Genomic DNA, 115,343 nt, shown 5'->3' with positions numbered 1-115,343 from the left:
TGGACCAGCACGAGCGGCGTCTTCGATGCGTTGCCGGGCAGCGAGACCACGTTCGACGCGCGGCCGGCGCTGCCGTCGGCGGCCGGCGGCGTGCTGGCGCTGGGGGTGCCGGTGCCGTCCGTGCGCGCCGGGTCCGCCTGTGCATTACCCGCCTGCCCCGACAGCAGCGGCGCGATGTCGCGCAGCAACTGCTCCGCCATCGCCGCGACGCTCGGGTGATTGAGCGTGAACGTGTTCGGCAGCCGCTTGCCGCCGGTCGCCGCGCCAAGCTTGAGCCGCAGTTCGACCGTCATCAGCGAATCGAGGCCGAGATCGACGATCGCGCGATCGTCCGGCACGTCCTCGGCCGACGCGCCCGACACGGCCGCGACCGCGTCGCGGACGAAATCCCGCAGCGCCGCCAGCCGTTCGCCGGCGTCCGTCCTCGCCAGCCGCTGCACGAGATCCGTCGCGGCCGGCGCGCTTTTCGCGGCGGGCGCGTCGTGCGTCGTCGTCGGCACCACGACCTGCGGCGCGTCCGTCTCCGCGTCGATGAGCCCGTCGAGCACTTGCAGGCCGATCTGCGGATCGATCGTCAGGCGCTCCTTCGCGAGCTTCGCGCGCACCGCGAGGCCGATCTGCGCCCACGGGCCCCAGTCGATCGCGAGCGCGGGCAAGCCGAGCGCGCGCCGGTGGTGCGCGAAGCCGTCGAGGAACGCGTTCGCGGCCGCGTAGTTCGCCTGCCCGCCGAGGCCGACGAGCGCCGAGTTGGACGAGAACAGCACGAAGAAATCCAGCGCGTCGGCCTGCGTTTCACGATGCAGATGCCACGCGCCCGCAACCTTCGGCCCGAACACTTCCTCGAAGCCGTGCCACGTCTGCTGCGCCAGCGCGCGGTCGGCGACGAGGCCCGCGCAATGCAGCACGCCCGCCAGCGGCGGCATCGTGCGGCGCGTTTCGGCGAATACGCGCGCGACGTCGTCCGCGTTCGAGATGTCCGCCTGCTGCACGAGCACCCGCGCGCCCTGCGCGTCCATCCATTGCAGCACCGGTTCCGCTTCCGCGGTCACGCCGCGCCGGCCGACCAGCACGAGCGCGCGCGCGCCGCGTTCCACGAGCCGCCGCGCGGCCGCGAGGCCGAGCCCGCCGAGGCCGCCGGTCACCACATAGGTCGCGTCGGCCCGCACGCGGTTCTCGGGCGCGGCCGGGCCGGCCTGGAAGCGCACGAGCCGCGGCGTATGGCGCGCGCCGTCGCGCACGGCGATTTCGGGCATCGCGCCATCGGCGTCTGCCGCCGGCGCGTCGCGAAGCTCGTCCGCGAGCCAGTCGGCCTGCGCGTCGGCCGGCTTGCGCGGGTCGAGGTCGATCAGGCGGGTTTCGCATTCGGGATGCTCGCGCCGCACGACGCGCGCGAAGCCCCACAGCGGCGCCTGGTCGAGCGCCACGTCAGATGCCTGGGCCGGCTGCGCGCCGCGCGTGACGAACGACAGGCGCACCGTCGCGCCGCTCGCGTCCGCGTGCCGCAGCACGCCTTGAACCGCATCCAGCGCGGTGCGGCTGTTCGACGCGAGTGCGCGGCGCCAGTCGGCGTCGTGCGCATCCGTCTCGTCATCGGCCGGCCACGCGAAAACGACATCGGTCACGGGCGCGCGCTCGGCCGCCTGTCGCGCGATCCGCTCGAATTCGTCCGCGCCGCCTTCGTTCACGACGATGCGGGGAACGTCGCCGACTGTGTCGTGCCCGGCGTCGGTGACGAGCGTGCAAAGGTCGCCCGCGCTTGCAAGGCGCGACGCCAGCCCGCTCGCGAGCCGGCCGCGCGCGACGACCAGCCAGTGGCGGCCGCCGGGCGCTGCGGCGCGCGCGGCGAGCCGCACCGCGGCGGCCGGGCGCCATTCCTGCCGCCAGACCCAGCGCGCCCAATCGGCCGATGCGCCGATCAGCGTTTCCGGACGCACCGTGCGCTTGACGTAGCCGTCGATCTCGATCAGCACGCGCCCGTCGGCGTCGAAGAAGCGGATGTCCGACGTAATGTGCGGCCCCTGCTGCTCGCGAATCCGCGCATGACACAGCACGCGCTTGCCCGGCGACGCGAAGAACGTGATGCGCTCGAAACCGACCGGCACCGACAGCGTGGACATCTCGCGCTGCGCGACGCCGCTCAACTGGAAGCCGCAGTCGAGCATCGCCGGATGAATCAGGTACGCGCCCTGCTCGCGGCTTCTCGCGTCGTCGAGTTCGATCTCCGCGAACGCTTCGTCGTCGCCGCGCCGGATCTCGCGCATGCCCTGGAACGCCGCGCCGATCTGCAGGCCGAGCGCGTGCACCTTCGCGTACTGGTCGGCGGGTTCGACGCGCGTGTCGCAGCGTTCGCGCAGCGACGTCACGTCGATACTGCCCGGCGACGCGTCGACACGTCGCACGTCGAGCCGCACGTGCTCCGTGGGTGCGGCGGCATCGTCGGTCCCACGCGGCGTGCCGCTGAAGATGCGCACCTGCAGCGCGTCGTCGCCGTCCGGCAGCGCGTGAACGTGCAGCCGGCGGGCGTCGCCGTCGCCGATCACGAGCGCCGCCGCGAGGCCCACGTCGGTCAGCCGGAACGCGCCGTCGCCCCATTGCTCGCGTGCGGCCGCCAGCGCCGTTTCGACGAAGCCCGCGCCCGGGAACACGACCCGGCCGAACACGAGATGCTCGCCGATGAACGCCGGCAGCCGCGACAGCGTCTGTTCGAATGCGCCGACGATGCCGAGCGGCCGGCCGAGCAGCGGATGCCGGCCCGGCGCCGCCGGCGTAGCGTCCGCGCGCGGTTCGTCGTCGACCCAGTAGCGCTTGCGCTGGAACGGATAGGCGGGCAGCGGCACGCGCCGCCGCGGTTCGCCGCGATGGAACGCGTGCCAGTCGACGCGCGCGCCATGCGCGTGCGCCGCGCCGACGCTGTCGGTCAACTGCTCCATGCTGCCGCGCCCCTTGTGAACGGACGGCAGCCACACGCCCGGCGCGTCGCCGACGATGTCGCGCGCGATCCCGAGCAGCGTCGGGCGCGGCCCGACCTCGATCACGATCTCGCTGCGCGTGTCGAGCAGCGTCTCGATCCCCTGCGCGAAACGCACGGTATCGCGGATATGGCGCCGCCAGTAGCGCGGCGAGCACAGGTCGTCCGCGGAGGCGACCGCGCCCGTCACGTTCGAGATGACCGCGATCCGCGGCGGCTGGAACCGCACGCGCGACGCGACTGCCTCGAACGGGTCGAGGATCGGGTCCATCAGCGCTGAATGCGCGGCGCCGGACACCTGCAGGCGCGTGCATTTCACGCCCACGGCGTCGAGCGCGGCCTGCGCGCCGCCGATCCCTTCGCGGGTGCCCGAGATCACGATGCTTTCGGGGCCGTTGATCGCGGCGATCGCCAGGTCGTCCGGCCAGTCGCGCACCACGGCCTCGGCGCGCGCGAGATCCGCAACGATCGCGAGCATTTCGCCCTTGCGCGGCACCGACTGCATCAGCAGGCCGCGCGTGGCGACGAGCCGCAGCCCGTCCTCGAGATCGAACACGCCGGCCACGCACGCGGCCACCAGTTCGCCGAGGCTGTGGCCGATCACGACGTCGGGCTCGATGCCCCACGAGCGCCACAGTTCGGTCATCGCATACTCGAACGCGAACAGCGACGGCTGCAGATAGGCAAGCTCGTCGATCAGCGCGGCGTCGACGCCGTCGCCGAACATCACGGCCTTCAGCGGCACGTCGAGGACGTCCGCGAGGATGCGTTCGCACCGGTCGATCGCGTCGCGGAAAACCGGCTCGGCGTCGTACAGGTCGCGCCCCATCCCCGCGTATTGCGCGCCGCTGCCCGTATACAAAAACGCGATCTTCGGCGTGGCGCCCGCGCGCAGCCGCGCGACGTGCAGCCCGGCGGGCGCGCCGCCGTCGACGAACGCGCGCAGCGTCGCGGCAAGCTCGGCCGGCGTCGCGCCGACGGCCGACAGCCGGTGCGGCAGGTGCGGGCGCGCCGTCGCGGCGGTGAAGCACGCGTCCGCGAGCTGTGCGGGGTCGAGTGGCGCGAGATGCGCGGCATGGCGCTGCGCGAGATCGCGCAGCGCGCCGTCGCTCGCGCCGGACAGCACGAGCAGGTGCCGCGCGCGGGCGCTTGCTTGCGCCGCGCCGGGCGCTTCGCCCGCCCGCTCGTCCGGCGCCGTGGCGGGCGCCTCTTCGAGCACGACGTGCGCGTTGGTCCCGCTGTAGCCGAACGAGCTGACGCCCGCGACCCGCGCGGCCGCCGCTTGCCACGGCTCGGCCTGCCGCTGCACGACGATCGGCAGTTCGGCGAAGCGGATGTTCGGGTTCGGTTCCTGCAGGTGCAGCGTCGGCACGAGCGTGCGCCGATGCAGGCACAGCGCCGCCTTGATCAGCCCGGCGATGCCGGCCGCCGCCTCGAGATGCCCGATGTTCGACTTGACCGAGCCGATCGCGAGCGGCGCGTCGCGCGGGCCGTCCGACGCGAACACCGCGCCGAGCGCCTCGACCTCGATCGGATCGCCGAGCGCGGTGCCGGTGCCGTGCGCTTCCACATAGCCGACGTCGTGCGGCCGCAGCCCCGCGCTGCGCAGCGCGGCGCGCACCACGTCGCGCTGCGCGAGCCCGTTCGGCGCCGTCAGCCCGTTGGTCCGGCCGTCCTGGTTCACCGCGCTGCCGCGGATCACCGCGTAGATGCGATCGCCGTCGCGCACCGCGCGCTCGAGCGGCTTGAGCAGCACCACGCCGACGCCTTCCGCCCGCACGTAGCCGTTCGCGCGCGCGTCGAACGGCTTGCATTTGCCGTCCGGCGAGAAGAACGTGCCGTGGCTCAGCGAGATCGTCCGCTCGGGCGTGAGGATCAGGTTCACGCCGGCCGCGAGCGCGACGTCGCATTCGCCGTCGGCGAGCGCGCGGCACGCGTGATGCACGGCGACGAGCGACGACGAGCACGCCGTATCGACCGACACGCTCGGGCCGTGCAGGTCGAACGTGTACGACAGCCGCCCCGACGCGACGGCCGGGCTCGCACCCGTCGACACGAACGGGCTCGAATCGTGGGTGCGCGCGAGCGTGATTCGCCCGTAGTCGGACTGCGAGATCCCGACGAACACGCCGGCCGCGCTGCCGGCCAGCGCATCGGGCGCGATGCCGGCGTCCTCGATCGCCGCCCACGCGGCCTCCAGCAGCAGCCGGTGCTGCGGATCGGTGTCGCTCGCGGCCCGCTCCGACAGGCCGAACAGTTCTCGGTCGAACTGGTCGACACCGTCCACGAAGCCGCCCCAGCGGCTGTTGGTCTTGCCGGGCGCACCGGGCTCCGGGTCGTAGATGGCATCGGCGTCCCAGCGCGCGGCCGGCACCTCGGTGACGGCATCGATGCCGTCGGCGAGCAGCCGCCAGTACGCGTCGAGCCCTTCGCCGCCGGGGAAGCGGATGCTCATCCCGACGATCGCGACCGGCCCCGCGGCGCCGGCCCTGGCGCCTTCGGCCAGCGGCGCCGCGTCGTGCGCGTCGCCGCCCGTCAGATGGCGCACGAGCGCATCGACGCTCGGATGGTCGTACAGCACGGTCGGCGACAGCGTCCGGCCGAGGTGCTCGCCGAGCTCGGCCGCGATACGCACGACGCCGAGCGAATCCAGCCCGTATTCGGCGAACGGCCGATCGCCGATCTCGTCTTCGGGCAGGTTCGTGCATTCGGCGAGCGCGCGCCGCAGATACGCACGCAGATCGGCGCCCGCGCGCGCGGCCGATGCCGTGTTGCTTGCGGCGGCGCGGCGGCCGGCGCGCGCGACCACGTCGAGTTCGCCGCCCGCATAGCGCGCCGCGCACAGCGTGCGCTGCAGCTTGCCGGTGCCGGTGCGCGGCAGCGATCCGGGCGCGACGAACACGACGTCGTGAATCCGCAGCCCGTGCCGGCGGCTGACCAGGTCGCGCATCGCCGCCGCCGCGTCGTCCGGGTCGCGAAACGTCGACGGCTCGACTTCCGCCGCAACGACCAGCATCTCCTCGCCGGCGACCGAATGCGCGAATGCCGCCGCGCGCCCGACGCCCGCGTGCGCGCCGCCCTGCTCGGCATCCTGTTCGATGTCCTGCGGGAAATGGTTCGCGCCGCGGATGATGATCAGTTCCTTCAGCCGGCCGACGAGAAACAGTTCGCCGCGATGCGCGACGCCGAGATCGCTGGTTCTCAGGTACACGGCCGGATCGCCGTCGAGCGTCGCGTGGAACGTCGCCGCGCTCTCGTCGGGCCGGTTCAGGTAGCCGCGCGCCACGTCGGCGCCCGCCAGCCACACTTCGCCGACCTGCCCGTCGCGACACGGGCCCAGCGTCGCCGGATCGACGATCCGGATCGTCCGGCCCGCGTGTTCCAGCGGCCCGTAGCCGAGCAGTTCGACGCCCGCGCGCGCATCGTCGCGCCCGTCGGCCAGCTCGACCGCGCGGCCCTGCCCCAGCTCGCGCGCGTCGAACCGGCACACGAGCGGAAACCGGCCGGCCGGCGCTTCCGTGACCCGCATCGTCACTTCCGAGATGCCGTAGCACGGCTGCAGCGCATCGGCGCTGAAGCCGGCCGGCGCGGCCGCTTCAGCGAAACGCCGCAGCGTGTCGGCGCGCACCGTTTCGCCCGAGCTGTACGCATTGCGCCAGCAGTCGAGGCGCAGCGCGCGCCACTGCTCCGGCTTCACGCGCTGCACGCACAGGTCGTAGGCGAAGTTCGGGCCGCCCGAATGCGTCGCGCGGAAATGCGAGATCGCGCGCAGCCAGCGCACCGGCTGCTCGACGAACAGATGGGTCGCGAGATGCACGGCCGGAAAGCCGATGCATACGGGCAGGCACGCGCCATACATGAGCCCGGCCGCATGCGACGTCGGCGACCACGTGACGAGCACGCTGTCGCTCGTCAGCTGCGAGCCTTCGGATGCGCGCAGGCTGTTCGCGATGAAGTTCGCGTGCGTCAGCTCGACGCCTTTCGCGGTGCCGGTCGAACCGGACGTGTACTGCAGGCACGCGACTGTGTCGCCGGTCAGCGCGGGCGCCTGCCAGCGATCGGCAACACTGCGCTCGACGCGATCCACGGCGACGCGCGGCAGGTCGCGCAGCACGGGCACGGGCGCGAACAGCGCCGCAAGCTGCGCATCGGCGGCGTCCGTCGTCAGCAGGCAATGCGGCTGCGCGTCCGCCGCGACGCCCTCGATGCGGCGCAGCGCGGCGTCGCTGCGCGCGCGCTCGGGCAGCGCGAGCGGCACGGCGATCGCGCCCGCATAGACGCAGCCCCAGAACGCCGCGATGAAGTCGAGGCCGGACGGAAACACGAGCAGCACCGGCCGGCCCGCCGCGCCCTGCTCGACGAGCCGCGCGGCGATCGCGCGCGCGCGGCCGTCGAGCTCGCCGTAGGAAAGCGGCTCGGCGGCATTCAGGTCGTCGCCGTCGACGAACGCGAACGCGCGGCGCTCGCGCTGGTGTTCGGCGCGCCAGCGCAGCGCGGCGACGAGATCGGAAAACTCGCTGGTCTTGAGGGGTGCGGCGATCTGCATGAGAAGGACTCCCGTTGCGGTTCAGGCGTCAGGCGCCGCGCTGCGCAGGCTGCCGATACTCGCGCGCCTCGGCGTCCTGCGGGCGATACGCGCTCAGCCCGAAGTAATTGCGGAACAGCCGGTCGAGCGAGCGATACGTGCCGTCACGCGTCGAAAACACCGCCTGGATTTCCTGCGGGGCGTCCAGCTCCGCGAGTTCGCGCCGCAGCGCGTCCCACACGTGCGCGAACGCGTCGACGAAAATGCGCTGGAACCACGGCACCCCCGCCTCGGTGCCGACCAGGAACCAGCTGATCGACTGCGTCAGCTCGCGCACGCTCTGCCGCACCGCGAAATCGAGCTCGCCCGGCGCGCGCATCGTCGACACGTGGCGAATGCTGTTCACGTCGACGATCCCGCCGTCCAGCACGAGGTTTTGCGCCATCAGGCAGTTGCCGCGGCCGAAGTGCGCGGGATCGGTCGGAATCCAGCCGAGCGCGAGAAACTCGGCGGTCAGGCGAATCCAGCGCTCGATCGCCGTATCGGGATCGGTCAGCTCGCGCAGCGCCGCATGACGCTTGTCGTACGGCACTTCCACGCCCACGTCGCCGCCGCGCACGTGCATCGCGCGCATCGGATACGCCGGGTAGTGGTACACGTACGCGCCGAGCTCGTCGCGGATCATCGCCTCGACGAGGATCGCCGTGCGCGGCGACAGCAGCGGGCGCAGCACGTCGAGCGCCTGCTCGCGCACGGCCTCCGGCCAGCGATACACGAACAGCGGCGTCGGAATCCGCGCGAGCCGGCCGAAGCGGCGGTAATAGGCGGTCTGCAATTGCAGCGCGCAGCGCGCCTCGTCGTCGGCATCCCACAGCGGGTGGACGCCCGGCGGCTTGCCTTCGCTGATCGGAAAGCGTTCGAGCTGGTTCATCAGCGACAGATCCTCGAGCACGGGGCGCGCCTGGCCGCCGATCGTCCAGCTGAACACGTTCCACATCTCGCCCATGCGCTTGGCGATGCTCGCGAAGTTTTCCGACACGGGCTCGGTGCCCTTGATCGCGATGAAGCCGCGGCCGTCCGACACGCTCGTCAGCTTGCCGAGATCGAGATAGAACGCGCGGACGTGACGGTCCGGACGCGACACCGGGCCGTAATCGCCGAACGCCCATTGCTTCTGCACCGGCAGCTCGCCGTCCAGCAGCCCGTAGACGTCGCCGAGCGCCGGTTCGGTTTTCGCCAATGCATCGTAGATTTCCTGCGACTGCTCGCGAAGCGACCAGACCGGTTCGACGCAAGCCAGCTTCAGCCCGGTCTCGTCTTTCAGAAGTTCGTCCTTGATACGCACCTTGTCTGCCCCTATTGAAGGTGCCGCCCGGCGTCGGGCGGCTACGTACGGTTATCGCCGTGCCCGCGCGCCGCGGCACGGGCACGGCGTCGCTGCGTCATACGAGCGATACGCGGTACTCCGACATCCATAGATCGATCTGATACAGATACGCGAGGAACTGCGCGTCCTTCGCGTACATGCCGAACCAGTGACGATCCCTGGCTTCGTCGTCCGGCGACGCGAGCACGCGTTCCAGTTCGGCCATGTCGAGCAGCGGCCGCAGCGGCGACGACGGCTGCCGCAGGCGCTCGACCAGCAGCGCGCGCACCTGATGCAGGTAACGCGGGTTGTGCGTGGTCGGGAACGGGCTCTTCGGGCGCCAGATCACGTCGTCGGGCAGGATGCCCTGCATCGCATGGCGCAGCAGCCCCTTCTCGCGGTCGCCGGCGTTCTTCATGCTCCACGGCACGTTCCACAGATACTCGACGATCCGGTGATCGCAGAACGGCACGCGCACCTCGAGCCCTTCGGCCATGCTCGCGCGATCCTTGCGGTCGAGCATCATCGGCAGCCAGCGCGTGAAGTTGATGTAGAACATCTGGCGGCGGCGCGCCTCGCCGGGCGACTCGCCGGGCAGCGGCGGACATTCCGCGACGGTCTGCCGGTAATGCCGCGCGACCAGCGCGCCGGGATCGATCCGGTCGCGGATCGCCGGCGCGAGCAGCCGCTGGCGGCCGTCGACCAGCCGGACCCACGGGAACCGCTCCACCTCGTAGTCGCTCGCCTGGTGATACCAGCGATAGCCGCCGAAGATCTCGTCGGCGGTCTCGCCCGACAGCACGACGGTCGAGTGCTTCTTGATCTCGCGGCAAAAGAGCTGCAGCGACGCATCGACTTCCCACATGCCGGGCAGGTCGCGCGAGCGCATCGCGTCGCCGAGATGGGAGATCAGGTCCGACGTGTCGAGCATCACGCGATGGTGGCGCGTGTGCAGATGCGCGGTGACTTTCTCGACCCACGGCGCGTCCTCGTCCGGCACGTAGTCGGTCGGCTTGAAGTGCGCGCTGTTGTCGACGAAGTCGATCGAATAGGTGTCGAGCGCGCCGGCGCCCGCCTCCTTGAACGAGCCCGCGGCGATCGCGGTGATCGAGCTCGAATCGAGCCCGCCCGACACCATCGTGCCGATCGGCACGTCGGACACGAGCTGCTTCGTCACCGCATCGACGACGAGCTCGCGCACGCGCTCGACGGTGCGGTCGAAGCCGTCTTCATGCGGGCGGCTTTCGAGCCGCCAGTACGGCCAGGACTCGATCCCGTTCACGTTGCAGGTCAGGCACCAGCCCGGCTTCAGCTCCTCGATCTGGCGGAACACGCCGGCGCCCGGCGTGCGCGCCGGCCCCAGGAACAGCAGCTCCTGGAACGCGTCGAGCGTGACCTCGCGCGACACCCGCGGGTTCGCGAGGATCGCCTTCATTTCGGAGCCGAACACGAGCCCGCTGTCCAGCCGCGCGAAGAAGAGCGGCTTGACGCCGACCCGGTCGCGCGCGAGGAACAGGCGCCGGTCGGTCTCGTCCCACACCGCGAACGCGAAGATGCCGTTCAGCCGGTCGAGGCATGCCGGGCCCCATTCGATATACGCGTGCAGCAGCACTTCCGTATCGCAGCGCGTCTCGAAGCGGCAGCCGCGCGCTTCAAGCTCGCGACGCAGTTCCGGCGTGTTGTAGAGCTCGCCGTTGTACGTGATCGCGAACGTGCGTTGCCGCGCGTTGCGCACCATCGGCTGCGCGCCGTTCGCCGGATCGATGATCGACAGCCGGCGATGGCCGAGCGCGGCGCGCGCGGTCACCCATTCCCCCGATCCGTCGGGGCCGCGATGCACGAGCGAGGCCGTCATCGCACGCAGCGTCGGCACGTGTTCGCGCAGGTCGTGTTGCCAGTCCACCCAGCCTGTGATGCCGCACATGCTACCTCCCGTTGTCTGCGAGCGCGGATTGCCGCGCGTCGAGCGCGTCGGGCACGAACGTGCCGATATCGCCGACGCACAACCGATATTCGAGCGCTTCCAGCGTCGCGTTCACGGTCGCGTTCGCGACACTCGAATTGACCGCGGCCATCTTCCACGTGCGCACGCCGTCGGTGAACTCCAGGACGACGCGCACGCGTTGCGGCCGGTCGTTGATTGCGCGAATCCTGAAGTCGACCAGCCGCGTGCCCGCCAGCTCCGGGAAGAATTCGCCGCAGCGCGACACGAGCCGCTCGACGAGATGGCTGAGCGACGCGCTCGCGGCCGACAGCGAGAACTGCACGCGTTCGCCGACGAGCGCATCGTCGCCGCGCACCGCGAAGTCGAAATCGCCGTCGAACTCGATCAGGCTCGCGTCGGGCGCGCCGCCCGGCAGCGGCAACACTGCGCGGCCGCCGGCCGGCTCCGCGACGATGCGGGTCGCGACAGGAAACGCCTCGTCGACCGACCGCACCGACAGGCGGTTCACCTGGATGCGCGGGCTCGTCTTTCCGACGTGCCGCAGCAGCATCAGCACGAGCGACTCCTCGGACGAGTTGAACTCGAACCCCGCATGCTCGAGCTCCTTGACCAGGCGCACGAGCCCGTCGACGTCGGCGTCGGCGAACAGGTGCTCGAGCCGGTGCTTGCGCAGGAAGTTGTTCAGGTTGCTCTTGCCCGACACTTCCGACACGACGATGTCGCTGCGATTGCCGACCAGCGCGGGGTCGATGTGTTCGTAGGTGCGGCGGTGCTTCAGGTAGCCGTCGACGTGAACGCCGCCCTTGTGCGTGAACGCGAGCGAGCCGACATACGGGTGGAACGTCGGCCGCTCGGCCTGCAGCAGTTCGGCCACTTCCTGCGACAGGCGCGTGAGCTGCTGCAGCTTGCCGGGCTCGAGGATCGGATAGCCGAGCTTGAGCTGGAGATTCGGAATGACCGTGCAGAGATCGGCCATGCCGCAGCGCTCCGAGTAGCCGTTCACCGTGCCCTCGACGATCTTCACGCCGTTCTGCACGGCGGCGATCGTGTTCGCGACGCCGCAGCCCGTGTCGTTGTGGCAGTGCACCGCGAATTCGATGTCGAACGACCGCGTGACCGTCGACACGATCGACGCGACCTCGTGCGGAAAGCACCCGCCGTTCGTGTCGGCCAGGTCGATCCAGTCGACGCCGGCCTGCACGGCGGTCTCGATCAGCTTCAGCGCGCCGGCCGGATTCTCCTTGTACGCGTCGAAGAAATGCTCGAAGCCGAAGCTCACTTCCTCCATGTGCTGCTTCAGGAACCGGATCGAGTCGAACACCGACTCGAGGTTCTCCTCCGGCGAGATGCCGAGCACTTCGCTCACGTGCAGATCCCAGCCCTTGCCGAAGATGTGCCCGTGCGGAATGCCCGTGCGCACGAGCGCCTTCAGGCTCGCGTCGTCCTCGGCCCTGACCGACGCGCGCTTCGTGCGCCCGAAGGCAACGACCTTGATCTTCCTGAGCGACAAGGCCTTGAGTTCCTGGAAGAAGCGCGTGTCTTTCTCGTTCGAGCCGGGCCACCCGCCCTCGGTGTACGTGAAGCCCATGTCGTCGAGGAGTTCCGTGATCCGCAGCTTGTCCCGAACCGAGAACGAGACGCCCGACGCCTGGGCGCCCTCCCTTAACGTGCAGTCGTAGATCTTGATCATGCTGCCCCCGGGTTGGTCGACCTCAGTCTTTCAGGATGCCGTAGAAGCGGCCGGCGTTCTCGTAGGTGATCTTGCGCACGACGTCGTCCGGCAGCACGCTGAACTGCTCCGCGAACACCTTCTGCGACTCCGGCCACGTGCCGTCCGAGTGCGGATAGTCGGAACCCCACATCAGCGTCTCGACGCCCAGATCCTCGACCAGCTTGAAGCCGATGCGGTCGGTCTGGAAGCACGCCTTGCACTGGCGCCGCCAGTATTCGCTCGGCAGCATCTTCAGTTCGAGATCCTGGAAGCGGCCCTTGAACTCGTGGTCCATCCGCTCGATCACGTACGGCAGCCAGCCGATGCCGCTCTCGCCGAGCACGACGCGCAGGTTCGGATGACGCTCGAGCACGCCCGAGCCGATCAGCGCGGCGAGCGGATGCACGAGGCTCATCTGGAAGCCCGTCACGCTCGTGAAGAACGCGGCGCGCTTCGCCTGGCCCTCGACGTCGATTTCCTCGAGCGTGAGCGGCAGCGAGCGGAAGCAATGGATGTGAAGCGGCAGCCCCGACTCGGCGATCGTGCGCCACAGCGGTTCCCAGCTCGGATGCCAGAGCGGGCGCGTCTCGCGGCTCATCGCGAGGTTCACGCCGACGATGCCCGAGCGGCGGAATTCCGCCACGCGCCGGACTTCCTCCACCGCGGCGTCGACGCTCGAATCGTTCAACGCGGCGAGGCCATACAGGCGGCCGTTCGAGCCTTTGCAGAAATCGACGAGCCAGTCGTTGTAGATGCGGCACATCTCGATCGCGGCTTCCGGATCCTCCATGCGCATCAGCGTTTCGGCGGCGAGGCCGTACACGACGTCCGCGTCCACGCCGTCGAGATCCATGTCCTCCTGACGCAGCACCGGGTCGCTCACGCGGCGCCGGCCGTTCGCCGCGTCGCGATAGAGCCCGGTCGCGGCCATGATGTCGATCTTCGCGTTGCTGCCCGGCACGTACTTCTGGCCGTACGGACCGAAGCCGCACACATAGCCGAGCCATGTGTTCTTCTTGTTCGTCCAGTACGGATCCTCCGCCTCGACCACGAACGGCATCCGCTCCTTCAGGCTCGGCGCGGCGTTCTTCGTGAACAGATCCGACGGCAGCCAATGCAGGTCGATATGCGAATCGGCTGAAATTCTTTGAAAGGCCATGGTAGTTCGTCCTATTCTGTGTTTCAGGTTAAGGGCTCACAACGTCATTGCAATTTCATGTCAGACATTCGACTCGTGAAATCATTTTCAAGAAACGCGATTAATACTCCGCCGAGGTCGATTTGAAATCGACCCTGTAAATACATGCTCGGTTTTCTCGATCCGGAGTCGCGGCGATCGGCCTTGCAATTGCACGGCCGATGCGCCGGACGTCGCCCGGAGAGCCGCCGTGGGCGTGCGACGACGCCGCGACGCTTGTGCGCCGCCGCGCCGTCCGGGCCGGTCGGGGGAATTCGCTTCAGATATTAAGTTGCGATTTGAATTCGCAGAGGTTTCATCATGATTGTCGCCGCATCATTCTTGATAGCAGCAGAGTTAATCGGATGGATGAAGATTAAACGCGATCGCGACGACGAGGAATTTCGTTTTGTCTCAGATTGAATCGAATCCGTCTCATCGAGAAATCGGGCGCGCGATCGATACACGAAACGGATGGCGCGTGGGGCCGTGCGCGCGTAGTGACGGGCCGCGGCCGGCCGGGAAGTATACGAACGCGATCGTCCGGGCGGCGCGACCCGCAACTCGGCTGGAGTCGCGAGAGAAGGCGGCATACACCATGACAAAGTCGCACAGCGAGGAGGATCGTTCGCTATGCTGCCGGTGACGACGCGCCTATTCCATCCGATACCCATGAGCACAACCGCACGGACCATACTCAAAGCCATTCTGAGCATCCCCATCGCCTTTGGGCTCGCCTATCCCCTTATCCATCCCACAGAGGACGGAGGCGTTCTCGGCGAAATGGAGATGCTTGGGCCCATCGGCGGCATCGTCGTCATCGCGGTTTTCCTGGCGCTGGTCTATGCCTACGCGAGCGACCTCAGGACCACCCTGAAATCGGTCGACCGAGGATCGCGTGTGGCCGAACCCAACAGCGTCTGGTTCATGTTCCTCTTGCCATACAACTTCATCGAGGACTTCTTCATCGTGTCCAACGTTGCGAAGTCCCTGGAAGCGGAGTCTCGTGTCAATCCGGCTCTGTCGGGGTTGCGCTCGTTCGGCCGGATCAGCGGCATCGGGTGGTGTCTTGCCCAGGTTCTTTCGTTGATACCCAATACCATCGGCGCCATCGCCAGCGCAGTTGCGGTTTTCTTCTGGATTTGGCACTGGGTGTTCGTGCGCCGGGCGAACAGGATGCTCGCCGGCAGTCAGGCATCCGTGGCTACCGTACCTGGACGGACAGGATCGTAACCGTCCTTCGCTGACGAGCCGCCATCAAAAGCCGCCCGACGAAGCGCATCCCCCCGACACCCTGAAACCAAACCCGCGCGACACGCCGCCACGCGAGCCACTCAATACACATCCCGCACATACCGCCGCTCCTTCGCCAGCCGCGCGACATACTCGCCCGCCTTCTCGTCCGACATCCCGCCGTGCGCCGCTACCACCGACTTCAGCGCCGCATCGACGTCCTTCGCCATCCGCGCCGCGTCGCCGCACACGTAGAAATGCGCGCCCTCCTCGAGCCACGCGAACAGCTCGGCGCCGTGCTCGCGCATGCGGTCCTGCACGTACACCTTGTCCGCCTGGTCGCGCGAGAAAGCGAGATCGAGCCGCGTCAGGAAACCGCTGTCGCGCATCCCGGTCAGCTCGTCGCAATAGTAGAAATCGGTCTGCGCATGCTGCTCGCCGAAGAACAGCCAGTTGCGCCCGCGCGCGCCGCGCGCCCGGCGCTCGTGCAGGAAGCCGCGAAACGGCGCGACGCCGGTGCCCGGGCCGACCATCACGATCGGCACGTCGCCGCTCGCCGGCGGCCGGAAATGCGCGGATTTCTGCACGAACACCGGCACGCGGCCGTCGTCCGCGCGATCCGCGAGGAACGTCGACGCGACGCCTTTGCGCGCGCGCCGCCCGTTGTGATACCGCACGGCGGACACCGTCAGGTGGATCTCGTCGCGATGCGCGTGCGGGCTCGACGCGATCGAATACAGGCGCGGCTGCATTCGCTTGAGCATGCCGACGAGCTCCGCACCCGACAGCTCGACCGGGTACTCGTGCAGCACGTCGGCGAGCTGCTGGCCCCACAGCCAGTGCTTCAGGTCGGCCTTGCGCTCGTCGGCGAGCAGCGTCTTCAGCGCGCCGTTCGAGCTGCGCGCGGCGATGTACGCGAGCGCGTCCGGATGCGGGCGCGTGATGTCGAGATGCCGCGTGAGCGCGTCGCCGAGCCGCACGTCGCCGACGCCGGCCACAGTCACCGGCGTGTCGGCCTTCAGCGCGGTGATCTCGAGCAATTCGTCGACGAGCGCCGGGCAGTTGGTCGGCCACACGCCGAGCGCGTCGCCGGATTCGTATTCGAGGTTCGCGCCTTCGGTCGACAGCGACACGTAGCGCGTATCCTTCGCCGCGCCCGGCCGGTTGAGCCGCAGGTTCGCGACGAGCCGCGACGGCGCCGGGTGCGCCTTGGTCGGCAGCGCGCCCGACGGAATCGTCCCCTCGGCCGGCACCGCGTGCAGCGCCGCATCCTCCTCCTTGATCCGCACGACGACGCGCTCCAGCCAGCGGTCGGCGTCGGCCTGGAACTCGACGTCGCAATCGACGCGCGGCAGCAGCCGCGCCGCGCCGAGCGCCGCGAGCCGCGCGTCGAGCTGGCGGCCGTGCCCGCAGAACTGGTCGTAGTTGCGGTCGCCGAACGCGAGCACCGCGAAGCGCACGCCGTCGAGGCGCGCCGCGCCGTCGGCCCGCAGCGCGTCCCAGAACTCGCGGCCGTTGTCGGGCGGATCGCCGTCGCCGAACGTGCTCGTCATCAGCAGCACGTATTGCGCCTTCGCGAGCGACGCGACCGGATAGTCGGCCATGCAGGTCGTGCGGATCTCGAAGCCCGCGTTCATCAGCTGCGTCGCGTAATCCTCGGTCAGCGATTCGATGTTGCCCGTCTGCGACGCCCACAGCAGCACGACCTTCGGCCGCGTGCGCACGATCCGCACGCCGCCCGGCGCGGCGGCCGCGTCGGCGCGCGGGGCGGCCAGCGGCGCGGCCGGCTCGCCGTGGCCCGGCAGCGTGCGGCTGAACAGGCCCGCGAGCATGCCGTCGAGCCACAGGCGCGCGGGCGCGGCGAGCGGTGCGCCCGCGGGCAGCACGGGCACGCCGCGCGCGCGGCGACCGGCGTCGCTGCGCAGGCCGTTCACGAAGCCCGCGACGTACAGGCGCTCCGCGTCGGAGAGCGGCGGCGGCGCCGTATCGGCGATGCCGAGCGCGGCGGCGAAAGCATCGATGTCAGCCATGTCGAGTTCCTCGAACGCAGGGGCACCGTGCGCGGTCGCCGGCCGGGCAGCCGCGTCGGCCGCGCCGCGCTGCGGGGTGTCGTCGTGCGCGTGCGCGGCGGGAGCCGCAGCCACCCGGCTCAGCGCGACCGCGCAGCATTTCAGTTCAGGTTGCTGCGATACGGGATCGATCGCATCGTGGGTGACCGCGTTGATGCACAGGTCGTCGCCGTACACGTCGTTCCAGTGCATTGGCGCGAAGCAGTTGCCGGGCTGCACGCGATCGGTCACGACGGCCGGCAGCACCGCGCGCCCTCGCCGCGAGCGGATCTCGACGCTGTCTTGCGCCGCGATGCCGAGCGCTTGCGCATCCTCCGGATGAAGTTCGACGAACGGGCGCGGGTTCAGCTTGTTCAGCATCGCGACCTTGCCCGTCTTCGTCATCGTGTGCCACTGGTGCTGCAACCGCCCGGTGTTCAGCACGATCGGGAATTCGCGATCGGGCAGCTCGGCCGGCGCGACGTGCGGCCGCGCGAAGAACCGCGCCTTGCCCGACGGCGTCGGGAACGCGAGGCGCGGCGTGCTGCCGTCCGCCGCCGTGCGCAGCGTCTGGCTTACGCCGTCGTTCAGGTAGCGGACCGGGTTGCGCTGCCCGTGCGCCGCGCCCGGCGCGCACGGCCACTGCAGCGGCGCGTCGGCGAGCGCCGCGTGGCTCGCGCCGCGCAGGTCGTAGCCGGTCGCCGGGTTCGAGAAGCGCACGATCTCGTCGAACACGTCGGCGGCCGACGCGTAGTCGAACGCGTCGCCGAACCCCATCGCGCGCGCGACCCCGGCGATGATCCGCCAGTCGGGCAGCGCTTCGCCGGGCGGCGCGATCGCCTGCCGCATCAGCGTCAGGTTGCGTTCGGAGTTGACCATCACGCCTTCGCCTTCGGCCCACAGCGCGCCCGGCAGCAGGATGTCCGCATAGCGGTTGGTCTCGGTGTCGAGGAACGCGTCCTGCGCGATCACGAGCTCGGCCGCCTGCAGGCCGGCGATCGCGTTCCGCCGGTTCGGCACCGTTGCAACCGGGTTCGTGCAGATGATCCAGCACGCCTTCACCTCGCCGGCCGCCATCCGCTCGAACAGGTCGACGGTGCCGCTGCCCGTCTCGGTGCGCAGCGTGCCGCGCGGCACCTGCCACAGATCCTCGACGCACTGCCGGTCCGCGTCCGACAGCACCGAGCGCTGGCCCGGCAGCCCCGGCCCCATGTAGCCCATCTCGCGCCCGCCCATCGCGTTCGGCTGGCCGGTCAGCGAGAACGGGCCGCTGCCGGGCCGGCACAGCGCGCCGGTCGCGAGGTGCAGATTGCAGATCGCGTTGGTGTTCCACACGCCGTGGGTGCTCTGATTGAGGCCCATCGTCCAGCAGCTCATCCAGTCCGGCGCATCGCCGATCCACTGCGCGGCAAGCCGGATGTCGGCTTCGGCCAGCCCCGTGATCGCCGCGACCTTCTCCGGCGTGTAGTCGGCGAGGAACGCGGGCATCGCGTCCCATCCTTCGGTGAAGTCGGCGATGAACGCGGCATCGGTCCTGCCGTTCGCGTGCAGCAGGTGCAGCAGCCCGTTCATCAGCGCGAGATCGGTGCCCGCGCGGATCTGCAGGAACAGGTCCGCCTTGTCCGCGGTGCCGGTGCGCCGCGGATCGACGACGATCAGCTTCGCGCCGGCCTTCACGCGGTCCATCATCCGCAGAAACAGGATCGGGTGGCAATCGGCCATGTTCGCGCCGATCACGAAGAACAGGTCCGCGCGGTCGAAGTCCTGGTACGCGCCCGGCGGGCCGTCCGCACCGAGCGACAGCTTGTAGCCGCTGCTCGCGCTCGCCATGCACAGGCGCGAGTTCGACTCGATCCGGTTGGTGCCGACGAAGCCCTTCGCCAGCTTGTTGACGAGGTATTGCGCCTCGATCGACATCTGGCCCGACACGTAGAACGACAGCGCGTCCGGGCCATGCGCGTCGAGCACCGCGCGCAGGCGGCGGCCGGTTTCGGCGATCGCGTCGGGCACCGGCAGCGGCACGAGGTCGTCCTCGCGCGCGTCGCGCACGAACGCGCCCTCGAGCCGCCCGGATTTGCGCAGCGCGACGTGCGCCGACGAGCCTTTCGTGCAGAGCCGCCCGAAGTTGGCCGGATGGTCGGGGTCGCCGGACACCTTGACGACCTCGCCCTCCTCGACGTGCAGCACCATCCCGCAGCCGACGCCGCAGTAGGGGCACACGCTCTTCACGTTCGTCGCGGTCATGGCGGCTCCGGGTGCGTCAGGCCGCGACCCACACGACGCCGTCCTCGACGCGCGACGGATACGTGCTGATCGACTGGTCGGGCACCTCGAGGCACTCGCCGGTGCGCAGGTCGAAGTGATGCTTGTACAGCGGCGACGCGACGACGATCCGCTCGCCGAGGCTGCCGACCAGGCCGCGCGACATCACCGCCGCCTGCGACGCCGGGTCGACGTTGCCGATCGCGAACACGCCGCCGTCCGCGTGCGCGACGTTGAATACGGCGACCTGCTCGCCGTTGACGAGCGCGCATACGCCGGTGTTCGGCACGATCTCGTCGATCGCGCACACGCGGGTCCAGGACAGGGGCAGACGATCGTTCATGATGCTCTCCTTGCTGACGATGAACACGGCTCAAACGGTTTCGGTTTCGACCGCCACCGGGATGTCGACGCGCTTGCCGCGCGTGCGCTCGTCCGGCGTCGCCGGGCGAATCTGGCCGCGCGTCTCGACGAAGGCGATGTTCGCGTCGGGCGCGTCGCTGTTCACGAAGTGGCGGAAGCGCTTGCGCGTCTCGGGATCGGTGACGGCCCGCTTCCACTCGCACTCGTACGTGTCGATCACGTGCTTCATGTCCGCTTCGAGTTCGGCCGCGAGCCCCAGCTTGTCGTGCACGACGACGTCGATCAGGTAGTCGAGCCCGCCTTCGAGGTTGTCGCGCCACACGCTGGTGCGCTGCAGCCGGTCGGCGGTGCGCACGTAGAACATCAGGAAGCGGTCGATGTAGCGGATCAGCGTGTCGCGGTCGAGATCGGCGGCGAGCAGCTCCGCATGGCGCGGCTTCATCCCGCCGTTGCCGCACACGTACAGGTTCCAGCCCTTCTCGGTCGCGATGATGCCGACGTCCTTGCCCTGCGCTTCCGCGCATTCGCGCGTGCAGCCCGACACGCCGAACTTCAGCTTGTGCGGCGAACGCAGGCCCTTGTAGCGGTTCTCGAGGTCGATCGCGAGGCCGACCGAATCGTCGACGCCGTAGCGGCACCACGTCGAGCCCACGCACGACTTCACGGTGCGCAGCGACTTGCCGTACGCATGGCCCGATTCGAAGCCGGCCGCGATCAGCGCTTCCCAGATCAGCGGCAACTGCTCGACGCGCGCGCCGAACAGGTCGACGCGCTGGCCGCCGGTGATCTTCGTGTAGAGGCCGTACTTCTTCGCGACCTGGCCCACCGCGATCAGCCCTTCGGGCGTCACCTCGCCGCCCGCCATGCGCGGCACGACCGAATACGTGCCGTCGCGCTGGATGTTCGCGAGGTAGTAGTCGTTCGAATCCTGCAGGCTCGCGTGCTCCTTCTTCAGCACGAACTCGTTGAAGCACGACGCGAGGATGCCCGCGACGGCCGGCTTGCAGACGTCGCAGCCGAGGCCATGGCCGTGCTTCGCGAGCAGCGCGTCGAACGTCGTGATGCGCTCGACGCGGATCAGGTGGAACAGCGCCTGGCGTGAATACGCGAAGTGTTCGCAGATGTGGTTGTTGACGGCCAGGCCCTGCTTCTTCATCTCGGCCTTCATGACCTGCGTGACGAGCGGCACGCAGCCGCCGCACGACGTGCCCGCGCCCGTGCACGACTTCAGCGCGCCGATGCTGGTCGCGCCGTCGCGCACCGCCGCGCACAGCTGCGACTTCGACACGTTGTTGCACGAGCAGATCTGCGCGGCCGCAGGCAGCGCGTCGACGCCGAGCGCGGGCTTCGCCGCGCCGTCCGGCGCGGGCAGGATCAGGAACTCCGGCGATTCGGGCAGCTCCACGCGGTTCAGCATCATCTGCAGCAGCGTGCCGTATTCGGCCGCGTCGCCCACCATCACCGCGCCGTGCAGGAACTTGCCGCAGTCGGACACGACGAGCTTCTTGTAGACCTGCTTGCGCTCGTCCGCGTACTGGTACGTGCGGCTGCCAGCCGTCGCGCCGTGCGCGTCGCCGATGCTCGCGACGTCCACGCCCATCAGCTTCAGCTTCGTGCTCAGGTCCGCGCCGGCGAACGAGGCCGCTTCGCCCGCCAGCTGCTTCGCGACCACCCGCGCCATGTCGTAGCCCGGCGCGACGAGGCCGTACACCATGCCGTTCCACGCCGCGCATTCGCCGATCGCGTAGATGTCCGCGTCGCTCGTGCGGCAGCCGTCGTCGATCGCGACGCCGCCGCGCGGGCCGAGGTCGAGCCCGCATGCGCGCGCCAGCTCGTCGCGCGGGCGGATGCCGGCCGAGAACACGATCATGTCGGTGTCGAGATGCGTGCCGTCGGCGAATGCCATCCGGTGCGTGCCTTCCTCGCCGTCGACGATCTCGAGCGTGTTCTTGCCGGTATGCACCGTCACGCCGAGCGCCTCGATCTTCGCGCGCAGCATGCGGCCGCCGCCGTCGTCGACCTGCACGGCCATCAGGCGCGGCGCGAACTCGACGACGTGCGTGTCGAGCCCCATGTCGCGCAGCGCCTTCGCGCATTCGAGGCCGAGCAGGCCGCCGCCCACCACCACGCCGCGCGTCGCGCGCGCGCCGCACGCCTGCATCGCCTCGAGATCCTCGATCGTGCGGTACACGAAGCAGTCCGCGCGCTCGCGCCCCGGCACCGGCGGCACGAACGGCCGCGAGCCGGTCGCGAGCACCAGCTTGTCGTAGGCGAGCGTTTCGCCGGACGCCAGCGTGACCGTGTGCGCGTCGCGGTCGATCGACGCGGCCTGGGCGTTCAGGCGCAGGTCGATGTGCGGGTGATCCGCGAAGAAGCCCGGCGCGACGAGCGACAGGTCGTCCGCCGACTTGCCCGAGAAGAATTCGGACAGGTGCACGCGATCGTACGCGGGGCGCGGCTCCTCGCCGAGCACGGTCACCTGCAGCGCGCCCGGCGCTTGCGCCGCGACGCATTCGAGCAGCTTGTGACCGACCATGCCGTGACCGATGACGATGAGTTTCATGATGGTGTCCTCGAACGATCAGTTTGCGATGCCGCCCGCGGCCAGCGCGCTTTCGCGCAGCGCCGCCTCGCGGGCCTTGTGTTCTTCGCTGAAGCGCACCGCCATCGCGCACAGCGCCGACACGGTGACGATCAGGCCGAGCAGGCTCAGCGTGTGCTGCACGTCGCCGACGCCCTTCAGCAGGAAGCCCGCCGCGACCGCGCCCACGTTGCCGCCCGCGCCGACGATGCCCGCGACGCCGCCGAGCGCCTTGCGGTCGATGAACGGCACGAGCGCGTAGGTCGCGCCGCACGCCATGTGCGTGAACAGGCCGAAGGTCAGCATCGCGACCAGCGCGATGCCCACGCCGTTCGCATGCGAGAACCAGATCAGGCCGAGCCCTTCGCCGACGATCAGCGCGCACAGCAGCGTCGCGCGCACGTCGAGGCTGCGGCGCGCGGCGACCTTGTCCGACAGCCAGCCGCCGAGCGCGCGCGCGAACAGCGCGAGCACGCCGAACAGGCCCGCGGCGAAGCCCGCGTCCTTCAGCGACAGGTGGAAGTGGTCGACGTAGTACAGCGCGGCGACGTTGTGGATGAACACCTCGACGCCGAAGCACGCGCCGTACGTGACGAACAGCATCCACACGCGGTAGTTCGCGCACGCGGCGGCGAAGCTCGCCCAGCCGCCCTTCTTGCCGCTGTCGATCGTCACGCCCTGCCGGCGCAGCGCGGCGAAGTCGCCTTGCGGGCAATCCTGCGTATAGCGCCAGTACACCCACGCCATCGCAAGCATCGCGATGCCCGGCACGGCGAGCGCGACGCGCCATGCGGACGCATCGCCGACGCCGAGCATCAGCGCGGCCGCGACGAGCAGCGGCAGGAACGCCTGCGCGGCGCCCGCGCCGGCGTTGCCCCAGCCGGCCGACGTCGCGTTCGCGGTGCCGACGACGTTCGGCGCGAACATCACCGACGTGTGGTACTGCGTGATCACGAAGCTCGCGCCCACCGCGCCGATGCCGAGCCGGCACAGCAGGAAGGTCAGGTAGTCATGGCTGAACGACACCGCGAACACCGGGATCGCGCCGATCGCGAGCAGCCCCGCATACACGCGGCGCGGGCCGAAGCGATCGCACAGCGGGCCGACGATCAGCCGCACGACGATCGTCGCGGCCACCGCGGCGATGTTGATGTTCGCGACCTGCGCGGCGCTCAGGTGGAATTCGCGCGCGATCAGCGGCATCAGCGGCGCGCACGCGAACCACGCGAAGAAGCAGACGAAGAACGCCATCCACGTCAGATGGAACGCGCGCATCGGCGCTGTGCGGAAACTGAAGAGATCGATGCGGGTAGCTTTATCGGTCATGGCTCATTCACCAAACAAAAACGGCGTCCTGCGTATCCGGTCACCTGTCGTGACCCGATGCGAAGGACGCCGTTGCCCAAGAAGCCCGTCGCCGGGCACGTCGGTAATCGGTGCTGCAGGCCAATCGCCGTTGATTGGCTCGATCGACACTATGCAAGCGCCGTGCCATGCCGGGAAGAATCCCGTCGCAGGGCGGTTTGCGGCAGGTTCGAACGGCCCGGAGCCGGCGATTTGACCTCGATCAGCGACGCGTCGTGAGGCAGCGAGGCACAGTTGTAGTGCGATGCAGCACTGCCGCCGTGCGGCGTCGCGGTGCACGCGGACGGTGAATCGCGCACGCGCATGCGGCATCGCACCGGTGCGCGCGAGGCCGCCGCGCGCCCGCCGAAGCTGGCCCGGATATTGCTGAAAGGTGGAAAGACATCGGCAATGGCGCCGATGCGTGGTACCCGCAGCACGCGCGCCCACCGTCATGGACGGGGACGCAACCGGACAACGGCGTCCCTCCGTGTCGAACGCACGGGCGGATGCCGTTGTCGCTTCGGCTTCGGCTTCGGCTTCGGCTTCGGCTTCGGCTTCGGCTTCGGCTTCGGCTTCGGCTTCGGCTTCGGCTTCGGCTTCGGCTTGGGCTTCGGCTTGGGCTTCGGCTTGGGCTTCGGCTTGGGCTTGGGCTTGGGCTTGGGCTTGGGCTTGGGCTTGGGCTTGGGCTTGGGCTTGGGCTTGGGCTTGGGCTTGGGCTTCGGCTTCGGCTTGGGCTTCGGTTTCGGTTTCGGTTTCGGCTACGGTTTCGGCTACGGTTTCGGCTACGGTTTCGGCGCGCGCGCGGGCTACCGCACCGGCCTCATCGCGGCCCCCGCTTCACCTTCGACCGCCACGCACGCGTGGCAATGGAAACGCATCATGACGACTGGCAAGGTCACCCTGGTCGGCGCCGGCCCCGGCGATCTCGACCTGCTCACGTTGAAAGCCGTGAAGGCGCTCGCGGCCGCCGACGTGCTGCTGCTCGACGATCTGGTCAATCCGGCGATCGTCGAACTCGCGCCGCAGGCGCGCGTCGTGCGCGTCGGCAAGCGCGGCGGCTGCCGCTCGACGCCGCAGGCGTTCATCGAGCGGCTGATGCGCCGCTACGCGCTGCGCGGCGCGCACGTCGTGCGCGTGAAGGGCGGCGAGGCGCTGCTGTTCGGCCGCGCCGGCGAGGAACTGAGGATGCTGCGCGACGCGGCGATTCCGGTCGAGATCGTCAACGGCATCTCGTCCGGCTTCGCGGCGGCGGCGAGCCTCGGCGCGTCGCTCACGCATCGCGAGCATTGCCAGGGCGTCACGTTCGTCACCGCGCACCTGCAGGACCACGGCGAGCCCGACTGGCCGCGCCTCGCGGCCACCGGCACGACGCTCGCGATCTATATGGGCATGAGCCGCGTCGAGCGGATCGCGGCCGGCCTGCTCGCCGCACTGCCCGCGTCCACGCCGGCCGCGGCGGTGCAGTGGGCCGGCACGCCCGACGAGCGGCGCTGGGCCGGCACGCTCGGCGCGCTCGCGCAAGGCGTCGCCGAAGCGAGGCTCGGCAGCCCGGCGGTGATCCTGGTCGGTGCGGCGATCGGCGAGGCCGCGGCACGCACGCAGGCGGACGACACCACGGGGCCGAACGTCGCGCCCGCGGTTCGGCGTGCGGCGTAGGATGCGGCGCGCAACGCGGCGCCGGCCGCCCGTCTATAGTGAAAGCGCCGGCCGCCCGCGCGGCGACCGGCGCCCGCCTGCGCGCGAGGCACGCGGCGGCGCCGGGCCCGCGGCGGCCCCGCTTGTTCCATTCGCATCATGAGCGCGTCCGCTTCCCCCCTCCGGCTGCGCGTGCTGCTCGTCACCGATACGCAGAAGCCGATCGGCGACCTGCGCGACGCGCTTGCGCGCCTCGGCTACGAGATGCTGAACGAGGTGGCGACGCCGGCGCGGCTGCCGGCGGCCATCGAGGCGCAGCGGCCCGACGTCGTGATCATCGACACCGAATCGCCGTCGCGCGACACGCTCGAGCAGCTCGCCGTGATGAACGCGACCGCGCCGCGCCCGGTGCTGATGTTCAGCCACGACGCGGACCAGACGCTGATCCGCGCGGCGGTCGGCGCGGGGGTCAGCGCGTATCTCGTCGAAGGGCTGTCGGCCGAGCGGCTCGCACCGATCCTCGAGGTCGCGCTCGCCCGCTTCTCGCACGACGACGCGCTGCGCCGGCGGCTCGCCGACGTCGAGCGCGAGCTCGAGGACCGCAAGCTGATCGACCGCGCGAAACGCCTGCTGATGGACCGCCGCAAGCTGTCCGAACACGACGCCTACGCGCTGCTGCGCAAGCGCGCGATGGACCAGGGCATCCGCATCGTCGATGCCGCGCGCCAAGTGCTCGCGAGCGCCCTGCAACCTTGAGTTCTCATGCCATGACGACTTCGCCCCCCGCCGCGCCGGAACGCGCGCACCTCCGCCTCGGTTTCGTCGCGCTGAGCGACGCCGCCCCGCTGATCGTCGCGCAGCGCCTCGGCCTCGGCGAACGCCACGGGCTCACGCTCGAACTGAGCCGCCAGCCGTCGTGGGCCGCGGTGCGCGACAAGCTGCTGTCCGGCGAGCTCGACGCCGCGCATGCGCTGTACGGCCTCGTGTGCGGGATGCAGCTCGGCATCGGCAGCCCGCAGGCCGACATGGCCGTGCTGATGGTGCTGAACCGCAACGGCCAGGCGATCACGTTCTCCGGCCGGCTCGCCGATGCGTACCGCGCGCAGGGCAACCTGCCGGCGGCGCTCGCGACGCTCGGCCGCCGGCCCGTGTTCGCGCAGACCTTCCCGACCGGCACGCATGCGATGTGGCTCTATCACTGGCTCGCGTCGCACGGCGTCGACCCGCTGCGCGACATCCGCAGCGTCGTGATTCCGCCGCCCGAGATGGTCGCCGCGCTCGCCGACGGCGAGCTTGACGGCTTCTGCGCGGGCGAGCCGTGGCATGCGGTGGCCGAGGCCTGCCGCGCGGGCCGCACGGTCGCCGCGACGAGCGAGGTCTGGCCCGATCATCCGGAAAAGGCGCTCGCCTGCCGGCGCGAGTTCGCGGCGCTGTACCCGAATGCCGCGCGCGCGCTGATCCGCACGCTGGTCGACGCGTGCGCGTGGCTCGACGATCCCGCGCACCGCCGCGACGCCGCCGGCTGGCTCGCGTCGCCAGACGCGGTGGGCGTGCCGGCCTCGCTGATCGCGCCGCGCCTGCTCGGCGACTACGGCGCCGGGCCGTTCGCCGCGCCGCCGCTGCCGATCGCGTTTCATGCGCACGGCACCGTGAACCGGCCCTGCGCGGACGACGGCCGCTGGTTCGTGTCGCAATACCGGCGCTGGGGCATGCTCGACGGCGCCCCCGACGCCGACGCAAGCGTCGACGCAATCGCGCACACCGCCATGTATGATGCTGCCGTCGCCGAGAGGGGCGCGACGCACGCCGGCTAGCCCGCGCGTTCAGGAACCGATTGCAGGATCGTGTCTCGAACGCGCCGCCTGACAAGCATCGGGTCGGCGCAGACGCCCCCGGCCCCCGCGCTTCGATGAAGCGACGACGCCCGCAACCCGCCCGATTCCCATGCCGAACCAACCGCACGCGCCGCTCGACGCGCTGCTTGCCGAAATCCGCGCGTGCCGCGCCTGCGAAGCCGTGCTGCCGCTCGGCCCGCGCCCCGTGCTGCGCGCGCACCGCGACGCGCGCATCCTGATCGTCGGCCAGGCGCCCGGCGCGCGCGTGCATGCGAGCGGCATCCCGTGGGACGACGCGAGCGGCAAGCGGCTGCGCGACTGGCTCGCCGTCGACGCGGACACGTTCTACGACGCGACGCGCTTCGCGATCGTGCCGATGGGCTTCTGCTATCCGGGCCGCGGCGCGAGCGGCGACAACCCGCCACGCCCCGAATGCGCGCGGCTGTGGCTCGACCGGCTGCTCGCCGAGCTGCCGGCGATCCGGCTGACGCTGCTGATCGGCCAGTATGCGCAGCGGCATTTCCTGCGCGACACGCGCAAGGCGTCGCTGAGCGACACCGTCGCCGCATGGCGCGACTACGGCCCGGCGGTGCTGCCGCTGCCGCACCCGTCGCCGCGCAACCAGGCGTGGTTCAAGCACCGTCCGTGGTTCGACGCCGACGTCGTGCCCGAGCTGCGCCGCCGGGTCGCCGCCGCGCTCGCGGCGCATTGAACCCTATTCCGATACGCGCCGCCCCAACCAGGAACCTTCAGTGAACGACATCGATTTCGCGTGCACGGCGTGCGGCAAGTGCTGCCACGACCTGCGCCTCCTGCTGACGATCGACGAAGCGATCGCGTGGCTGCAACGCAGCGGCCGCGTCGAGCTGCTGTGCGACGCGATCCCGTGGCCCGTCGAACCCGAGCCGGACAACGCGTTCGCCGCATACAAGCGGGCCCGCTCGACGCCCGCGCTCAGCGGCACGCTGCCGGTGCGCGTGACGACGGTGCTCACCGCGTCCTACACCGGGCCGTGCCCGAACCTGCAGGCCGACATGCGCTGCGGGATCTACGACGAACGGCCGCTCGTGTGCCGGATCTATCCGGCGGAAATCAATCCGTTCGTCGAGCTGGCGCCGGAAGGCAAGAACTGTCCGCCCGACGCATGGCAGACGACGCCGCTGCTGCGCGGCGGCATGATCGTCGACGAGGTCACGCGCCGCGACATCGCCCGCTCGCGCGCGGCGAACGAGGCCGAGGCGCCGCTGCGCGCGCGGGTGTGCGCGGCGCTGGGCGTCGAAACGGCGGCGGTCGCGAACGAAGGCTTCGTGATCCATGCGCCGCCGGCCGACGCGCTGCTCGCCGCGCTGGCCGGCGCGCGCGCGGCGACGGCCGCGAACGATGCGGCCGCGCAATGGACGCTGCTGTCCAATCGCGCGGCGACGGTGGATGCGCTCGCGTCGACCGGCGCGACGGCGACGCTGACGGCCAGCGCGCCCGACGCGCGGCCGCTCGGCTACCTCGGGTTCTATCCGGACGCGGACGCGCCGGCCGCATGACCGGCAGCGGTGGCGCGCCGGCGCGCGCTCACCCGCCCGCCGCCTGCGCAAGCCGGCGGCCCGACGCGGCGGCGGGCTGCGCCCGCGCGGCTTCCTGCGGCGCCGCGATTCGCTGTACCATCGCGGCTCAATCCGCGTCACGAATGGCCGAATCCGCAATGTCCTCCTCCGCCCCGCCGCGCCTGTACGGGATGCCCGAACGCAGCGACCGGCTCGATTTCTACATCCGCGACCAGGCGTCGCGCCAGGCGATCACCGAGCCGCACCGGCACGCGTATTTCCAGATCCAGTTCAACCTCGGCGGCGACACCGAGCAGCGGATCGGCGGCGTCACGCGGCCGTTTCCGCGCGGCGCGCTCGCGTTCGTGCTGCCGCACCGCGAGCACCTGATCCCGCATCCGGAAGGCGCGCACTTCGTCGTGATCAACTTCAGCCAGGCATTCCTGCGCGCCGATCTCGACGTCGATCCGCTCGACCTCGAGGACGTGCCCGCGCACCGTTTTCCCGAGCTGACGCCGTTCCGCTTCCAGGAGCACCTCGATTTCATCCTGACCGGCGACGCGTTCGACGAGGCGCGCCGCCTCGCGCTGTGCATGCTCGACGCCGACCGCGTCCGCACGTTCGGCTCGACCACGCTGCTGCGCGGCTACCTGCTGCAACTGATCGGGCTCGTCTGCACGCAGTATGCGGGCGCGCTCGACAAGCTCGCGCAACGCGGCGCGCAGCGCGCGGGGCGGCGCGACGCGCTCGCGCGCGTGCTGCGCCACGTGCGCGCGAACCTGACCCGCGAGGATCTGACGCTCGCGGGCACCGCCGAGGCCGCGTTCCTGTCGCCGAACTATCTCGCGCACCTGATCCGCAAGGAAACCGGCAGCACCTTCACCGATCTCGTGACCGAGCGCCGCATCGCGCTCGCGCAATCGCTGCTCGCGCACACCAGCCGGCGCATCGCCGAGATCGCGCGCGCGGTCGGCTTCCGCGACGAAGGCTATTTCGCGCGGCGCTTCCGCGCGCGGGTCGGCATGTCGCCGAAGGCGTATCGGGACGCGAACGCCGCGCTGCCGGACGGCGACGCGTAGTTTTGTCCCGGAAAAGCGCAGTTGCGTCGCATTCGGCGCAGTGCGCATCGGGTATCGTTCACGCATGCCGGCCGGGCCACGATGCGCGCGCCGGCCCCCGTCTTCCTTCCGAACGAGGCCACCCGATGTCCGAATATGTCATCGACGCTCCCGAGCGTCCTTCCGTCGAAGTCGACCAGTCGCGCGCGCGCTTTGCGCTGCGCCGCGTGTTCTGCGTCGGCCGCAACTACGCCGAGCATGCGCGCGAAATGGGCGCCGATCCGACCCGCGAGCCGCCGTTCTTCTTCATGAAGCCGGCCGATGCGATCGTGCCGGCGCACGGCACCGTCCCGTATCCGCCGCTCACGAACGACCTGCACCACGAGATCGAGCTCGTCGTCGCGATCGGCCGCGGCGGCCGCGCGATCGAGCCGGCCGATGCGCTGTCGCACGTGTGGGGCTATGGCGTCGGCGTCGACCTGACGCGCCGCGACCTGCAGGCCGACGCGAAGAAGCTGAGCCGGCCGTGGGATTGGGCGAAGGGTTTCGACGCATCGGGGCCGGTGACCGCGCTGCGCCCGGTTGCCGCCACCGGCCATCCGGCCAGGGGCCGCATCTGGCTCGCGGTCAACGGCGAGCCGCGCCAGCAAGGCGATCTCGCCGACATGATCTGGGCAGTGCCGGACGTCATCGCCTATGTGTCGCGCTCGGTCGAGCTGAAGGCCGGCGACCTGATCTTCACCGGCACGCCGGCCGGCGTGGGCGCGCTGCAGCCGGGCGATCGCGTGACGGGGGGCGTCGACGGGGTCGCGCAGTTCGAATTCGTGGTGGGGGCGAAGCCGTAAGGGCGACGGGCACCGCGCCGTGCGTCAGCGGCGCGCCCGGTGCCGCGCGATGCCCGCGCGGCAAATCTGCTCGCACAACTGCGCGAACCCGATGCCGGACGCCCCGGCGGACTGCGGCAGCAGGCTCGTCGCCGTCATGCCCGGCAGCGTGTTGACCTCCAGGCACCAGAGGTTGCCATGCGGGTCGAGCCGGAAATCGGTCCGGCTGTAGCCGTCGAGTTTCAGCAGCGCATGCACGCGCAGCGCGGTCTGCTGCACGGCCGCGACGATGTCCTTCGGCAGGTCGGCGGGAAATTGCTCGCGCACCTGGCCCGCCTGGTATTTCGCCTTGTAGTCGAACACGGCATCCGGCGCGAGGACGATTTCGCCGACGGTCAGGGCACGCTCGCCGAGCACGCCGACCGTCAGCTCGCGGCCGGCAATGAACTGCTCGACCATCACTTCGGCGTCGAAGCGCCCGGCCGTGCGCACCGCGTCGTCGAAGCCTGCCGGATTCCGCACGAGCGACAGGCCGACGGTCGAGCCTTCCCGATTCGGCTTGACGATGAGCGGATAGCCGATCAGCTGCTGCGCCTTGTCGGCTTCGCAGGGCGCCATCAGCCAGTGGGGCGTGCGAATGCCGGCGGCGACGAACAGCCGTTTCGCCATGTCCTTGTCCATCGCGATCGCGCTGCCCAGATGCCCGCTGCCCGTATAGGCCACGCCCGCCTGCTCGAGCATCGCCTGGAAGGTGCCGTCCTCTCCGGTGCCGCCGTGAAGCGCGAGAAACACCACGTCGACGCCGGCCAGATCGTCGAGCGGAAGCAGCGTCGGCATGCCGGCCCGACATTCGGCGAGCGCCTCGGACGACGGCGGCGCTTCGTCCACGCGCGATGCCAGCAGGCGTGCTTCCTGTTCCGCGGAAAGACGGCCGCGCGACGCATCCACCGCGACGACCTCATGCGCCAGGCTTCGCAATGCCGTGATCACCTGGCCGGCGCTCGCCAGCGACACTTCGCGCTCCGCGCTGCTGCCGCCGAACAGCACCGCAACCTTCAGCCTGGAATCTTGCACAGTCTTCCCCGCACAATGAGCAATCGATGGAACGACAAAAGGGTTTTCGCGCCTTTCGAGCCGACAGGCGCTGGACTTTATCGTATACGGATTTGCCTGCATACTTCGCGCGGAGCGCGGGTATCAGGCGGTGGACATCGGCAGGATCATCGACGAAGCCGGTGTATCCCGGATGACGATTTGCGAATACTTCCCGTCGAAGCGCGCGTCCCGATGCCGCTCCCCTGATCGGCCGCCGTCACCCTTCCCTTCCTTGAGGACCGCTTGAATGATCCGGATTGCCACCGTCGATGATGCCGGCCGCCTGGCCGAGCTGAAGCGCGACACGTTCCGCGAAACCTTCGTCGAGGGTTTCGGCATCGGTTACGGCGCCGAAGATCTCGCCGCATACGAAGCCGCGAGCTACTCACCCGAAGTCGTCGCGCGCCAGCTTGCCGATCCCGGGCATCGCACCTGGGTGGTGGAAACGGACGAGCGCGCGCTGGACGGTTACGTGCACGTCGGCCCCTGCAAACTGCCGCATCCCGACGCCAGGCCCGAAGACGGCGAGCTGTGCCAGCTTTACCTGCGACGCAGCGCGCAAGGCACCGGAGCCGGCCAGCGCCTGCTCGATCTTGCGCTCGCGTTCCTGGGCGAACATCGGCCGGGCCCGATCTGGCTCGGCGTCTGGTCCGGCAACGCGCGGGCCATCGCGTTCTACGAGCGGGCCGGGTTCCGGCGGGTCGGCGATTACGAATTCAAGGTCGGGCGCTCGACGGATTTCGAATTCATCTATCGTCGCTGACGCGCGCCGTCGGCCTGCATGCGCCGGCCAGCGCCGGCCGCCGGCTTCTGCACCGTTGCCCGTACAATCCCCGGCAATTGAATTGCACGCTCCCTTCCTTCCGTGACGACGACCCTCGAACAACTGCGCGCAGGCCAGCTTGCCGGCGCCCGCCACCTGAAACTCGCGTGCGGCCTCACCGAGTTTCCGCGCGAGATCTTCGATCTGGCCGACACGCTGGAAACGCTCGACCTGAGCGGAAACGCGCTGTCGACGCTGCCGGACGATCTGCCGCGGCTGCACCGGCTGCGCATCCTGTTCGCGTCCGACAACCGCTTCACCGAACTGCCGGACGTGCTGGGCGCGTGCCCGCAGTTGAGCATGATCGGTTTCAAGGCGAATCGCATCCGCGCGGTTTCCGGCCGATCGCTTCCGCCGCAGTTGCGCTGGCTGATCCTGACCGACAACGCGATCGACACACTGCCGGCGGAACTCGGCAATTGTTCACGGTTGCAGAAACTGATGCTCGCGGGCAACCGGCTGCATGCGTTGCCGGAGACGATGGCGGCATGCTCGCGACTCGAGCTCGTGCGCCTTTCGTCGAACCGGCTGAGCGCATTGCCCGCGTGGTTGCTGCGCCTGCCGCGACTGGCGTGGCTCGCGTATGCCGGCAACCCGTTCAGCGCGGCACGGGAAACAGCCGCGGCGGCCGACTCGGCGATCCCCGAGGTTCAATGGGCATCGCTCGCGCTCGAACAGCCGCTCGGCGAAGGCGCGTCGGGCGTCATTCATCGGGCGCGGCGGCTGGCGGAATCGGACGGCGCCGCGCCGCATGTCGCCGTCAAGCTCTTCAAGGGCGCGATGACGAGCGACGGCCTGCCGGACTGCGAGATGGCCGCCTGCATCCACGCCGGACGCCACCCGAACCTGATCCCGGTGATCGGCAAAGTGAAAGGCCATCCGCTGGACGCGCACGGGCTCGTCATGGCGCTGATCGATCCGGCGTTCGAGAATCTTGCCGGGCCGCCGAGCCTCGCGTCCTGCACGCGCGATGTCTATGCGGACGATGCGCGCTTCGATTTCGCGTCGGCGCTGCGTATCGCGCACGGCATCGCGTCGGCCGCGCGTCACCTGCACGCGCGCGGCATCCTGCACGGCGACCTGTATGCGCACAACATCCTGCATCGCGGCGCGGGGGGCGCGCTGCTCGGCGATTTCGGCGCGGCGTCGTTCTATGACGCCGACGATGCGCGATCCGGATCCGCCTTGCAGCGGCTCGAAGTGCGCGCGTTCGGGTGTCTGCTCGAGGAACTGCTGGCGCGCTGTGATGGCGGCACATCGTCGGCCGTCGGCGCGCTCGAAGCGCTCGCGGCGGCCTGCCTGAGCGAGGACGTCGACAGCCGGCCGCTCTTCGATACGATCGTGTCCACCCTGCATGCGTGGGCGGAGCTGCCGCCAACGGCGCAGTGAGTTACCGCTAACGCGCCCTGACCGACACGAACTTGCGCGCATTGTTGCGCTGGATCAGCACCGCGATCACCTTGCCGCCCTTCGCTTCGAGCATCGCGATGTCGTCCGGCGTTTCGAGCAGCGTGTCGTTCAGCGCGAGCACGACGTCGCCGGGCTGGATGCCGGCCGCCGCTGCCGGCCCGCGCACGTCGTCCACCATCATCCCGACCGCGAGCCCCGTCGAGCGGCGTTCGTCGTCGGTCAGCGGATGCATGGTCAGCCCGAGACGATCGCCGCCGCCAGCCGGCTGCGTAGCAGCCATGTCCGTGCCCGCGGCCGGCGTGCCCGCCCCGGCCGCGCCGCCCGTGACCGTCAGCGTCATCGGCTTGCGGTTGCGAATCAGCCGGAGCGGCACTTTCGCGCCCGGCGCCAGCGCGGCCGTATAGTCGTTCAGTTCGGCCGAGCGGCCGATCGGCTTGTCGCCGAGCTGCACGATCACATCGCCGGGCTTCACGCCGATCGCGGCGGCCGGCGACCCGGGGTCGACCGCGTTGACGAGCGCGCCCGCCGGGCGCGGCAGGCCGAACGCGGCCGCGAGCCCCGCGCCGACATCCTGCACGTCCACGCCGAGCGCATTCCCCGACGCGCTTGCCGACGCGTTGCGCTGCGCCTGCATCTGCGTCTGCAGTTGCGTGCGCACCTTGGCCGCGAGACCGATCGGGATCGCGAAGGTCAGGCTCGCGTAGCGGTCCGCGCCCGTGTAGACCTGCACCGCGATGCCGATCACCTCGCCGGCGCGATTGAACACCGGCCCGCCCGAGTTGTCGGGGTTGACGGCGATGTCGGTCTGGAAGAACGGAAACGCGCCGCCGTCCGGCAGCGTGCGCGCGGTCGCGCTGACGATGCCGGCGGTGACCGTCGTCCCGGTGCCTTCCGGCACGCCGATCGTCAGCACCGGTTCGCCGACCCGCACCTTCGCCGAATCGCCGAGCCGCACCACCGGCAGCTTCGTCGCGTCGATCTTCAGCACCGCGACGTCGCTCTGCGGATCGACCGTCAGCACCGTCGCCTTGAATTCACGGCGATCGGTGAGCCGCACCGTCAGGTCGGTGGCCTGGTCGACCACATGCGCGGACGTCAGGATCATGCCGTCGGCGCTGACGATGAACCCGGAGCCGCCGCCCGACATCGCGCGCGGCGCCGTCTCGGGCGTCGGCGGCTGCGGCGCGCCGCGCCGGAAGAATGCGGCAAGCGGATCGTCGGGATCGAGCGCGGCGAACGACGTGCCCGCCGGCGCGGGCCCCTGCGCCTCCGGGGGCGCGACGCTGATGTTCACGACCGCCGCGCCGTAGCGCTCGACGATCGCCGGAAAATCTACCGGCGCCGCGCGCTTCTCCTTCGCCACGGGCGGCGCCGAGCTCGCCGCGATGGCCGTCGGCTGCAGGCACGGACAGCCGGCACACACTCCCCCGATCAGCGCGGCGCGAAGCACGGCGCGGACAAGCGTCAGGCGAACCACGGTGCACCTCCCCCGGCAGTCGTCGCGCCGCGGGCGCGAGACGCGCGCGCCGCCGACAATCACCCGTACACGAATCCATTTATAGTCCACGCCGCGCGCCAGAGCATACGAATCGCCGCCCCGTCCGCCCGCCTCGCATCGCCCGCAAAGCGGCGGCAGCCTTCGTTCCGGTCAAACCGGCCGCTTCGTCAATCCGCACAAGTCCGACGATGCGCCGCCGCCGGCCCGGTCACGGTCCGCCGAGCCGGTTCGCCAGCGCGGACAGCGTGCGCAGCATCGGCTCGAACGCGTCCGCCGACGTGTTGCCGAAGCCGAGCACGAGCCCGTTGTGCGGCGTCTGCGCATGCAGCGAAAAGCCCGACAGCGCGAACGGCCCGATGCCGTGCGCGCGCGCGGCGTCGACGAGCGCGCGGTCCGCGTAGCGCGGCGGCAGGCGCAAGGTCAGATGCAGCCCGCACGGGCCGCCCTCGACGCGATGCGGCACGCTCAGCGCGCTGTCGAGCGCGGCCAGCAGCGCGAGCCGGCGGTCGCGGTACAACCGCCGCATGCGGCCGAGATGCCGCCCGTACTCCCCCTTCTCGATGAAGTCGGCCAGCGCGAGCTGCACGTGGCGCGCGCCGCCGCGCAGCAGCTCCGGCAGCACGGTGCGCACCGCGGCCAGCAGCGCTTCCGGCAGCACCACGAAACCGATGCGCAGCGCCGGAAACATCGTCTTGCTGAACGAACCGACATAGACGACCGGCGAATCCGGCGCGAGCCCCTGCATCGCGCCGATCGGCTCGCCCGTGTGGCGGAACTCGCTGTCGTAGTCGTCCTCGATGATCCACGCGCGATGGCGGCGCGCGGCGTCGATCAGCGCGAGCCGGCGCGAGATCGACAGCACCGCGCCGGTCGGGAACTGATTGGACGGCGTCGTATAGACGACGCGCGGCGTGCGCTCGCGCCAGTCGTCCGCGTCCGCGCGCAAGCCTTCCGCGTCCACCGGCATCGGCACCACGTCGAGATCGCCGGCCTGCATCGCGGTGCGCGCGCCGCGATAGCCGGGCTCCTCGACCCACACGGTGTCGCCGGGGTTCGTCACCAGTTGCAAACACAGCGCGATCGCGCCTTGCGCGCCCTCGGTCATCACGATCTGCTCCGGGTCGCAGCGCACGCCGCGCGTCACGGCCAGGTGCCGTGCGATCGATTCGCGCAGCGCGGGCTCGCCGAGCGGATCGCCGTAGCCGAGCAGCGCGCGCCCCGTGTGGCGCAGCGCGCGGTCGACCGCATGCCGCCACGCATCGACCGGGAAATGCGCGAGCGCGGGCACGCCCGGCCGGAAGCCCTCGAATTCGGCGGTGCCGACGATGCGGCTCGGGCGGATGCGGCCGAGCCGCTGCGCGACCGCCGGCGGCGCGGCGCGCGGGCGCGGTTCGGTCCGGCGCGTCGGCCCGACCACGCGCGTGCCGCGTCGATCGGATTGCAGGAAGCCTTCGGCGACGAGCTGCTCGTAGACGGCCGTCACCGTGTTGCGCGAGATGCCGAGCGTGTCGGCCAGCGCGCGCGTGCCGGGCAGGCGGCTGCCGGCCGGCATCGCGCCGCCGAGGATCGCGTCGCGCAGGCGGCGCAGCAACTGCCGCTGCAGCGAAGGCGCGCCCGGCGCGCGCGTCAGCGGCGCGTCGAGCTGTGGGGGAAGGTCGGCGGGCGGTAAGGTGGCGTTCATCGGTTGCGTCGATCGTCGGTGCCGCGTGGCACCATAAATTTGCTAAGTGCTGGCACTTTTCATGGTACCTCGCGCCCACTACGATCGTCTTCAAGCCGGTACGTCGCCGGCCGTCACCCTGAAGCGAGATCCACCGTGCCCATCACCCTCAACGCCCACCAACAGCCCGTCGGGCAGCCGCTGCCCGACTGGTCCGCCCGCCCGCGCCCGCAACCCGTCACGCTCGACGGCCGCCATTGCCGCCTCGAGCCGCTCGACGCCGAGCGTCACGCGGCGGACCTGTACGCCGCCTACGCGCAGGCCGCCGACGGCAGCGACTGGACCTACCTCGCGCACGGCCCCTATGCGGACGAGGCGAGCTACCGCGACTACGCGCGCGGCGCCGCCGCGAGCAGCGACCCGCTGCATTTCGCGGTGATCGATCTTGCGAGCGGCCGCGCGGTCGGCACGCTCGCGCTGATGCGCATCGACCCGGCCAACGGCGTGATCGAGGTCGGCTCCGTCACGTTCTCGCCGCGCCTGAAGCGCACGCCGGTGTCGACCGAGGCGCAATACCTGCTGATGAAGCACGTGTTCGACACGCTCGGCTACCGGCGCTACGAATGGAAATGCGACAGCCTCAACGTGCCGTCGCGCAAGGCGGCCGACCGGCTCGGCTTCCAATACGAAGGCACGTTCCGCCAGGCGCTCGTCTACAAGGGGCGCAACCGCGACACCGCGTGGTACGCGATCGTCGACGGCGACTGGCCCGCGCTCGCGGCCGCGTTCGACGCGTGGCTGTCGCCTGCCAACTTCGACGCACAGGGCGCGCAGCGCGCGTCGCTCGGCGCGATCCGCCACGCGCAGGCCAACGAGCGGGCCGCCGCGCGCGACCGCGCGGGCCACGGCGCGGCGCGCGTCGCGGTGCGCCCGCTCGAAGCCGCCGACGAGGCCGCGTGGCGGCCGCTGTGGCGCGCGTACCGGCAGTTCTACAACGCCCCGCTGAGCGACGCGGTGTTCGCGACGACGTGGGCGCGCCTGATGGACCCGGCGGAACCGATGTTCGTGCTCGGCGCGTTCGACGACGCGGGCACGCTGATCGGCATCGTGCACGCGCTGTTCCATCGCTCGTGCTGGACCGAGGGGCCGTATTGCTACCTGCAGGACCTGTACACCGCCGCCGAAGCGCGCGGGCGCGGCGCGGGCGGCGCGCTGATCGACGCCGTGTATGCGCGGGCGCGCGAGGCCGGCGCGAGCCGCGTGTACTGGCTCACGCACGAGACCAATACGACCGCCCGCGCGCTGTACGACCGCGTCGCCACCAACGCCGGGTTCATCCAGTACCGCAAGGATCTCGGGTAACGCCCGCGCGCGGCACCGACGCCGGGCGGATCATCTCGTCGCCGTTCACCGGCGCGGGCCGCAGCACGGGCCGGAACACCGGTTCGCCCGGTGCGATCGGCTGCCCGGAAATCGCGCAGCGGCCCGGCCGGGCGGCTGCGCGCAGCCGCCAGCGCTGCTCGCCGTAATGACAGCGGCCGCTTTCGACCCATCTGATCAGCAAAGCGTCGTCACCGGCCTCCAGGATCGTGACGAAGAGCTGCGGCCGCAGCGGCGAAATCACGCGGTCGGCGCGCTTGTGCGTCGATCTCCGCGCGTCGCCGATCGGGCTTTCGGTGAAATTCAGCATGCTCGACGGATTTCCATGGAGTGAACGGATGGGCCGCGAACGACCGGCGCACATGATACGAATTGAAGTTCACTTCAAGTAAAGGGGCTGTGCGCGCAACGGGGCGTTTCACGGCTCACGCGGATGCCGATGCCGATACCGATACCGATGCCAATGCCAATGCCAATGCCAATGCGAATGCCGATACCGATACCGATGCGGCTGTCAGGCCGGTGACGGGCCGCCCCCGCTCCGTCTCACCCCGGTGAGACGAACGTCCCGCGCGTCTCACCCGCCGCGCGCCTTTGCGAAGCACAACAGGTTCCCCATGGCCACCCGCCCGCCGCATGCACGCGCAACGCCGCACCGATGACGCAGCGCACCGCCACCACCGCGCGCACCACTGGCACCGTTCCTGCATACGCATCGACCGCGCCACCGCGCGCCCGCCGCGACCGCGATTCGCGCCGGCCCCCAACCTGACGGAGACACCCTGTGAGCACACCCGCATCGGCAGTTCATTCCAGCATGAAGGCCGCGGTCTGGCGCGGCCGCCGCGACATCCGCGTCGAGGAGGTGCCCGTTCCGGGCCAACCCGCCGCGGGCTGGGTCACGATCCGCGTGCACTGGTGCGGCATCTGCGGCTCGGACCTGCACGAATACGTCGCGGGCCCGGTCTTCATCCCGGTCGACGCGCCGCACCCGCTGACGGGCCTGAAAGGCCAGTGCATCCTCGGCCACGAATTCAGCGGCGAGATCGCGGCGCTCGGCGCGGGCGTGACGGGCTTCGCGCTCGGCGAGCGCGTGACGGCCGACGCGTGCCAGCATTGCGGCACCTGCTGGTATTGCCGGCACGGCCTGTACAACGTCTGCGAGAACCTCGCGTTCACCGGGCTGATGAACAACGGCGCGTTCGCCGAATTCGTGAACGTGCCCGCCGAGCTGCTGTACAAGCTGCCCGACGGCTTTCCGACCGAGGCCGGCGCGCTGATCGAGCCGCTCGCGGTCGGGCTGCATGCGGTGAAGAAGGCCGGCAGCATCGTCGGCCAGACGGTGGTCGTGGTCGGCGCGGGCACGATCGGCCTGTGCACGATCATGTGCGCGAAGGCGGCCGGCGCCGGGCGCGTAATCGCGCTGGAAATGTCGGCGGCGCGCAAGCAGAAGGCGCTGGAGGTAGGCGCGAGCGCGGTGATCGACCCGAAGGAAACCGATGCGCTCGCGCAGGTCAAGGCGCTGACGGGCGGCTACGGCGCGGACGTGTCGTTCGAGTGCATCGGCCACACCGCGACCGCGAAGCTCGCGATCGACGTGATCCGCAAGGCCGGCAAGGCCGTGATGGTCGGCATCTTCGAGGAACCGGGCGCGTTCAACTTCTTCGACCTCGTGTCGACCGAGAAGGAAGTGATCGGCTCGCTCGCGTACAACGGCGAATTCGCGGACGTGATCCGCTTCATCGCGGACGGCCGCATCGACGTGCAGCCGCTGATCACCGGACGGATCGCGCTCGGCGACATCGTGTCGCGCGGCTTCGAGGAGCTGGTCAACCACAAGGACCGCAACGTGAAGATCATCGTCCGGCCGACGGCCGGCTGACGTGCGCGCCGGGGCCGGCCGCCCATCGCCGGCCCCGGCGCGCCGCCGCAATCGCGCGGCGCGTTACGCGCGCGAGCCGACCAGCCCGCTGCGCTCGGCGAGCGCGCCGAACAGCAGGCCGATCGTCGTCCACATCACGGCCTGCATGCCGATCGCGGCCACGCGGAATTTCCACAGCAACGCGGCCGGGAACCCGTCGGGCACTTCGTTGAAGTCCGGCAGCGCGAACTGCACGAGCGCGATCAGCACGACGAACACGAGCCCGCCGCCGATCGACGCGTTCCATTCGCCGACGCGCGCGGCCAGCTGGCGGCGCACGCCGAGCGAGAACACCATCGCGGCAATCGAGATCGCGATCATCAGGAAGAACAGCCCCGTGCGCACGCCGATCGTTTCCGGATCGCCGACCGCCGGCGGATTGGCCGGGTATTTGAGGTTCGGCACGACGACCAGCGCGACGAACGCGGCCAGCGCGAGCCATGCGGACAACGCCCGCGCGCCGAGCTTCCCGACCCGCCCGTACGCATACGCGAACGTCAGTGCGAACAGCCCGCCGAACGCGGCCCCGTACGTGACGACGGCGGTCAGCAGGCCGACGCCGGCCTGCGTGTCACGGCTGACGAGTTCGGCTTCCGGCTCGTCGCCGTGCGAATGGGCTTCGCCATGCTTCTCTTCGAACGCGATCGCCTGGCTGACGTGCGGCTCCCCGGCCACCCTGGCGAAACCGAACGTGAGCAGACCCGCGGCAATGCCCGCGAGCATGCCGCGTACCAACAGCTTTCCGACCATGAACGCCCCCTGTCAGTGGCAAGGAAAGCCGAGCAGATGGCGGCCGTCGTGAACGAACTCGTGGACGAACATGCCGGGAATCAGCGACGTCGCGCCCTCTTCGGCGCCGACGAAGTACAGCGCCAGCAACAGGAGCAGGCCGCCGAACACGGCCCACGGCAGGAGTTCCCGGACGGGAATGGGCGCCGGTGCGACAACCGGCTTGAGAACTGCGTCGCTCATGATGAAACCTCCAGGGGGGAAAGCGCGCCCCGACGAACGGTTGAAGAATGACAGTGGCGACGAAGGCAGGTCTGGCTTTCGGAAACGTTGGCGACCGATTACAGTGGCGCGACCGCGCCGGATTCACACCGGCTTCCGCACTTCGCAACGGGGGGATTGTACGCGTGAACGTTCCGGATCAGAAAGCGTCGCGCCGCACGCCGTCGCCGCAGCGTACGCAGGTGCTGCTGATCGCCCATGCCGCGACGCAGGCCATGCGCACGGGCACGTTCCCCGACGACGACGCGCTGGACGCGCACGCACTCGCGCAGGTCGCCGATGCACGCGCGCGGTTGCCGCAGTTGCAATATCCGCCCGGCGCGACTGCGCTATGCGGCCCGGCACGCTGCGCACGGCAAACCGCCGCCGCGCTGGCGCTGCCGGCGGCCATCGAGCCGGCGCTGGCCGACTGCGACTACGGCGCGTGGCGCGGCCGGCGTCTCGCCGACATCGCGCACGACGCGCCCGCGCAGCTCCACGCGTGGCTGACCGATCCGGCCGCGTCGCCGCACGGCGGCGAATCGTTCGACGCGGTGCGGCACCGGGTCGCCGCGTGGCTCGACCGGCTGCCGGCCGGCAACGTCGTTGCGATCGCATCGGCCGCGGTGATCCGCGCGGCGCTTGCGCACGCGGCGTGCGCTGCGCCGGAATCGGCGTGGCGCGCGGACGTCGCGCCGCTGTCGACGGTCGAGCTCGCGCGCGATGCGCACGGATGGTCGGTCGTATCCGGGTTCCCGCCCCGTGCAAGCGGCGATTGAATGCCGATATACTCGATCGCATCTGATTCGAGTTTCCGAACCCGTCTCATGGAACCTCCCGTGAAACCGCGCGCCGGCCTGCTCCTCGAACTCGTCGTCAACCTGCTGCTGCCGTGGGTCGCGTACCGGATCGCCCATCCGTACGTCGGCGAAGTCGGCGCGCTGTACGCGTCGGCGATTCCGCCGGTCGTCTGGTCCATCGTCGAATTCATCCGCACGCGCCGCGTCGACGCGGTGAGCGCCGTCGTGCTGTTCGGCATCGCGCTGTCGATCGTCGCGATGGCGCTCGGCGGCAGCCCGCGCGCGCTGCTGATGCGCGAATCGCTCGCGTCCGGCGCGATCGGCATCGTGTTCCTGCTGTCGCTCGTGCGCGAACGTCCGCTGATCTTCTATCTCACGCGCGCCACCGTGGCCCGCGGCATGGCGGGCGGCGCCGCGCGCTTCGAATCCGCGTGGGACGAGCAGCCCGTGCTGCGGCAGACGCTGCGCCTGATGACGTTCGTCTGGGGCGCCGGGATGAGCCTGGAAATGCTGTTCCGCTGCTGGATGGTGGTGAACTGGCCCGTCGAGCGCGTGCTGGTCGTTTCGCCGATCACCGGCTATGCGGTGTTCGGCGGCCTGCTGGTCTGGACGTTCTGGTACCGGCGGCGCATCCGCGAGCGCAGCAGCGTCGACATCCCGAACCGCGACGGTTTCACCGAAACCGCCGGCCGCTGACGGCCGCGCGGCGCGCATGCGCCGGCCCGCCCCATTCTGCGGCCGAACCTGACGGTCCTGTATGATGCGCGGCGTCTTGTCTGATCAATACGCCGCTCATGTCCGTTACGACCCTCCCGTTCATCGCGACCTGGATCGCCCTGTTCGCCGCCGCGGCGCTCGCCTGGTGCCGCCCGCTGCGCATGGCCAGCCTGGTGCTCGCGGCCGTCGGCTATGCCGGCGCGCTCGCGCTCGGCCAGCTCGCGCCGCTCGCGCTGGTGCCGTTTGCGGTGCTCGCGCTGGCCGCGTGGGGCGTGTCCGCGGCGCGCCCGCCCGCGGTGCGCGTCGCCGCGCATGTCGTATTCATCGCCGTCGCGGTCGCGCTGAGCCTGCACCTGCTCCCCGGCTTCCATAACCCGCGCGTGATCGAGCCGACCCGCTTCACGCCCGACGCCGCGCCGTTCACGATGTACCTGAATCTCGACAAGCCGCTCGTCGGCCTGTGGCTGCTGTGGGTGCTGCCGTGGGTTCATCCGCGCATCGCGCTGTCGCGCGCGTGGCGCACGGGCGTCGTCGCCGCGCTCGCGACGTCCGCGGCGTGCCTCGCCGGCGCCACCGCATTCGGCATGGTCGGCTGGGCGCCGAAGTGGCCGGCGGCCGGCTGGCTGTGGCTCGCGAACAACCTGCTGCTCGTGACGCTCGCCGAGGAGGCGCTGTTTCGCGGCTACGTGCAGGGCGGGCTGACGCGGGTGCTGGCGGGGTTCGCGTGGGGGCCGTGGGCGGCGCTCGCGGTGGCCGCGGTGCTGTTCGGCGCCGCGCACGCGGCGGGCGGCTGGCCGTGGATCGTGCTCGGCACGGTGGCCGGCGTCGGCTACGGCCTCGCGTTCCGCCGCGGCGGCCTGTTCGCGGCCGCGCTCGCGCACGCCGGGCTGAACGCAATCCACTTCGGCCTGTTCACCTACCCGATGCTGGCTGCCGCGCGCTGATGCGCGGCCGATGGCGGGCTTACTTGATCTGGTCGGCGATCGGCTGCAGGAATTCGGAGAAGCCGGTCAGCATGATCTGCACGCCGATGCACAGCAGCAGGAACGCGGACACGCGCATCGCAACCTTGGTGCCTTCGGTGCCGAGATAGCGCGCGAGGAACGCGGAGCGGCTGTAGGTCTGCCAGATCACCACCGCGACGAGCGCGGACACGGCCAGCGACACGATGCTCGACAGCATGAATTCCGACAGCTTGTGCGTGCGGTTCGCGTTCAGCGCGATCGCGGTCGCGATCGAGCCGGGGCCGGTCGTCAGCGGCATGGTCAGCGGGAAGAATGCGCGCGTCATGATCGCGTTCGCGTCGATCGGCTTGACGGGCGTGTCGCCGCCGCCCGGCACGTCCGGCTCGTTCAGCATCCGCCAGCCCGACACGGCCACCGCGAAGCCGCCGCCGATGCGCAGCGCTTCCATCGAGATCCCGAAGAAATGCAGCACCGGCGTGCCGGCGAAGAACGCGACCATCAACACGATGAACGAGTTGAACGCGACCTTCTTCGCGAGCATGTCGCGCTCGTGCTCGGTCAGCGATTCGGTGCGTTCGAGGAACAGGAACGCGATGCCGATCGGATTGATGATGCCCATCAGGCCGGTGAAGCCGAACAGGATCTCGGAGATAAGGCGGTTGACGATCATCGGGCAGGGAACGGTCAAGGCATAACCGGCGGGCGTGCCGGGGGTCACGCATTGTAGAGCAAGCCTTTCCGTTTGCGGGACGGGCGGGACGGACGACACGCCCGCCCGCGCCGCCCGGCGCAGCTTACGCGTCGCCGGCCTCCCAGGCCGGCGGCCGCTTCGCGAAGAACGCCGCGAAGCCCTCCTTCGCCTCGGCCGTCGCGCGCACGCGCGAGATCGTCTGCGCGGTGAACGTCGCGCGCGCATCGGACGGCGGATACTCGCCGATCGCGTCGAAGAAGCGCTTGATCTCCATCAGCGCGTTCGAGCCGTTGCGGCCCAGCTCCGCGAGCGTCTTGCCGAGCGCGTCGTCGAGCGCGTCGAGCGGCACCGCCTGATGAATCAGCCCGATCTCGACCGCCTCGCGCGCGGTGAGCTGGGTCGCGGTCAGCGCGAGCCGGCGCGCCTGGCGCTGGCCCACCGCCTCGACCAGATACGGGCCGATCACGGCCGGCAGGATGCCGAAGCGCGCCTCGCTGACGGCGAAGCGCGCATGCTCGCTCGCGATCACGATGTCGCACGCGGCGCACAGGCCCACGCCGCCGCCGAACGCGTGGCCCTGCACGCGCGCGACCGTCGGTTTCGGGCACTGCCGGATCGCGCGCATCATCGCCGCGAAGCGTTCCGCGTCGCGCAGGTTCGCGGCCGCGTCGTTCGCGCTCGCGCGCTGCATCCATTGCAGATCGGCGCCCGCGCAGAACGCGCGGCCGTCCGAGAGCAGCACGATTGCGCGCACGTCGTCGCGCGCGCCGAGCACGGTGAACGTGTCGGTGAGTTCGGCGATCATCGTTTCGTCGAACGCGTTGAGCACGTCGCCGCGCGCCAGCGCGACGGTCGCGATGCCGCGCGCATCGACGGCCACGGTCAGGGTCTTCAGTTCATCGATCTTCAAGCGGGGTTCCTCGTTTTTGCGGGTATCGGGCGTCATGCGGCATGGCGCCGGTCGATCACGCGCCGGGCCTTGCCGGTCGCGGTCGCCGGAATGCCGCCGGCCGGCAGCACCGTCACGCCGGCGGACACGCCGACCATTGTCTTGATCCGGTGCTGCAGCTCGCGCGCGATCGCGCGGCGATCGCCGTCCGCCACGTTCGCGGCCTCCGAGCGCAGCTCGACCGCGAGGTCGAGCCGGTCCATGTGGCCGTCGCGCGAGATCGTCAGCTGGTACTGGCCGGACAGCGCCGGCAGCGCGACGACGAGCTCCTCGATCTGGCTCGGGAACACGTTCACGCCGCGGATGATCAGCATGTCGTCGGAGCGGCCGGTGATCTTCGCGAGGCGGCGCATCGCGCGCGCCGTGGGCGGCAGCAGCGCGGTGAGGTCGCGCGTGCGGTAGCGGATCACCGGCATCGCCTCCTTCGTCAGCGACGTGAACACCAGTTCGCCTTCGCTGCCGTCCGGCAGCACCTCGCCCGTCACGGGGTCGATGATCTCCGGGTAGAAATGGTCTTCCCACACCACCGGGCCGTCCTTGGTCTCGATGCACTCGCACGCGACGCCCGGGCCCATCACCTCGGACAGCCCGTAGATGTCGAGCGCGTCGATGCCGGCGCGCGTCTGCACTTCCTCGCGCAGCGCCTGCGTCCACGGCTCCGCGCCGAAAATGCCGATCTTCAGCGACGATTCGGCCGGGTCCATCCCCTGCCGCACCATCTCGTCGATCAGGTTCAGCATGTACGACGGCGTGACGAGGATGATCTTCGGCTCGAAATCGCGGATCAGCTGCACCTGCTTCTCGGTCTGCCCGCCCGACATCGGCACGACCATGCAGCCGAGCCGCTCCGCGCCGTAGTGGATGCCGAGCCCGCCCGTGAACAGCCCGTAGCCGAACGCGTTGTGCAGCGTGTCGCCCGGGCGCCCGCCCGCCGCGCGGATCGAGCGCGCGATCAGGTTCGCCCAGGTGTCGATGTCGCGCGCCGTGTAGCCGACCACGGTCGGCTTGCCGGTCGTGCCGCTCGACGCGTGCACGCGCACCACCTGCTCGCGCGGCACCGCGAACAGCCCGAACGGGTAGTTGTCGCGGAAGTCGGTCTTCGTCGCGAACGGGAATTTCGCGAGATCGGCGAGCGTCTTCAGGTCGTCCGGATGCACGCCCGCCGCGTCGAACGTGCGGCGGTAGTGCGGGACGTTGTCGTACGCGTGGCGCAGCGACCACTTGAGCCGCTCGAGCTGCAACGCCTGGAGTTCGTCGCGGCTGGCGGTCTCGATCGGGTCGAGCGCGGCCATCGGGTGCGTCGGGGTGTTCATCGGGGGCTCCTCCAATGGAGAGTGATGTCGTTATCGTGTTCGGGGCGGCGCGCCGCTAAGCGTGGAACCCGCGGCCGGCCGCGTGCAGCGCCGCGATGCGCGGCGACACGCGGTAGCGGTCCTCGCCGTAGCTCGCGGCCAGGTGCGACAGCACGCGATGCACGCGCGCGACGCCGATTGCGTCCGCCCAGGCGAGCGGGCCGCACGGATAGTTGACGCCCTTTTCCATCGCGAGATCGAGGTCGGCGGGCGAGCACACGCCCTGGTTCACCGTGTCGGCCGCTTCGTTCGCGAGCATCGCGACGGTGCGCATCACGACCATGCCCGGCACGTCCGCAAGGCCGATCACGCGATAGCCGGCCTGCTGGAACAGGCCGACCGCGTCCGCATAGGCCGCGTCGCTGCACTGGAGCGCGCGGGTGAGCGCGACGAGCCCGGCCTGCGCGTAATCGCGCGCGAGGTCGACCAGCACGAGATCGGCCGTGCCCGTTTGCGCGGCGCGCCCAGTCGCGGTGCGGCCGTCGGTCAGCGCGATCGATGCGCGGCCGGCTGTCGCGAGCAGGTCGTCGGGATGCGCGAGCGCCTGCCGCGCGCCGGCAATGCGCTCGACGAAGCGCGCATGCAGCGCGGCGGCCGGGCCGGCCTGCGCGAACAGCGTGACGGCGCCCGGCGCGTCGCGCGGCGGCTCGACGTCCGGTGCCGGCGGCGCCGCGCCGTCCGCGTACGAATAGAAACCGCGGCCGGACTTGCGGCCGAGGAAGCCCGCATTGACGAGCTCCTGCTGGATCAGCGACGGCGTGAAGCGCGGGTCGTTGAAGTACGCGCGGAACACCGACTCGGTCACCGCGAAGTTCACGTCGTGACCGATCAGGTCCATCAGCTCGAACGGCCCCATCCGGAACCCGCCCGCTTCGCGCATCACCGCGTCGATCGACGCGGGCGCGCCGCCCTGCTCGTTCAGCACGCGCAGCGCTTCGGCGTAATACGGCCGCGCGACGCGGTTGACGATGAAGCCCGGCGTCGACTTCGCCATCACCGGCCGCTTGCCCCACGCGGCGGCGGTGTCGTACAGCACCTGCGCGACCTCGGGCGCGGTCGCGAGCCCGCTGACCACCTCGACGAGCGCCATCAGCGGCGCCGGGTTGAAGAAATGCAGCCCGGCCACGCGCTGCGGCACGCGCAGGCCTGCCGCGATCGACGTGATCGAGATCGACGACGTGTTGGTCGCGAGCAGGCACGCATCGTCGACATGGCGTTCGAGCGTCGCGAAGATCTCGCGCTTCACATCGAGCCGCTCGGCCGCCGCCTCGACGATCAGCGCGGCCGGCGCAAGCGCGTCCAGCGCGCGCACCGCGCTCAGCCGGTTCGCCGCGGCATCCGCCTGCGCCGGGTCGAGCCGGCCCTTTTCCGCGAGCCGCGCGAACTGCGCGCGGATGCCGGCGAGCGCCTTGTCGCAGGCCGCCTCGTTCAGGTCGTACAGCAGCACCGTGTGGCCGGCCGCCGCCGCCACCTGCGCGATGCCCGCGCCCATCGCGCCCGCGCCGATCACGCCGACGACCGCCGCCGGCGCCAGCGCGCCCGAGTACACCGATTGTGCAGAGGAAACAGCCATCGCTTGCGATCCGTCAAGGAAGTGGGAATGTCGGCGATTATAAACCGACCGGTCGGTAGCTTTATGTCAGGGCGAGCCCGAATTCGTCGCGCAAAAGACCGTTACCGAAACCGTAACGACAAGAAAATGAAAAATATCGGGCACCTTTTCCAAACCGAAAGGTCAACGTAAGGGTTCGATTTCAGGATAGCGGCCCGCATCCACCTGATAAAATCCCGCAAACCGCCGGATTTCAGGGAGAAACCGCGTGCCACGCCGCCATTGCCGCGCATCGCCGGCCGCCCTTTCGGGGCCGGACCCGAGCCGCCGGCCATGCCCGGCGGCGATCCGGCCCCGCTTCCAGCAGCCAGCCGCATCGAACCGGTTCGCCCTGCGACGGGCATCAGCCCGCCCGCGCCACGCGCCTCCTCGACGCGGCGAACCCGGGCAGCGCCTGTCGGCGCCGCCGTCTTTCAGTGCCATCGTCATCGTTCGGCGGATTTCCCGGCCGGGCTTCGTCCAACCCGTGACGGCGCGTCGCGCGCCGCCACTCGAATAAGGAAAACCCACCATGCCGCTCTCGTCCAACCAGCTCCCGCGCTGGACCCTCTGGGCCCCGCTTGCCGCCTGGCTGGTGCTCGCGCTGTCGCGCGTCGTACCAGCCGAAGGTCTCGTCATCGCGGTGTTCGCGGCCGCGCTCGCGGGCGCCGTGTTCGCCGCCGTCCACCATGCGGAAGTCGTCGCGCACCGCGTCGGCGAACCGTTCGGCACGCTCGTGCTCGCGGTCGCCGTGACCGTCATCGAAGTCGCGCTGATCGTGTCGGTGATGCTCGGCGCGGGCCCCGAGAAATCCGGCCTCGCGCGCGATACGGTGTTCGCCGCGGTGATGATCATCTGCAACGGCATCGTCGGCATCTGCCTGCTCGTCGGCGCGTGGAAGCACGGCGAGCAGGATTTCCACGGGCGCGGCGCGAGCAAGGCGCTCGCGGTGCTCGCGTCGCTGTCGGTGCTGTCGCTCGTGATGCCGAACTACCTGAGCGCCGCGCCGGGCCCGCAGTTCTCGAATTCGCAGCTCGCATTCGCCGGCGTGTCGTCGCTGGTGCTGTACGGCGTGTTCGTGTTCGTGCAGACCGTGCGCCACCGCGACTACTTCCTCGCCGCGCACGACAGCGCGAACGAATCCGTGCACGCGGCGCCGCCGAGCAACCGCACCGCGGTGATCAGCCTTCTGCTGCTGTTCGCGAGCCTCGTTGCCGTCGTGCTGCTCGCGAAGCTGCTGTCGCCGGCGGTCGAGCACGCGGTGCTGACGCTCGGCGCGCCCGAGGCCGCGGTCGGCATCGTGATCGCCGCGCTCGTGCTGCTGCCCGAAGGGCTCGCGGCCGTCACCGCGGCACGCGCGAACCGCCTGCAGACCAGCATGAACCTCGCGCTCGGCTCGGCGCTCGCGAGCATCGGGCTGACCATTCCGACAGTTGCCGCGGTGTTCATCTGGATCGGCCAGCCGCTCACGCTCGGCATCGGCGCGATGGAAACCGTGCTGCTGTCGCTGACGCTGCTCGTCAGCACGCTGACGCTCAGCGCCGGGCGCACGACCGTGCTGCACGGCGTCGTGCACCTGTCGCTGTTCGCCGCATATCTGTTCCTGTCGGTCACGCACTGATGGCCGGCGCGATGCCCGGCGCGCGGCGCGGTGTGCGCAAGCATGCCGCGCGCCACGCCGCATCGGCCTGGCTGATCGGCATCCTGCTGTCGCTGCCGGCGCCCGCGAGCCACGCGCAGCCGGCCGGCGCGCCCGACGATGGTGCGTCGGGCTGGCATTTCGACGGCTCGCTGCTGGACTATGGCGACCGGGACACCGACGGCAATGCGCTCTACGTGGTCTGCGAAGCCGGCCGGCTCCGGGCCTCGGTACTGGTGAGCGCCGCCGATCTGCGGGACGGCCAGCGCGTGCGCATGACATTCGCGTCGAACAGCGCGCGCGTCACCGGCCGCGCCACGCTCGCGCTGTCGGACCTCGACATGTACGCAGTCGGCGAGATCAAGGATCGGGCGCGGTTCTATCGCCTGTTCGAAGGCGACGGGGCGCTTCGGATCGACGTCGAAGGCAATCTCAGGCGGCTCCCGCTGCGCGGCGCACGCGAACAGGCCGCCCGACTGAAAGCTGCCTGCCCCGTCAGGTGAGCCCGCCCGGATCGCCGGCACGGGCGTCGCATGCGAGCCCTTCGCCAGCGTCGAGCAGCGCGGATCCGCGCCAGGAATGGTGACGAAGGCAGCAACGGGCTGGGCATGTTCGGAAAGACGTTATTCCACTCGACCATGCGCCGTCGAATGTCGCATTGAAAAAACGGCATTGCCGCACGCGGCCGACGCTTCGAAACGCGCCGCCCACTACACGTCCGAATAGACGGCGACGTCGAACTTCGCATCGAGCGCCGTCGCGATCTCCTCGAGTACGCGCGCCCACTCGCGCATCGGCTCCAGGCTGTCGCCGCAATCCGGCCCGAGCGCGAAAAATGCGCGCTTCATGTATGGCTCGTTGATCTCGGCGGGCATGTTCCGCGGCTTCACATCGAACCACAGCACCCCCTGGCACGACCCGGCACTAGGCGCCCTGACCGAATCGATCGCGAAGATTCCCACGGTAAGAATCGCGCCGTGGCGAAACCGGAAGCTGTCGCCGCCACAACGAAACCCGGACCACGCGCGATCGTGCGAGCGAAACACGAAGAGCGCGTCGTCGTCACCCGTCATCGCCGCACCGGCAGACACCATCGCCACAGTCGAGCCGTCAGTTCCCGCGTCGACCTCCACGTATCGTTCGATTTCACGCCGGAGCTCGTCGAACAGGGCGCGAGCGGCCCCGGGAACAGCCAGTCTCCTGACATGCGCCGCGTCGCCAGCGGGAACCGGCTGGTCGTGCGCGTCGCGGTTCGCCAGCCTCGACAGGATGACGGCCGGTGCGATCAGCGCCACCACCGCCGCTGCGCCGCCGGCCAGCGCGCCGTAGCGCGACGCAACCACCCACGCCGCGATCGCGGCGGGAATCAGGTAAAGCATCCGGATCAATCTGCGCCCTCGTTATATGTCTTGTCGCATACCGTCATGCCAACGATCAGTCGGCCGGGCCGAGCGGATCGTGCAACAGCACCGCCTCACACCACTCCGCCTGCCGCATGCTCCGCGAGAAAACGCTCGACCATCGCATTGAAACGCGGCAGCGCCGGATTGTCGTTGTCCGTGCGCCACGCGAGATACAGCTCGGCCGCGACGTCGACATCCGCCAGCGGCCTGAACACGACCCCGCCGACAGATTGTCACGCGCGCTGGCGGCCCGACTCGGTGTGCGCGACGGTCAGCCGGTCCAGCTCGCGCAGGTCGTTTTCCAGCGCCGGCGTAAGCGTCGTGCGCAAGTGCTCGAGGAAAGTGCGGATCTTCGCATCGAGATAGCGGCGCGTCGCGTACACCGCGTAGACACTCAGCGTCTGCAGCCGATATTCGGGCAGCACGCGGATCAGGCGGCCTGCGCGGATATCGTCGAGCACCGTATACAGCGCGACGCACGCGATCCCGCGCCCGGCACGCACGGCCACGCACAGCGCGTCCGGCACGTTGACCTGGAACGGCGTGGGCGGCAGCTCGAGCACCTGCTCGTCGCCGTCCTTGTGTTCGAGCCGCCATTCGCCGGCCGGCGACGCCGGCGTGTCGAGCCTCAGGCAGGTGTGCTTCGGCAGGTCTTCCGGCGTCTGCGGCGTGCCGTGCCGCGCGAGGTAGTCGCGCGACGCGACCAGCACGCTGCAGCTCGTGCCGCACGTCTGCGCGACGTAGCCCGAATCCGGCAGTTGCGACGCGGTGACGATCGACACGTCATAGCCCTCCTCGACGAGATTCGGCATCCGCTGCGCGAGCGTCAGCTCGACCGACACGTCCGGGTTGTCCTCCTGGTAGCGGACGATCGACGACACGACGTGGCTCTGCCCGAGCCCCGTCATCGCGTGGATGCGCATCTTGCCCGACGGCCGCAGCAGCGCGTTGCGCGCCTCCGCGTTCGCATAGTCGATTTCCGCGAGGATCGATTTCGCGCGCTCGAAATAACGCTGGCCGCTTTCGGTGAGGCCGAGGTGGCGCGTCGTGCGATGCAGCAGCCGCGTCTGCACGTGCGCCTCGAGGTTCGAGACGGCGCGCGACACCTGCGCGGTGGTCGCGTCGATTTCTTTGGCGACCGCGGTGAAACTGCCGGCTTCGACAACGCGCACGAACAGGCGCATGTTTTCGAGCATGTCCATTGGATAGGCTTGGGGGAAAGTAGATAAGGAAGTGTCGGCCGCGCTCGCGTCAGGTGGGCAACGGGATACGGCCGGGAACCCCGTCAACGCGATCACCATGCCGGAGAGAAGGCGGGAGAGCGGGCATCGCGTGCGTAGTCCAGGTGTTCGGGGGAATCAGTGGCCCGAATTGTACGCCGCCGCGAACAACTTTGCGCTGTTGCGCCACCGTGCCGCCAGATGAAAGCAATACGAAAGAATGCCGATTTCGTGCGCGCGTCGCGCCATTGCGGCGCGACAATTTATATCACAATGAGATACAATTCCGCGCACCTCGACGCACGCCTCACCGCTTTTTCCTCATACGTTACATGTCGTCCGGCTCCTCCCCGTCGCGCCGCACCTTGCGGCAGTGGCTGCACAGCTTCACCCCGCTTCCGCTGACTCTTGGCTGGCGCGAGCGCCTGCGCTCGTGCGCCGGCGCGCTGGTCGGCATCGCGACGGTCGGCGCGACGATGCGGGTGCTGCCCGGCGTGCCGGGGCTCGTGCCGCTGCTGGTGGCGCCGATGGGCGCGTCGGCGGTGCTGCTGTTCGCGGTGCCCGCGAGCCCGCTCGCGCAGCCGTGGTCGATCATCGGCGGCAACCTGGTCGCGGCCACCGTCGGCGTCGCGTGCGCGCAATGGATCGCCGATCCGATCACCGCCGCCGCGCTGGCCGTCGCGGGCGCGATCGGCGGGATGTTCGCGCTGCGCTGCGTGCACCCGCCGTCGGGTGCGGTCGCGCTGACGGCCGTGCTCGGCGGCTCGGCCATCCACGCGCTCGGTTTCCGCTTCGTGCTCGAGCCGATCGCGCTGCAATCGGCAATCCTGCTGTCGGCGGCGCTCGCCTACCACGCGCTCACCGGCCACCGCTATCCGCACGGCGGCGCGCGGCCCGACGCGAAGCCGAAGGCCGGTCCGAAGCCGGCACCCGCGCACGGCGGCTTCACGCGCGAGGATCTCGACGCGGTGCTCAAGCGCCGCAGCGAATGGCTCGATGTCGCGCCGGACGATCTCGAAGCGCTGCTGCGCGAAACCGAACTGCAGGCGTATGCGCGCACGTTCGGCCAGCTCACCTGCGCAGACCTGATGACCAAGCGCGCGGTGAGCGTCGCGCCGTCGACGTCGGTGACGGCCGCGCTCACGCTGCTCGACCGGCATCGCGTGAAGGCGCTGCCCGTCGTCGATGCGGACCACCGCCTGGCCGGGATCGTCACCCGCGCCGACCTGACGCGCCCGTCGTGCCGCCCGGCGCCGCTGTGGCAGCGGCTGTCCGCGCGCCTGCCGCAATCGTTCGGCGGCCGGCCTGCGAGCGTCGGCACCGTGATGAGCCGCGACGTCGCGTCGGTGCCGCACACGCTGCCGCTGACCGCGCTCGTGCCGCTGTTCGCGCATTCCGGTCACCACCACATTCCTGTCGTTGACGCATCGCGCCGGCTCGTCGGCATCGTCACGCAAACCGACCTCGTCACGGGGCTTTACCAGCAGACGCAGATGCTCGAGGCTGCGTAGCCGGGCACCGCGGCGACGCGATTCATATGTCGTATTTCGCCTATCGCCGCAGCTCGCCCATTTATATCACATCGTGATATATTTCCCGGCTACCACAATCGCTTTCCGCCGACGATGACCCAAACCCGACGCGCGCTGCACAAATCCGATTTCGAGCAGTTGTCCGAATTCCGCTACCAGATGCGCCGTTTCGAGCGCTTCTCCGAACGCGCCGCGCAGAGCGAAGGCGTGACACCGCTGCAATACCTGCTGCTGCTGCACGTCAAGGGCTATCCGCAACGCGAATGGGCGACCATCGGCGAGCTCGCGGAACGCCTGCAGGCGCAGCATCACGGCGTGGTCGCGCTGGTGACGCGCTGCGAAGCGCTCGGCCTCGTGAAGCGCAAGCCGAGCGAAATGGACCGCCGCCAGGTGGAGGTGCATCTGGAAGAAGCCGGCGAAACACTGCTCGCGCGCCTCGCGGCGATGCACCGCGCCGAACTGAAGTCGCTCAAGGGCGCCTTCCAGGTGCCTCAACTCGATTACTGACCCTTGCTCCCGCCACGCCGATGAACGCCCCGCACAAACGCGATTTCGCGACCAACGACCGCCTGCCCAGGATCGCCCTGCTCGCCGCCTGCATCGGCGTGCTGAGCACGCTCGCGGCGTTCGTCCTGCTGAGCCTGATCCACCTGTTCACGAACCTGTTCTTCTTCCAGCAGTTCTCGTTCGCCGACCGCTCGCCCGCGGGCAACACGCTCGGCGCATGGGTGATCGTGGTGCCGGTGATCGGCGGGCTGATCGTCGGGATGATGGCGCGCTTCGGCTCGGAGAAGATTCGCGGCCACGGCATCCCCGAGGCGATCGAGGCGATCCTGTTCGGCAAGAGCCGCATGTCGCCGAAGGTCGCGATCCTGAAACCGCTGTCGTCGGGCGTCGTGATCGGCAGCGGCGGCCCGTTCGGTGCCGAGGGGCCGATCATCATGACGGGCGGCGCGCTCGGCTCGCTGGTCGCGCAGTGCGTGAAGGTCACCGCCGCCGAGCGCAAGACGCTGCTCGTCGCCGGCGCCGCGGCCGGCATGACCGCCGTGTTCGGCACGCCGGTCGCCGCGGTGCTGCTCGCGGTCGAGCTGCTGCTGTTCGAATGGCGCCCGCGCAGCTTCCTGCCGGTCGCGCTCGCATGCGCGGTCGCCGGTTTCGCGCGTGCGGTGTTGTTCGGCGTCGAGCCGCTGTTTCCGCTGACGACCGCCGCGCCGTCGCCGGTCGCGCTCGTGTCGTGCGTGGTCGCGGGCCTGCTGTCGGGCGCGCTCGCGTGCGGGCTGTCGGCCGCGCTGTACCGCGTCGAGGACGCGTTCGCGAAGCTGCCCGTGCACTGGATGTGGTGGCCCGCGCTCGGCGCGGTCGCGATCGGCGTCGGCGGTTGGCTCGAACCGCGCGCGCTCGGCGTCGGCTACGACGTGATCGGCGACCTGCTGCACCAGCACATCGCGCTGCGGATCGCGCTCGCGCTGCTGGTCGTGAAGGCCGTGATGTGGGTGATCGCGCTCGGCTCCGGCACGTCGGGCGGCGTGCTCGCGCCGCTGCTGATGCTCGGCGCGGGGCTCGGCGCCGTGCTGTCGCCGGTGCTGCCGGGCGGCGACCCGGCCCTGTGGCCGCTCGTCTGCATGGCCGCGACCCTTGGCGCGACGCTCGGCGCGCCGCTCACCGCGATCGTGTTCGCGTTCGGCCTCACGCACGACACCAACGCGCTGCTGCCGCTGCTCGCGGCGACGCTGGTCGCGCACGGCTTCGCGACCGTCGTGATGAAGCGTTCGATCATGACCGAGAAGATCGCGCGCCGCGGCTATCACATCTATCGCGAATACGGCGTCGATCCGCTCGAGCGGCACGACGTCGCCGAAGTGATGACGCGCGCCGCGTCGATCGTCACGATCGACGCGGACACCCCGCTCGCGGAAGTCGACGCGACGTTCTTCGGCGCGCGGCAAACGCACCGCGCGTATCCGGTCGTGAAGGACGGCCGCCTGCTCGGGGTCGTCGATCGCGCGCTGCTCGACGCGCAGCGCGCGACATTCTCGCCCGATACGCCGGTCGCGCGCGTGCTGGCCGATCGCGCGCCCGCCATCGCGCTGACGCACGAAACGTGCCGCCTCGTCGCGACGCGTCTCGCGGTGCTCGGCCTCGAGCGGCTGCCTGTCGTCGACGATGCGCAATCGCTGCGCATGACAGGCCTCGTGTCGCGCAGCGACCTGATCAAGCCGGCGCTCCAGCACTTCGACGAGGAACACAAGCGCGAGCGCTTCCGGCCGATCGTGCCGGCGAATGCGCGTCGCGGCCTCGGCGCCGCGCGCAAGACCGGCTGAATCGCGCATCGACGCGCATTTGAAGTTGCTTGACAGTTCGACGCGCGAAAGTTTGTCATCATGAGCCTCATGCGACGGGGCCTTCCTTCAGTTCGTCCACGATAACGCGTCGCGGCGCGGCATCCGCATGGATGCCGCACGCTGCGACCCTTCACCCATCACACGCCCGGGCAGCGAGACGACCGGACGACGCACGCGTCGTCCCGTGCAGCAGGCTGTGCAGCACCGGATCCGCGGTTTGGCAAGCGCCTTAACATCTTGTTTCGGAATCGCCGGAACCCGCTCCGAACGGTGGACTCTCACCTTACGCAGTACTGCTGCGCATCCCGCTCAATCAATCACGACCCGAGGGAGATAACGTGAAATACTTACCGCTCATCGCACTGACCGTTGCCATTTCCGCGCACGCGGCCGACCCGTCCGCCGTGCAGAACGTGGGGCAAAGCCAGAAACCCGCCGAGGAAGTGTCGGCATGCATCGCGAAGACCTGGGCAGACAAATCCCAGCAACAGGTCGTCTCGCAGAACGTGCTCGCGAACGGCCTCGCGACCGACGTGTACGCGCCGGGCCAGCAACCGCCGAACGGCGCGGCCGCCATGGTGCGTCCGGCCAACACCGCAGGTGCGAAGACCTGGGTCGGCTTCCGTGCCGGCAGCGGCGCGAGCGCCGACGCTGCGGGCGCGATCAGCGCCTGCCTGTAACGTGTACGCGTGGACGGCCTTGCGCCGTCCGCGATGCATCAACGAAAAAACCCCGCATTTGCGGGGTTTTTTCATTGCATGGCCGCAGCCGTTCGCCGCGCGCATTACATCGTTACAGATAGCTGCAGACGTAGTCGAGCGTCTCGATCACTTCGATGTCGAAGCGGCTCTTGCCCGGCACCGAGAACGATTCGCCCGCGCCGTAGGTCTGCCATTCGGTGCTGCCGTCGAGCTTCACGCGGCATTTGCCGCCCTGCACTTCCATCAATTCGGGCGCGTCCGTGCCGAAGTTGAGCGCGCACGGCAGGATCACGCCGAGCGTCTTGCGCGTGCCGTCCGGGAACAGCACGGTATGCGAGACGCACTTGCCGTCGAAATAGACGTTGGCGCGCTTGACGACCGACACGTTGTCGAATTGGGTTGCACTGGTCATGTATTGCCTCTGATTGCTGGATGCCGAAAGATTGGACGTTGTTGGAAACCGGCAGGCATCGCCGGCCGGCCGATATGATACCGGCTTGCCGCCGGCACGCCGGAACCGGGCGCTGCCGGCGCGATTTTCTCAGGATCACTGGATAATTTCTTCACGGCAGCGGAGTTCCGTGCTCACCTCAGCCCTTGCCGCCGCGCGGAATCGCGCAGGCAGTCGAGCAGCATCGCCGCGGCCGGCGTGAGCGGGCTGTCGCGGCGCGTCACCACCTGCACCGACACGGCCGGCAGCCGCTCGCGGATCGGCAGTATCGCGAACCGGTCGCGCGCCCAGTCGGCGTTGAGCAGTTGCTCCGGCATCGACGCGAGCAGGTCGGACCCCGTCATCAGGCTGTGCGCGAGCCCGAAGCTCGGGCACTCGACGATCCGCGCGGGCACCGGCAGGCCATGCGCGACGAAGCAGTTGAACAGCACCTGCGTCGAGCTTTCCGGCGACGGATTCATCAGCCAGTCGGCATCGACGAGATCGGCGAGCGACGTGGCCGCCGCGAGCGGATGCCCTTTGCGCGCGACGATCAGCGAGCGGCTCGAATAGAGCTCCGCGTGATCGAACTCCGCCGCGAGCAGTTCGGGCACGACCACCGCGACCGCGAAATCGAGCGAGCCGTCGTGCAGCCGCGGCAGCGCGACGCCCGGGAACCCTTCGATCAGACTCACCCGCGCGACCGGAAAGCGCCGCCGGAACGCGCGAAACGCATCGGGCAGGATCGTCACCGCCGCGGCCGGCGTGATGGCCGCCGCGACGGAGCCCGTCATCTCGCCCTGCGCCTGCTCGATGTCGTCGCGCGCACGCTGCATCTCGGCGACGATCAGCCGCGCGCGCACCTGCAGCCGCTGGCCGAAGCCGGTCAACTGCACGCCGCGCGCGGTGCGCACGACGAGCGAAACGCCGAGCGCGATCTCCAGCTCCTTGACCGCCTTGGTCAGCGCCGCCGGCGACACGTTCAGGCGGCGCGCGGCCGCGCGGATGCTGCCCTCCTCCGCGACGGTGACGAACGCTTTCAACTGATGGTATTTCATGACGACGCGCGTGATACGTGGAAACCCGGATGCGCTTCCGCATGCACGATCTCAGGGTGTTCCCTAGCGGCAACCGGCGGTGAGCACCAAAGCAATTTATCAGCTTATGGTGCGCGAAAGAAATTTATATGCTGCGACGTCATAAGCGCGTCAACCACCCCCACGGAGACACCATGCAGCCAGCGAATCCCGTCATCCCCGGCATCGCCGCGATCGCCCCCGAGCTGATCGAGGTGCGGCGCAGGATACACGCTCACCCGGAACTGGCGTTCGAGGAAACGCTGACGAGCGATCTCGTCGCCGAGCTGCTCGCCGGCTGGGGCTACGAGGTCCACCGCGGCCTCGGCAAGACGGGCGTGGTCGGCGTGCTGCGCGAAGGGCAAGGCACGCGCACGATCGGCCTGCGCGCCGACATGGACGCGCTGCCGCTCGCGGAAGCCACGGGCCTGCCGTATGCGAGCCGCCATGCGAACAAGATGCATGCGTGCGGCCACGACGGCCACACCGCGATGCTGCTGTGCGCGGCGCGCCATCTCGCGGCGACGCGCAAGTTCTCCGGCACGCTGAACCTGATCTTCCAGCCGGCCGAGGAGAACTTCGGCGGCGCGAAGGCGATGATGGACGACGGCCTGTTCGACCGCTTCCCGTGCGACGCGATCTTCGCGATCCACAACATGCCGGGCCGCGCGGCCGGCGACATGGCGTTCCGCACCGGCGCGGCGATGGCCTCCGCCGACCGCGTGACGATCACGCTGCGCGGCGTCGGCGGCCACGGCGCGATGCCGCATTTCGCGCGCGACCCGATGTCGGCGGCGGGCAGCATCATGGTCGCGCTGCAGACGATCGTCGCGCGCGAGGTCGATGCGCAGCAGGCCGCCGTGATCACGGTCGGCAGCGTGCAGGCCGGCGAGACGTTCAACATCATCCCCGAGACGGTCGTGATGAAGCTGTCGGTGCGCGCGCTGAGCGCCGACGTGCGCCAGCTGCTCGCGCGCCGCATCGACGCGCTCGCGAAAGGCCAGGCCGAGAGCTTCGGCGTGACGGCCGACGTGCAGTACGACTACGGCTACCCCGTGCTCGTCAATCATCCGGAGCCGACCGCGTTCGCCACCGACATCGCGCGCCAGATGCTCGGCGCGGCACGCGTCGAGGCCGACGCCGCGCCGCTGATGGGCAGCGAGGATTTCGCGTTCATGCTCGAAGCGCGCCCCGGCTGCTACGCGTTCATCGGCAACGGCACGGGCAGCAAGGGCGGCTGCATGGTGCACAACCCCGGCTACGACTTCAACGACGACATCCTCGCGATCGGCGCGAGCTACTGGGTCCGCCTGGCCGAAGCCTGGCTCGCGGCCTGACGGTTCTTCTCCACCCACGCTTGCGTTCATCGGGGAATCCCATGGAAACGTCCGCCCTTCCTTTTGCCGGCGCGCCGGCCGACGCGCGCGCCGCCGCGAAGAAGCGCCGCCTGATCGCCGCCGCCGCGGTCGGCAACGCGCTCGAGTTCTACGATTTCACGGTCTACAGCTTCTTCGCGATCCTGATCGGCAAGCTGTTCTTCCCGGTGCATTCGTCGTTCGGCCAGCTGATGCTCGCGGTCGCCAGTTTCGGCGTCGGCTTCGTCACGCGGCCGCTCGGCGGCCTCGTGATCGGCATGTATGCGGATCGCGTCGGCCGCAAGCGCGCGATGATCGCGACGCTGCTGATCATGGCGCTCGGCACCGCGACGATCGCGGTCGCGCCAACCTACGCGCAGATCGGCCTCGCCGCCCCGCTGCTGCTCGTGCTCGCGCGCCTGCTGCAGGGGTTCGCGTCGGGCGGCGAAGTGGGCGCGTCGACCACGCTGCTGCTGGAGCAGGCGCCGCAGCACCGCCGCGGCTTCTACGCATCGTTCCAGTTTTCGAGCCAGGGGCTCGCGGCGCTCGCGGGCGCGCTCACCGGCGTCGCGCTCACGTCGACGCTGAGCGCCGCGCAGCTCGAAAGCTGGGGCTGGCGCGTGCCGTTCGTGATCGGCACGCTGTTCGTGCCGATCGGCTACTGGCTGCGCCACACCGTCGAGGAAGTGCCGGCCGCGGCGCCCGCGCCGCGGGAGAAGGTGCAGTCGCTGCCGCTCGCCGACGTGCTGCGCCATCACGGCAAGGCCGTGTTCGCGGGGCTCGGCGTGACGATCGGCGGCACGTCGATCCACTACATCATCGTGTTCTACATGGCGATCTACGGCGTGCAGGTGCTGCACCTGCCGAGCTGGCTGTCGATGACGGCGGGCTGCGTCGCGGGCGCGATCCTGATGCTCGCGACGCCGCTCGGCGGCTACCTGTCGGACGTCCATGGGCGCAACCGGATCGTCTGGTGGACGCGCATCGTGCTGATGGCCGCGATCTACCCGGCCTTCATCGCGCTGAACCGCTGGCCGGGCGCCGCGTCGCTGCTGTCGATCATCGCGGCGCTGTCGGTCGTGCATGCGATCAACATCGGCGCAACCGGCGCGATGCTCGGCGAACTGTTCCCGCGCGCGGTGCGGGCGACGGGCGGCGCGCTCGTGTACAGCATCGGCGTCGCGATCTTCGGCGGCTTCGCGCAGTTCTTCGTCACGTGGCTGATCGCGGCGACCGGCAATCCGAATGCGCCGGCGTGGTATGCGATCGGCTGCGGGGTGCTGACGCTGCTGGCGCTGCGGTGCATGGACGAGAAGGCGGGGAAGGCGCTCGATTGACGCGGGCCTTGCGCATGCCGCAGTCAGTAGCCCGGGTATTGCATCTGTAGCGCGACCCACGCGGCGGTTCGCTTGCCGAATTCCGACGCAATTCCCTCGAGGGACGTATCCAGCGCATGCAACGGGAACGCCGCGACCGGCGCGGGCAGCATCCGGTTCGGCGCATCGACGCCCGCGACGCGTTCCGGTACGATCGTCAGCCCGCGTCGGGTCCTGACGGGTTCACGATTCGCGGCGACGGTGTATGCGGTCGAACGAAACGTCGTCGAATATGCGTCCGCTTGCAGAACGAGCGCGATTTCGTCGACACCCGGCACGACTGGAATGCCGAAATCGACATGCGCCCAGAACGCGACGTAGTTGGTGGCGATCGTTGTCATCGTCGGCAACCCGAGACTGAACCGGTCACTCGCGATCTCTGACGACCACGCCGGACGGCCGAGCTTTCCGGCAACCTGCAACGCGCGGTCGCGCCCCGCGATCGCGTCGACGAGCGCAAGCGATACCGGAATCGTCGCGGTCACGCCCGTGGTCGTCACGACCTTGCCGTCGGCGACGTAGCGCTTGCCATCCATCCATTGCGTACCGGGAAATTTCTTTCGCAGGTCGCTCATCGAATACCAGTGGCCGGTCGCACGGCGGCCCTGGAGCAATCCGGCGCGCGCGACGACCCAGACGCCGTCGCACACGCCGATGATCGTGGCGCCCTTCTTCGCCTGCCCGGCAACCCATGCGATGAGCGTCGGGTCGCTGTCGCGATGCACGGCGGGAACGATCACGTAGTCGGCCCCTTCCGGTACACGTCGATCGAACTGCGCGGTGGTTTCATCCGGCACGACGTTCATCGGCGCAGGGAACATCCGGAGAGGCCCGGCCTTCGTCGCGAGCGCGCTGAGGTCCGCGGCGCCCGATTCGGCCAGGATACCGTACGGAACGACGTAGTCCGTCAATTCGGTGTACTCGTTTTCGCCAACAACGGCAATCACAGGGCGTGTGCGTCCGAAGCGCGGCTGGTACGCGGGCAGCCGGTCGGCGGTCGCCGGTACGACTGCAGCTGAAGCGGAAATGGGCGCGTCGCTGTGCTGCCCCGCGTGCGCGACGCTTGCAGCACCGAGCGAAAGAGACGCGAGCAGCATCATCCAGACCATCACGATTCGTTGCATTGCTGCCTCTCCGAAAAATCGAACTCTTCCGGCGGACGGGCATCACGTCTGACGCATGCCGGCTCTGGTCCGTGCACCATATATGTAGAAAATTGTGGCAAGGTCGCCATCATACCGATGCTTGGCGGGCATACGTGGCGAATATTATCAGCCTGTGGCCGCGTTTCTTTTCAGATCAAATGGAGGTTTTTGTATGACTTCCCCCGAACCGGGGCCTACGACTGCCGCGACAATCAATTTTCTAGATCCGGACATCGCCTTTTAGCGCAGCAACGAAATGGCGGTCCCCAATCGCGCCGTTTTCCACCCTTGTGAAAAGAATGTGAATTTTCAGCAAAAATGCAAACGAATCGAGAGCGGCAGTTACGTCCGACGATGTGGATAGATCGATGCAAAAGACTTGCTCAACCGGTTCCGTTTTCTGCTCGAGAACTATCTGAACCTCCGGACCTTCATACTTGAACCGCGTAGAAACATGTCCACCTCCCACAATAGTCACTCCCATAGACGAGTTGACACCCAAGGCAGGGATTGTTGCTTCCACCACACCGACGAATGCCGATACCAGATCGAAATACACTTCGACGTCTTCAACCTTTGGGATTTCATAGTGATGCTCGAGGCGGTTTCGGAGCGTATTCAATTTCTCGATCGATCGAGACCGGAAGATACCGGCCTTCTTTAAGAAACCAAGCTTCCGGTCCACCCCAAGTCTCGTGGCAGCTACCGAGCACCACATATCGCAACTGACCGTGGAAAATGAAAAAGGCTTCGGCATCCATTGCCGAAGCCCTGCTGTACCGCTCTCGCTCGCGCCGTCAGAACGTATGCATGATCCCCGCGTACGCGCCCGTCTGCGACTCGCCCGCCATCGGGCTCGTGTTCGGGGTCGCGTCGCGCGGCGTCGCCAGCAGCGAGAAATTCGAATTGCCGCCGTTGCGCACATACGCGACGGTGCCGTACAGGAACGTGCGCTTCGACAGGTTGTACGTCGTGCCGAGCACGTACATCATCGCGTGGCCCGACGGGTCGTGCGATGCATCGCCGCCGCCATCGCCGACCTTCACGTAGTAGCCGCCCGCGGTCACCGCCCAGGCCGCATTCGCGAACCAGGTCGCGCCGAGCCAGTAGTGATCGGCACGATCGGGCACGCCGGCCGGGCTGTCCGGCGCCTGGTAATGCGTATATGCACCCTGGATCTTGAACTGCGACAGCTTCACGTTCGCGCCGACGAAGTACTCGCGCGAGCTCGAGAAGATGTTGCTGAACTTGCCGTTGCGGTCGCGCAGCTCGTCGTAGATCCCGCGCACGTCGAGCACCGGCGAGTGGTACGAGATCATGATCCCGTCCGAGCGGCCGAAATCGTCCGGCGCGCCGTAATTGAAACCGCGCGACTGGTTGCCGAACGCATACTGCGCCTGCACGTCGAAGCCGCCGATCACCGGGCTGTGATATTCGATGTTGTTGCTGGTCTGCTGCCAGTTGCGGCCGCGCACCAGCGAAGCCGACGAAAACGCCTGCTGCACGAACGGATCGAATTCCCACACGCCGTCGCTGTCGATGAACAGGTTGCGGCCGGCCTGCAGCTGGCCCCACGTGTTGCTCTTCAGGCCGACGAACGCGCGGCGCGACCACATCCGGCCGCCGCCCGTCGTGCCGTTCATCACCTGGAACGCCGTCTCCAGGTTGAACACCGTCGACAGCCCGCCGCCGAGATCCTCCGCCCCCTTCAGGCCGAACATGCTGGTGCCCCAGTCGCCGCCTTCCGCGCTCCAGCGAGTCGAACTGCCGTTCGGCGTCGCGATGTGGTTCAGGTATTCGACGCCGGCGTCGATCCGCCCGTACAGCGTCACGCTCGTCTGCGCGAGCGCGGCCGCGGGCGCGGCCGCCGCCATCAGCCATGCGATATGTTTGAATTGCAAGGTATTGCCCCCTCGGAATCTCGACCATCGACGCGCGCCCCATGCGCGCGCCGGGTCAGCCGCGATCGATCGAAAAACGCCCGGGGCCTGCCGCGCAAAGCGCGAGCAGGCCGCCGGCGATCGCGATGTTCTTGTAGAAATGAATCATGTTGTTCATCTGTTCGCCACCCGTCATCGTCCAGTAGTGGTGACCGATGAGCGCGGTGCCGATCGTGTAGAGCGCCAGCAGCAGCGCGAGCGGACGCGTATAGAAGCCCACGAGCAGCGCGATGCCGACGAGCAGTTCCATCACGACGGCGATCGCCGCCGAGATGATCGGCGCCGGGGCGCCGACCGTGCCCATGTACTCGATCGTGCCGGAAAAATGCGCGAGCTTCGGCCAGCCGAACAGGATGAACAGGATAACGATCAGGATGCGGGCAAGCAACAGCAGCACATCGCGCTGGGACGCAAGAAAGGATTGTCTCGGTGTCATGGTGTCGCTCAACGAATGCGATGCGCGGCACGCGCGCATCAGCGGGTCAATGAACCAGGACGGGCGGCGACGCACGCCGCCCGTCCCGCTCTGCAGCCACCTTGCATCGGGGCGTCGCCCGATGCGCTGCGCGCCCTCCTCTCGAGAAAAGTTCGCGTCCCGCCGTCGCTCAGCGCAGCTTCGCGACCTCCTGCTCGGTCACCTTCGCGGCCGGATTGCCGAACTGCCCGGTCAGGTAGTTCGCGAGCGCGGCGATCTGCGCATCCGACAGCTCGTGGCGGAACGCCGGCATCCCCACGTCCTCGCTGCCTGCCTTGCGCTGCACGCCGTTCAGGATCACCTGCACGAGGTTGGTCGGGTTCGGCGCGCCCACCGTCGAGTTGTGGAACAGCGACGGATAGTAGCCGTCCGGCGTGCCCTTGCCCTGCATCTGGTGGCAGCTCGCGCAGTTGCCGAGATACAGGCGCGCCGGGTCGATGCCCGACGATGCGAGCGCCACGCCGCGCAGGCGCAGGCCGTCCTCGGCCGGCTTGCCCCACGTGGTGCGCGGCTGCTTCACGCTGCTGTCGGCGACGGCCGGCACGGTGCGGATGTACGTGGCGATCGCCCCGATGTCCGCGTCGGTCATCTTCGAGAAGCTGTGCTCGACCGCCTCGGCCATCGGGCCGGCCGCCTGCGCGACGCCCGGCACGCTGCCGGTGCGCAGGTACTGGACGAGCTGCTGCTGCGACCAGCCGCCGATCCCCGCGTTCGCATCCGACGTGATGTTGTAGCCGTCCCAGCCCGCCAGCACCGAACCCGACAGGAAGCTGCCGCCCGTCTCGTCGAGCGACTTCTCCTGCATCGCGATGCCGCGCGGCGTGTGGCACGTGCTGCAATGCGCGAGGCCCTGCACCAGATACGCGCCGCGATTCCACTCGGCGCTCTGCGCCGGCTTCGGCTGGTACGCGCCGTCCTTCAGGAACAGCCAGTTCCAGATCTTCAGCGGCCAGCGCATGCTGAGCAGCGCGGGAATCTCGTTCTTCGGCGGCGTCTGCTTGACGGGTTCCACGCCGTGCATGAAGTATGCGTACAGCGCCTTCACGTCGTCGTCGCTGACCTTCGCGTAGGACACGTACGGCATCGCCGGATACAGGTTGTCGCCGCTCTTCGACACGCCGTGGCGCACCGCGCGCTCGAAGTCGTCGTAGGTCCAGCCGCCGATGCCCGTGTCCGCGTCGGGCGTGATATTGCTCGTGTAGATCTTGCCGAGCATCGGCACGGGCATCCCGAGGCCGCCGGCGAACGGCTTGCCGCCCTTCACGGTGTGGCAGGCCATGCAGTCGCCGGCAACCGCGAGGTATTCGCCGCGCTTGACGAGCGCCGCGTCGGCCGGATCGGCCGCGCGGGCCAGGCCGGGCAATGCGAGGCAGCCGGCCAGGAGGAAGGTGAGAGATTGTTTCAGCACGGTCAGACTTCCTTCTTCAGCTGGTCGGACATCCGCAGCGCGAGCGCCGCGATCGTCAGCGTCACGTTCACCGTGCCGACCGTCGGCATCGTCGCGCTGCTCGAGATGAACAGGTTCGGATGGTCGAACGTGCGGCAGTCCTTGTCGACGACCGAGTCGCGCGCATCGGCGCCCATGATCGTCGCGCCGGTGATGTGGTTGTTCGGTGCGAATTCGTCGTTGAACACGACGTCCGTGCCGCCCAGCACCTGCGCGGCGGTCGCGTAGACCTCGCGCGTATGCACCGCGCCGCGCTTCACGTAGTCGTCGATCGCGTAGGTGATCTCGGGGCGCGGGATGCCGATCGCGTCGGTGGCCGTCTTGCTCGGCACGATGCGGTTCTCCGGCTGCGGCAGGATCTCGTGGAAACAGTCGAACTGCACGTAGCGCGCGGAGCGGTCGCGGATCTGCGCGTCCAGCTCGTCGTGCTTCAGCAGCTTGCCGGCCTTGAAGATCTTCTGCGTCTCCTGGTCGACCCGCGAGATGTTCGACAGGTGGATCTTCTTGCCCGCCTCGGTCGCGCGGAACGGGCCGTCGCGGAAGCCGATCAGCGACGTCATTTCCTGCGGGCCGCGGCCCGGCCACAGCTTCTCGCTCGCGTAGAACGACACGCCGGTGCCCGGGTGGTCCATCAGGTTGCGGCCGACCATGTCGGAGCTGTTCGCGACGCCCTTCGGGAAATCGCGGTTCGCGGACATCAGCAGGATCTTCGGCGTCTCGATGCCGTTCGCCGCGATCACGAAATACTTGCCTTCGACGCGGTGGTCGGCGCCCGTCTTGTCCTTGTAGATCGCGGCCGTGATGCGCTTGTTCGGGCCGGTTTCCAGCTTGTAGACGACCGCGTTCTCGATCAGCTTCGCGCCCGCCTGCTCGGCCTTCTCGACGTGCACGATGCCGTTGTACATCGCGCCGATCGGGCAGATCGGCATGCAGTTGTTGTTGCCGCAACAGGTTGGCCGGCCGTCGTACGGGCGGCTGTTGCGCGCGACCGGCTCGGTCACCACGTGGAATTTCGGATCGTGGTTGTTGAGCGCGGTCTTGATCGTGAGCTCGTTGTACGACAGCGGCAGCGGCGGCATCGGATACGGCTGCTTGCGCGGCGAGTACAGGTCTTCCTCGGGGCCCGGGCCCCACACGCCGAGCTCTTCCTCGGCGCGCTGGTAGTAGTGCTCGAGATCGTCGTACTGGATCGGCCAGTCGCGGCCGACGCCGTACACGGTCTTCAACTTGAAGTCGTTCGGGATGAAGCGCCACGCGGACGCGGCCCAGTGCCACGTCGTGCCGCCCACCGCGCGGATGTACTGCGAGTTGAACTTGTGCTCGCCCTTCAGCACCAGGTAGTCGTTCGGCGGGCCGTATTCCGGATGCGGCGCCCACGGGCTCGACGGGTACGGCGCCATGAAGTCCATCTTGTCCGCCTGGTTGCGGAAGCGCTCGACGATTTCCCAGCGCGGCATGCGCGGGCCGGCTTCGAGCAGGATCACCGACTTGCCCGCCATCGCGAGCTGGTGCGCGACGATCGCGCCCGCGACGCCCGACCCGACGACCACGACGTCGGCTTGTTGTGTATCGGCCATCAGGCTTGCCTCTCGATCGGTTTGTCGGCCCAGAAGCCGGGTTTGTTGGGGCAATACGAGCGGATCACGAGCGTGTCCGAAACGACGCCGAACATTAATGCTTCTTCGTAAGTAATGACGACGTTGTCGACGATCCCGAGATACCAGGATTCAAGAATCGCCAGCGCATGCTTTTCCTGATCGGGGTTCAGCGTGCCCGAGGACAGCGCGCCGGCCAGTTGCGGCAAAGCGTCGGCGGTCTTGAGCGAACCCTTCTGCAGCGCCTGCAGCAGGCGCTCGCCGATCACGCGGCTGAGGCCTTTCTTGCCGGTCAATGCTTCGGAGATCGTCATGAACGTGTCGAGCGGCGCGCCGCCCGGGTTGTCGGCCAGCGCCTTCAGCGCGAGCGAGCCCGTGAGGCCCGCGGCAGTCAGCGCGAGCGCGCCCTGCAGCCATTGACGCCGCGTGATGCCGGCGGCGGCGTCGCCGGTGCGACGCGAGTGGGGAGTGTTGTCGTTGTGCATGCTTCCTTCTCTCGGACGCCAGATTCGGGAAAACCACGCTTGATATTTCTCAAACTTTGGCGCGGGCCTGAAATGTACGCGCACAATTCGGATCGAACAATCTTTTTATAGTCCATTAAATGTTCCGCATTCCGACACAATCGATATTTCGCCGGATTTTTGTGTCTTCGGTGCGACAAGTCCGAGACGCCCTCTCCCCATGTCGCGCGACGACGACACCCCCGCCAACCGGATGGGCTGCCGTGCCGGTCGGTTAGAATCGCGTGCAATCAAACAGAAAGCTTCCCCCGAGGGCAATCGAGCGATGAAGCAGCGCGACGACAACAAGCACAAACCAATTTTTCAGAACGTCACGAGGTGGCTCTGGCGCATCGGCGCCGTCGCGGCGCTCGGCGCCGCCGCCGTGGCGTCGCTACAGGCCGACGCGGCACGCACGGTGAGCGTGTCGCCGCAAGGCACCGTCGCCGAAGTCCGGCAGGCCGTCGTCAAGTTCGACGAAGCGATGGTCGCGTTCGGCTCGGCGAGCGCGCCGAACCCGGCGCGCGTCACCTGCACCGACTCCGCGGCCGGGCGCGGCCAGGGCCATTGGCTCGACGACAAGACCTGGGTCTACGATTTCGAGAACGACCTGCCGCCCGGCGTGCGCTGCGCGGTCGCACTCAACGACGGGCTGCGCTCGGTGGCCGGCACCGCGGCCAGCGGCCCGCGCCGCTTCGCGTTCCAGACGGGCGGCCCGTTCCCGGTATCGGTGCGGCCGGGCTCGCGCGAGATCGAGGAACGCCAGGTATTCGTACTGAAGCTGAACGGCCCCGCCGACGAACGCTCGGCACTCGCGAACATCTGGTGCGAGGCGGCCGGCATCGGCAACCGCATCCCCGTCGTCGCGGCCGATGCCGACGCGCGCAAGGCGCTGCTCGACCACTTCGGCCTGAAGCAGGACGCCGCGCGCGTGCTGACGCTGTCGTGCACGCAGGCGCTGCCGTCGGGCGCGAAGATGCAGCTCGTATACGGCAAGGGCGTCGCGAGCCCGAGCGGCATCGCGAACGACACCGAGCGCCGCTTCGACTTCACCGTGCGCGCGCCGTTCGCCGCGAGCTTCTCGTGCGAGCGCGAAAACGCGAAGGCGCCCTGCACGCCGCTGCGTCCGCTGACCCTCTCCTTCAACGCGCCGATCTCCCGCAAAAACGCCGAGGCGATCCGCCTGCGCAGCTCGCACGACGCGCTCGCGCCGACCTTCGATCCGGACGACCACGGCGAGGAAGTCAGCACCGTGTCGTTCAAGCCGCCGCTGCCCGAGCAGACCGCGATGACGCTCGAGCTGCCGGCCGGCCTGCGCGACGTCACCGGCCGCTCGCTCAGCAATGCCGACCTGTTCCCGCTGTCCACGCGCACCGCGCCGATGCCGCCGCTCGCGAAATTCTCGTCGGGCACCTTCGGCATCGTCGAACGCTTCGCCGAGCCCGGCACGCCGGCGCTCGTGCCGGTCACGCTGCGCAACGTCGAGGCCGACCTGCACGTCGCGGGCCTCAATGCCGGCGGCGCGCAGTTCTCGAACCTGAAGGTCGAGAACGACACCGCGATCCGCGACTGGATGCGGCTCGTCGAGCGCTTCGACAACTGGTCGATGAGCGTCGCGACGATCGACACGCTGCGCCCCGGCCTGCTCGCGCATGGCCAGCGCCCCGTCTACGTGCCGCTCGCGGCCGGCGAACGCCAGCCCGCGCCGAAGGATCGCCGCATCGACGTGCGCTCGCTGTCGCTGCTCAAGGGCGAAGCCGGCGCGCAGACGCTGACGCTGCCGAAAGCCGATCCGACGACGCTGCGGCCGTTCGAGGTGGTCGGCGTGCCGATCGACAAGCCCGGATTCTACGTGCTCGAACTCGCGTCGCCGTCGCTCGGCCGCTCGCTGCTCGCGAAGCCGTCGAACATGTACGTGCGCACGGCCGTGCTGGTCACCAACCTCGGCGTGCACCTGAAACAGGGCCGCGAGAACAGCCTCGTGTGGGTCACCACGCTCGACAAGGGCAAGCCGGTGCCGAACGCGCAGGTGCGCGTGTCCGACTGCAACGGCGACCAGATCGCGGCGGGCAAGACCGACGCGCAGGGCCTGCTGAAGATCGACGCGCCGTTCGAGCCGAAGCACGCGTGCAAGTCGGATCGCTACGACGATTACTTCGTGTCGGCCCGCGTCGACGATCCGAAGACCGGCCCCGACATGGCGTTCGTCAGCTCCGGCTGGAACCGCGGCATCGAGTCGTGGCGCTTCAACGTGCCGACCGACATGGACAGCGCGCCGACGGTGCGCGCGCACACCGTGTTCGACCGCACGCTGCTGCGCGCCGGCGAAACCGTGTCGATGAAACATTTCGTGCGCCGGGAAACGCTGCAGAGCCTCGCGTTCCCGTCGCAATACCCGACCCGTGCGACGATCCGCCATCTCGGCTCCGGGCAGACGTACAAGCTGCCGCTGACCTGGGCCGCCGACCACAGCGCCGATTCGCGCTTCGCGCTGCCGCCGGCCGCGAAGCTCGGCGAATACAGCGTGTCGCTCGAGGACGGCCCCGACGATGCGCCGACCGCCAGCTACTACAGCGGCAGCTTCCGCGTCGAGGCGTTCCGCCTGCCCGTCCTCAAGGGCTCGATCGGCGCGCGCGATGCGCAGAAAAGCCCGCTCGTCGCGGCGAAGGAGGCGCCGCTCGCGGTGCAGATCGACTACGTGTCCGGCGGCGGCGCGTCGAACCTGCCCGTGCAGGTGTCGGCGCTGATGAAATGGGCGTCGCCGCCGTTCGCCGATCGCTATGAGGATTTCAGCTTCACGCCGTACCGCCCCGAGCGCGCCGACGGCATGGCCGACGACGACGAGCAGGACGGCGAGAACGGCGGGAGCGCCTCGCACGGCAGCAACGATCCCGACGCGACCAAGCTGATCGCCGACAAGCTGCCGCTGACGCTCGACCGCAACGGTGCGGGCGCGGTCACGCTGCAGGGGCTGCCGGCCGTCGACGCGCCGAAACGGCTCGCGCTCGAAGCGACGTTCGCCGATCCGAACGGCGAAGTCCAGACGATTCGCGGCGACGCGATCCTGTGGCCGGCCGCGGTCGTCGCCGGCATCAAGGCGGGCCGCTGGGTGTCGGTCGGCCAGCGGGTGCCCGTGCAGGCGCTCGCGGTCGACCTGCAGGGCAAGCCGCGCGCGTCGGTGCCGATCGAGATCAAGGGCATCGCGCGCATTACCACGTCGTCGCGCAAGCGCATGGTCGGCGGCTTCTACGCGTACGACAACAAGAGCGACACGCGCGACCTCGGCGTGCTGTGCTCCGGCAAGACCGACGACAAGGGCCGCATGGCGTGCGACGCGACGCTCGAGCAGGCCGGCAACGTGCAGCTCATTGCCGTCGCGAAGGACGGCGACGGCCGCACGTCGAATGCGTCGACGTCGGTGTGGGTCACGCGCGAGGACGAACTCTGGTTCGGCGGCGAGAACACCGACCGGATCGACGTGATTCCCGAGAAAACGTCGTACGAACCGGGCGAGACCGCGCGCTTCCAGGTGCGCATGCCGTTCCGCTACGCAACCGCGCTCGTCGCGGTCGAACGCGGCGGCGTGATGGAAACGCACATCGTCGAGCTGAACGGCAAGAACCCGACCGTCGACCTGAAGGTCGGCGAATCGTGGGGGCCGAACGTCTACGTGTCGGTGCTCGCGCTGCGCGGCCGCATCCGCGAAGTGCCGTGGTACTCGTTCTTCACGTGGGGCTGGAAGGCGCCGCTCGACTGGGCGCGCGCGTTCTGGCGCGAAGGCCGCCACTACGAGGCGCCCACCGCGTTCGTCGACCTGTCGAAGCCCGCGTTCCGCTATGGCCTCGGCGAGATCAAGGTCGGCACCGGCGCGCACCGGCTCGGTGTGACCGTGACGACCGACGCGACCCGCTACACCGTGCGCGGCAAGGCGCTGGCGCACGTGAAGGTCACGCTGCCCGGCGGCCAGCCCGCGCCGGCCGGCACGCAGGTCGCCGTCGCGGCAGTCGACGAGGCGCTGCTCGAACTGATGCCGAACCAGAGCTGGGGCCTGCTCGACGCGATGCTGCAACGGCGCGCGTACGGCGTCGAAACCGCCACCGCGCAGATGGAAATCGTCGGCCGCCGCCACTTCGGCCGCAAGGCCGTGCCGGCGGGCGGCGGCGGCGGCTCCGCGCCCACGCGCGAGCTGTTCGACACGCTGCTGCTGTGGAACCCGCGCGTGACGCTCGACGCGAACGGCAGCGCGACCGTCGAGGTGCCGCTCAACGATGCGCTCACCCGCTTCCGGATCGTCGCGATCGCGGCCGTCGGCCCCGACCGCTTCGGCACCGGCAGCACGTCGATCCGCAGCACGCAGGATCTGCAGCTGATCTCCGGCCTGCCGCCGCTCGTGCGCGAAGGCGACGCGTTCCGCGCGCAGGTCACGCTGCGCAACACGACCGAGCGCACGATGCGGGTGGTCGTCACGCCGCATGTGACGGGCCTCGACGTCGCGCCGCAGACCCTTTCCCTCGCGCCGAACAGCGCCGGCGAAGTCGCGTGGACGATCACCGTGCCCGAGCAGTCGCTCGACGCGGCCGGCGCGCTGAACTGGCGCATCGAGGCGGCCGAGCAAGGCGGCGCGCGCGCGGCCGACGCGCTCGCGGTCGCGCAGAAAGTCGTGCCGGCGCTGCCGGTCACCGTGCAGCAGGCGACGCTCTCGCAGGTCGACGGCACGCTGACGCTGCCCGTCGCGCCGCCGGCCGGCGCGGCGCCCAACGCGCAAGGCGCGCCGCGCGGCGGCATCGCCGTATCGCTGCAGTCGAAGCTCGCCGACGGCCTGCCGGGCGTGCGGCGCTGGTTCGAGCGCTATCCGTACCGCTGCCTCGAACAGCAGGCGTCGCGCGCGATCGGGCTGCGCGATCCCGCGCAATGGCAGGCGCTGACCGCGCGCATGCCGGTCTATCTCGACAGCGACGGGCTCGCGAGCTACTTCCCGCCGCCGTCCGGCAACGACCACTACGGCAGCCCGACGCTGTCCGCCTACCTGCTCGTGCTCGCCGACGAGGCGAGCCGCCTCGACGCGCGCTTCGCGCTGCCGGAAGACGTGCGCACGCAGCTCGAAGCCGGGCTCGCGCGCTTCGTCGAAGGCCGCACCGAGCGCAACACGTGGGCGCCGCGCCAGGATCGCGACCTGCGCAAGCTCGCGGCGATCGAGGCGCTGTCGCGCTACGGCGCGGCGCAGGGCCGGATGCTCGGCTCGCTCGAAATCGCGCCGAACCAGTGGCCGACGTCCGCGGTGATCGACTATCACGCGATCCTGACGCGCGTGAAGGACATCCCGCAGCGTGACGAGAAACGTGCGCAGGTCGAGCAAATCCTGCGCGCGCGGCTCACGTACCAGGGCACGCAGCTCGTGTTCTCCACCGCGCGCGACGACGATCTGTGGTGGCTGATGACGAACAACGAGACCAACGCCGCGCGGCTCGCGCTGGAATTCGCGGGCGACCCGGCGTGGAAGGACGAGATGCCGCGCGTGACGGCCGGCCTGCTCGCGCTGCAGCAGCGCGGCGCATGGCAGACGACCACGTCGAACGCGCTCGGCCTGCTCGCGGTCGAGCGGTTCTCGCGCGTCTATGAAAGCACGCCGGTCAGCGGCACGACCAAGGTCGCGCTCGGCGGCGACGAACGGTCGATCGCGTGGTCGCAAGCGCCGGCTGCGCCGGATGCATCGGCCGCACCGGCCTCGGCGACTCCGGCGACGCGTGCCGCGGCCGCGCGCAGCGTGATGCTGCCGTGGCCGCGCGCTGCCCAGCCGGGCACGCTGAGCGTCGTGCAGAACGGCACCGGCCGCCCGTGGGCGACGATCGAGAGCCTTGCCGCGGTGCCGCTGCGCGCGCCGTTCGCGGCCGGCTACCGGATCACGAAGACCGTCACGCCCGTATCGCCCGCGGTCAAGGGCGTGCTGACGCGCGGCGACGTGGTGCGCGTGCATCTCGACATCGACGCGCAGAGCGACATGACGTGGGTGGTCGTCAACGATCCGGTGCCCGCCGGCGCGACGATCCTCGGCTCCGGCCTCGGCCGCGATTCCGAGGCGGCGACGCAGGGCGAGAAAACCGGCGACGGCGCATGGCCGGCCTTCGTCGAACGCGACTTCGACGGCTATCGCGCATATTACGACTACCTGCCGAAGGGCAAGCTGTCGGTCGAATACACGGTGCGGCTGAACAACGTCGGCACGTTCGGCTTGCCGCCGACGCGCGTCGAGGCGCTGTATGCGCCGTCCGTGTACGGGCTGTGGCCGAATCCGCCGGTGACGGTCAAGCCGGCCGAAGCAGGCAAGCCGTGAGCGCGCAATGATGGGTTTCGCTGCACCGCGGCCGGCGCATTTTGCCCGTCCTGCCGGCCGCTTCTTCATCGCCGTGCTGTGCGCGGCCCCGCTCGTCGCGCACGCGCTGCCGTCCTACGACGACGTGCGCCACCGCTGGCGCAGCTCCGACTGGGTGCTGCTCGCGCGCGACGGCACGCCGCTGCAGCGCACCCGTGTCGATCACGCCGAGCGGCGCGGCGACTGGGTCGCGCTCGCAGACACGTCGCCCGCGTTCCGCGAGGCGATCGTCGTCTCCGAGGACAAGCGCTTCTACGAACACAGCGGCGTCGACTGGCGCGGCATCGCGGGCGCCGCCTGGGGCAACCTGTGGAACGAGCGCACGCGCGGCGCGTCGACCGTGACGATGCAGCTCGCCGGCCTGCTCGGCGATTCGCCGCGCCGGTCGGGGCAGCGCTCGCTGCCGCAGAAGGCGTCGCAGGCAGTGAACGCGCTGCTGCTCGAACGCGGCTGGCGCAAGGACCAGATTCTCGAGGCTTACCTGAACCTCGTGCCGTTCCGCGGCGAGACGATCGGGCTCGACGCGATGTCGCGCGCGCTGTTCGGCAAGGCGCCGTCCGGGCTCGACGTGCGCGAATCCGCGGTGGCCGCCGCGCTCGTGCGCGCGCCGAACGCGAATGCCGAGAAGGTCGCCGAACGCGCGTGCCGCATCCTGCGCGACATGCGCGCCGCGCAGCAGTGCGCGGCGCTCGACGGCTACGTGCAGCTCGTGACGGCCCGCCCCGCCGGCGCGTGGCGCGACGACGGCGCGGCGCTCGCGCCGCATTTCGCGCGGCGCATCGCGGCCGAGGTGAAGCCCGGCGCGGGCACGCAGGTGCGTTCGACGCTCGATGCGCCGCTGCAGCGCTTCGCGCGCGACACGCTGACCCGCGCGCTGACCGAGCTCAACGCGCCCGCCCACCGGCGCAACGTGCAGGACGGCGCGGTGGTCGTGATCGACAACGCGAGCGGCGAGATTCGCGCGTGGGTCGGCTCGTCGGGTGCGCTGTCGAACGCGCGCGACGTCGATGCGGTGCTCGCGCCGCGCCAGGCCGGCTCGACGCTCAAGCCGTTCCTGTATGCGCAGGCGATCGACGAGAAGCGGCTCACCGCCGCGTCGCTGCTCGACGACGCGCCGATCAACCTCGCCGCCGGCGGCGGCCTGTACATCCCGCAGAACTACGACAAGGACTTCAAGGGCTGGGTGAGCGTGCGCAGCGCGCTCGGCGGCTCGCTCAACGTGCCGGCGGTGCGCACGCTCGTGCTCGTCACGCCGCACCGCTTCGCGCGCACGCTGACCGCGCTCGGGCTGCCGCTCGCGCAGGAAGGCGACTATTACGGCTTCAGCCTCGCGCTCGGCAGCGCGGACGTCACGCTGCTGTCGCTGACCAATGCGTATCGGGCGCTGGCGAATGGGGGCGTGGCGCGTGGGGTTGCGGATCTGGCGGTGGCGAGCGCGTCGGCTGCATCGAGCGCGCCGCCTGCGCGCGCAGCCGACGGCACGCGTGTGTTCAGCGAGGCGGCGAGCTTCGTCGTCACCGACATCCTCGCCGACAACAACGCCCGGGTGCGCACCTTCGGCTTCGACAACCCGCTCGCGACGCGCTTTTTCTCGGCAGTGAAGACCGGCACCAGCAAGGACATGCGCGACAACTGGGCGGTCGGATACACGTCGCGCTATACGGTCGGCGTGTGGGTCGGCAACGCGGACGGCTCGCCGATGTGGGACGTGTCGGGCGTGACCGGCGCGGCGCCCGTCTGGTCGGCCGTCGTCGGCTACCTGCATCGCGATCTCGCGAGCCGCGCGCCGCGCGCGCCGGCGGGCGTCGAGCAGCGCCGCATCGCGTTCGAACGTGACCTGGAGCCCGCGCGCGGCGAATGGTTTCTCGCGGGCACCGCGGTCGATACGATCCGGCTCGCGGCGCCGGTCGCGGCCGGCAAGGACGGGCCGCGCGCGCCGCTGACGATCGGCGCGCCGACCGACGGGACGATCTTCGCGATCGATCCGGACATTCCGCCGAAGAACCAGCGGATCTGGTTCGAACGCACGTCCGGGCACGCGGCGAAGTTCGCGTGGCGGCTCGACGACAAGGTGATCGGGCATGCGGATCGCGTGGCATGGCTGCCGTGGCCGGGCAAGCATCGGCTCGAACTGGTCGATGCGCGCGGGAATGTGGTGGATGCGATCGGGTTCGAGGTGCGGGGGGCGTTTGCGAAGGTGGGGGCGAGGCGGCGTTGAGCGATCAGGCCATTGCCGTGCCGGTGCGAATAATGAAGCGGGCATGCGATCGGTTCATGCGCCTCAGAACGACCAATGGCTCTCACGCGCGAAAGCGAGTCGAACGCAGGACGCATGGCGCTCGGCAAATGCTGTTGCTAGCTGCCCTGCACATTCAATAGAATCAAGCGCCTTGCCCTTGCTCCCCCGAGCGAGGCGGCCTTTCACGACCCGCTTCGAGCCCATGGCCGGGATCCTCGATTCGGTTCGACTCCACCCAGCACAAGAACAATGCGGAGAACCACGTTGCTGCACCGAAACCTGATCGCCTCGCTGACGGCGAGCCTCTTTTGCATCCCCGTCGCCCATGCAAGCTCGGACGACAGCTGCAATCCACCCGCCGCGCTCCGGCAGATCGCCTACTCGTGCGGCGGCATGCCGATCCTGAGCCCCGCCAACGACACGCGCATCAACGCGATGCTGCTGATGGTCGACAGCGGCCAGCTCGCGCAGCTGTTCCCGGACCCGAAGAGCATCCCGCCGAAAGACCGGGCGAACCGGATCGTCGTACCCTTCTCGTACGACTTCTCCGGATGGATCGACATCGGCCAGAAGCAACCCGACACGACCGGCAATGCGTCGAATGCCAACGCCCCGTCGAATCAATACGCCGATGGCGAAGGCAGCATCTGCCGCAGCATGACTGCCGGCGCCGACGCGTTCGGCGCTGCACTGAACGCGGCCAAGGATCTCCCCGGCGACGAAGCCGCGCGCCTGCGCGCCGCGCGCGCCGACATCGCGCAAAAGACCTGCGCGTCGGGCGGCGCGAGCGCCGCGTGGACGAGGCCCTCGGTCAAATCGCCCATCGGGCAGCAGTTCGCGACCTACCTCGACGGCACGAACGCGTTCTACCGCTTCGACTTCCCCGCCGCGACCAAGGCCTTCGCCGGTGCGTCGCACAGCGCGAACCCGTGGCTGAAGGAAACCGGGCTCTATATGGCCGGGCGCGCGCAGTTGAACGCCGCGCAGGCCAATGCATTCGACCACGACAGCCCCACGCCGTCACGCGAGAGCGTCGCGAAGGTCTCGCTCGACGCCGCGAACACGGTCTTTCGCACGTACTTGAAGGTTTATCCGCAAGGTCGCTATGCGGGCTCCGCGTCGGGGCTGTTGCGGCGCGTCGCGTGGCTCGGCGGGAACGTCGCGCAGCAAGCCGATCTCTACGACAAGGCGTTCGCGCACTGGTCACCCACGGTGTCGAACGTGCCGCTTATGCAGCTGGCGAACGAACTCGACAGCAAGCTGGTGTTCGCGCCGGGATTCGACCCGCGCCAGATCCAGTCGCCCGCAGTGCTGGCGACCGTCGACCTGATGCGCATGCGCACGTCGGACAGCACCGACTCGAGCCGCGACAAGCCGCTTACGCTGGGCGAGCTGCAGGCGCAGAAACCGCGCTTCGCCGGCACGCCCGCGCTCTACGACTATCTGCTCGCCACCTGGTATGTCTACATCGGGCATAAGCCGGCCGCGGCGCTCGACTTGCTGCCGCAGGCGAGCGGCGCACCGCTCGACTACTTCGGCCTGAGCCAGCAGGCGCTGCGCGCGTTCGCACTGGAGGACAGCGGCCAGTCGGACAAGGCCCGGCAGCTCTGGCGCGACCTGATCCCGCTCGCCAAACTGCGCTTCCAGCGCGAGGCGCTGGAGCTGGCGCTCGCCATCAACCACGAGCAGGCCGGCCTCGTTGACGAAGCATTCACCGACGATTCCCCCATCCAGAACGCCGCCATCCGCGCGACCCTCCTCCAGCGCGCGGCCAATGCGGACCTGCTGCGCGCGCAGGCGCAGAACAAGTCGACCAGCGGCACGCTGCGCGACATCGCGCTGTACACGCTGCTGTATAAGGAACTCACGCGCGCGCACTACGCCGACTTCGTCGCGGACGTCGCCCTCGTGTCCGATGCGCCCGCCGATCCGTTGAAGCCGTTCACCCGCCCCGGCGCGAAGAATGAAGACGGCTATGTGTGCCCGTCCGCGCGCGACATCGCAGCGGCGCTGCAACAGAATCCCGGCGATACGAAAGGCTTGAACTGCCTCGCCGATTTCGTGCGCCGCCATCCGGCCGAATCGGGTCTCGCCGAGTATTCGACGCCGTCGTGGGCCGCCAACCGTTCGACGGCCGGCGCCACGCGCGTGCCGCCCACCCTCGGCAGTGCGCCGTCGCAGTTCAAGGGCAAGCCGTTCGAGCGGATGCCGGGCTACCTGGCGGTGATCGACGATGCGCAGGCGAACCCCAACGACCGGGCCTACGCGCTCTATCGGGCGATCAAGTGCTATGCGCCCGCGGGTTACAACGAATGCGGCGGAAAGGACGTTTCGAAAGAGGCGCGCAAGCGCTGGTTCAATACGCTGAAGGCCGCCTATCCGGGCACCCAATGGGCGCAGACGCTCAAGTACTACTGGTGAGCCCGGCGTGAAGCGCATCCTGTGCATCGCGTTGCTGCTGGTTGCACGCATCGCGCCGGCCGGCACGGTCGATCCCGCGCAGTACGACGCGTTCTGGCTGTGGGCGGGCGTGAAGCCGCAGGCGGTCGTGCGCGACGCGCGCACCGTCTACGTGCTGCAAGGCCAGATCGAGGCGTCGCCGCAGGACGATGCGCAGGTGCGTTTCATCGCGCAAGGGGTCGCGCTGCCGCCCGCGCCGAACGCGCGCATCTGGCTCGTCTATCGGGCGCATACGCTGCGCTGGACGCCACGGGTCACGCAGATCATGCTGGCGCAGCTCGCGCGCTGGCGTGCATCGGGGCGCACGATCGCGGGCATCCAGATCGACTTCGATGCGCGCACCCGCCATCTTCAGGACTATCTGGAATTTCTGCGGACCCTGCGCGAGACCTTGCCTGACGATTGCCGGTTGAGCATCACGGGGCTGCTCGACTGGAGCAGCCGCATCGATACGGGTCAGGTCAACCAGCTCAGGGGGATCGTCGACGAGGTGGTCGTGCAGACCTATCAGGGGCGCAGCACGATTCCCACGTATGCGGCCTATCTGCCCCGCGTCGCGCGGCTGCAGCTGCCGTTTCGCATCGGCGTGATCGAAGGCGGCGAGTGGGATGCGCCGCCCTACCTCGCGGCGAATCCGTGGTTTCGCGGGTACGTCGTGTTCCTGCGCAATGGATAGGGCGCTCGGTCGAACCTGCTTGAACTCACAGGCCGAGGCGCGATTGGCATCGCTCGGTTGTTCCGAGCCGTTATCGCAAGCTAGCTAGCGCCAGTGGGGCCGCGAAAGTGAACCGTCGGCTAGAATCACGAAATCTTTGTCAAATCACGAAGCTACACCTATGAAATCGATTGCCTTCTTTACCAACAAGGGTGGCGTTGGAAAAACGACCCTCACATGCAACTTAGCCGCATATTTGGCAACTCACGAGGGAAAGAAAATCTTGATGGTGGACGCCGATCCACAAACTAACGCCACTCAATACATGTTCAAGGACAGCGTCTTAAAGGAAATTTACGATAAAAAGTCAGCCTTTACGATTTACTCGATGGCTCGCCCACTCTCCCAGGGCAAAGGTTTTTCAGCGGCAAATGAATTTAGAGCATCCTCGGCATTCAAGGTGGATGTGCTATTGGGCGATCCCCGTCTTGCGCTTATTGAAGATACACTTGCATCCGACTGGAATTCAGGTGGCGTACGCGGCGTTCGGACTACGTATATGTTTCGAGAATTTCTCAGCAAATGCGATGATTATGATTATGTTTTTTTTGATATGGGCCCCTCACTAGGCTCCATTAATCGAGCAGTTCTAATCGCGTGCGACTATTTTATTTTACCCTTATCCATGGATATTTTCAGTATCCGCGCAACCGAAAATATTTCGACGTGGCTAAGAGAATGGAAGCGACGACTGGAGCTGCAAATCAAGGCATTGCCCGACCCAGAAGAAACTGAAATAGCCGATCTGACCTTTCGGCTGCGACTTCTCGGTTATGTTAACCAGCAATACACGGCAAAGCGAGATGCTTCAGGCGAGCGCAGGGCGGTTAAAGCTTATGAAAAGATCATGTCAGAGGTACCGCAAGCGATCGAAAAAACGCTAATGAAAGATCAGACTGAACCAGCCGGCCTCGATTACCAACTAGGATCGATACCGAATCTGCACAGCTTGATTCCCATGTCTCAAAACAGTCGAAAACCCGTGTTCGACCTTAAAAAAGCAGACGGCATCGTTGGCGCGCACTTCATTAAAGTCAAGGAATCACTGGAATTATTCGAAGGCATTGCCGAGAATTTCAAATACAACATTGAGGTCTTGAATGATTTCTTGGCCTGATGATCTAATTTCCGCTATTGCAAGACGACGCTCAGTGTTGTTTTTAGGAGCTGGCGCTTCCATGACGTCAGTCAATGCTGCAGGCCAAAGACCGCCCTCTTGGAAAGGCTTCTTGGAGGAAGGGATTGCGCGCTGCACGGGAAGCAAAACTGAAATGAAGAGGCTCCTAAAAAACGGAGATTATCTTGGCTGCTGCCAGCTTATTAAATACAAACTGGATCACGATTGGGTGCCCCTCGTGGAGCAGCAATTTTTAAACCCGCAATTTCTTCCAAACAAGCTTCACGAAGCAGTATTTTCCCTAGATTCATCAATAGTTCTTACACCAAATTTCGATAAGATTTTTGACAACTACGCCGCAGCCCAAAGCCAAAATCTATTGAAAATTAAAAAATATTACGATGACGATATTCCGCGCGTACTAAGGGGAGGCGGAAACCAGCGACTGATCCTAAAGATACACGGGTGTATCGATACGCCTGATAAACTTATTTTTACACGCGAAGATTATGCCGACATTCGAAATAAGAACGCAAATTTTTACAAGGCTATCGATGCTCTCGTGTTGACGCATACCTTTTTATTTATTGGGTGTGGAATGAACGATCCCGACTTGGCATTGGTTTTGGAGCAATATGCTCGTTCCTTCGGGGCAGCACCACCTCAATATGCCGCCCTTTCTGGAAAAATATCTAGTGAATATAAAAGAATGCTTTCAAGCAACTATAATCTTAAGGTTCTTGAATACTCACCTGCACACGACCATAGAGAGTTACTGGACTCAGTGCTGGCTTTGGTGGATCTCGTCGACGCGGAAAGGGCGAAGCTTGCCGACTCAACTTTGTGGTAATCGAGCCGCAGTGCTAGTAGTCATTTGAACGACGAATCACGTAGCCGCCTGCGAGCGCCAGTGCCTGGACACCCACTAAGCTCGAACTGCTGATCCCGCGGATTTGGCTTGGACAACTGGATTGCCCAATTGCCGGCCGTTGAATCTCGGATAGAGCGACTGGCGGCCACGGGTCGGCAAGCGACGTCCCCTCCACCCTCGATGAACCCAAAAAAGCCGCTCCGAAGAGCGGCTCGATCGCGGCCGGGCCCACAACAGCCCATCGCCAGATCAGTCATCCAGCAGCGACACATCGCGCACCGCGCCCTTGTCCGCCGACATCACCAGCTTCGCGTACGCCTTCAGCGCCGCCGACACCTTGCGTGGACGCGACTTCGCAGGCTTCCACCCCTTCGCGTTCTGCTCCTCGCGCCGGCGCGCGAGTTCCTCGTCGGACAGCAGCACGTCGATCGTCCGGTTCGGAATGTCGATGCGGATCCGGTCGCCGTCGCGCACGAGCCCGATCGCGCCGCCCGCCGCCGCTTCGGGCGAGCAATGCCCGATCGACAGGCCCGACGTGCCGCCCGAGAAACGGCCGTCCGTCAGCAGCGCACATGCCTTGCCGAGGCCCTTCGACTTGATGTAGCTCGTCGGGTACAGCATCTCCTGCATGCCGGGGCCGCCCTTCGGGCCTTCGTAGCGCACGATCACCACATCGCCGGCCTTGACCTTGTCGTTGAGGATGTTCTCGACCGCCTCGTCCTGCGATTCGGTCACGTGAGCCGAGCCCTCGAACACGAGGATGCTCTCGTCCACGCCGGCCGTCTTCACCACGCAGCCGTCGAGCGCGATGTTGCCCGTCAGCACGGCCAGGCCGCCTTCCTTCGAGAACGCGTGCTCGTACGAGCGGATGCAGCCTTCGGCGCGGTCGAGATCCAGGCTCGGCCAGCGCGTGTCCTGGCTGAACGCCACCTGCGTCGGAATGCCGGCCGGGCCGGCCAGGTAGAAGTTACGGACCGCGTCGTCCTGCGTGCGGACGATGTCCCACTGGTCGAGCGCGTCCTTGAGCGTGGGCGCGTGCACGGTCGGCACGTCGGTATGCAGCTTGCCGGCGCGGTCGAGCTCGCCGAGGATCGCCATGATGCCGCCCGCGCGGTGCACGTCCTCGATGTGGTACTTGTTGGTGTTCGGCGCAACCTTGCACAGCTGCGGCACGACGCGCGACAGGCGATCGATGTCGGTCATCGTGAAATCGATGCCCGCCTCGCGCGCGATCGCCAGCAGGTGCAGGATCGTGTTGGTCGAGCCGCCCATCGCGATATCCAGCGTCATCGCGTTCTCGAACGCCTTGAAGCCCACCGCGCGCGGCAGCACGCGCGCGTTCTCCTGCTCGTAGTATTCGCGGGTCAGCTCGACGATGCGGCGGCCGGCGCGCTTGAAGAGCTGCTCGCGGTCCGCATGCGTGGCCACCACCGTGCCGTTGCCGGGCAGCGACAGGCCCAGCGCCTCGGTCAGGCAGTTCATCGAGTTGGCCGTGAACATGCCCGAGCACGAACCGCAGGTCGGGCACGCGGAGCGCTCCACCTCGGCCACTTCCGCGTCGGAATAGGCCGAGTCGGCCGCGATCACCATCGCGTCGACCAGGTCGAGCTTCTTCAGCTCGACCGTCTTGGTGACGGGGTTGGCGAGGCGCGTCTTGCCGGCTTCCATCGGGCCGCCGGACACGAAGATCACCGGGATGTCGAGCCGCATCGCGGCCATCAGCATGCCGGGGGTGATCTTGTCGCAGTTGGAGATGCACACCATCGCGTCGGCGCAGTGCGCGTTCACCATGTATTCCACGGAATCCGCGATGATGTCGCGGCTCGGCAGCGAATACAGCATGCCGTCGTGGCCCATCGCGATGCCGTCGTCGACCGCGATGGTGTTGAATTCCTTGGCCACGCCGCCCGCGGCCTCGATCTCGCGCGCGACGAGCTGGCCGAGATCCTTCAGGTGCACGTGGCCGGGCACGAACTGGGTGAACGAGTTGACGACGGCGATGATCGGCTTCGCGAAATCTTCGTCTTTCATGCCGGTGGCGCGCCACAGGGAGCGCGCCCCTGCCATGTTGCGGCCGGCGGTGGAGGTCTTGGAACGGTATGCGGGCATTGTGGTTGCTGAAGAATTATCGCGGAAAGGAAGCGGGCCACGGGAATAAAGGCCCCTGCGCGCCCTTGCGAACAACCTCTTGAGCTGCGCTCCGGGCAAAACGCGCATTATCCCATACCGTCCGGCTCGCGTGCGGCCTGCGCCCGCCGCCGGGCGGCGCGGGCGCCGTCACGCATCGACCTTGAACGCCGCCACCAATCGGGTCAGGTCCGCCGCCTGCTGCCGCAGGCTCTCCGCCGCCGCCGCGCTCTCTTCCACCAGCGCCGCGTTCTGCTGCGTCATCTCGTCGAGCGACTGCACCGCGCCGCCGATCTGGTCGATCCCCGCGCTCTGCTCCTGGCTCGCCTCGGCGATCTCGCTCATCAGCGTGGTGACGCCCTGCACCTGCGCCACCACGTCGCGCATCACCTCGCCCGCCTCGACCACGAGCCGCGAGCCGGCGCTGACCGTCCCCGCGCTGTGCTCGATCAGCGCCTTGATCTCCTTGGCCGCCTGCGCGCTGCGCTGCGCGAGGCTGCGCACCTCGGCGGCCACGACCGCGAAGCCGCGGCCCTGCTCGCCGGCGCGCGCCGCTTCCACCGCCGCGTTGAGCGCGAGGATGTTGGTCTGGAACGAAATGCTGTCGATCAGCACGATGATTTCGGAGATCCGCTGCGACGCGTCGCTGATCTGCGCCATCGTGGCCACGACCTCGCCCACCACCTGGCCGCCCCGCACCGCGGCGTCGGACGCGCCGTTGATCATCCGGGCCGCCGTGCGGGCGGTTTCCGTGTTGTTCTTCACGACGGCGGTGATCTGCTCCATCGACGACGCGGTCCGCTCCAGGTTGCTGGACTGTCCTTCGGTGCGCTCGCTGAGATCGGCGTTGCCCGTCGCGATCTGCGCGGAACCGGTCGCGATCGACGCGGACGCCGCCCGCACGCGGTGGACCAGCGTCCCCAGCGACGACACGAAGCGGTTGAACGCGTCCGACAGCTGGCCGATCTCGTCCTGCCCCTCGACCGTCATGCGGCGGGTCAGGTCGCCCTGCCCGCTGGCGATTTCGTCGAGCAGGTCCGCCGCGCGCCGGATCGGCGCGGCGATCGCGCGGCCGACCAGCAGGATCACCGCCAGCGCCACGCCCATGCCGGCGACGGCGGCCACCACGGCGGCGTTGCGGATCGCGCGCGTGACGGGGCCGAGCAGCTCCGCCTCCGGCACCTCGACGACCACGTACGCGTTCACCTCGGGAATGAACGACGTGGCGACGAAGCGCTCGCCGCCCGGCGCCGCATGGCTCAGGTACGCGTACGGCTTGCCGGCCAGCAGCACGCCGGCCGCGTCGCGCGGCAGCCCGGCCTGCTCCGTCAGGAAGTGCTTGCCGTCGATCAGCGACGTATCGCGATGCATCATGATCGCGCCGTCCGGGCGCACGAGGTACGCAAAGCCGCTCTCGCCGAGCCGGTAGGCCGCGATGCCCCGCGCCAGCGCGTCCACCGACAGGCTCATGCCGGACGCGCCCAGCGGCTTGCCGCCGCTTTCCACACGCGCATTGATGAACATCATGTAGCCGCCGGCCGTCACGTCGCGATCCATGTTGACTTCGAACGGCTTGCCGGACGCGAGGAACGCCGTCAGCCAGCGGTCGTGGTCGCCGAGCTTGCGCTGCAGGCCGCCCTCGGTGTAGTAGTTGCCGCTCGCCGTCGACACCCATTGCACGGATGCGGCCTTCTGCTGCGCCTTCACGTTCTCCGCGAGCCGCATCCAGTTGCGCGTGCCGGCCTCGGGTTCGCCGTCGGCTTCCCACTGCAGCAGGAAGGCATCGCCTGCCAGCAGCCGCGACGCGGCGACCGGCCCGGCGAGCTGGCGCTGCACGTCCGCGCGGATGCTGTTCAGCACGGTCGGCAGTTCGTCCTGCACGACGCGCTCGCGCACGGTGCTGCCGATCAGCCGGACGCTCAGCCCGCTCGAAATCGCCACAAAGACCAGCAGGCAGCTGGTCATGCTCAAAACCAGCTTTCTCTGGATGGAAAGCTTGCGCCAGAAGTGCATGGAATATCCCCGACAGTCGCTCGATCGTAGCCAGCATGAGTTATCGGCACGCCGCGGCGAAACGGCATGGCTACGCGCAAATAGTCGGTATCACTCCATGGAGATGTTCAGGGCGGCCGTTGAGCGCGCAACGATCGCGCGCGCCCGGCCGGCCCTTCCCGCTCAGTACTGCGCCTGATCCGTCGGGTTCTTGAACAGCTGCCGCATCTCCGCGGACAGCGGATAGTTCAGGTTCATGCCCTTCGGCGGGATCGGCTGCGTGAACCAGCGGTTGTAGAGCTTCTCCGCGTCGCCGGCGGTCTGCAGCTTCGCGATCACGCCGTCGACGACGTGCTTGAACGCCGGATCGTCCTTGCGCAGCATGCACGCGTAGTTCTCGTGGACGAGCGGCGTGCCCGTCACGGTGTAGGCGCCCGGCGTCCGGTCCTTCGCGAGTTCGCCGTACAGCAGCGGCTCGTCCATCACGAACGCGACCGCGCGCCCGGTCGTCACGTTCATGAACGCCTCGGCGTGGTCCTTCGCGCTGATGATCGTCATGTTCATGTTCTTCTCCTCGTTCAGCTTGCGCAGCAGCCGCTCGTCCGACGTGCCGGCCGTCGTCGCGACCGTCTTGCCCGCGAGGTCCGCGAAGTCCTTCACGCCGGAATCCTTGCGCGTGCTGAAGCGGATGCCGTAGAGAAAGATACTGTTCGAGAACGCGGCCTGCTTCTGCCGCTCGAGCGTGTTCGTCGTCGAGCCGCATTCGAAATCGATCGTGCCGTTCTGCAGCAGCGGAATGCGGTTCTGCGACGTGATCGGGATCTCCTTCACCGCGAGGCCCGGCAGGTTCAGCTCCGTCTTCAGCTGATCGACGATGCGCGACGCGATGTCCCGCGAATAGCCGATGTTCTTCTGCTGGTTGTCCGAATACGAGAACGGCACCGACGATTCGCGGATGCCGAGCGACACGACGCCCGTCTCCTTGATCTTCTTCAGCGTGCCCGTGAGTGCCTGCGCGTGCGCGGCGCCTGACAGCGCGAACGACACGGCCAGGGCCAGCCACCGGTAGCGACGGTCCATGCTTGTCTCCTGACGGATAGTGGGTCGAACCCCGATCCTACGCTCGCCAAAATCGCGCCACATCGGGGAAAGCGCAACGTTGCGCGCCGTCGCAGACGGCGGCCTCGCACCGCTGACATCTGCCCCCAAAAGGCCGCCGGGCCGTCCTCCCGCAGTGCCGCAACGACGCCGCCGCCCGTCGCCCGCCGGGCTTGTCGCGCCGTGCGTGGCGCGGGCGCCGGCTGCCGCCTCCGATCATTCGTTCCAAACGCGTGTTCGTGCGGGTGCGCAGCAACGCTATCGTTTGCGCGACCCTAATTCTTTCTTTTGAAACGTGCTCAAGAAGCCGCCGCGCCGGCCGTTACCCAGTGCATGGCGCGCCGCAGCAACCGTTGCCCGGCCGCCCGAGAACAACAAGTCAGGCCGACCGCCCGCCGAAGCCGCCGCCATCGCGGCCGGCCATCGGGCCTCGCCGGCCCGACCGCCAACGCCGGCACAACGGCTACCTACGAGGATCCAGTTCACTATGAACGCCAAACGTTTCAATCCCGCCGTGGCCCGATTGACCCATGCACGCGCCCTCGCCGGCCTGCTGTCCGCCGCAGCGCTGCTGCCGATCGCCGGATGCGGCGGCGGTGGCGGCGACAGCAGCCCGTCGCCGTCCGCCGCCGCGCCGGCGCCCGCCCCGGCCCCGTCGCCCGCCCCGGCGCCCGCGCCGACGACGAACAACAGCAACTCATGCTCGGCGCAGCAAGCCGCTGCGCAAATGGCCCAGATGACGGTCGCGGCCGACGAGCCGCCGGTCGATCACCTGATCGTCCGCCTGAAGACGTCGAGCGCCGCGCACGCGATGGCGGCCGCCAACACCGGGTCGCGCTTCGATGCCGTGATCCAGCGCGCGATGAGCCAATGGGTCGCGCCGGCCGGCAGCGCGCGCGCGTTTGCCAGCACGACCGGGCGCACGCAGCTGAACGTCCAGGTCGAACGGACGATGACGAGCGGCGCGGCCGTGCTCGCGCTCGGCCAGTCGATCCCGGCCGCCGACGCGGCCGCGCTCGCGCAGGTGTTCGCCGCCGACGCCGACGTCGACTATGCGGAACCGGACGGCCGGATGCGCGTGCGCGACATTCCGACCGATCCGTCGTACAGCCAGCAGTGGTACCTGTCCGACCCGACGGCCGGCATCAACGTGCCGCCCGCGTGGAACCGCACCAAAGGCTCGCCGACCGTGGTCACCGCGGTGCTCGACACCGGCGTCCTTTCGCACCCCGATCTCGCCGGCAACCTGCTGCCCGGCTACAGCTTCATCAGCAACGTCCACACGAGCAACAACGGCCAGGGGCGCAGCGCCGACGCGTCCGACCCGGGCGACTGGGTCACGCAACAGGAAATCGACACCGTCGGCGGCCCGTTCTATCACTGCGCGAACGAGCCGAGCAACAGCAGCTGGCACGGCACGCGCGTCGCGGGCGTCATCGGCGCGACCGCGAACAACAACATCGGCGTCGCCGGCGTGTCGTGGCTCGGCCGGATCCTGCCGGTGCGCGTGCTCGGCAAGTGCGGCGGCGTGACGAGCGACATCGCCGATGGGATGCGCTGGGCGGCCGGCATCGCGGTCAGCGGCGCGCCGACGAACCCGACGCCGGCCAAGATCATCAACCTGAGCCTCGGCGGCACCGGCCCGTGCAGCCAGACGTTCCAGCAGGCGATCGACGACGTGACCGCGCGCGGCGTGACCGTCATCGTCGCGGCCGGCAACGACGGCCTCGCCACCGCGCTCGACCAGCCGGCCAACTGCCGCGGCGTGATCAGCGTCGGCGCGAACGACGCAAGCGGCCGGCGCGCGATCTTCAGCAACTTCGGCGCCGATGTCTCGCTGAGCGCGCCCGGCGTCAACATCCTGTCGACGTCGAACACGGGGACGACCGTGCCCGGCGCGGACGGCTACGGCGTCGCGAACGGCACGAGCCTCGCGACCCCGCAGGTGTCAGGCGTCGCGGCGCTGATGCTCGCCGTGAACGGCAACCTCACGCCCGCGCAGATCCAGCAGAAGCTGCAGGGCGGCGCGCGCGCGACGAAGCTCGCGGCCGGCACGGCGTGCTCGGCGCTCCCGGCGGGCGCCGGCATTCTCGATGCGTCCGCCGCCGTGACGGCCGCGGTGCAGTAACGCCCCGCCCGCGACGCGGCCACGCACGGGCCTTCGGCGGCATGCCGAAGGCCCGCTTCGTTTCCGGCCGCCGGACGGGTCGCGCTTCGCCGGGCTGCCGCGCAAAATGTCCGACAAAAAGGGTTGACGCTTCGCAGTGCGACCCTTTACCATCGCCCCCGTCTAATTACCTGGAGTGTTCTGTGAACACCGATGCGAGTTGTAGTTGGCGCTCGGCCAACTTGACTGCTGCCTGAGGAAAACGCGCAGAGCCTCGTCTTCTGCCGCATCCCGGGAAGCAGGATGCGGCGCCCTTCCGGCCTGACCGGCCAGATTCCCGCCGATTTTTTCGAACGACACGCGACCGCTCGCGCGGCCCCGTGCACGCTCGTGCCGCGCGCAGCACCGCTGCGTGCGCAATCCGTTCGCGCGCCGTCCGGCGTGCGTGCCGCCGCGCACGCACCGCCACCGATCGCCCGTGCCGCCAGCCCACGACCGACAGGAGTGCCAATGAACTCTGACGACAGTAGTCGATTACCGCTCGCCGGTGCGCGCACGCGCACGGCCTGCCTGATCGCGCGTGCCGCGCCGGCGAGCGTTCCCCCATTCATCGATCAACAGCCGATCGCGCCCGACGCGACGCGGCGGGGAGCGTTCGTTCGTCGATAACGTGCGCGCCCCGCCCGCCGCCTCGCGCGCAAGGAGCAACACATGACGCAACGCAACCCCTCTCACAAGAAGCAACGCGGTTTCATCAAGACCGGCGGCGCCGGCCGGCAAGCCGCACCGCACATCATGCGCGCCGCGCAGGAAGCGGCCCGCCCGCTCGAAGAAACGCTGAAGGCGCTGGGCGCCAGCACCCGCGGCCTCACCTACGAGCAGGCCGCCGACCGCCTGCAATACTACGGCCCCAACGAGATCGCACACGACAAGCCGCCGCACTGGGCTCGCCAGCTGCTGATGTCGTTCCACAACCCGTTCGTCTACGTGCTGCTGGTGCTCGCCGCGATCAGCTTCTGCACCGACGTCTACTTCGCGGCGCCCGACGATCGCGACTACGTCGGCATGACGATCCTGCTGACGATGGTGACGATCAGCGCGCTGCTGCGCTTCGTGCAGGAATTCCGCTCGCTGCGCGCTGCCGAGAAGCTCAAGGCAATGGTGCGCACGACCGCGACCGTGCAGCGCGCGGTGGCCGACACCGCCGAGCCGACGCGGCGCGACATTCCGATGCGCGAGGTGGTGACCGGCGACATCGTGCACCTGTCGGCCGGCGACATGATTCCCGCCGACGTGCGCCTGATCGCGTCGCGCGACCTGTTCATCAGCCAGGCCGTGCTGACCGGCGAAGCGCTGCCGGTCGAGAAATACGACACGCTCGGCGCAGTCTCCGGCAAGTCGGCCAATGCGCCCGCGGCCGCCTCGAACGATGCGTCGCTGTCGCTGCTCGATCTCGGGAACGTCTGCTTCATGGGCACCAACGTCGTGAGCGGCACCGCGACGGCGGTGGTCGTCGCGACCGGCGAGGACACCTACTTCGGCTCGCTCGCGCGCAACGTCGTCAGCCACAAGCGCATCGAGACGAGCTTCGACCGCGGCGTCGCGAGCGTGAGCTGGCTGCTGATCAAGTTCATGTTCGTGATGGTGCCGGTCGTCTTCATGATCAACGGGCTGACCAAGGGCGACTGGCTCAGCGCCCTCACCTTCGCGCTCGCGGTGGCCGTCGGCCTGACGCCCGAGATGCTGCCGATGATCGTCAGCGCGAACCTCGCGCGCGGCGCGGTCGCGATGGCGCGCCGCAAGGTCGTCGTCAAGCGCCTGAACTCGGTGCAGAATTTCGGCGCGATGGACGTGCTGTGCACCGACAAGACCGGCACGCTCACGCAGGACAAGATCATCCTCGAGCACCATCTCGACCTGTCGGGCCACAAGAACGAGGAGATCCTCCGGCTCGGCTGGCTGAACAGTCATCACCAGAGCGGCCAGAAGAACCTGATCGACATCGCGATCGTCACCCGCGCGAACGAGATCGGCGAGCGCGTGAAGCCGCAGGGCTACAAGAAGATCGACGAGCTGCCGTTCGATTTCGTGCGGCGCCGGCTGTCGGTCGTCGTCGAGGATGCGCGCGGCACGCATACGCTGATCTGCAAGGGCGCGGTCGAGGAAATGCTCGCGGTGTCGACCCACGTTCAGGACGAGGACGGCGTGCGCCCGCTCGATTTCGTCGCCCGCAAGCGGCTGCTCGAACAGGCGAACGCCTACAACGAGGACGGCTTCCGCGTGCTGGTGCTCGCCACGCGTGCGATCCCGCGCGGCGACGAACGCGAGCAGTATCGCACCGCCGACGAGCGCGACCTCGTCGTGCGCGGCTTCCTGACCTTCCTCGATCCGCCGAAGGAATCGGCCGCGCCCGCGCTCGCCGCGCTGCGCGAGAACGGCGTCGCCGTGAAGGTGCTGACCGGCGACAATCCGACCGTCACGATGAAGGTGTGCCGCCAGGTCGGGCTCAATCCCGGCAAGCCGATGCTCGGCACCGAGATCGACGCGCTCGACGACGCGACGCTCGCGCAGGTGGTCGAACGCACGACCGTGTTCGCGAAGCTCACACCGCTGCAGAAGGCGCGCATCGTCAAGGCGCTGCAGGCCAACGGCCACACCGTCGGCTTCCTCGGCGACGGCATCAACGACGCGCCCGCGCTGCGCGACGCCGACGTCGGCATCTCGGTCGACAGCGGCGCGGACATCGCGAAGGAAACCGCCGACATCATCCTGCTCGAGAAAAGCCTGATGGTGCTCGAGGAAGGCGTGATCAAGGGCCGCGAAACGTTCGGCAACATCCTCAAGTACCTGAACATGACAGCCAGCTCGAACTTCGGCAACGTGTTCTCGGTGCTCGTCGCCAGCGCGTTCCTGCCGTGGGAGCCGATGCTCGCGACGCAGCTGCTGGTGCTGAACCTCGTCTACGACACGTCGCAGATGCTGCTGCCGTGGGACAAGATGGACCCCGAGTTCCTGAAGAAGCCGCGCAAGTGGGAAGCGGGCAACATCAGCCGCTTCATGCTGTGGGTCGGGCCGACGTCGTCGGTGTTCGACATCACGACGTACCTGCTGATGTGGTTCGTGTTCGGCGCGGGCGCGCTGTATCACCTGCAAGGCGGCGCGGGCGGCCAGGTCGTGATGAATTCCGGCTGGTTCATCGAAAGCCTCGTGTCGCAGACGCTCGTCGTTCACCTGCTGCGCACGCAGAAGATTCCGTTCCTGCAGAGCACCGCGTCGCTGCCGGTGCTGCTGTCGACGGTCACGGCGATCGCGATCGGCTGCTGGCTGCCGTTCTCGCCGTTCGCGGATGCGCTCGGCTTCATGCACCTGCCGGGCAGCTACTGGCTGTGGCTCGTCGCGACGATGGTCGGCTACATCCTGCTCGCGCAGACGGTCAAGACGATCTACGTGCGCCGCTACAAGCAGTGGTTCTGATTCCCGCCCTCTGAATGCCGGCAGGCCCGTGCAACACGAGCGGGCCTGCCGCGCACCATGCTTCCCAGGTGATGCAATGAAAAAGATGCTTCCGCTCGCCGTCGCGAGCACGCTGTTCGCGCCGGTGGGCGCCCATGCGACCCATCCGCTCGTCAGCGACGACACGAGCACCCAGGGCAACGCGCACTGGCAGCTCGAACTGAATACCGAGGCCACGTCGAAGCAGCCGGACATCGGCCGCCAGCAACTGTGGAATTCGACGCTGACGCGCGGGTTCGGCGACCGGCTCGACATTTACGTCAACGCGCCCTATACGCACGTACAGACGCGCTCCGACGAGAACGGCTCGGGGTTCGGCGACGTCGAGGTGGGGATGAAATGGCGCTTCGTCGAGCACGGGCCGTTCACCCTGGCGCTCAAGCCGAAGCTGACGATGCCGACCGGCGACGACCGGCGCGGGCTCGGCACCGGCCGCGTGGGCGCCGGCACAACGATGCTCGCGCAGTTCGACGTCGCGCGGTTTTCGTTTCTCGCGAATGCGGGATACACGTATCAGCCGAACCGGCAGGATCAACTGACATCGCTGTGGCAGGTGTCCGGCGCGGCGCTCTACCACGCGACGGACCGGCTGCAGCTGGCGGTCGACGTCGGCATGTCGCGCAATCCGCAGCGCGGCGCCGGTGCGAACCCGGCGTTCGCGATCGTGGGCGCGATCTACTCGCCCGTCAGCTGGCTCGATCTCGACGTCGGATATCGCCGCGGGCTGAACGACCAGACCTACGACCATTCGGTGATGGCGGGATTGACGGCGCGCTGGTGACGCGCCGGCACTGCGCGTGATCCGATGGCGGGCTGCTTCGGCAGCCCGCCATTTTTCATCCCGCGTCGAAAAGCTGTGCGCACAGCGCGCGCCCTTCGGCGGTCAGCGCGGCGCTGCCCGTGCCGTCTTCGTGCAAGGTCGTCACCGTGAGGCCACCGGCGTCGAGCTGGGTCAGCACGCGGCGCAGCGTGCTCATCGGCAATTGCACGCGCTTCGCGAGCTTGGGCAGCGACCACGGCTTGCCGGCGGGATCGTTCGCCGCTTCGTAAAGCGACGCGAGGATCGCGACGAGCGCAGGGTCGAGGTCGTCTTCGTTTTGTTCGGTGGTCATCGGTTCCGTGTGGCAGAGAGCGCGAACGTGGCATTCGACAAGATACAGCCCGGCATCCTGCCGGCCATCACACTGCGCCGGCGTGAGCCGGACGACAATGGCGGACACACTATACCGCTTCCACTGCGACTGCATGGCGATCACGCGCCCGCATTCATCGCGGCCAGTGCCGGCGCGATACGACGGCGAAGCTGATCGCGATCGAACCCGTCGCCGCGCGCGGCGGCGCGTCGGGTATTGCATCTCCGAAGCGCACGCGCCGGCCGCGTCCGTTGCGCGGCGCGGCATTGGCGGCAGGCGCGGCGCCGGGTTCGCCGCCGGCCGCGGCGGCAGGTTCGCCGGCCGCATCGGCCGGACCGGACATCGAATGACAAGGCGACATGGCGAGGAGTTTCGGCAAGGACATGCCCGTATTGAACACGCGGCCGTTCGATCCGTAAAATGAATGTTTTGACCGATACGATTCCTTTCAAGAATGGAATTGAAACTGCTCAGAACGTTCCTGACGGTGACCGAGCTGCGCCATTTCAGCCGCGCGGCGGAAGCGCTGCACATGAGCCAGCCGGCGCTCAGCAAGCAGATCGGCGCGCTGGAATCCAGCCTCGGCGGCAAGCTGTTCGAACGGGGCCGGCACGGCGCGGAGCTCACGCCGTTCGGCGAGCGCTTCCTGTCCGACGCGCAGGCGCTGGTGCGCGACGCGGACGACATCCTGATGCGCGCGCGGGAAGCCAGCAGCGGCCGGCGCGGCCACCTGCGCATCGGCATCTGCCTGTCGGTGCTGACGATCGTGCCGCGGCTCATCGCCGAGTTCCGGCGCCAGCATCCGGAGGTTGCCGTCACGCTGAGCGACCTGTCTTCCGCCGAGCAGACGCGCCGCATCCTGGCCGGCAAGCTGGACGCCGGCTTCATGCGCCTGCCGCCGGGCGAAGGCCTGTCGTCGTTCAAGATGGTCGACGAATCGCTCGCGCTCGCGTTGCCGCCGCACCTGCGATACACGCGCCTGCCGGCGAATCTCGAGGCACTCAACGAAATCGGCTTCATCGCGCTGCAGCGTGCGCGCGGCGCCGGGCTCGCCGCGCAGGTCGACCGGTGGTGCGTCGAACGCCATTTCGTGCCGAACGTGACGCAGCAGGCCGAGGACGTGCAGTCGGTGCTCACGTCGGTCGCCGCGGGCGTCGGCGTCGCGTTCATTCCTTCGCGCGCGCAGCATCTGCTGCGCGACGCAACGGTGCTGCCGCTGCCCGGCCGGCACGCGAAATGGCGCGTCGGGCTCGCGTGGCCGTCCATGCGCGACGACCCCGTGACGCTGCGCTTCGTGTCGTTCGTGCGCGCCGCGATGAAGCGCCCCGGATCGTTGCCCGCGCAATCGACCTTATAATCCCCTGCACCCTTTCGCCGCCGCGCGCACGGCGCGGCGCCCTCGCCCGAGTGAAACCAGGAGATTGCCGCTTGTCTGGCACCCACGCGCGCGCGCCCCGCGCCCGGACCTTTCTACTCATCATCGCGTCGATCCTGCTGTGCGCGCTCATGTCGAACGCGTCCGCGCACCGCGTCGAACACCGCCCCGCCCAGCGCCACGTGACGGCAGCCAAGCTGAAGAAGCCGGCCGCGCACGCCAGGCGCGCCAAACATCGCCGCCCTCGTATGCGCCATCACGCGGCCAAGCCGCACATCGCGCCCGCGCGGCATGCGCACCGCACGAAGCGCGCGTTGCCCGCCCGCCGTCGCGCGGCGCCCGGGCCCCGCCTGCTTGCGAGTTGCGGCTACAGCCCGCGCGCGGTCAATGCGCTGCATTCACGCGCCGTCTACGTGCTCGACGTGCGCACCGGCACGCCGCTGCTGGCTCGCAACGCGCGCACGGTACGGCCGATTGCGTCGATCTCGAAACTGATGACGGCGGTCGTCGCGCGCAATGCGGGCCGCCCGCTGGACGGCATGCTGCGCGTGACCGCGCACGATCGCGACGCGATCAAGTTCACGCATTCGCGGCTGTCGGTGGGCTCGACGCTGTCGCGCCGCGACATGCACCGCATCGCGCTGATGTCGTCGGAGAACCGCGCGGCGGCGGCGCTGAGCCGCGACTATCCGGGCGGCCGCCCCGCGTTCGTCGCCGCGATGAACCGGGAAGCACGCCGGCTCGGCATGCGCCGCACGCACTTTCACGAGGCGACCGGCCTGTCGCCACGCAACGTGTCGACCGCCGAGGAACTCGCTCGGCTCGTCGACGCCGCCGCGCGCGATCCGTTGATCCGGCGCTTCTCGACGGCCAGGTCGGGCACCGTGCAGCCCGGCCGCGGCACGCTGCGCTATGTGAACTCCGATCCGCTGGTACGCTACAGCAAGTGGCCCATCCAGGTGCAGAAGACCGGCTTCATCAACGAGGCCGGCCACGGCGTCGTGATGCGCATGCACGTGCACGGCCGCCCGGAAACCATCGTGCTGCTCGGCGCGCCGACGCGCGCCGGCGTGACGCGCGATGCGCAGACGATCCACCGCTGGCTCGCCTGCTCGCTGATGTGACCTGGCTGGTACACGCGAATCGATCAACCCTCGGGAGCGATGCAATGAAGGACGAATACCGCTTCAACGCGTTCGGACGACTGATTGCGGTGGTGCGCGAACGGGATCGCTGGGCAGTGTTCGATCTCGGCACCGAAGGCAAGCGGCGCCGCGCGAACCTGCAGATTCCGGATGCGATCCCTGCGGACGAGCTCGCGCAGTACATCGGCGACCTGCTGCACGAGAACGCGACGCCGCGCCACGATCAGGTCACGCTCGTCACGCCGGCCGGACGCGACTAGCGCCACCCTTTCCCTTCATCGAGCGGCAGCGCCGACACAACCCTTTCGGGCGATCGCCCGCCTCGCGCAAATCGACAGTTTAACTTGCAAGTTAAACTGCGTTCTTCTATGATCCGCCCATGACACGCTCACGCAAAACCGGCGCTTGCGCCGAAACCGTCGTCGACGACCTGACGCTGGCCGTCGGGCAGCTCATCCGCCGGCTGCGCTCCGAGGTCGATTCGAGCGGGCTGACGCTGTCGCAATTGAGCGCACTCGCGCGCCTCGAGCAGAACGGGCCGATGACGACCGCCGAGCTCGCCCGCGCCGAGTCGATGAAACCGCAGTCGATGAAGACGATCCTCGCGAGCCTCGAGAACGAGGGGCTCGTGCAGCGCGAGCCGCATCCGACCGACGGGCGCCAGATCCTGTTCCTGCTGACCCGCGCCGGCATCGACGAGCGGCAGCAGCGCACCGTCGCGAAGCGCGCATGGCTCCAGGCCGCGCTCGCCAGGCTCGACCCCGAAGAGATGCACACGCTCGCCGCCGCGATCCCGCTGATCAGGCGGCTCGGCGAGTCGTGAATCCCGCAGGCGGCACGCGTGCCGCCATGCTCCCGTCGCCCCTACAGGAGTCGTCCATGAGCGCAATCGCCCTCGATTCGAATTCGGCGTTGATCGTCATCGATCTTCAGAAAGGCATCGCCGCCCTCCCCACCGCGCATCCGGCCGCCGACGTCATCGAGCGCGCCGCCGAGCTGGCCGGCGCGTTCCGCCGCCGGGGCCTGCCGGTCGTGCTCGTGAACGTGGCCGGCGGCGCGCCGGGCCGCACGATGCAGCCGGGCCTCAAGGGGCCGCTGCCGCCGGACTGGGCCGAGCTCGTGCCCGAACTGAACCGGCAACCGAACGACCATGTCGTGACCAAGCGCACCTGGGGCGCGTTCACCGCCACCGGCCTCGACGCGCACCTGCGGGCCGCGGGCGTCACGCAGGTCGTGCTGGCCGGCATCGCGACGAGCATCGGCGTCGAGTCGACCGCGCGCCACGCGTTCGAACTCGGCTACAACGTGACGCTCGCCGTCGACGCGATGACCGACCTGAACGCGGATGCGCACGCGAACAGCATCGCGCGGATTTTCCCGCGGCTCGGCGAGACGGCGTCGGCGCGGGAGATCGTCGCGCGGCTCGATACGCTCGATGCCTGAGCGCGGTTCGGTCGCGCCGGCCGGCGCTCGCGAAATGCGCTGACGATTCGTGCCGGCGGCCGCGCAGGCGTTCACATCGCCGGCTTCGCGGGCGCCAGCCCGTAGCGCACCATCACCTCGACGAGCCGTTCACGGTTGTGCGGCCCGCCCGCCTTTACGACCGCCGCGATGTCGCGGAAATACCGCGCGCCGATGTCGGGCGACATGACGACCAGCGCACGCGCGGTTTCCTCATGGGGATTGCTGAAGTAATGGGCCGAGCCGCGCGGCGTGAACATGCAGTCGCCGGGCGAGAGTTCTCGCACGACACGGTCGACCGAGTAGCGCAGCGTCCCCGACAACGCGTACACGCACTCCTCGTTCCGCGCGTGGCTGTGCGGCGGCGGAACCTGCGCGCCCGGCGGCACGGTCAGCTCGAATACGCCGATTCCGCCGGTCGCCGTTCCGTCTACCAGATATCGAATGATCAATTCCCCGACCGCGATCGCGTCGGTCGAAGCTGCTTCCGTGGCATTCATTTCCGCTCCCTGATCGTCGCGGGGTTCGTCCTCACCCGCTGCTATTGAGTGTAGGCAATCGCAGGTGGGCGAAAAACGTCGCTTTCCCCAATCGCGTCACGACGCATTCGTCTGTCGAGAAACGCGTGCAAGGTGCGTCGCGCGATTCGCTTGAACCCCGCAGGCCGCGGGCTATAGTGGTTCAATCCGACGCCGGGCAGCGCGAGCCGGTCGCCCAGGAAGAGGAACAACCCCATGTGCGACACCTTCGAATATCCGAAGCATTACGGCCATTCGGGCCGCCGTCACTTTCTGCGGCTCGCCGGCGCCGCGTCGGTGGCCGGGTTCGCCGCCGGCCCGCTTGCCGTGCTGACGGCGCGCGCCGATGCGTTGACGAAGGCACAGCGCGAGCGCATGACGCCGGAACAGATCATCGAGGTGATGAAGCAAGGCAACGCGCGCTTCCAGAAAGGCGAACGCAAGGCCCGCAACTACCTTCGCGAACAGCGCGCCAGCGCGAGCGGGCAGTATCCCGCGGCCGTGCTGCTCAGCTGCATCGACTCGCGCGCGCCCGCGGAAGTGATCATGGATCTCGGGATCGGCGACATCTTCAACTGCCGCGTCGCGGGCAATATCGGGAACAGCGACATCCTCGGCAGCATGGAATTCGCGTGCAAGCTGTCCGGCGCGAAAGTCGTCGTCGTGATGGGACACACTGCGTGCGGCGCGATCAAGGGCGCGATTGCCGATGCCGAGCTCGGCAATCTCACCGGCTTGCTGGCGAAGATCAAGCCCGCGGTGCAGGCCACCCGGTACGACGGCGAGCGGACCGCGACGAACTACGCGTTCGTGGACGCCGTCGCGCGCAAGAACGTCGAGCTGACCCTCGCCGGCATCCGCCGCGACAGCCCGGTGCTCGCCGAGCTCGAAGCCGGCGGCAAGATCAGGATCGTCGGCGCGATGTACAACCTCGGCACGGGCGCGCTGGAATTCCTCGGGTGATCACGTCGGCCGCATCGTTCGGCGCGCGCGCCGGCCACGCGCGCGAACGATCGGCGCCGCTGCGGGCGTCGCGAGGACGTCACGCGACCGGCGGAGCATGCCCGCCGTGCACGTCGTCGTATTCCCGCGAAATGTCCTTGTTGGTGTAATCCCCGAGCCGCGACGCCGCGATCAGGCTGATCGCCGCGCACACCAGCACGTACGCCGCAATCGCGTAGCCCGAATGGTAGTAGGCGAACAGCGCGGTCGCGATCAGCGGCGCGGGCCCGCCCGCGATCACCGACGCCAGCTGGTAGCCGAGCGACGCGCCGCTGTAGCGCAGCCGCCCGGTGAACGACTCGGCGATCAGCGCGGCCTGCGGCCCGTACATCATCGCGTGCGGCACCAGCGACAGCACGATGGCCGCGAAGATCAGCACCGGATCCCGGGTATCGACCATCGCGAAATAAAGGAAACCGAACAGCCCGGCGACGGCCGCGCCGATCATGTACATTCGCCGCCGCCCGATCACGTCGGACACGTGGCCGAACAGCGGAATGGTGACGAACTCGACCACCGACGCCGCGAGCACCGCGATCAGCAGCAGGTTGCGCGACGCGCCCAGCGTCGACACGCCGTAGGTGAACACGAAGGCCGTGAAGATGTAGAACGGCGCCTGCTCGGCCATCCGCGCGAACGCGGAAAGCACGATGTCCTTCGGCTGGCGACGGATCACTTCGAGCATCGGCGCCTTCTCGATCCGGTGCTCGGCCAGCAGCCGCGCGAAGATCGGCGTCTCGAGAATGTTCAGGCGGATGTAGAGGCCGATCGCGACCAGCACGATGCTCAGGAGGAACGGCACGCGCCAGCCCCACGTCAGGAATGCGCTGCCGGAGATCCAGCTCATCGCGAGCACCGCCAGATTCGCGAGGAACAGCCCGGCCGGCACGCCGAACTGCGGCCAGGCGGCCACGAAACCGCGGTGCGCGTTGGTGCGCGCCCATTCCATCGACATCAGCACCGAGCCGCCCCATTCGCCGCCGACACCGACACCCTGGATGAAGCGCAGCACCGTGAGCGCGACCGCGCCCCAGATGCCGATCGCCGCATAGGTCGGCACGAAGGCCACCGCGAAGGTGGCGAGCCCCATCAGCAGCAGCGTGACGATCAGCGTGGCCTTGCGCCCGATGCGATCGCCGTAATGGCCGAAGATCGCGGCGCCGACCGGCCGCGCGACGAAGCCGACCGCATAGATCAGGAAGGCCTGCAGCGTGCCGACGAGCGGGTGGGATTGGGGGAAGTACAGCTTTGCGAAGACGAGGCCGGTGACCGTGCTGTAGAGAAAGAAGTCATACCATTCGATCGTCGTGCCGACCGTGCTGGCGACGACGGCGCGGCGCAACTGGCGCCGGGCCTCCTCGTCGGAGAGGGGCGTGGCCCCGGGTTGCATGGCAGCCATTTTGCGTCCCCTTGAAGAAGGGCAATAGATGTATGGACCATCTCGTGTGCGGGGGGTTCCGGCGTCGCCGCATTCGTGCCCGATGAAGACGATACAAGCCTGAAACCTTCGGGCCACCCCGTCGCGAATCGCCAGCGCCGATCGCGTTGCTTTCACGAAGCCTGCTTGACCGGGCGGATGCTTCGCCGCCCCTGATCGTGCTGCCGGAATGCGCCGCCCATCAATGCTGCGACGGTTCGATCCGGGAAAACGCGCCCCTGCCCGGCAGCCGTCGATGCCGATCGATCGGCGCGCGCATCGCCGCCGCGCATACGCGCTGTTCCCGCCGTTACGTTACATCCGTGAACGATTTCGCCCATCCGGCCGCATTCCGGCCGCCGTCGCACGCCGCACACGGGCCGTTGCATCCGCGCGCGCGTTGCGCCGAACCGCCGGCCGGCAAGCGCCGGCGGCCGTTGCCGGGCCGCGCGCGCCGCCTGCGCCGCGCGCGGCCGGCGACGCTGGTACGGATTCTGCATCCCGTCCGGCACAAGCACCGCGCAGCGATCGGCGCGGATACGGGGAAACCGCAGGGCCCGTCCACGGACGCGCTCGCAAAAAAACACAACGGGGTCACTATGGGTGCGCTGCCGAATCAGTCAGATGCGCAATTCCAGGCGTTCATGAACCGGTTGCTCGAGCAACCGGAAGCAGCCTGGAGCGAAAAACAACGCATGGAAATCCACATGGCGCACACGTTGTCGGCCGACATGCTGCAGATGGCCGAACGCATGCGCGCCGGCCATGCCGATCTCGAGTCCGGGCTCGTGCTGCTCAAGTATGCGAAGGTGCTCGACTACATCCTGTCGTCGCTCGCTGCGCGCCGGGAAATCCATCCGCAGACGCTGCGCACGATCTTCCGGCTCGCGAACCTCAAAATCCACGACGCGTATCCGGAATAAGCGCCGCGCAGCCGTGGCCGCATCGGCGGCGACCCACCGGTGACGCGACGCGCCGAAGCACGCGAACGCAACCCGCGGCGCGCGCCTCACCCGCTCGCGCACTCCCCGGCCAGCCGCCCGAGCGTCTTCAGCGCCTGCTCGATCTGCACGGACCACGGATAGCTGTAATTCAGCCGGATGAAATGGTGGTAGCTCCCGCCGGCCGAGAACATGTGGCCGGGCCCGACGGTGATGCGCTGCGCGAGCGCGAGCTGGTACAGCCGCATCGCGTCGACCTGCGGCGGCAGCTCGACCCACAGCACGTAGCCGCCCTGCGGGTGCGACAGCCGCGTGCCTTCCGGGAAGAAGCGCCGCACCATCGCGCTCATCAGGTTCGCCTGCTGCGCGTACTGCTTGCGAATCCGCCGCAGGTGGAAGTCGTAGCCGTCGTGCTTCAAGTATTCGGCGATCGCGAGCTGCTCGGTCACCGGCGTCGCGAGCGTGTTCAGGAATTTCAGCTTCTCGACCTGGTCGCGATACCGCCCGGGCATCGCCCAGCCGATCCGGTAGCCGGGCGACAGGCTCTTCGAGAACGACGCGCAGTGCAGCACGAGCCCTTCCCGGTCGAACGACTTCAACGCGCTGGGCCGCGCGTCGCCGTAGTACAGCTCCTGGTAGACGTCGTTCTCGATCACCGGCACCCGATGCTTCGCGAGCAGTTCGACGAGCGCGCGCTTGCGCGCGTCGGACATCTGGAAGCCGAGCGGATTCTGGAAATTCGGCATCACCATGCAGGCGGCGATCGGCTCGCGTTCGAGAATCTGCGCGAGCGCGTCGATATCGATGCCGTCGTCCGGATGGGTCGGCACCTCGATCGCGCGCATGCCCATGCGTTCGATCGCGTGCAGCATCGCGTAGAACGTCGGCGATTCCACGGCGATCGTGTCGCCCGGGCGCGCGACCGCCTGCAGGCACAGGTTGATCGCCTCCGTCGCACCGATCGTCACGACGATCTCGTCGCGCTCCACCGGAATCCCGCTTTCCAGGTAGCGCCGCGCGATCTGCCGGATCAGCTCCTGGTTGCCCGGCGGAAGGTCGTCGATCACGCCCCAGCGGGTGCGCCGCCGCGCGATCGCCTGCGCATGCCGCGCGAGCCGCTGCACCGGAAACTGCGTCGCGTCGGGGTACGGCGAGCCGAGCGGCACCGCGTCGTCGCGCGCGATCGAGCGCAGCGTCGACAGCACGAGCCGGCTCACGTCGACGGCCGACGACGTCGCCACCGGCGTCGACAGGTGCAGCTCGGGCACGGCGTCGCGCCCGGTGCGCGCCTTCACGAAATAGCCGGACTGCGGCCGGCTTTCGATCAGCCCGCGGCTTTCGAGCACCAGGTAGGCCCGCAGCACGGTCGTGATGCTGAGCCGGTGCTGGCGGCTCGCCTGCCGTACCGACGGGATCCGTTCGCCCGGCCGGTAGACGCCGTTCTCGATCTGCGCCTGCAGATCGTCGGCCAGTTTGTCGTAGCGCTTCGCGCGGCTCTCTTTCACTTTGCTTTCACACGTACAGTTCTGTTCTGCAATGCATCAGTTTCGCGCAACTGTACTCTTTTTCGGGATGAACAGGTGTACACGCAGCGTGCAACGGCCCGCGCGTAACCTGCATCCATCGCTCCCCCCGACACCTGCATCATGAAAAAGAAACCCGCCAACGCACGCATCGAGCCTTACACCCATCCCGCCGCGGGCTGGGGGGCGCTCAAGGCCGTCACGGTCAACCTGATCAAGGAGAAGGTGTCCGGCAGCAATTACCGCACGCTGTTCCGCCAGAACCAGCCGGACGGCTTCGACTGCCCCGGCTGCGCGTGGCCCGACCGCAAGCATGCGTCGACCTTCGAGTTCTGCGAGAACGGCGTGAAGGCCGTCGCGGCCGAAGCGACGAGCAAGCGCGTGACGCCCGCGTTCTTCGCCGCGCACACGGTCACCGAGCTGCTCGAACAGACCGACTACGAACTCGAGCAGCACGGCCGCCTCACCGACCCGATGGTTTACGACGCGCGCACCGACCGCTACGTGCCGATCGCATGGGACGACGCGTACGCGCTGATCGCCCGCCACCTGCACGCGCTGCCCGACCCGAACCAGGCCGCGTTCTACACGTCCGGCCGCGCGAGCAACGAGGCCGCGTTCCTGTACCAGCTGTTCGTGCGCCGCTTCGGCACGAACAACTTCCCCGACTGCTCGAACATGTGCCACGAGGCCACGAGCCGCGGGCTGCCGCCGTCGGTCGGCGTCGGCAAGGGCACGGTCACGCTCGACGATTTCGAGCACGCGGACACGCTGTTCATCTTCGGCCAGAACCCCGCGACGAACCATCCGCGGATGATGGGCGAGCTGCGCGAATGCGCGAAGCGCGGCGCGACGATCGTGTCGATCAACCCGCTGAAGGAGCGCGGGCTGGAGCGTTTCGCGGATCCGCAAAGCCCGATCGAGATGCTGACGATGTCGGGCACCAACATCGCGTCGACGTTCATCCAGCCGACCCTCGGCGGCGATTTCGCGCTGATCAAGGGGATCGCGAAGCGCGTGCTGGAATTCGACGACGACGCGCGCAAGAACGGCGCCGCGCGCGTACTCGACACCGCGTTCATCGCCGAGCATACGACCGGCTTCGACGCGTTCGCCGACGACCTGCGCAACGAAAGCTGGTCGGCGCTCACCGCCGAAAGCGGCGTGTCGTACGAGCAGATCGACGGCCTCGCGCGGCTCTACGCACGCAGCGAGCGCGTGATCGCGACGTGGGGGATGGGCCTCACGCAGCACAAGCATTCGGTCGCGACCGTGCAGATGCTGACCAACCTGATGCTGATGCGCGGCAACATCGGCCGCCCCGGCGCGGGCCTGTGCCCGGTGCGCGGCCATTCGAACGTGCAGGGCAACCGCACGGTCGGCATCGAGGAAAAGCCGTCGCAGGCGTTCCTCGACCGGCTCGGCAAGGTGTTCGATTTCGCGCCGCCGCGCGAGCACGGCTACGACGTCGTCGAGACGATCGAGGCGATGCTCGAGGGCCACCTGAAGGTGTTCATCGGCCTGGGCGGCAACTTCGCGATGGCGACGCCGGACACGCCGCGCACCTGGGAAGGCCTGCGCCGCTGCGCGCTCACCGTGCACATCACGACGAAGCTGAACCGCAGCCACCTCGTCCACGGCCAGGACGCGCTGATCCTGCCGACGCTCGGCCGCACCGAGATCGACCTGCAGGACAACGTGGCGCAGGGCGTGACCGTCGAGGATTCGATGAGCATGGTGCACGTGTCGTACGGGATGAACAAACCCGCTTCGCCGAACCTGATGTCGGAAACGGCGATCGTCGCGCACATCGGCCACGCGGTGTTCGGCAGCGACAAGATCGACTGGCTCGCGTACAAGGACGATTACGCGAAGGTCCGCGACGCGATCGAGGCCACCCTCGACGACTTCTACGACTACAACGCGCGCATCGCGAAGCCGGGCGGCTTCCACCTGCGCGTCGCGTCGCGCGACCGCGAATGGCTCACGCCCACGGGCAAGGCCAACTTCATCGCGCACGCGCTGCCGACCGACACGCCGATCCAGCGCGCCCGCGCGCTGCACGGCGAGCGCCTGATGACGCTGATGACGACCCGCTCCCACGACCAGTACAACACGACCGTGTACGGGCTCGACGACCGCTATCGCGGCGTGTTCGGCCAGCGCCGCGTCGTGTTCGCCAATCCGGACGATCTCGCGATGCTCGGCCTGAAGGCCGGCGACTGGGTCGACATGGAAACGGTGTGGCACGACGGCATCGAGCGGCGCGCCGACGGCTTCCTGCTGGTCGAGTACGACATTCCGCGCGGCTGCATCGGCGCGTATTATCCGGAGACGAACCCGCTCGTGCCGCTCGACAGCGTCGGCGACGTCTGCAACACGCCGACCTCGAAATCGGTGCCGGTGCTGCTGCACCGCGCCGCGGCGCCGGCGTCGCAGGCCGCCTGAGGAGAACCGGCATGATCGTCCGTCCCCGCGAGCACTGGCTGCGGATGCTGTTCGTCTGGAACGGCTCGGTGCTGCAGTCGATCCTGCCGCAGCTCGCGCTGACGCTCGCGATCAGCATCGTCGCGCTGTGGACCGGCGGCCGCGTGATGGGCGAGAAGGTGCCGCTGAACCCGACGCCGTTCACGCTGATCGGCTTGACGCTGGCGATCTTCGCGGCGTTCCGCAACAACGCGAGCTACGACCGCTACCGCGAGGCGCGCGTGCTGTGGGGCGGCGTGCTGACCGCGGCGCGCACGCTGGTGTCGCAGATGCTCGCGTACGGCGCGTTCGACACCGACGCCGAGCGCCGCACGTTCGTGCGCACCGTGATCGCGTTCGTGTACGCGCTCAAGCACCAGCTGCGCGACACCGATCCCGCGGCCGACCTGCGGCCGCTGCTCGACGATGCGGCGTACGCGCGGATCGCGCCGCTGAAGTTCCGCCCGGTCGCGATCCTGCACGGGCTGCGCACCACGCTCGCCGCACGCGCCGATGCCGGCCGCCTTGCAGACACGCGCCTGTGGATGCTCGATGCGCGGCTCGACGAACTGGTCGCGATGGTCAGCGGCTGCGAACGCATCGCGTCGACGCCGATCCCGTTCTCGTATGACGTGCTGCTGCACCGGACCATCTACGCATACTGCGTGCTGCTGCCGTTCGGCCTCGTCGATTCGATCGGCGCCGCGACGCCGTTCGTCACCGTGTTCGTCGCCTACACGCTGATCGCGCTCGACGCGATCGCGCATGCGATCGCCGAACCGTTCGGCACCGGCCCGAACCATCTCGCGCTCGATGCGATCACGCGCCAGATCGAGCGCACGCTGCTCGAACTGAACGGCGATCCGCTGCCGGACGAAGTGACGCCGGGCAAGTACTACCGGCTGCCCTGACGCCCGGCGCGTCGCCCTTCTCCCCTCCCGCCGCTCAGTCCGTCCGGCCGCGCAGGAATTTGCGATGCGCGCTCGCGGTTTCCGCAATCGTGCGCACCAGCACGATACCTCGCAGCAGTGCACGCCCGTCGTCGCCGTCGAGATCGCCGAGGCGCCGCCGCAGCGCACGCTCGACGGCATCGCAGGTCGCCTCGAGCCGCGCGAACTCCGCCCGCGCGATCCGCGCCAGCACGACGGCGACCGGCCGCCGCGCCGCGGCCTGCGCCGAAGCCAGTGCGGCGAGCGCCAGCACACTGTCGCCGATGGTCCATGCCGCGAGCAGGTCGCGCGTGTCCTGCTCGATGAGGGACGGCGGCACGCTGCCCGCGAACGTGATTTCGTGCCCCACGCGGTCGGCGGTGCGGCTCAGCCACATGCTCGCCGACCATTTGCGCGGGTTGCGGGCAAGCCCGGCGAGGTCGCGGCGCACCGCGCGATGCAGGCGGCGCCGGCGCGCGCGGGGGTCGTGCGGAAACACGAGCGCGAACACCAGCGCGCCGAACGCGATCCCGAGCAGCGTGGCCAGCGCGCCGTTGAGGAACGCCGCATCGCCGATCCGCGCGGTATTGCTCGGCGACGTGAAATTCCAGAAGAAGATCGCGAAGCTGCTGCCGATCGCCGCGGTGCGGGGATAGCGCATCGCGATGCCCGCGCCCATCATGAACACGCCGACGATATAGGCGAGCATCACGAAATCCGACACCGCCGGCAACAGGACGAAGTTGCACACGATGCCGGCCAGCGCCGCGCATGCCGTGCCCTTCAGGAAGCCGATCGCGGCGCCGATCGAATTCGGGCGGGTCGAGAACAGCGCGCTGACCACGCCCACGATGGTGACGAACCCGGCGCCCGACGGCCACGCGCTGAAGATCCAGAACGCCGCCGCGGCCAGCACCGCGACGAACGCGCGCACGCCGTTGTGCCACGCGAGCACCGCGTCGCGGTGATACGCGTAGCGCACCCGGAGCGGCGGCGGATTCGGCAGGTCGATCAGCGCCTTGCGCGCGAACGCGCCGTCGAACCCGGCAAGGAGTGCCGCGAGGCGGTCGAGCGTGAGCAGCCGCGACGTGCGCGCGCCGGCGGGCGCCGCGGCTTCCGTGCGCAGCGCGTCGTCGACGCGCGCCCGCAGCGACGCCATACCGGGCCCGGCCTCGCCCGACGCGGCCATGCCGTCGAGCACCCGCGCGGCCTCGGCGAGCAGCGGCTCCGGCGTGTCGCCGCTGCACCGCGCGTGCTCGCGCACGGCCTGCGCGGCCGCATGCGCGGTCAGCACCGCGAGCGCTGCCCCGCGCAGATGCCCGATCGCGCGCCGCACCGGCGGCGCGCCCGCCGCCGCATACTCGGCCGCGGTATCGAGTTCGAGCGCATCGGCGAACAGCCGGTGCATCGCCGCGCCGTTCGACTCGCGGCGCAGCGCGCCGGCGCCGACGGCAACCGCCCGTTCGAGATAGCGCGCCAGCCGCACGCGAACGTCCCGCAGTGGCGCGCCCGGCGAGAAGATCGTCTCCATCGTCGCCGCGCAGAGTATCCCGACCACGACGTACATGAACCGCGCGGTCGCGATGTCGAACGCATGCAGCGGCGCGGACACCGCATCCATCGCGATGATCGCGGCCGTATAGCCGGCCAGCACCGCCGCGTACGCGCGGAAATTCCGCAGGAACGTCGCGACGCCCGCGCACAGCCCGATCCACGCGGCAAGCGCGAGCAGGAACAGTTCGGGGGCCTGCGCGAACGCGCCGGTGAGCGCGAGCGCGACCGCCGCGCCCACGGCGGTGCCGAGAATCCGGTACTGGCTCTTCGACAGCCCCATCCCGCGATTGCCCTGCGCGACGATCCACACGGTCGCCGCCGCCCACTTCGGGTCGTCGAGGTTCATCCGGAATGCGATGTACAGCGCGATCAGCGACGCGGCCGTGGTGCGCAGCGCGAAGCCGATGGCGGCGGGCGACAGCGCCGGCAGCGATGTGCGCAGGCCGGCCAGCAGCGCCGCGAGCGGCGCGGTCTTGGTGAAAGCGGATTTCATGCGGCGAGCATACGTGCGCGCGGGCGCCGCCACTACGGAGGCCGGCTGGGATAGGTTATTCCGCGCGGCGGGATAATCGGCGCAGGCGCGCGCGACATGAAACGAAATTGCAAGGAACGCTAAGATGGGCGCGATTCGACCACACCCGATCACACGAGCCGCCTGTATGGACCTTGAAAGCATCCAGATCTTCCTGCGCGTGGTGGAGCGCGGCAGCTTCACCGCGGCCTCCACGCAGCTCGGCATGCCGCTCAGCCGGACGAGCCGCAAGGTGAAGCAGCTCGAAGCCGATCTCGGCGTGCAGCTGCTGTACCGCACCACGCGCCGCGTGTCGGTGACCGAGGCCGGCCGCGACTACTACGAGCACTGCCTGCGCGCCGAGGAGATCCTGCTGGCGGCGGACCGCCGTGCGCGCGCATTGCGCACCGAGCCGGAAGGCACGCTGCGCGTGCTCGCGCCGTACGCGATCGGCCTGTTCAAGCTGGAGCCGGCGCTCACCGAGTTCCGCCGCCGCTACCCGAAGATCCAGATCGTGCTGACCTACGACAACAGCCCGCTCGACCTCGTCGAGCACGGCTTCGACGTCGCACTGCGCACGGGGCCGCTGAGCGATTCCGGCTACGTCGCGCGGCCGCTCGGCTGGTCGCACGCAAAGCTCGCCGCGAGCCCGCAGTATCTGGAACGCGCCGGACGGCCGAACACGCCGCAGGATCTCGCGCAGCACGACATCCTGTACGTGGGCCGCGATGCGCCGGGCCTGACGCTGCGACTCGCCAGCACCAGCGGCGAGGTCGCCGACGTGCCGGTGCGGCCGATCCTGATCTCGAACGAATCGGTCACGGTGCTGCGCCAGGCCGTGAGCGGCGGCGGCATCGCGCTGGTCTCGATGCATTTCGCGGCCAGGCGGCTCGAGAGCGGCGAGCTGGAAATCGTGCTCCCCGACTGGCACCGGACCGACGACGTCGAACTCAACGCGCTCTTTCCGCGACGCGCGACGCTCGACAGCAAGGTGCGCGCGTTCGTCGATTTCCTGACGGAAACCTTCGAGTCGTGGCGCACCGTGCCCTGACCCGCACCTGACCCGCGGCGCGCGTAATAATCGCTCACAAACGATACAGATCGGCCGTCAACACCTGTCGTGCGCCACCCGTTCTTGGGGCAAGCGCCGGAAATTCCTCCGCGCAACGACAGGAGAACCCACCATGCGAGCCCTCACCCGGAATTTCGCGATCGCCGCCACGCTGATGTCGGTGCTGACCGGCACCGCCTTCGCCGACACGCCGTGGCAGAAGGCCCACCCGCGCCGCGAAGAGGTGAACCAGCGCCTCGCAAACCAGAACCGCCGCATCCACAACGAAGTGAAGGAAGGCGAGATGTCGCACGCGCAAGCGGCGCGACTGCATCGCGACGACCGCAGGATCCGCCAGGAAGAGCGGGACATGGCGGCGCAGAACGGCGGACATCTCACCAAGCCCGAACAGCGCGTGCTGAACCAGCAGGAGAACGCGGTCAGCCACAAGATCGGCCAATAAGCGCTCCGGCGCGGTGAACTTCGAACGCCCGCTGCCGTACCCCGGCAGCGGGCGCTTGTTGCTGGTTGTATCGAATCGTTTCAGCGCGCGATGCGCGTCATCCCCTGCGGGTATACTCCGCCGTCATCCGCTCCCCGCATCCGCTGCGCAAAAACGCGCGACGCGGCGCGGTTTCGTTGCGAAGCTTCGCGTTTCGCCTGCCCCGCGTTCCAGCCTCGACACGAGACACTCGACGACCCATCATGAAACGATTCCTGCTGCTCCTCCCCGCCGCCGCCGTGCTCGCCGCCTGCGGTTCCGCGCCGACGTCCGACACGGCCGCCTCCGGCGGCACGAACGCGATGATCTACGTTTCGTCGCAGCGCCCGGCCGACGCGATCGGCAACTGCCTCGAGAGCCGCCTGTCGGATGCGCGCCGCTCGCATCACAACGGCGCGACCGACGTCGACGTCGGCTCGGGCTCCTACTTCGTCACGCTCACGCCGGCCGGCGCCGGCTCGGTCATCAAGGTCGTGCGCGGCTCCGCGAACGAGCCGGCCGAGGAAGCGATGCGCTTCGCGATCGCGCGCTGCGCGATCTGACGCGGCAGGCGCAGCGCCGCCCGCCTGCCTGCTGCACACGCATCCTGCGCGTGCAGCGAATATTTTCAGCCGGGCGCCCGTCGATGAGAGAATCGCACCACGATCTCTTCCCGATGGAGCCCGCATGAAGCATCTGCTGTCCAAGCTGTTCGTCAGTGCCGCGCTCGTCGCGCTCACGCCGGCGCTGCCGGCCCAGGCCGCGACGCCGCCCGGCATCTTCGTCATCGCCACCCAGCTCGCCGAATTCACGACCCTCGACCCGAGCGGCATCTACGAGCTCGTGCCGTCCGAGTACGTCGCGAACACCTACGAACGGCTGGTGCGCGTCGACCTGAAGGATCCGACGCAGTTCAACGGGCAGATCGCGCAATCGTGGAGCGTCGGCGCGGACGGCGTCACCTACACGTTCAAGCTGCGCCCCGGGCTCACGTTCCATTCCGGCAACCCGCTGACCGCCGACGACGTCGCGTGGTCGCTGCAGCGCACCGTGCTGCTCGACAAGGGGCCGGCCAGCGTGCTCGCCGATCTCGGCCTCACGAAGGCGAACGTCGCGCAGAAGGTGCGCGCGGTCGATCCGCAAACCGTCGTGCTCGAAACCGACCGCAAGTACGCGCCGAGCTTCGTGCTCAACGTGCTGAGCGCGTGCCCGGCGTCGGTGTTCGACAAGAAACTGCTGCTGTCGCACCAGCAGGGCAACGATCTCGGCAGCGGCTGGCTGCGCACCAACGACGCCGGCTCGGGCCCGTACAAGCTCGTCAAGTGGACGCCGAACGAGAGCATCGTGCTGCAGCGCTTCGACGGGTACCGCACGCCGTATCCGATGCAGCGCGTCGTGCTGCGCCATGTGCCCGAGGCATCCGCGCAGCGCCTGCTGCTCGAGAACGGCGACGCCGACGCGGCGCGCAACCTGAGCCCCGACAGCCTCGCCGCGCTCACCAAGGCGGGCAAGATCAAGGTCGCCGCATGGCCGGTGTCCGCGCTGCTGTACCTGAGCCTGAACACGAAGAACCCGAACCTCGCGAAGCCCGAGGTGCAGGAAGCGATGAAGTGGCTCGTCGACTACGACGGCATCCAGCGCAACATCGTCAGCACGACCTACAAGGTGCACCAGACGTTCCTGCCGGAAGGCTTCCTCGGCACGTTGAACGCACGCCCGTACAAGCAGGACGTCGCGAAGGCGAAGGCGCTGCTCGCGAAGGCCGGTGTGCCGAACGGCTTCTCGGTGTCGATGGACATGCCGAACGACTACCCGTTCCTGGAGATCGCGCAGGCGCTGCAGGCGAACTTCGCGCAGGCGGGCATCCAGGTGAAGCTGATCCCGGGCGACGCGAAGCAGGCGATCGGCAAGTATCGCGCGCGCCAGCACGACATCTTCATCGGCGAATGGTCGCCCGACTACATGGACCCGAACAGCAACGCGCGCGGCTTCGCATGGAACCCGGACAATTCCGACCAGTCGGCCAGCAAGATGCTCGCGTGGCGCAACAGCTGGGATATCCCGCAGTTGACGAAGGACACCGAGGCCGCGCTCGTCGAGCCGTCGCCCGCGAAACGCGCGCAGCGCTATGACGCGCTGCAGAAGGCGGTGCTCGCGCGCTCGCCGTTCATCGTCATGTTCGAGAAGGTCGTGCAGGTCGCGACGCGGCCGGGCGTCACCGGGCCGGAAATCGGGCCGATCAACGATCTCGTGTCGTATCGGACGCTGAAGAAGTAGGCGACGTCGCCCGCGCTGCCCCGCTACGCCGGCGCGCGGGCATGACGCGGCGGCGCCGCGCCGCCGCGAGGCGCCGCATTCGATTTCAATTGAACGCTGCCCACACCAGATACCCGTTCAACCCGACGATCACGGCCGTCGCCGCGCCGGCCGCGATCCGCAGCGGCATGCGCATCGCATGCGCGCCCATCACGTCCGCGCGCGCCGACAGCACCAGCAGCGCGATCATCGGCATCGGCAGCACGAAGCTCAGCACGACCTGGCTCAGCACCATCGCACGCGTGACGTCGCAGCCCAGCGCGACCACCGCGAACGCCGGCGCGATCGTCACCGCACGGCGCACCCACACCGGCAGCCGGCGCCGGATGAAGCCCTGCATCACGACCTGCCCCGCCATCGTGCCGACCACCGAGCTCGACACGCCCGACGTCAGCAGCGCGACCAGGAACAGCGCGCCGGCCGCCGGCCCGAGCACCGGCACCAGCGTGTGATACGCGTCGCCGATGTCGGTCGTGCCCGGCGCTGCTCGATGGAACGCCGACGACGCCATCATCACCATCGCGAGATTCACGGCGCCGGCCACGCCGAGCGCGGCCACCACCTCGCGGTTCGAGAAACGCACGAGCCGGCGGCGTTCGGCGTCGTTGCGCGGCGTGGTGCGGGCCTGTGTCAGCCCGGAATGCAGGTACAGCGTGTGCGGCATGATCGTCGCGCCGATGATGCCGACCGCAATCGTCAGCGCGGCGTGATCCGGCAGCTGCGGCACGACGAGATGCAGCGCCGCCGCCTGCCAGTCCTGCGGCGCGATCAGCAGCTCGCCGACGTAGCAGATACCGATCACGCCGACGAGCGCCGCGATCGCGGCCTCGAGCGGCCGGAAGCCGCGCGTCTCGAGCCCGAGGATCGCGCAGGTCGCAAGCGCCGTCGCGACCATCCCCGCGAGCAGCGACAGGTGGCACAGCAGCTCGAACGCGAGCGCGCCGCCGAGGAATTCCGCGAGATCGGTCGCCATCGCCGCGACCTCCGACGCGATCCACATCGCCCAGACGAGCCGCGCCGGGAAATGCGCGCGGCACAGCTCGGCGAGGTTGCGGCCGGTCACGATGCCGAGCTTCGCCGACATTGCCTGGAACAGCATCGCGATCGCGTTCGCGGCGAGCACGACCCACAGCAACCGGTAGCCGTACGCGGCGCCCGCCTGGATGTTGGTCGCGAAATTGCCGGGATCCATGTAGCCGATCGACGCGATCACGGCGGGGCCGACGAACGGCAGCAGCGCCGCCGCGCCGGTGCGGCGCCCTTCCAGCGCGGCGCGCGCCGCACGCCCGGTGCGTTCAGAGAGTTCGGAGGACGGGCCCGGCAGCGCGACGCCGCCGGCTGGTTTGCTCGACATGGGAAGCATGGTCTCGTTCCGTTCGAATGAAGGAGGCTGCGAGTGAGGAAGCGTCGCGGCCGGCGCGCCGCCTGCCGGCCGCGCGCAGGTCACGCCGGCACGACGTCCGGGCGGTTGCGCGGAATCTGCGCGATCACGTCGGGCGCGAGGTTCAGGTGCGCCTCGACGAGCCGCGGCGGCGTATGCGCGAGCCAGTCGGACAGCGACACTTCCGCGTAGCGCTCCGACTTGAAGATCTCGAGGAACACGAGATCGGTGTTGCCCGTGTTCTGCACGTAATGCCCGAGGCTCTTCTTCACGTAGCCGACGTCGCCCGCGCGGAAGTCGGCTGTCTGCGCCTTCGGCCCCGTGTCGAACACGGTCATGCGCGCGTCGCCCTGGATGTAGTACTGCCATTCGTCCGCGTTCGGATGCCAGTGCAGCTCGCGCATGCCGCCCGGATGCACGGTGACGAGCGCGGCGGACACCGTCTTCGACACGTTGAAGTTGCTGCTGTCCGCGATCCGCACCTCGCCGCCGCGCGTCCTGACGACGGGTTTCATGTCGCCGAGCGAGAACACGAACGGCTGCGGCGGCGCGCCGCGCGACGACGCGGCCGCGCGCTGCGCCTGCGCGAGCGGCCCCGGGTCGTTGCCCTGAAAGATCCACAGGTTGTCGAGCGGGATCCTGGAAAACGCATCGGCCGGCACGCCGAAGTTCAGCGCGAGCACGTCGGGCGGCGTGTGGGCGATCCAGTCGGTCAGCAGCAGCGTGTTGAATTCGGACGCGCGGCCGTTATCGAACGCGAGCAGGAATTCCGCGCCGTCGGTGCCGAGCCCCTGCAGCGAATGCGGAAGGCCGGGCGGGAAATACCACAGGTCGCCCGTCTTCACGTCCTGAACCGACGGCCGGCCCTGCTCGTCGAGCACGGTGATCCGGCAGCGGCCATCGAGCATGAACGCCCATTCGGCCTGCTGGTGCCAGTGCATCTCGCGAATGCCGCCGCGCGTGAGGCGCATGTTGACGCCCGAAATGGTTTCGGAAATCGCGAAATCGTCCTGCGTGACTTCCCGCGCCCATCCGCCATCCTGAATGCGTTTATGCGCATTATTGAAAGACGCCCAGAATAACGGCATGCCGT

89 protein-coding genes, 2 pseudogenes and 1 riboswitch (2 of these 92 cut by a window edge) are annotated in these 115,343 nt (G+C 68.9%); of the genes and pseudogenes, 48 read left to right on the top strand and 43 right to left on the bottom strand.

The annotated features are described in order from the left end of the window. The 5 genes from ABFO07_RS21380 to ABFO07_RS21360 form a co-directional block, all read right to left on the bottom strand. On the bottom strand, positions 1–7,514 hold the 5' portion of the coding sequence (locus ABFO07_RS21380) for an SDR family NAD(P)-dependent oxidoreductase (protein ID WP_347469525.1). It extends 961 nt beyond the left edge of the window; the window shows 7,514 of its 8,475 coding nt (coding positions 1–7,514); the start codon lies at positions 7,512–7,514; the stop codon falls past the left edge of the window. Between the two features lie 28 nt (positions 7,515–7,542). Further along, the gene (locus tag ABFO07_RS21375; protein ID WP_059565709.1) at positions 7,543–8,838 is read right to left on the bottom strand and encodes a hypothetical protein; all 1,296 of its coding nucleotides are present in this window, start codon (positions 8,836–8,838) and stop codon (positions 7,543–7,545) included. Positions 8,839–8,935: 97 nt separating this feature from the next. Further along, positions 8,936–10,783 (bottom strand): asparagine synthase (glutamine-hydrolyzing), encoded by a 1,848-nt coding sequence (gene asnB / locus ABFO07_RS21370; protein ID WP_059565708.1) that lies wholly within the window; start codon positions 10,781–10,783, stop codon positions 8,936–8,938. A gap of 1 nt (position 10,784) precedes the next feature. Further along, on the bottom strand, positions 10,785–12,494 hold the full coding sequence (gene cimA / locus ABFO07_RS21365; protein ID WP_347469524.1) for a citramalate synthase: 1,710 nt from the start codon (positions 12,492–12,494) through the stop codon (positions 10,785–10,787). 22 nt (positions 12,495–12,516) lie between these two features. Then, complete coding sequence (locus ABFO07_RS21360; RefSeq protein WP_059986880.1) at positions 12,517–13,674, bottom strand: amidohydrolase family protein; 1,158 nt, start codon at positions 13,672–13,674, stop codon at positions 12,517–12,519. Between the two features lie 651 nt (positions 13,675–14,325). On the opposite strand from ABFO07_RS21360, the gene ABFO07_RS21355 reads away from it, so the two are divergent. Further along, a complete protein-coding gene (locus ABFO07_RS21355) occupies positions 14,326–14,925 on the top strand; it encodes a hypothetical protein (RefSeq protein WP_260427015.1) in 600 nt (199 codons plus the stop codon). 101 nt (positions 14,926–15,026) lie between these two features. Here ABFO07_RS21355 and ABFO07_RS21350 read toward each other — a convergent pair whose 3' ends face one another. Genes ABFO07_RS21350 through ABFO07_RS21335 form a run of 4 tightly spaced genes read right to left on the bottom strand, consistent with a single transcriptional unit; the run spans position 15,027 to position 23,505 of the window. Next, entirely contained in the window at positions 15,027–19,217 is a 4,191-nt protein-coding gene (locus ABFO07_RS21350) for a bifunctional nitrate reductase/sulfite reductase flavoprotein subunit alpha (protein ID WP_322229869.1), read from the bottom strand. 16 nt (positions 19,218–19,233) lie between these two features. Next, positions 19,234–19,578, bottom strand: coding sequence for a nitrite reductase small subunit NirD (gene nirD / locus ABFO07_RS21345; protein WP_059993238.1), 345 nt, complete (start codon positions 19,576–19,578; stop codon positions 19,234–19,236). Between the two features lie 30 nt (positions 19,579–19,608). Then, the gene (gene nirB / locus ABFO07_RS21340) at positions 19,609–22,161 is read right to left on the bottom strand and encodes a nitrite reductase large subunit NirB (protein ID WP_060148695.1); all 2,553 of its coding nucleotides are present in this window, start codon (positions 22,159–22,161) and stop codon (positions 19,609–19,611) included. Between the two features lie 18 nt (positions 22,162–22,179). After that, positions 22,180–23,505: an MFS transporter gene (locus ABFO07_RS21335; protein WP_059810347.1), complete on the bottom strand. Its 1,326-nt coding sequence runs from the start codon at positions 23,503–23,505 to the stop codon at positions 22,180–22,182. Between the two features lie 900 nt (positions 23,506–24,405). Here ABFO07_RS21335 and cobA point away from each other — a divergent pair. The 7 genes from cobA to ABFO07_RS21300 all read left to right on the top strand — a co-directional run bounded on the left by cobA (position 24,406) and on the right by ABFO07_RS21300 (position 30,437). Continuing rightward, entirely contained in the window at positions 24,406–25,182 is a 777-nt protein-coding gene (cobA, locus tag ABFO07_RS21330; protein ID WP_347469670.1) for a uroporphyrinogen-III C-methyltransferase, read from the top strand. Between the two features lie 138 nt (positions 25,183–25,320). After that, positions 25,321–25,917 carry an ANTAR domain-containing response regulator gene (locus ABFO07_RS21325; RefSeq protein ID WP_059565701.1) on the top strand — a complete coding sequence of 199 codons (597 nt, stop codon included), beginning with the start codon at positions 25,321–25,323 and terminating at the stop codon, positions 25,915–25,917. 11 nt (positions 25,918–25,928) lie between these two features. Next, a complete protein-coding gene (locus ABFO07_RS21320) occupies positions 25,929–26,975 on the top strand; it encodes a CmpA/NrtA family ABC transporter substrate-binding protein (RefSeq protein WP_059908432.1) in 1,047 nt (348 codons plus the stop codon). Positions 26,976–27,105: 130 nt separating this feature from the next. Next, positions 27,106–27,708 carry a uracil-DNA glycosylase family protein gene (locus tag ABFO07_RS21315; RefSeq protein WP_060350785.1) on the top strand — a complete coding sequence of 201 codons (603 nt, stop codon included), beginning with the start codon at positions 27,106–27,108 and terminating at the stop codon, positions 27,706–27,708. 40 nt (positions 27,709–27,748) lie between these two features. After that, a complete protein-coding gene (locus ABFO07_RS21310; RefSeq protein WP_347469523.1) occupies positions 27,749–28,534 on the top strand; it encodes a YkgJ family cysteine cluster protein in 786 nt (261 codons plus the stop codon). A gap of 158 nt (positions 28,535–28,692) precedes the next feature. After that, a complete protein-coding gene (locus tag ABFO07_RS21305) occupies positions 28,693–29,613 on the top strand; it encodes a helix-turn-helix transcriptional regulator (protein WP_059565730.1) in 921 nt (306 codons plus the stop codon). Positions 29,614–29,738: 125 nt separating this feature from the next. Then, positions 29,739–30,437 (top strand): fumarylacetoacetate hydrolase family protein, encoded by a 699-nt coding sequence (locus ABFO07_RS21300; RefSeq protein ID WP_059810339.1) that lies wholly within the window; start codon positions 29,739–29,741, stop codon positions 30,435–30,437. A 24-nt stretch (positions 30,438–30,461) separates the two neighbouring features. Here ABFO07_RS21300 and ABFO07_RS21295 read toward each other — a convergent pair whose 3' ends face one another. After that, entirely contained in the window at positions 30,462–31,490 is a 1,029-nt protein-coding gene (locus ABFO07_RS21295; protein ID WP_347469522.1) for a D-alanine--D-alanine ligase family protein, read from the bottom strand. A gap of 130 nt (positions 31,491–31,620) precedes the next feature. On the opposite strand from ABFO07_RS21295, the gene ABFO07_RS34775 reads away from it, so the two are divergent. The 3 genes from ABFO07_RS34775 (at position 31,621) to ABFO07_RS21285 (ending at position 33,723) form a co-directional block, all read left to right on the top strand. Further along, entirely contained in the window at positions 31,621–31,758 is a 138-nt protein-coding gene (locus tag ABFO07_RS34775) for a TetR family transcriptional regulator (RefSeq protein ID WP_196486036.1), read from the top strand. Further along, positions 31,759–32,274: a GNAT family N-acetyltransferase gene (locus ABFO07_RS21290; protein ID WP_347469521.1), complete on the top strand. Its 516-nt coding sequence runs from the start codon at positions 31,759–31,761 to the stop codon at positions 32,272–32,274. 102 nt (positions 32,275–32,376) lie between these two features. Beyond that, positions 32,377–33,723 carry a leucine-rich repeat-containing protein kinase family protein gene (locus ABFO07_RS21285; protein WP_347469520.1) on the top strand — a complete coding sequence of 449 codons (1,347 nt, stop codon included), beginning with the start codon at positions 32,377–32,379 and terminating at the stop codon, positions 33,721–33,723. Between the two features lie 7 nt (positions 33,724–33,730). Here ABFO07_RS21285 and ABFO07_RS21280 read toward each other — a convergent pair whose 3' ends face one another. Beyond that, positions 33,731–35,221 carry a trypsin-like peptidase domain-containing protein gene (locus tag ABFO07_RS21280; protein WP_060015092.1) on the bottom strand — a complete coding sequence of 497 codons (1,491 nt, stop codon included), beginning with the start codon at positions 35,219–35,221 and terminating at the stop codon, positions 33,731–33,733. Positions 35,222–35,450: 229 nt separating this feature from the next. Continuing rightward, positions 35,451–36,923, bottom strand: coding sequence for a PLP-dependent aminotransferase family protein (locus tag ABFO07_RS21275; RefSeq protein WP_347469519.1), 1,473 nt, complete (start codon positions 36,921–36,923; stop codon positions 35,451–35,453). Positions 36,924–37,058: 135 nt separating this feature from the next. Here ABFO07_RS21275 and ABFO07_RS21270 point away from each other — a divergent pair, with 135 nt between their 5' ends. After that, complete coding sequence (locus tag ABFO07_RS21270) at positions 37,059–38,264, top strand: GNAT family N-acetyltransferase (RefSeq protein WP_124490404.1); 1,206 nt, start codon at positions 37,059–37,061, stop codon at positions 38,262–38,264. On the opposite strand, the pseudogene ABFO07_RS21265 reads toward ABFO07_RS21270, so the two are convergent. Next, positions 38,236–38,526 (bottom strand): annotated as a pseudogene (locus ABFO07_RS21265) (DUF3331 domain-containing protein); the annotation flags it as partial. The gene ABFO07_RS21270 and the pseudogene ABFO07_RS21265 overlap by 29 nt on opposite strands. A gap of 128 nt (positions 38,527–38,654) precedes the next feature. On the opposite strand from ABFO07_RS21265, the gene ABFO07_RS21260 reads away from it, so the two are divergent. Both ABFO07_RS21260 and ABFO07_RS21255 read left to right on the top strand, forming a co-directional pair. Beyond that, positions 38,655–38,840, top strand: a complete 186-nt coding sequence (locus ABFO07_RS21260) for a hypothetical protein (protein ID WP_347469518.1) — start codon at positions 38,655–38,657, stop codon at positions 38,838–38,840. 259 nt (positions 38,841–39,099) lie between these two features. Further along, positions 39,100–40,164, top strand: coding sequence for a 2,3-butanediol dehydrogenase (locus tag ABFO07_RS21255; protein ID WP_322230078.1), 1,065 nt, complete (start codon positions 39,100–39,102; stop codon positions 40,162–40,164). A gap of 63 nt (positions 40,165–40,227) precedes the next feature. Here the strand turns inward: ABFO07_RS21255 and ABFO07_RS21250 are convergent, their stop codons facing one another. Continuing rightward, a complete protein-coding gene (locus tag ABFO07_RS21250; RefSeq protein WP_059889343.1) occupies positions 40,228–40,953 on the bottom strand; it encodes a CbtA family protein in 726 nt (241 codons plus the stop codon). A gap of 12 nt (positions 40,954–40,965) precedes the next feature. Continuing rightward, positions 40,966–41,175, bottom strand: coding sequence for a CbtB domain-containing protein (locus tag ABFO07_RS21245; protein ID WP_017329174.1), 210 nt, complete (start codon positions 41,173–41,175; stop codon positions 40,966–40,968). A 47-nt stretch (positions 41,176–41,222) separates the two neighbouring features. Next, positions 41,223–41,364: riboswitch (cobalamin riboswitch) on the bottom strand. On the opposite strand from ABFO07_RS21245, the gene ABFO07_RS21240 reads away from it, so the two are divergent. The 3 genes from ABFO07_RS21240 to ABFO07_RS21230 all read left to right on the top strand — a co-directional run bounded on the left by ABFO07_RS21240 (position 41,340) and on the right by ABFO07_RS21230 (position 43,654). Next, on the top strand, positions 41,340–41,972 hold the full coding sequence (locus ABFO07_RS21240; RefSeq protein WP_155629003.1) for a histidine phosphatase family protein: 633 nt from the start codon (positions 41,340–41,342) through the stop codon (positions 41,970–41,972). (Overlaps the previous riboswitch by 25 nt.) Positions 41,973–42,032: 60 nt before the next feature. Continuing rightward, a complete protein-coding gene (locus ABFO07_RS21235) occupies positions 42,033–42,689 on the top strand; it encodes a VC0807 family protein (protein WP_059889366.1) in 657 nt (218 codons plus the stop codon). A gap of 98 nt (positions 42,690–42,787) precedes the next feature. Then, positions 42,788–43,654, top strand: coding sequence for a CPBP family intramembrane glutamic endopeptidase (locus tag ABFO07_RS21230; RefSeq protein WP_059986864.1), 867 nt, complete (start codon positions 42,788–42,790; stop codon positions 43,652–43,654). A 19-nt stretch (positions 43,655–43,673) separates the two neighbouring features. On the opposite strand, the gene ABFO07_RS21225 is transcribed toward ABFO07_RS21230, so the two are convergent. The 5 genes from ABFO07_RS21225 to ABFO07_RS21205 all read right to left on the bottom strand — a co-directional run bounded on the left by ABFO07_RS21225 (position 43,674) and on the right by ABFO07_RS21205 (position 48,792). Beyond that, positions 43,674–44,345: a MarC family protein gene (locus ABFO07_RS21225; protein ID WP_059565687.1), complete on the bottom strand. Its 672-nt coding sequence runs from the start codon at positions 44,343–44,345 to the stop codon at positions 43,674–43,676. A 124-nt stretch (positions 44,346–44,469) separates the two neighbouring features. Next, entirely contained in the window at positions 44,470–45,270 is an 801-nt protein-coding gene (locus ABFO07_RS21220) for an enoyl-CoA hydratase-related protein (RefSeq protein WP_347469669.1), read from the bottom strand. 38 nt (positions 45,271–45,308) lie between these two features. After that, positions 45,309–46,628 (bottom strand): phenylacetate--CoA ligase PaaK, encoded by a 1,320-nt coding sequence (paaK, locus tag ABFO07_RS21215; protein WP_060350429.1) that lies wholly within the window; start codon positions 46,626–46,628, stop codon positions 45,309–45,311. A gap of 55 nt (positions 46,629–46,683) precedes the next feature. Beyond that, a complete protein-coding gene (locus ABFO07_RS21210) occupies positions 46,684–48,240 on the bottom strand; it encodes a 3-hydroxyacyl-CoA dehydrogenase (RefSeq protein ID WP_059810319.1) in 1,557 nt (518 codons plus the stop codon). Between the two features lie 162 nt (positions 48,241–48,402). Continuing rightward, entirely contained in the window at positions 48,403–48,792 is a 390-nt protein-coding gene (locus ABFO07_RS21205; protein WP_124517861.1) for a hypothetical protein, read from the bottom strand. On the opposite strand from ABFO07_RS21205, the gene ABFO07_RS21200 reads away from it, so the two are divergent. Then, the gene (locus tag ABFO07_RS21200) at positions 48,791–49,879 is read left to right on the top strand and encodes a calcium:proton antiporter (protein WP_059565684.1); all 1,089 of its coding nucleotides are present in this window, start codon (positions 48,791–48,793) and stop codon (positions 49,877–49,879) included. The two genes, ABFO07_RS21205 and ABFO07_RS21200, sit on opposite strands and share 2 nt — an antisense overlap. After that, the gene (locus ABFO07_RS21195) at positions 49,879–50,400 is read left to right on the top strand and encodes a hypothetical protein (RefSeq protein ID WP_230948460.1); all 522 of its coding nucleotides are present in this window, start codon (positions 49,879–49,881) and stop codon (positions 50,398–50,400) included. The genes ABFO07_RS21200 and ABFO07_RS21195 overlap by 1 nt, the downstream gene beginning before the upstream one ends. Positions 50,401–50,607: 207 nt before the next feature. Here ABFO07_RS21195 and ABFO07_RS21190 read toward each other — a convergent pair whose 3' ends face one another. From ABFO07_RS21190 to ABFO07_RS21180, 3 genes and pseudogenes are all read right to left on the bottom strand, one after another. Continuing rightward, on the bottom strand, positions 50,608–51,276 hold the full coding sequence (locus tag ABFO07_RS21190; RefSeq protein ID WP_347469517.1) for a hypothetical protein: 669 nt from the start codon (positions 51,274–51,276) through the stop codon (positions 50,608–50,610). Between the two features lie 95 nt (positions 51,277–51,371). Further along, positions 51,372–51,527: pseudogene (locus ABFO07_RS21185) on the bottom strand (LysR family transcriptional regulator); the annotation flags it as partial. A 6-nt stretch (positions 51,528–51,533) separates the two neighbouring features. Then, positions 51,534–52,502 (bottom strand): LysR family transcriptional regulator, encoded by a 969-nt coding sequence (locus tag ABFO07_RS21180; protein WP_059565682.1) that lies wholly within the window; start codon positions 52,500–52,502, stop codon positions 51,534–51,536. 350 nt (positions 52,503–52,852) lie between these two features. Between ABFO07_RS21180 and ABFO07_RS21175 the strand changes: the two genes are divergently transcribed. From ABFO07_RS21175 to ABFO07_RS21160, 4 genes are all read left to right on the top strand, one after another. Then, positions 52,853–54,031 carry an HPP family protein gene (locus ABFO07_RS21175; RefSeq protein WP_347469516.1) on the top strand — a complete coding sequence of 393 codons (1,179 nt, stop codon included), beginning with the start codon at positions 52,853–52,855 and terminating at the stop codon, positions 54,029–54,031. Between the two features lie 114 nt (positions 54,032–54,145). Then, positions 54,146–54,559 carry a MarR family winged helix-turn-helix transcriptional regulator gene (locus tag ABFO07_RS21170; protein WP_059565680.1) on the top strand — a complete coding sequence of 138 codons (414 nt, stop codon included), beginning with the start codon at positions 54,146–54,148 and terminating at the stop codon, positions 54,557–54,559. A 20-nt stretch (positions 54,560–54,579) separates the two neighbouring features. Continuing rightward, complete coding sequence (locus tag ABFO07_RS21165; RefSeq protein WP_347469515.1) at positions 54,580–56,373, top strand: chloride channel protein; 1,794 nt, start codon at positions 54,580–54,582, stop codon at positions 56,371–56,373. Between the two features lie 359 nt (positions 56,374–56,732). Continuing rightward, complete coding sequence (locus ABFO07_RS21160; protein ID WP_059565678.1) at positions 56,733–57,074, top strand: hypothetical protein; 342 nt, start codon at positions 56,733–56,735, stop codon at positions 57,072–57,074. Positions 57,075–57,186: 112 nt separating this feature from the next. Here ABFO07_RS21160 and ABFO07_RS21155 read toward each other — a convergent pair whose 3' ends face one another. Both ABFO07_RS21155 and ABFO07_RS21150 read right to left on the bottom strand, forming a co-directional pair. After that, positions 57,187–57,507, bottom strand: coding sequence for a pyrimidine/purine nucleoside phosphorylase (locus ABFO07_RS21155; RefSeq protein ID WP_347469514.1), 321 nt, complete (start codon positions 57,505–57,507; stop codon positions 57,187–57,189). A 173-nt stretch (positions 57,508–57,680) separates the two neighbouring features. Next, positions 57,681–58,583: a LysR substrate-binding domain-containing protein gene (locus tag ABFO07_RS21150; protein WP_059565676.1), complete on the bottom strand. Its 903-nt coding sequence runs from the start codon at positions 58,581–58,583 to the stop codon at positions 57,681–57,683. A gap of 173 nt (positions 58,584–58,756) precedes the next feature. Between ABFO07_RS21150 and ABFO07_RS21145 the strand changes: the two genes are divergently transcribed. Both ABFO07_RS21145 and ABFO07_RS21140 read left to right on the top strand, forming a co-directional pair. Continuing rightward, entirely contained in the window at positions 58,757–59,938 is a 1,182-nt protein-coding gene (locus tag ABFO07_RS21145; protein WP_059883858.1) for a M20 aminoacylase family protein, read from the top strand. Positions 59,939–59,979: 41 nt separating this feature from the next. Further along, positions 59,980–61,293 (top strand): MFS transporter, encoded by a 1,314-nt coding sequence (locus ABFO07_RS21140; protein ID WP_059565674.1) that lies wholly within the window; start codon positions 59,980–59,982, stop codon positions 61,291–61,293. 23 nt (positions 61,294–61,316) lie between these two features. Here the strand turns inward: ABFO07_RS21140 and ABFO07_RS21135 are convergent, their stop codons facing one another. The 7 genes from ABFO07_RS21135 to ABFO07_RS21105 all read right to left on the bottom strand — a co-directional run bounded on the left by ABFO07_RS21135 (position 61,317) and on the right by ABFO07_RS21105 (position 68,419). Continuing rightward, the gene (locus ABFO07_RS21135; RefSeq protein ID WP_347469513.1) at positions 61,317–62,456 is read right to left on the bottom strand and encodes a DJ-1/PfpI family protein; all 1,140 of its coding nucleotides are present in this window, start codon (positions 62,454–62,456) and stop codon (positions 61,317–61,319) included. A 241-nt stretch (positions 62,457–62,697) separates the two neighbouring features. Then, positions 62,698–63,162, bottom strand: a complete 465-nt coding sequence (locus ABFO07_RS21130; RefSeq protein WP_124490396.1) for a hypothetical protein — start codon at positions 63,160–63,162, stop codon at positions 62,698–62,700. A gap of 112 nt (positions 63,163–63,274) precedes the next feature. Continuing rightward, positions 63,275–64,351, bottom strand: a complete 1,077-nt coding sequence (locus ABFO07_RS21125; protein ID WP_407060557.1) for a porin — start codon at positions 64,349–64,351, stop codon at positions 63,275–63,277. A gap of 82 nt (positions 64,352–64,433) precedes the next feature. Beyond that, complete coding sequence (locus tag ABFO07_RS21120) at positions 64,434–64,853, bottom strand: DoxX family protein (protein WP_059565723.1); 420 nt, start codon at positions 64,851–64,853, stop codon at positions 64,434–64,436. Between the two features lie 169 nt (positions 64,854–65,022). Further along, positions 65,023–66,300 carry a c-type cytochrome gene (locus ABFO07_RS21115; RefSeq protein WP_059993161.1) on the bottom strand — a complete coding sequence of 426 codons (1,278 nt, stop codon included), beginning with the start codon at positions 66,298–66,300 and terminating at the stop codon, positions 65,023–65,025. A gap of 2 nt (positions 66,301–66,302) precedes the next feature. Next, positions 66,303–67,916, bottom strand: a complete 1,614-nt coding sequence (locus ABFO07_RS21110; RefSeq protein WP_059810307.1) for a GMC family oxidoreductase — start codon at positions 67,914–67,916, stop codon at positions 66,303–66,305. Then, the gene (locus ABFO07_RS21105; RefSeq protein ID WP_059565668.1) at positions 67,916–68,419 is read right to left on the bottom strand and encodes a sugar dehydrogenase complex small subunit; all 504 of its coding nucleotides are present in this window, start codon (positions 68,417–68,419) and stop codon (positions 67,916–67,918) included. The genes ABFO07_RS21110 and ABFO07_RS21105 overlap by 1 nt, the downstream gene beginning before the upstream one ends. Positions 68,420–68,723: 304 nt before the next feature. Here ABFO07_RS21105 and ABFO07_RS21100 point away from each other — a divergent pair, with 304 nt between their 5' ends. The 6 genes from ABFO07_RS21100 (at position 68,724) to ABFO07_RS21075 (ending at position 82,188) form a co-directional block, all read left to right on the top strand. Next, positions 68,724–74,768: an alpha-2-macroglobulin family protein gene (locus ABFO07_RS21100; protein ID WP_347469512.1), complete on the top strand. Its 6,045-nt coding sequence runs from the start codon at positions 68,724–68,726 to the stop codon at positions 74,766–74,768. A gap of 7 nt (positions 74,769–74,775) precedes the next feature. Further along, positions 74,776–77,025: a penicillin-binding protein 1C gene (pbpC, locus tag ABFO07_RS21095; RefSeq protein WP_347469511.1), complete on the top strand. Its 2,250-nt coding sequence runs from the start codon at positions 74,776–74,778 to the stop codon at positions 77,023–77,025. Positions 77,026–77,295: 270 nt separating this feature from the next. Further along, a complete protein-coding gene (locus ABFO07_RS21090; RefSeq protein WP_060148704.1) occupies positions 77,296–79,467 on the top strand; it encodes a hypothetical protein in 2,172 nt (723 codons plus the stop codon). Between the two features lie 7 nt (positions 79,468–79,474). After that, positions 79,475–80,182: a DUF3142 domain-containing protein gene (locus ABFO07_RS21085; protein WP_060148705.1), complete on the top strand. Its 708-nt coding sequence runs from the start codon at positions 79,475–79,477 to the stop codon at positions 80,180–80,182. Positions 80,183–80,342: 160 nt separating this feature from the next. Further along, positions 80,343–81,338 (top strand): ParA family protein, encoded by a 996-nt coding sequence (locus ABFO07_RS21080; protein WP_063900522.1) that lies wholly within the window; start codon positions 80,343–80,345, stop codon positions 81,336–81,338. 61 nt (positions 81,339–81,399) lie between these two features. Beyond that, positions 81,400–82,188 (top strand): SIR2 family NAD-dependent protein deacylase, encoded by a 789-nt coding sequence (locus tag ABFO07_RS21075; protein ID WP_347469510.1) that lies wholly within the window; start codon positions 81,400–81,402, stop codon positions 82,186–82,188. A 270-nt stretch (positions 82,189–82,458) separates the two neighbouring features. Here ABFO07_RS21075 and ilvD read toward each other — a convergent pair whose 3' ends face one another. The 3 genes from ilvD to ABFO07_RS21060 form a co-directional block, all read right to left on the bottom strand. Then, the gene (gene ilvD, locus ABFO07_RS21070; protein ID WP_060148706.1) at positions 82,459–84,318 is read right to left on the bottom strand and encodes a dihydroxy-acid dehydratase; all 1,860 of its coding nucleotides are present in this window, start codon (positions 84,316–84,318) and stop codon (positions 82,459–82,461) included. Positions 84,319–84,486: 168 nt separating this feature from the next. Then, positions 84,487–86,349 (bottom strand): methyl-accepting chemotaxis protein, encoded by a 1,863-nt coding sequence (locus ABFO07_RS21065; RefSeq protein WP_059883851.1) that lies wholly within the window; start codon positions 86,347–86,349, stop codon positions 84,487–84,489. A 162-nt stretch (positions 86,350–86,511) separates the two neighbouring features. Beyond that, entirely contained in the window at positions 86,512–87,408 is an 897-nt protein-coding gene (locus tag ABFO07_RS21060; protein WP_059810295.1) for a glutamate/aspartate ABC transporter substrate-binding protein, read from the bottom strand. 505 nt (positions 87,409–87,913) lie between these two features. Between ABFO07_RS21060 and ABFO07_RS21055 the strand changes: the two genes are divergently transcribed. The 4 genes from ABFO07_RS21055 (at position 87,914) to ABFO07_RS21040 (ending at position 93,827) form a co-directional block, all read left to right on the top strand. Next, positions 87,914–89,554: a S8 family peptidase gene (locus ABFO07_RS21055; RefSeq protein WP_059961897.1), complete on the top strand. Its 1,641-nt coding sequence runs from the start codon at positions 87,914–87,916 to the stop codon at positions 89,552–89,554. Positions 89,555–90,043: 489 nt separating this feature from the next. Continuing rightward, on the top strand, positions 90,044–90,202 hold the full coding sequence (locus tag ABFO07_RS21050; RefSeq protein ID WP_176118411.1) for a hypothetical protein: 159 nt from the start codon (positions 90,044–90,046) through the stop codon (positions 90,200–90,202). Positions 90,203–90,244: 42 nt separating this feature from the next. Continuing rightward, positions 90,245–93,007: a magnesium-translocating P-type ATPase gene (gene mgtA, locus ABFO07_RS21045; RefSeq protein ID WP_059565659.1), complete on the top strand. Its 2,763-nt coding sequence runs from the start codon at positions 90,245–90,247 to the stop codon at positions 93,005–93,007. Between the two features lie 76 nt (positions 93,008–93,083). Beyond that, positions 93,084–93,827, top strand: a complete 744-nt coding sequence (locus ABFO07_RS21040) for a transporter (RefSeq protein ID WP_059810291.1) — start codon at positions 93,084–93,086, stop codon at positions 93,825–93,827. Between the two features lie 55 nt (positions 93,828–93,882). Here the strand turns inward: ABFO07_RS21040 and ABFO07_RS21035 are convergent, their stop codons facing one another. Continuing rightward, positions 93,883–94,158: a hypothetical protein gene (locus ABFO07_RS21035; RefSeq protein ID WP_059810289.1), complete on the bottom strand. Its 276-nt coding sequence runs from the start codon at positions 94,156–94,158 to the stop codon at positions 93,883–93,885. Positions 94,159–94,633: 475 nt separating this feature from the next. On the opposite strand from ABFO07_RS21035, the gene ABFO07_RS21025 reads away from it, so the two are divergent. The 5 genes from ABFO07_RS21025 to ABFO07_RS21005 all read left to right on the top strand — a co-directional run bounded on the left by ABFO07_RS21025 (position 94,634) and on the right by ABFO07_RS21005 (position 98,142). Then, a complete protein-coding gene (locus ABFO07_RS21025; protein WP_059883846.1) occupies positions 94,634–95,536 on the top strand; it encodes a LysR family transcriptional regulator in 903 nt (300 codons plus the stop codon). Positions 95,537–95,607: 71 nt separating this feature from the next. Next, entirely contained in the window at positions 95,608–96,678 is a 1,071-nt protein-coding gene (locus ABFO07_RS21020) for a serine hydrolase (RefSeq protein ID WP_347469509.1), read from the top strand. A 44-nt stretch (positions 96,679–96,722) separates the two neighbouring features. Next, on the top strand, positions 96,723–96,959 hold the full coding sequence (locus tag ABFO07_RS21015) for a DUF7661 family protein (protein WP_059810282.1): 237 nt from the start codon (positions 96,723–96,725) through the stop codon (positions 96,957–96,959). A 119-nt stretch (positions 96,960–97,078) separates the two neighbouring features. Beyond that, positions 97,079–97,522 (top strand): MarR family winged helix-turn-helix transcriptional regulator, encoded by a 444-nt coding sequence (locus ABFO07_RS21010; RefSeq protein WP_059889313.1) that lies wholly within the window; start codon positions 97,079–97,081, stop codon positions 97,520–97,522. Positions 97,523–97,578: 56 nt separating this feature from the next. Then, complete coding sequence (locus ABFO07_RS21005; RefSeq protein WP_059810277.1) at positions 97,579–98,142, top strand: isochorismatase family protein; 564 nt, start codon at positions 97,579–97,581, stop codon at positions 98,140–98,142. Positions 98,143–98,213: 71 nt separating this feature from the next. Here ABFO07_RS21005 and ABFO07_RS21000 read toward each other — a convergent pair whose 3' ends face one another. Then, entirely contained in the window at positions 98,214–98,660 is a 447-nt protein-coding gene (locus ABFO07_RS21000; RefSeq protein ID WP_059565652.1) for a cupin domain-containing protein, read from the bottom strand. Positions 98,661–98,894: 234 nt separating this feature from the next. Between ABFO07_RS21000 and ABFO07_RS20995 the strand changes: the two genes are divergently transcribed. Beyond that, a complete protein-coding gene (locus ABFO07_RS20995; RefSeq protein ID WP_059565650.1) occupies positions 98,895–99,641 on the top strand; it encodes a carbonic anhydrase family protein in 747 nt (248 codons plus the stop codon). Positions 99,642–99,720: 79 nt separating this feature from the next. Here the strand turns inward: ABFO07_RS20995 and ABFO07_RS20990 are convergent, their stop codons facing one another. Then, the gene (locus tag ABFO07_RS20990) at positions 99,721–101,079 is read right to left on the bottom strand and encodes an MFS transporter (RefSeq protein ID WP_059565649.1); all 1,359 of its coding nucleotides are present in this window, start codon (positions 101,077–101,079) and stop codon (positions 99,721–99,723) included. Positions 101,080–101,231: 152 nt separating this feature from the next. Further along, complete coding sequence (locus ABFO07_RS20985; RefSeq protein ID WP_124490391.1) at positions 101,232–101,597, bottom strand: hypothetical protein; 366 nt, start codon at positions 101,595–101,597, stop codon at positions 101,232–101,234. A gap of 99 nt (positions 101,598–101,696) precedes the next feature. On the opposite strand from ABFO07_RS20985, the gene ABFO07_RS20980 reads away from it, so the two are divergent. After that, positions 101,697–102,020 carry a hypothetical protein gene (locus ABFO07_RS20980; RefSeq protein WP_059810275.1) on the top strand — a complete coding sequence of 108 codons (324 nt, stop codon included), beginning with the start codon at positions 101,697–101,699 and terminating at the stop codon, positions 102,018–102,020. Positions 102,021–102,106: 86 nt separating this feature from the next. Here the strand turns inward: ABFO07_RS20980 and ABFO07_RS20975 are convergent, their stop codons facing one another. Beyond that, positions 102,107–103,543 carry a PLP-dependent aminotransferase family protein gene (locus tag ABFO07_RS20975; RefSeq protein WP_347469508.1) on the bottom strand — a complete coding sequence of 479 codons (1,437 nt, stop codon included), beginning with the start codon at positions 103,541–103,543 and terminating at the stop codon, positions 102,107–102,109. Between the two features lie 141 nt (positions 103,544–103,684). Here ABFO07_RS20975 and ABFO07_RS20970 point away from each other — a divergent pair, with 141 nt between their 5' ends. Both ABFO07_RS20970 and ABFO07_RS20965 read left to right on the top strand, forming a co-directional pair. Next, the gene (locus ABFO07_RS20970; RefSeq protein WP_059993153.1) at positions 103,685–106,009 is read left to right on the top strand and encodes an FdhF/YdeP family oxidoreductase; all 2,325 of its coding nucleotides are present in this window, start codon (positions 103,685–103,687) and stop codon (positions 106,007–106,009) included. 11 nt (positions 106,010–106,020) lie between these two features. Further along, entirely contained in the window at positions 106,021–106,938 is a 918-nt protein-coding gene (locus ABFO07_RS20965; protein WP_060148711.1) for a bestrophin family protein, read from the top strand. A gap of 34 nt (positions 106,939–106,972) precedes the next feature. On the opposite strand, the gene ABFO07_RS20960 is transcribed toward ABFO07_RS20965, so the two are convergent. Next, entirely contained in the window at positions 106,973–109,003 is a 2,031-nt protein-coding gene (locus ABFO07_RS20960; RefSeq protein WP_060148732.1) for an FUSC family protein, read from the bottom strand. Between the two features lie 166 nt (positions 109,004–109,169). Between ABFO07_RS20960 and ABFO07_RS20955 the strand changes: the two genes are divergently transcribed. The 4 genes from ABFO07_RS20955 to ABFO07_RS20940 all read left to right on the top strand — a co-directional run bounded on the left by ABFO07_RS20955 (position 109,170) and on the right by ABFO07_RS20940 (position 112,830). Further along, entirely contained in the window at positions 109,170–110,072 is a 903-nt protein-coding gene (locus tag ABFO07_RS20955) for a LysR family transcriptional regulator (RefSeq protein WP_059810268.1), read from the top strand. A 133-nt stretch (positions 110,073–110,205) separates the two neighbouring features. After that, a complete protein-coding gene (locus tag ABFO07_RS20950; protein WP_059565644.1) occupies positions 110,206–110,535 on the top strand; it encodes a hypothetical protein in 330 nt (109 codons plus the stop codon). Between the two features lie 242 nt (positions 110,536–110,777). Beyond that, complete coding sequence (locus tag ABFO07_RS20945) at positions 110,778–111,116, top strand: hypothetical protein (RefSeq protein WP_059810264.1); 339 nt, start codon at positions 110,778–110,780, stop codon at positions 111,114–111,116. A gap of 124 nt (positions 111,117–111,240) precedes the next feature. Next, positions 111,241–112,830, top strand: a complete 1,590-nt coding sequence (locus ABFO07_RS20940; protein ID WP_059565642.1) for an ABC transporter substrate-binding protein — start codon at positions 111,241–111,243, stop codon at positions 112,828–112,830. Positions 112,831–112,915: 85 nt separating this feature from the next. Here the strand turns inward: ABFO07_RS20940 and ABFO07_RS20935 are convergent, their stop codons facing one another. Continuing rightward, the gene (locus ABFO07_RS20935; RefSeq protein WP_347469507.1) at positions 112,916–114,232 is read right to left on the bottom strand and encodes an Nramp family divalent metal transporter; all 1,317 of its coding nucleotides are present in this window, start codon (positions 114,230–114,232) and stop codon (positions 112,916–112,918) included. An 80-nt stretch (positions 114,233–114,312) separates the two neighbouring features. Next, positions 114,313–115,343 carry the 3' portion of an oxalate decarboxylase family bicupin gene (locus ABFO07_RS20930; protein ID WP_060028354.1) on the bottom strand. The gene runs 226 nt beyond the window's last position, so only the last 1,031 of its 1,257 coding nucleotides appear in the window; the start codon falls outside the window, past its right edge; its stop codon occupies positions 114,313–114,315.

This window comes from Burkholderia stagnalis (assembly GCF_039848545.1).
GTDB lineage: Bacteria > Pseudomonadota > Gammaproteobacteria > Burkholderiales > Burkholderiaceae > Burkholderia > Burkholderia stagnalis.
This window is presented reverse-complemented; position numbering and strand designations above follow the sequence as displayed.

Coding starts and splice junctions, on each gene's coding strand:
- ABFO07_RS21170 (WP_059565680.1), top strand. CDS start 54,146: ATGACCCAAACCCGACGCGCGCTGCACAAATCCGATTTCGAGCAGTTG.
- ABFO07_RS20955 (WP_059810268.1), top strand. CDS start 109,170: ATGGACCTTGAAAGCATCCAGATCTTCCTGCGCGTGGTGGAGCGCGGC.
- ABFO07_RS21065 (WP_059883851.1), bottom strand. CDS start 86,349: ATGCACTTCTGGCGCAAGCTTTCCATCCAGAGAAAGCTGGTTTTGAGC.
- ABFO07_RS20965 (WP_060148711.1), top strand. CDS start 106,021: ATGATCGTCCGTCCCCGCGAGCACTGGCTGCGGATGCTGTTCGTCTGG.
- nirB (WP_060148695.1), bottom strand. CDS start 22,161: ATGAAACTCATCGTCATCGGTCACGGCATGGTCGGTCACAAGCTGCTC.
- ABFO07_RS21290 (WP_347469521.1), top strand. CDS start 31,759: ATGATCCGGATTGCCACCGTCGATGATGCCGGCCGCCTGGCCGAGCTG.
- ABFO07_RS21005 (WP_059810277.1), top strand. CDS start 97,579: ATGAGCGCAATCGCCCTCGATTCGAATTCGGCGTTGATCGTCATCGAT.
- ABFO07_RS21305 (WP_059565730.1), top strand. CDS start 28,693: ATGTCCTCCTCCGCCCCGCCGCGCCTGTACGGGATGCCCGAACGCAGC.
- ABFO07_RS21035 (WP_059810289.1), bottom strand. CDS start 94,158: ATGACCACCGAACAAAACGAAGACGACCTCGACCCTGCGCTCGTCGCG.
- ABFO07_RS21060 (WP_059810295.1), bottom strand. CDS start 87,408: ATGGACCGTCGCTACCGGTGGCTGGCCCTGGCCGTGTCGTTCGCGCTG.
- asnB (WP_059565708.1), bottom strand. CDS start 10,783: ATGTGCGGCATCACAGGCTGGGTGGACTGGCAACACGACCTGCGCGAA.
- ABFO07_RS21175 (WP_347469516.1), top strand. CDS start 52,853: ATGTCGTCCGGCTCCTCCCCGTCGCGCCGCACCTTGCGGCAGTGGCTG.
- ABFO07_RS20950 (WP_059565644.1), top strand. CDS start 110,206: ATGCGAGCCCTCACCCGGAATTTCGCGATCGCCGCCACGCTGATGTCG.
- ABFO07_RS21100 (WP_347469512.1), top strand. CDS start 68,724: ATGAAGCAGCGCGACGACAACAAGCACAAACCAATTTTTCAGAACGTC.
- ABFO07_RS21190 (WP_347469517.1), bottom strand. CDS start 51,276: ATGCTTTACCTGATTCCCGCCGCGATCGCGGCGTGGGTGGTTGCGTCG.
- ABFO07_RS21145 (WP_059883858.1), top strand. CDS start 58,757: ATGCAGCCAGCGAATCCCGTCATCCCCGGCATCGCCGCGATCGCCCCC.
- ABFO07_RS20990 (WP_059565649.1), bottom strand. CDS start 101,079: ATGGCTGCCATGCAACCCGGGGCCACGCCCCTCTCCGACGAGGAGGCC.
- ABFO07_RS20960 (WP_060148732.1), bottom strand. CDS start 109,003: ATGAAATCCGCTTTCACCAAGACCGCGCCGCTCGCGGCGCTGCTGGCC.
- ABFO07_RS21090 (WP_060148704.1), top strand. CDS start 77,296: ATGCGGAGAACCACGTTGCTGCACCGAAACCTGATCGCCTCGCTGACG.
- ABFO07_RS21325 (WP_059565701.1), top strand. CDS start 25,321: ATGAGCGCGTCCGCTTCCCCCCTCCGGCTGCGCGTGCTGCTCGTCACC.
- ABFO07_RS21225 (WP_059565687.1), bottom strand. CDS start 44,345: ATGATCGTCAACCGCCTTATCTCCGAGATCCTGTTCGGCTTCACCGGC.
- ABFO07_RS21080 (WP_063900522.1), top strand. CDS start 80,343: ATGAAATCGATTGCCTTCTTTACCAACAAGGGTGGCGTTGGAAAAACG.
- ABFO07_RS21275 (WP_347469519.1), bottom strand. CDS start 36,923: ATGAACGCCACCTTACCGCCCGCCGACCTTCCCCCACAGCTCGACGCG.
- ABFO07_RS21355 (WP_260427015.1), top strand. CDS start 14,326: ATGCTGCCGGTGACGACGCGCCTATTCCATCCGATACCCATGAGCACA.
- ABFO07_RS21105 (WP_059565668.1), bottom strand. CDS start 68,419: ATGCACAACGACAACACTCCCCACTCGCGTCGCACCGGCGACGCCGCC.
- ABFO07_RS21025 (WP_059883846.1), top strand. CDS start 94,634: ATGGAATTGAAACTGCTCAGAACGTTCCTGACGGTGACCGAGCTGCGC.
- ABFO07_RS20985 (WP_124490391.1), bottom strand. CDS start 101,597: ATGCAGAATCCGTACCAGCGTCGCCGGCCGCGCGCGGCGCAGGCGGCG.
- ABFO07_RS21120 (WP_059565723.1), bottom strand. CDS start 64,853: ATGACACCGAGACAATCCTTTCTTGCGTCCCAGCGCGATGTGCTGCTG.
- ABFO07_RS21125 (WP_407060557.1), bottom strand. CDS start 64,351: ATGGCGGCGGCCGCGCCCGCGGCCGCGCTCGCGCAGACGAGCGTGACG.
- ABFO07_RS21000 (WP_059565652.1), bottom strand. CDS start 98,660: ATGAATGCCACGGAAGCAGCTTCGACCGACGCGATCGCGGTCGGGGAA.
- ABFO07_RS21150 (WP_059565676.1), bottom strand. CDS start 58,583: ATGAAATACCATCAGTTGAAAGCGTTCGTCACCGTCGCGGAGGAGGGC.
- ABFO07_RS21210 (WP_059810319.1), bottom strand. CDS start 48,240: ATGGCTGTTTCCTCTGCACAATCGGTGTACTCGGGCGCGCTGGCGCCG.
- ABFO07_RS21155 (WP_347469514.1), bottom strand. CDS start 57,507: ATGACCAGTGCAACCCAATTCGACAACGTGTCGGTCGTCAAGCGCGCC.
- ABFO07_RS21255 (WP_322230078.1), top strand. CDS start 39,100: ATGAAGGCCGCGGTCTGGCGCGGCCGCCGCGACATCCGCGTCGAGGAG.
- ABFO07_RS21320 (WP_059908432.1), top strand. CDS start 25,929: ATGACGACTTCGCCCCCCGCCGCGCCGGAACGCGCGCACCTCCGCCTC.
- pbpC (WP_347469511.1), top strand. CDS start 74,776: ATGATGGGTTTCGCTGCACCGCGGCCGGCGCATTTTGCCCGTCCTGCC.
- ABFO07_RS21180 (WP_059565682.1), bottom strand. CDS start 52,502: ATGGACATGCTCGAAAACATGCGCCTGTTCGTGCGCGTTGTCGAAGCC.
- ABFO07_RS20980 (WP_059810275.1), top strand. CDS start 101,697: ATGGGTGCGCTGCCGAATCAGTCAGATGCGCAATTCCAGGCGTTCATG.
- ABFO07_RS21110 (WP_059810307.1), bottom strand. CDS start 67,916: ATGGCCGATACACAACAAGCCGACGTCGTGGTCGTCGGGTCGGGCGTC.
- ilvD (WP_060148706.1), bottom strand. CDS start 84,318: ATGCCCGCATACCGTTCCAAGACCTCCACCGCCGGCCGCAACATGGCA.
- ABFO07_RS21040 (WP_059810291.1), top strand. CDS start 93,084: ATGAAAAAGATGCTTCCGCTCGCCGTCGCGAGCACGCTGTTCGCGCCG.
- ABFO07_RS21350 (WP_322229869.1), bottom strand. CDS start 19,217: ATGACCGCGACGAACGTGAAGAGCGTGTGCCCCTACTGCGGCGTCGGC.
- ABFO07_RS21230 (WP_059986864.1), top strand. CDS start 42,788: ATGTCCGTTACGACCCTCCCGTTCATCGCGACCTGGATCGCCCTGTTC.
- ABFO07_RS21075 (WP_347469510.1), top strand. CDS start 81,400: ATGACGTCAGTCAATGCTGCAGGCCAAAGACCGCCCTCTTGGAAAGGC.
- nirD (WP_059993238.1), bottom strand. CDS start 19,578: ATGAACGATCGTCTGCCCCTGTCCTGGACCCGCGTGTGCGCGATCGAC.
- ABFO07_RS20970 (WP_059993153.1), top strand. CDS start 103,685: ATGAAAAAGAAACCCGCCAACGCACGCATCGAGCCTTACACCCATCCC.
- ABFO07_RS21360 (WP_059986880.1), bottom strand. CDS start 13,674: ATGGCCTTTCAAAGAATTTCAGCCGATTCGCATATCGACCTGCATTGG.
- ABFO07_RS21050 (WP_176118411.1), top strand. CDS start 90,044: ATGAACTCTGACGACAGTAGTCGATTACCGCTCGCCGGTGCGCGCACG.
- ABFO07_RS21315 (WP_060350785.1), top strand. CDS start 27,106: ATGCCGAACCAACCGCACGCGCCGCTCGACGCGCTGCTTGCCGAAATC.
- ABFO07_RS21300 (WP_059810339.1), top strand. CDS start 29,739: ATGTCCGAATATGTCATCGACGCTCCCGAGCGTCCTTCCGTCGAAGTC.
- ABFO07_RS21195 (WP_230948460.1), top strand. CDS start 49,879: ATGGCCGGCGCGATGCCCGGCGCGCGGCGCGGTGTGCGCAAGCATGCC.
- ABFO07_RS20940 (WP_059565642.1), top strand. CDS start 111,241: ATGAAGCATCTGCTGTCCAAGCTGTTCGTCAGTGCCGCGCTCGTCGCG.
- ABFO07_RS21140 (WP_059565674.1), top strand. CDS start 59,980: ATGGAAACGTCCGCCCTTCCTTTTGCCGGCGCGCCGGCCGACGCGCGC.
- ABFO07_RS21135 (WP_347469513.1), bottom strand. CDS start 62,456: ATGCAACGAATCGTGATGGTCTGGATGATGCTGCTCGCGTCTCTTTCG.
- ABFO07_RS21250 (WP_059889343.1), bottom strand. CDS start 40,953: ATGGTCGGAAAGCTGTTGGTACGCGGCATGCTCGCGGGCATTGCCGCG.
- cimA (WP_347469524.1), bottom strand. CDS start 12,494: ATGATCAAGATCTACGACTGCACGTTAAGGGAGGGCGCCCAGGCGTCG.
- ABFO07_RS21055 (WP_059961897.1), top strand. CDS start 87,914: ATGAACGCCAAACGTTTCAATCCCGCCGTGGCCCGATTGACCCATGCA.
- paaK (WP_060350429.1), bottom strand. CDS start 46,628: ATGAACACCCCGACGCACCCGATGGCCGCGCTCGACCCGATCGAGACC.
- ABFO07_RS21010 (WP_059889313.1), top strand. CDS start 97,079: ATGACACGCTCACGCAAAACCGGCGCTTGCGCCGAAACCGTCGTCGAC.
- mgtA (WP_059565659.1), top strand. CDS start 90,245: ATGACGCAACGCAACCCCTCTCACAAGAAGCAACGCGGTTTCATCAAG.
- ABFO07_RS20945 (WP_059810264.1), top strand. CDS start 110,778: ATGAAACGATTCCTGCTGCTCCTCCCCGCCGCCGCCGTGCTCGCCGCC.
- ABFO07_RS21200 (WP_059565684.1), top strand. CDS start 48,791: ATGCCGCTCTCGTCCAACCAGCTCCCGCGCTGGACCCTCTGGGCCCCG.
- ABFO07_RS21015 (WP_059810282.1), top strand. CDS start 96,723: ATGAAGGACGAATACCGCTTCAACGCGTTCGGACGACTGATTGCGGTG.
- ABFO07_RS21165 (WP_347469515.1), top strand. CDS start 54,580: ATGAACGCCCCGCACAAACGCGATTTCGCGACCAACGACCGCCTGCCC.
- ABFO07_RS21245 (WP_017329174.1), bottom strand. CDS start 41,175: ATGAGCGACGCAGTTCTCAAGCCGGTTGTCGCACCGGCGCCCATTCCC.
- cobA (WP_347469670.1), top strand. CDS start 24,406: ATGACGACTGGCAAGGTCACCCTGGTCGGCGCCGGCCCCGGCGATCTC.
- ABFO07_RS21335 (WP_059810347.1), bottom strand. CDS start 23,505: ATGACCGATAAAGCTACCCGCATCGATCTCTTCAGTTTCCGCACAGCG.
- ABFO07_RS20935 (WP_347469507.1), bottom strand. CDS start 114,232: ATGCTTCCCATGTCGAGCAAACCAGCCGGCGGCGTCGCGCTGCCGGGC.
- ABFO07_RS20995 (WP_059565650.1), top strand. CDS start 98,895: ATGTGCGACACCTTCGAATATCCGAAGCATTACGGCCATTCGGGCCGC.
- ABFO07_RS21205 (WP_124517861.1), bottom strand. CDS start 48,792: ATGGTGGGTTTTCCTTATTCGAGTGGCGGCGCGCGACGCGCCGTCACG.